118 protein-coding genes, 1 tRNA gene, 1 other RNA gene and 2 pseudogenes (2 of these 122 only partly in view) are annotated in these 110,080 nt (G+C 57.0%); 70 read left to right on the top strand and 52 right to left on the bottom strand.

Translation table 11 applies throughout. The features are described from left to right. From infB to mtr, 9 genes are all read left to right on the top strand, one after another. A protein-coding gene (gene infB / locus EnteroDNA1_RS11305; RefSeq protein ID WP_029739629.1) for a translation initiation factor IF-2 crosses the window boundary here: on the top strand, positions 1–193 show its 3' portion. The gene continues 2,495 nt to the left of window position 1, outside the view; the window shows 193 of its 2,688 coding nt (coding positions 2,496–2,688); its start codon lies off the left edge, out of view; its stop codon occupies positions 191–193. Between the two features lie 89 nt (positions 194–282). Further along, on the top strand, positions 283–687 hold the full coding sequence (rbfA, locus tag EnteroDNA1_RS11300; RefSeq protein ID WP_003024988.1) for a 30S ribosome-binding factor RbfA: 405 nt from the start codon (positions 283–285) through the stop codon (positions 685–687). After that, entirely contained in the window at positions 687–1,637 is a 951-nt protein-coding gene (truB, locus tag EnteroDNA1_RS11295; RefSeq protein ID WP_045888051.1) for a tRNA pseudouridine(55) synthase TruB, read from the top strand. The genes rbfA and truB overlap by 1 nt, the downstream gene beginning before the upstream one ends. A 154-nt stretch (positions 1,638–1,791) precedes the next feature. Then, complete coding sequence (gene rpsO, locus EnteroDNA1_RS11290) at positions 1,792–2,061, top strand: 30S ribosomal protein S15 (RefSeq protein WP_003861789.1); 270 nt, start codon at positions 1,792–1,794, stop codon at positions 2,059–2,061. A 242-nt stretch (positions 2,062–2,303) separates the two neighbouring features. Continuing rightward, positions 2,304–4,442 carry a polyribonucleotide nucleotidyltransferase gene (pnp, locus tag EnteroDNA1_RS11285; RefSeq protein ID WP_024906369.1) on the top strand — a complete coding sequence of 713 codons (2,139 nt, stop codon included), beginning with the start codon at positions 2,304–2,306 and terminating at the stop codon, positions 4,440–4,442. A 108-nt stretch (positions 4,443–4,550) separates the two neighbouring features. Then, positions 4,551–5,435 (top strand): lipoprotein NlpI, encoded by an 885-nt coding sequence (gene nlpI, locus EnteroDNA1_RS11280; RefSeq protein ID WP_023309331.1) that lies wholly within the window; start codon positions 4,551–4,553, stop codon positions 5,433–5,435. Between the two features lie 107 nt (positions 5,436–5,542). Next, a complete protein-coding gene (gene yrbN, locus EnteroDNA1_RS22350) occupies positions 5,543–5,623 on the top strand; it encodes a protein YrbN (RefSeq protein WP_097397692.1) in 81 nt (26 codons plus the stop codon). After that, entirely contained in the window at positions 5,616–7,520 is a 1,905-nt protein-coding gene (locus tag EnteroDNA1_RS11275) for a DEAD/DEAH family ATP-dependent RNA helicase (protein ID WP_069303343.1), read from the top strand. The genes yrbN and EnteroDNA1_RS11275 overlap by 8 nt, the downstream gene beginning before the upstream one ends. Positions 7,521–7,662: 142 nt before the next feature. Beyond that, entirely contained in the window at positions 7,663–8,907 is a 1,245-nt protein-coding gene (gene mtr / locus EnteroDNA1_RS11270; protein WP_039260524.1) for a tryptophan permease, read from the top strand. Positions 8,908–8,992: 85 nt separating this feature from the next. Here the strand turns inward: mtr and EnteroDNA1_RS11265 are convergent, their stop codons facing one another. The 3 genes from EnteroDNA1_RS11265 to ubiU all read right to left on the bottom strand — a co-directional run bounded on the left by EnteroDNA1_RS11265 (position 8,993) and on the right by ubiU (position 11,960). Continuing rightward, on the bottom strand, positions 8,993–10,000 hold the full coding sequence (locus EnteroDNA1_RS11265; RefSeq protein WP_064673364.1) for a luciferase-like monooxygenase: 1,008 nt from the start codon (positions 9,998–10,000) through the stop codon (positions 8,993–8,995). A 78-nt stretch (positions 10,001–10,078) separates the two neighbouring features. Next, on the bottom strand, positions 10,079–10,957 hold the full coding sequence (locus tag EnteroDNA1_RS11260) for a U32 family peptidase (RefSeq protein ID WP_047060462.1): 879 nt from the start codon (positions 10,955–10,957) through the stop codon (positions 10,079–10,081). Positions 10,958–10,964: 7 nt separating this feature from the next. Next, the gene (gene ubiU, locus EnteroDNA1_RS11255; protein WP_023309326.1) at positions 10,965–11,960 is read right to left on the bottom strand and encodes a ubiquinone anaerobic biosynthesis protein UbiU; all 996 of its coding nucleotides are present in this window, start codon (positions 11,958–11,960) and stop codon (positions 10,965–10,967) included. Positions 11,961–12,171: 211 nt separating this feature from the next. On the opposite strand from ubiU, the gene ubiT reads away from it, so the two are divergent. Beyond that, a complete protein-coding gene (gene ubiT, locus EnteroDNA1_RS11250) occupies positions 12,172–12,696 on the top strand; it encodes a ubiquinone anaerobic biosynthesis accessory factor UbiT (protein ID WP_029739636.1) in 525 nt (174 codons plus the stop codon). Continuing rightward, positions 12,690–13,193 carry a GNAT family N-acetyltransferase gene (locus EnteroDNA1_RS11245; protein WP_023309324.1) on the top strand — a complete coding sequence of 168 codons (504 nt, stop codon included), beginning with the start codon at positions 12,690–12,692 and terminating at the stop codon, positions 13,191–13,193. The genes ubiT and EnteroDNA1_RS11245 overlap by 7 nt, the downstream gene beginning before the upstream one ends. Here EnteroDNA1_RS11245 and EnteroDNA1_RS11240 read toward each other — a convergent pair. Further along, a complete protein-coding gene (locus tag EnteroDNA1_RS11240; protein ID WP_023309323.1) occupies positions 13,180–13,509 on the bottom strand; it encodes a GIY-YIG nuclease family protein in 330 nt (109 codons plus the stop codon). The genes EnteroDNA1_RS11245 and EnteroDNA1_RS11240 overlap by 14 nt on opposite strands. Positions 13,510–13,523: 14 nt before the next feature. Here EnteroDNA1_RS11240 and EnteroDNA1_RS11235 point away from each other — a divergent pair, with 14 nt between their 5' ends. Continuing rightward, a complete protein-coding gene (locus tag EnteroDNA1_RS11235; protein WP_048974680.1) occupies positions 13,524–13,958 on the top strand; it encodes a YhbP family protein in 435 nt (144 codons plus the stop codon). Here EnteroDNA1_RS11235 and EnteroDNA1_RS11230 read toward each other — a convergent pair. Further along, positions 13,938–14,456 (bottom strand): type 1 glutamine amidotransferase domain-containing protein, encoded by a 519-nt coding sequence (locus EnteroDNA1_RS11230; RefSeq protein ID WP_048981198.1) that lies wholly within the window; start codon positions 14,454–14,456, stop codon positions 13,938–13,940. The two genes, EnteroDNA1_RS11235 and EnteroDNA1_RS11230, sit on opposite strands and share 21 nt — an antisense overlap. Before the next feature lie 128 nt (positions 14,457–14,584). On the opposite strand from EnteroDNA1_RS11230, the gene EnteroDNA1_RS11225 reads away from it, so the two are divergent. Together EnteroDNA1_RS11225 and EnteroDNA1_RS11220 are read left to right on the top strand one after the other, a co-directional pair. Continuing rightward, complete coding sequence (locus EnteroDNA1_RS11225) at positions 14,585–15,229, top strand: NAD(P)H-binding protein (RefSeq protein WP_033146736.1); 645 nt, start codon at positions 14,585–14,587, stop codon at positions 15,227–15,229. Positions 15,230–15,269: 40 nt separating this feature from the next. Continuing rightward, positions 15,270–16,307, top strand: coding sequence for a permease (locus EnteroDNA1_RS11220; RefSeq protein ID WP_069303342.1), 1,038 nt, complete (start codon positions 15,270–15,272; stop codon positions 16,305–16,307). Between the two features lie 67 nt (positions 16,308–16,374). Here EnteroDNA1_RS11220 and dolP read toward each other — a convergent pair whose 3' ends face one another. Genes dolP through EnteroDNA1_RS11200 form a run of 4 tightly spaced genes read right to left on the bottom strand, consistent with a single transcriptional unit; the run spans position 16,375 to position 20,102 of the window. Further along, positions 16,375–16,950, bottom strand: a complete 576-nt coding sequence (dolP, locus tag EnteroDNA1_RS11215; RefSeq protein WP_029739641.1) for a division/outer membrane stress-associated lipid-binding lipoprotein — start codon at positions 16,948–16,950, stop codon at positions 16,375–16,377. A gap of 9 nt (positions 16,951–16,959) precedes the next feature. Beyond that, positions 16,960–17,550: a DnaA initiator-associating protein DiaA gene (gene diaA / locus EnteroDNA1_RS11210; protein WP_003861754.1), complete on the bottom strand. Its 591-nt coding sequence runs from the start codon at positions 17,548–17,550 to the stop codon at positions 16,960–16,962. Positions 17,551–17,571: 21 nt separating this feature from the next. Further along, a complete protein-coding gene (locus EnteroDNA1_RS11205; protein ID WP_025756731.1) occupies positions 17,572–17,967 on the bottom strand; it encodes a YraN family protein in 396 nt (131 codons plus the stop codon). Further along, positions 17,925–20,102 carry a penicillin-binding protein activator gene (locus EnteroDNA1_RS11200; RefSeq protein WP_069303341.1) on the bottom strand — a complete coding sequence of 726 codons (2,178 nt, stop codon included), beginning with the start codon at positions 20,100–20,102 and terminating at the stop codon, positions 17,925–17,927. The genes EnteroDNA1_RS11205 and EnteroDNA1_RS11200 overlap by 43 nt, the downstream gene beginning before the upstream one ends. A gap of 62 nt (positions 20,103–20,164) precedes the next feature. Here EnteroDNA1_RS11200 and rsmI point away from each other — a divergent pair, with 62 nt between their 5' ends. Next, complete coding sequence (rsmI, locus tag EnteroDNA1_RS11195; RefSeq protein ID WP_023309315.1) at positions 20,165–21,028, top strand: 16S rRNA (cytidine(1402)-2'-O)-methyltransferase; 864 nt, start codon at positions 20,165–20,167, stop codon at positions 21,026–21,028. Between the two features lie 153 nt (positions 21,029–21,181). Here rsmI and garD read toward each other — a convergent pair whose 3' ends face one another. After that, positions 21,182–22,753 carry a galactarate dehydratase gene (garD, locus tag EnteroDNA1_RS11190; RefSeq protein ID WP_069303340.1) on the bottom strand — a complete coding sequence of 524 codons (1,572 nt, stop codon included), beginning with the start codon at positions 22,751–22,753 and terminating at the stop codon, positions 21,182–21,184. Between the two features lie 374 nt (positions 22,754–23,127). Here garD and garL point away from each other — a divergent pair, with 374 nt between their 5' ends. The 3 genes from garL to rnpB all read left to right on the top strand — a co-directional run bounded on the left by garL (position 23,128) and on the right by rnpB (position 25,246). Continuing rightward, positions 23,128–23,898 carry a 2-dehydro-3-deoxyglucarate aldolase gene (gene garL, locus EnteroDNA1_RS11185; RefSeq protein WP_045888055.1) on the top strand — a complete coding sequence of 257 codons (771 nt, stop codon included), beginning with the start codon at positions 23,128–23,130 and terminating at the stop codon, positions 23,896–23,898. A gap of 21 nt (positions 23,899–23,919) precedes the next feature. Then, positions 23,920–24,810: a 2-hydroxy-3-oxopropionate reductase gene (garR, locus tag EnteroDNA1_RS11180; protein ID WP_047060279.1), complete on the top strand. Its 891-nt coding sequence runs from the start codon at positions 23,920–23,922 to the stop codon at positions 24,808–24,810. Positions 24,811–24,869: 59 nt separating this feature from the next. Beyond that, an RNA gene (gene rnpB, locus EnteroDNA1_RS11175) (RNase P RNA component class A) lies at positions 24,870–25,246 on the top strand. 226 nt (positions 25,247–25,472) lie between these two features. On the opposite strand, the pseudogene EnteroDNA1_RS22180 reads toward rnpB, so the two are convergent. Continuing rightward, positions 25,473–26,535: pseudogene (locus EnteroDNA1_RS22180) on the bottom strand (IS3 family transposase). Between the two features lie 238 nt (positions 26,536–26,773). Here EnteroDNA1_RS22180 and EnteroDNA1_RS11160 point away from each other — a divergent pair. The 9 genes from EnteroDNA1_RS11160 to EnteroDNA1_RS11120 all read left to right on the top strand — a co-directional run bounded on the left by EnteroDNA1_RS11160 (position 26,774) and on the right by EnteroDNA1_RS11120 (position 37,406). Next, the gene (locus EnteroDNA1_RS11160; RefSeq protein WP_069303338.1) at positions 26,774–27,271 is read left to right on the top strand and encodes a hypothetical protein; all 498 of its coding nucleotides are present in this window, start codon (positions 26,774–26,776) and stop codon (positions 27,269–27,271) included. Positions 27,272–27,280: 9 nt separating this feature from the next. Further along, positions 27,281–28,567, top strand: coding sequence for a PAAR domain-containing protein (locus tag EnteroDNA1_RS11155; protein ID WP_231926974.1), 1,287 nt, complete (start codon positions 27,281–27,283; stop codon positions 28,565–28,567). A 165-nt stretch (positions 28,568–28,732) separates the two neighbouring features. Then, on the top strand, positions 28,733–29,137 hold the full coding sequence (locus EnteroDNA1_RS11150) for a hypothetical protein (protein WP_058841632.1): 405 nt from the start codon (positions 28,733–28,735) through the stop codon (positions 29,135–29,137). A gap of 806 nt (positions 29,138–29,943) precedes the next feature. Further along, positions 29,944–30,864 carry a transcriptional regulator TdcA gene (gene tdcA / locus EnteroDNA1_RS11145; RefSeq protein ID WP_069303336.1) on the top strand — a complete coding sequence of 307 codons (921 nt, stop codon included), beginning with the start codon at positions 29,944–29,946 and terminating at the stop codon, positions 30,862–30,864. A 100-nt stretch (positions 30,865–30,964) separates the two neighbouring features. Next, positions 30,965–31,954 carry a bifunctional threonine ammonia-lyase/L-serine ammonia-lyase TdcB gene (gene tdcB, locus EnteroDNA1_RS11140; RefSeq protein ID WP_032640996.1) on the top strand — a complete coding sequence of 330 codons (990 nt, stop codon included), beginning with the start codon at positions 30,965–30,967 and terminating at the stop codon, positions 31,952–31,954. A 9-nt stretch (positions 31,955–31,963) separates the two neighbouring features. Then, complete coding sequence (gene tdcC / locus EnteroDNA1_RS11135; protein ID WP_029739656.1) at positions 31,964–33,295, top strand: threonine/serine transporter TdcC; 1,332 nt, start codon at positions 31,964–31,966, stop codon at positions 33,293–33,295. 30 nt (positions 33,296–33,325) lie between these two features. Further along, positions 33,326–34,534, top strand: a complete 1,209-nt coding sequence (gene tdcD / locus EnteroDNA1_RS11130; protein WP_064673392.1) for a propionate kinase — start codon at positions 33,326–33,328, stop codon at positions 34,532–34,534. A 15-nt stretch (positions 34,535–34,549) separates the two neighbouring features. After that, the gene (gene pflB, locus EnteroDNA1_RS11125) at positions 34,550–36,844 is read left to right on the top strand and encodes a formate C-acetyltransferase (protein WP_064673355.1); all 2,295 of its coding nucleotides are present in this window, start codon (positions 34,550–34,552) and stop codon (positions 36,842–36,844) included. Positions 36,845–36,995: 151 nt separating this feature from the next. Then, positions 36,996–37,406, top strand: coding sequence for a Spy/CpxP family protein refolding chaperone (locus EnteroDNA1_RS11120; RefSeq protein WP_033146727.1), 411 nt, complete (start codon positions 36,996–36,998; stop codon positions 37,404–37,406). Positions 37,407–37,487: 81 nt separating this feature from the next. Here EnteroDNA1_RS11120 and EnteroDNA1_RS11115 read toward each other — a convergent pair whose 3' ends face one another. Beyond that, positions 37,488–38,189, bottom strand: coding sequence for a pirin family protein (locus EnteroDNA1_RS11115; RefSeq protein ID WP_069303335.1), 702 nt, complete (start codon positions 38,187–38,189; stop codon positions 37,488–37,490). 104 nt (positions 38,190–38,293) lie between these two features. On the opposite strand from EnteroDNA1_RS11115, the gene EnteroDNA1_RS11110 reads away from it, so the two are divergent. Then, positions 38,294–39,196, top strand: a complete 903-nt coding sequence (locus tag EnteroDNA1_RS11110; RefSeq protein WP_029739659.1) for a LysR family transcriptional regulator — start codon at positions 38,294–38,296, stop codon at positions 39,194–39,196. Positions 39,197–39,242: 46 nt separating this feature from the next. Here EnteroDNA1_RS11110 and EnteroDNA1_RS11105 read toward each other — a convergent pair whose 3' ends face one another. The 11 genes from EnteroDNA1_RS11105 to EnteroDNA1_RS11055 form a co-directional block, all read right to left on the bottom strand. After that, positions 39,243–39,608: a DUF805 domain-containing protein gene (locus EnteroDNA1_RS11105; RefSeq protein WP_029739660.1), complete on the bottom strand. Its 366-nt coding sequence runs from the start codon at positions 39,606–39,608 to the stop codon at positions 39,243–39,245. 106 nt (positions 39,609–39,714) lie between these two features. Further along, on the bottom strand, positions 39,715–40,701 hold the full coding sequence (locus EnteroDNA1_RS11100) for a glutathione S-transferase family protein (protein WP_069303334.1): 987 nt from the start codon (positions 40,699–40,701) through the stop codon (positions 39,715–39,717). A 71-nt stretch (positions 40,702–40,772) separates the two neighbouring features. Beyond that, the gene (locus EnteroDNA1_RS11095) at positions 40,773–41,165 is read right to left on the bottom strand and encodes a DoxX family protein (protein ID WP_023309292.1); all 393 of its coding nucleotides are present in this window, start codon (positions 41,163–41,165) and stop codon (positions 40,773–40,775) included. A gap of 253 nt (positions 41,166–41,418) precedes the next feature. Next, positions 41,419–41,715, bottom strand: a complete 297-nt coding sequence (locus EnteroDNA1_RS11090; RefSeq protein ID WP_033146723.1) for a YqjK-like family protein — start codon at positions 41,713–41,715, stop codon at positions 41,419–41,421. Between the two features lie 2 nt (positions 41,716–41,717). Further along, positions 41,718–42,110, bottom strand: a complete 393-nt coding sequence (locus EnteroDNA1_RS11085) for a phage holin family protein (RefSeq protein WP_023333540.1) — start codon at positions 42,108–42,110, stop codon at positions 41,718–41,720. A gap of 1 nt (position 42,111) precedes the next feature. Further along, positions 42,112–42,417, bottom strand: coding sequence for a DUF883 family protein (locus EnteroDNA1_RS11080; RefSeq protein ID WP_008503141.1), 306 nt, complete (start codon positions 42,415–42,417; stop codon positions 42,112–42,114). Positions 42,418–42,448: 31 nt separating this feature from the next. Further along, positions 42,449–42,817, bottom strand: coding sequence for a DUF1090 domain-containing protein (locus EnteroDNA1_RS11075; RefSeq protein WP_023309291.1), 369 nt, complete (start codon positions 42,815–42,817; stop codon positions 42,449–42,451). Between the two features lie 142 nt (positions 42,818–42,959). Continuing rightward, positions 42,960–43,343 (bottom strand): EnvZ/OmpR regulon moderator MzrA, encoded by a 384-nt coding sequence (mzrA, locus tag EnteroDNA1_RS11070; protein WP_039260467.1) that lies wholly within the window; start codon positions 43,341–43,343, stop codon positions 42,960–42,962. A 2-nt stretch (positions 43,344–43,345) separates the two neighbouring features. Beyond that, on the bottom strand, positions 43,346–44,008 hold the full coding sequence (yqjA, locus tag EnteroDNA1_RS11065) for a DedA family general envelope maintenance protein YqjA (protein ID WP_024906405.1): 663 nt from the start codon (positions 44,006–44,008) through the stop codon (positions 43,346–43,348). Between the two features lie 344 nt (positions 44,009–44,352). After that, positions 44,353–45,129, bottom strand: coding sequence for a transcriptional regulator ExuR (gene exuR, locus EnteroDNA1_RS11060; RefSeq protein ID WP_023309288.1), 777 nt, complete (start codon positions 45,127–45,129; stop codon positions 44,353–44,355). A 184-nt stretch (positions 45,130–45,313) separates the two neighbouring features. After that, positions 45,314–46,612, bottom strand: a complete 1,299-nt coding sequence (locus EnteroDNA1_RS11055; RefSeq protein WP_023309287.1) for an MFS transporter — start codon at positions 46,610–46,612, stop codon at positions 45,314–45,316. Between the two features lie 475 nt (positions 46,613–47,087). Between EnteroDNA1_RS11055 and uxaC the strand changes: the two genes are divergently transcribed. Beyond that, on the top strand, positions 47,088–48,500 hold the full coding sequence (uxaC, locus tag EnteroDNA1_RS11050) for a glucuronate isomerase (protein ID WP_047060289.1): 1,413 nt from the start codon (positions 47,088–47,090) through the stop codon (positions 48,498–48,500). A 17-nt stretch (positions 48,501–48,517) separates the two neighbouring features. Then, a complete protein-coding gene (locus EnteroDNA1_RS11045; protein WP_064673353.1) occupies positions 48,518–50,005 on the top strand; it encodes a UxaA family hydrolase in 1,488 nt (495 codons plus the stop codon). A 138-nt stretch (positions 50,006–50,143) separates the two neighbouring features. Here EnteroDNA1_RS11045 and sstT read toward each other — a convergent pair whose 3' ends face one another. From sstT to EnteroDNA1_RS11025, 4 genes are all read right to left on the bottom strand, one after another. Beyond that, entirely contained in the window at positions 50,144–51,385 is a 1,242-nt protein-coding gene (gene sstT, locus EnteroDNA1_RS11040) for a serine/threonine transporter SstT (RefSeq protein ID WP_029739668.1), read from the bottom strand. A 219-nt stretch (positions 51,386–51,604) separates the two neighbouring features. Continuing rightward, complete coding sequence (locus tag EnteroDNA1_RS11035) at positions 51,605–52,573, bottom strand: TerC family protein (RefSeq protein ID WP_069303333.1); 969 nt, start codon at positions 52,571–52,573, stop codon at positions 51,605–51,607. 250 nt (positions 52,574–52,823) lie between these two features. Beyond that, positions 52,824–53,822 carry a Gfo/Idh/MocA family protein gene (locus EnteroDNA1_RS11030; protein ID WP_048974668.1) on the bottom strand — a complete coding sequence of 333 codons (999 nt, stop codon included), beginning with the start codon at positions 53,820–53,822 and terminating at the stop codon, positions 52,824–52,826. Positions 53,823–53,892: 70 nt separating this feature from the next. Next, positions 53,893–54,396 carry a YgjP-like metallopeptidase domain-containing protein gene (locus EnteroDNA1_RS11025; protein ID WP_069303332.1) on the bottom strand — a complete coding sequence of 168 codons (504 nt, stop codon included), beginning with the start codon at positions 54,394–54,396 and terminating at the stop codon, positions 53,893–53,895. A gap of 83 nt (positions 54,397–54,479) precedes the next feature. Here EnteroDNA1_RS11025 and rlmG point away from each other — a divergent pair, with 83 nt between their 5' ends. Continuing rightward, positions 54,480–55,616 (top strand): 23S rRNA (guanine(1835)-N(2))-methyltransferase RlmG, encoded by a 1,137-nt coding sequence (rlmG, locus tag EnteroDNA1_RS11020; RefSeq protein ID WP_023333530.1) that lies wholly within the window; start codon positions 54,480–54,482, stop codon positions 55,614–55,616. A 118-nt stretch (positions 55,617–55,734) separates the two neighbouring features. Here rlmG and EnteroDNA1_RS11015 read toward each other — a convergent pair whose 3' ends face one another. From EnteroDNA1_RS11015 to lsrR, 3 genes are all read right to left on the bottom strand, one after another. Then, positions 55,735–57,756 carry an NADPH-dependent 2,4-dienoyl-CoA reductase gene (locus EnteroDNA1_RS11015; RefSeq protein ID WP_064673351.1) on the bottom strand — a complete coding sequence of 674 codons (2,022 nt, stop codon included), beginning with the start codon at positions 57,754–57,756 and terminating at the stop codon, positions 55,735–55,737. A gap of 206 nt (positions 57,757–57,962) precedes the next feature. Further along, positions 57,963–59,561 carry an autoinducer-2 kinase gene (gene lsrK, locus EnteroDNA1_RS11010; protein ID WP_069303331.1) on the bottom strand — a complete coding sequence of 533 codons (1,599 nt, stop codon included), beginning with the start codon at positions 59,559–59,561 and terminating at the stop codon, positions 57,963–57,965. Between the two features lie 32 nt (positions 59,562–59,593). Then, positions 59,594–60,565 carry a transcriptional regulator LsrR gene (gene lsrR / locus EnteroDNA1_RS11005; protein WP_039260477.1) on the bottom strand — a complete coding sequence of 324 codons (972 nt, stop codon included), beginning with the start codon at positions 60,563–60,565 and terminating at the stop codon, positions 59,594–59,596. Positions 60,566–60,780: 215 nt separating this feature from the next. Here lsrR and lsrA point away from each other — a divergent pair, with 215 nt between their 5' ends. From lsrA to lsrG, 6 genes are read left to right on the top strand one after another with little or no spacing between them, the layout of a single operon-like run. Then, entirely contained in the window at positions 60,781–62,268 is a 1,488-nt protein-coding gene (lsrA, locus tag EnteroDNA1_RS11000; RefSeq protein WP_069303330.1) for an autoinducer 2 ABC transporter ATP-binding protein LsrA, read from the top strand. After that, positions 62,265–63,296: an autoinducer 2 ABC transporter permease LsrC gene (lsrC, locus tag EnteroDNA1_RS10995; RefSeq protein ID WP_048981226.1), complete on the top strand. Its 1,032-nt coding sequence runs from the start codon at positions 62,265–62,267 to the stop codon at positions 63,294–63,296. The genes lsrA and lsrC overlap by 4 nt, the downstream gene beginning before the upstream one ends. Further along, the gene (lsrD, locus tag EnteroDNA1_RS10990) at positions 63,297–64,274 is read left to right on the top strand and encodes an autoinducer 2 ABC transporter permease LsrD (protein ID WP_048981228.1); all 978 of its coding nucleotides are present in this window, start codon (positions 63,297–63,299) and stop codon (positions 64,272–64,274) included. It abuts the gene before it with no gap. Between the two features lies 1 nt (position 64,275). After that, the gene (gene lsrB / locus EnteroDNA1_RS10985) at positions 64,276–65,277 is read left to right on the top strand and encodes an autoinducer 2 ABC transporter substrate-binding protein LsrB (protein WP_033146708.1); all 1,002 of its coding nucleotides are present in this window, start codon (positions 64,276–64,278) and stop codon (positions 65,275–65,277) included. Between the two features lie 11 nt (positions 65,278–65,288). Then, entirely contained in the window at positions 65,289–66,176 is an 888-nt protein-coding gene (gene lsrF / locus EnteroDNA1_RS10980) for a 3-hydroxy-5-phosphonooxypentane-2,4-dione thiolase (protein WP_048981229.1), read from the top strand. Beyond that, positions 66,173–66,466 (top strand): (4S)-4-hydroxy-5-phosphonooxypentane-2,3-dione isomerase, encoded by a 294-nt coding sequence (lsrG, locus tag EnteroDNA1_RS10975; RefSeq protein WP_033146706.1) that lies wholly within the window; start codon positions 66,173–66,175, stop codon positions 66,464–66,466. Before lsrF ends, lsrG begins: the two co-directional genes overlap by 4 nt. Positions 66,467–66,521: 55 nt before the next feature. On the opposite strand, the gene EnteroDNA1_RS10970 is transcribed toward lsrG, so the two are convergent. After that, entirely contained in the window at positions 66,522–67,370 is an 849-nt protein-coding gene (locus EnteroDNA1_RS10970) for a dihydrodipicolinate synthase family protein (protein WP_048981231.1), read from the bottom strand. Between the two features lie 12 nt (positions 67,371–67,382). Beyond that, complete coding sequence (locus EnteroDNA1_RS10965; protein WP_033146704.1) at positions 67,383–68,069, bottom strand: B3/B4 domain-containing protein; 687 nt, start codon at positions 68,067–68,069, stop codon at positions 67,383–67,385. A gap of 42 nt (positions 68,070–68,111) precedes the next feature. On the opposite strand from EnteroDNA1_RS10965, the gene EnteroDNA1_RS10960 reads away from it, so the two are divergent. After that, the gene (locus EnteroDNA1_RS10960) at positions 68,112–68,714 is read left to right on the top strand and encodes a helix-turn-helix domain-containing protein (RefSeq protein WP_039260488.1); all 603 of its coding nucleotides are present in this window, start codon (positions 68,112–68,114) and stop codon (positions 68,712–68,714) included. Positions 68,715–68,797: 83 nt separating this feature from the next. Here the strand turns inward: EnteroDNA1_RS10960 and ygjG are convergent, their stop codons facing one another. Further along, entirely contained in the window at positions 68,798–70,177 is a 1,380-nt protein-coding gene (ygjG, locus tag EnteroDNA1_RS10955) for a putrescine aminotransferase (protein WP_048981233.1), read from the bottom strand. Between the two features lie 435 nt (positions 70,178–70,612). On the opposite strand from ygjG, the gene EnteroDNA1_RS10950 reads away from it, so the two are divergent. Both EnteroDNA1_RS10950 and EnteroDNA1_RS10945 read left to right on the top strand, forming a co-directional pair. After that, positions 70,613–72,133, top strand: coding sequence for a methyl-accepting chemotaxis protein (locus EnteroDNA1_RS10950; RefSeq protein ID WP_069303329.1), 1,521 nt, complete (start codon positions 70,613–70,615; stop codon positions 72,131–72,133). A gap of 336 nt (positions 72,134–72,469) precedes the next feature. Beyond that, entirely contained in the window at positions 72,470–74,029 is a 1,560-nt protein-coding gene (locus EnteroDNA1_RS10945; protein WP_047060311.1) for a methyl-accepting chemotaxis protein, read from the top strand. Here the strand turns inward: EnteroDNA1_RS10945 and EnteroDNA1_RS10940 are convergent. Further along, entirely contained in the window at positions 74,026–74,520 is a 495-nt protein-coding gene (locus EnteroDNA1_RS10940; protein WP_029741394.1) for a PadR family transcriptional regulator, read from the bottom strand. The two genes, EnteroDNA1_RS10945 and EnteroDNA1_RS10940, sit on opposite strands and share 4 nt — an antisense overlap. A gap of 146 nt (positions 74,521–74,666) precedes the next feature. On the opposite strand from EnteroDNA1_RS10940, the gene EnteroDNA1_RS10935 reads away from it, so the two are divergent. Continuing rightward, on the top strand, positions 74,667–75,431 hold the full coding sequence (locus tag EnteroDNA1_RS10935) for a siderophore-interacting protein (protein ID WP_069303328.1): 765 nt from the start codon (positions 74,667–74,669) through the stop codon (positions 75,429–75,431). Here the strand turns inward: EnteroDNA1_RS10935 and EnteroDNA1_RS10930 are convergent, their stop codons facing one another. After that, a complete protein-coding gene (locus EnteroDNA1_RS10930; RefSeq protein ID WP_033146698.1) occupies positions 75,432–76,601 on the bottom strand; it encodes a DNA repair protein in 1,170 nt (389 codons plus the stop codon). 282 nt (positions 76,602–76,883) lie between these two features. Beyond that, a complete protein-coding gene (locus EnteroDNA1_RS10925; protein ID WP_047060318.1) occupies positions 76,884–77,459 on the bottom strand; it encodes a phage repressor protein CI in 576 nt (191 codons plus the stop codon). Between the two features lie 227 nt (positions 77,460–77,686). Here EnteroDNA1_RS10925 and EnteroDNA1_RS10920 point away from each other — a divergent pair, with 227 nt between their 5' ends. The 17 genes from EnteroDNA1_RS10920 to EnteroDNA1_RS10845 all read left to right on the top strand — a co-directional run bounded on the left by EnteroDNA1_RS10920 (position 77,687) and on the right by EnteroDNA1_RS10845 (position 87,617). Then, a complete protein-coding gene (locus EnteroDNA1_RS10920; protein ID WP_033146696.1) occupies positions 77,687–78,025 on the top strand; it encodes a DUF5347 domain-containing protein in 339 nt (112 codons plus the stop codon). A gap of 68 nt (positions 78,026–78,093) precedes the next feature. Beyond that, positions 78,094–78,321 (top strand): DUF2732 family protein, encoded by a 228-nt coding sequence (locus EnteroDNA1_RS10915; RefSeq protein WP_029741400.1) that lies wholly within the window; start codon positions 78,094–78,096, stop codon positions 78,319–78,321. Further along, positions 78,321–78,542 carry a TraR/DksA family transcriptional regulator gene (locus tag EnteroDNA1_RS10910; protein ID WP_045404086.1) on the top strand — a complete coding sequence of 74 codons (222 nt, stop codon included), beginning with the start codon at positions 78,321–78,323 and terminating at the stop codon, positions 78,540–78,542. Before EnteroDNA1_RS10915 ends, EnteroDNA1_RS10910 begins: the two co-directional genes overlap by 1 nt. A 1-nt stretch (position 78,543) precedes the next feature. Next, complete coding sequence (locus tag EnteroDNA1_RS10905) at positions 78,544–80,733, top strand: replication endonuclease (protein WP_048981241.1); 2,190 nt, start codon at positions 78,544–78,546, stop codon at positions 80,731–80,733. 109 nt (positions 80,734–80,842) lie between these two features. After that, positions 80,843–81,283, top strand: coding sequence for a DinI-like family protein (locus tag EnteroDNA1_RS22175; protein WP_048981242.1), 441 nt, complete (start codon positions 80,843–80,845; stop codon positions 81,281–81,283). A 179-nt stretch (positions 81,284–81,462) separates the two neighbouring features. Continuing rightward, positions 81,463–81,666 (top strand): tail protein X, encoded by a 204-nt coding sequence (locus tag EnteroDNA1_RS10895; protein ID WP_023309248.1) that lies wholly within the window; start codon positions 81,463–81,465, stop codon positions 81,664–81,666. Further along, complete coding sequence (locus EnteroDNA1_RS10890; RefSeq protein WP_029741404.1) at positions 81,657–81,878, top strand: HP1 family phage holin; 222 nt, start codon at positions 81,657–81,659, stop codon at positions 81,876–81,878. Before EnteroDNA1_RS10895 ends, EnteroDNA1_RS10890 begins: the two co-directional genes overlap by 10 nt. After that, positions 81,862–82,371 (top strand): lysozyme, encoded by a 510-nt coding sequence (locus tag EnteroDNA1_RS10885; protein ID WP_048981243.1) that lies wholly within the window; start codon positions 81,862–81,864, stop codon positions 82,369–82,371. The genes EnteroDNA1_RS10890 and EnteroDNA1_RS10885 overlap by 17 nt, the downstream gene beginning before the upstream one ends. An 8-nt stretch (positions 82,372–82,379) precedes the next feature. After that, positions 82,380–82,793, top strand: a complete 414-nt coding sequence (gene lysB / locus EnteroDNA1_RS10880) for an Rz-like lysis system protein LysB (protein ID WP_071891638.1) — start codon at positions 82,380–82,382, stop codon at positions 82,791–82,793. Then, a complete protein-coding gene (lysC, locus tag EnteroDNA1_RS22580; protein WP_231926973.1) occupies positions 82,681–82,926 on the top strand; it encodes an Rz1-like lysis system protein LysC in 246 nt (81 codons plus the stop codon). Before lysB ends, lysC begins: the two co-directional genes overlap by 113 nt. Next, entirely contained in the window at positions 82,889–83,356 is a 468-nt protein-coding gene (locus EnteroDNA1_RS10875) for a phage tail protein (protein ID WP_033146690.1), read from the top strand. Before lysC ends, EnteroDNA1_RS10875 begins: the two co-directional genes overlap by 38 nt. Before the next feature lie 112 nt (positions 83,357–83,468). Continuing rightward, the gene (locus tag EnteroDNA1_RS10870; protein WP_033146689.1) at positions 83,469–84,110 is read left to right on the top strand and encodes a phage baseplate assembly protein V; all 642 of its coding nucleotides are present in this window, start codon (positions 83,469–83,471) and stop codon (positions 84,108–84,110) included. Next, positions 84,107–84,457 carry a GPW/gp25 family protein gene (locus EnteroDNA1_RS10865; RefSeq protein ID WP_064673337.1) on the top strand — a complete coding sequence of 117 codons (351 nt, stop codon included), beginning with the start codon at positions 84,107–84,109 and terminating at the stop codon, positions 84,455–84,457. Before EnteroDNA1_RS10870 ends, EnteroDNA1_RS10865 begins: the two co-directional genes overlap by 4 nt. A gap of 5 nt (positions 84,458–84,462) precedes the next feature. Further along, positions 84,463–85,371, top strand: coding sequence for a baseplate assembly protein (locus EnteroDNA1_RS10860; protein WP_039260509.1), 909 nt, complete (start codon positions 84,463–84,465; stop codon positions 85,369–85,371). Further along, complete coding sequence (locus EnteroDNA1_RS10855; protein ID WP_064673336.1) at positions 85,364–85,972, top strand: phage tail protein I; 609 nt, start codon at positions 85,364–85,366, stop codon at positions 85,970–85,972. Before EnteroDNA1_RS10860 ends, EnteroDNA1_RS10855 begins: the two co-directional genes overlap by 8 nt. Beyond that, positions 85,969–87,018 (top strand): phage tail protein, encoded by a 1,050-nt coding sequence (locus tag EnteroDNA1_RS10850; protein WP_064673335.1) that lies wholly within the window; start codon positions 85,969–85,971, stop codon positions 87,016–87,018. The genes EnteroDNA1_RS10855 and EnteroDNA1_RS10850 overlap by 4 nt, the downstream gene beginning before the upstream one ends. Next, positions 87,018–87,617, top strand: a complete 600-nt coding sequence (locus EnteroDNA1_RS10845; protein ID WP_069303327.1) for a tail fiber assembly protein — start codon at positions 87,018–87,020, stop codon at positions 87,615–87,617. The genes EnteroDNA1_RS10850 and EnteroDNA1_RS10845 overlap by 1 nt, the downstream gene beginning before the upstream one ends. Positions 87,618–87,703: 86 nt before the next feature. Here EnteroDNA1_RS10845 and EnteroDNA1_RS10840 read toward each other — a convergent pair whose 3' ends face one another. Both EnteroDNA1_RS10840 and EnteroDNA1_RS21845 read right to left on the bottom strand, forming a co-directional pair. Next, the gene (locus EnteroDNA1_RS10840) at positions 87,704–87,898 is read right to left on the bottom strand and encodes a hypothetical protein (RefSeq protein ID WP_064673334.1); all 195 of its coding nucleotides are present in this window, start codon (positions 87,896–87,898) and stop codon (positions 87,704–87,706) included. Next, positions 87,885–88,142 (bottom strand): hypothetical protein, encoded by a 258-nt coding sequence (locus EnteroDNA1_RS21845; protein ID WP_223998064.1) that lies wholly within the window; start codon positions 88,140–88,142, stop codon positions 87,885–87,887. The genes EnteroDNA1_RS10840 and EnteroDNA1_RS21845 overlap by 14 nt, the downstream gene beginning before the upstream one ends. A 155-nt stretch (positions 88,143–88,297) precedes the next feature. Here EnteroDNA1_RS21845 and EnteroDNA1_RS10835 point away from each other — a divergent pair, with 155 nt between their 5' ends. The 9 genes and pseudogenes from EnteroDNA1_RS10835 (at position 88,298) to EnteroDNA1_RS10795 (ending at position 95,350) form a co-directional block, all read left to right on the top strand. After that, positions 88,298–88,891 carry a recombinase family protein gene (locus tag EnteroDNA1_RS10835; protein ID WP_032659854.1) on the top strand — a complete coding sequence of 198 codons (594 nt, stop codon included), beginning with the start codon at positions 88,298–88,300 and terminating at the stop codon, positions 88,889–88,891. 58 nt (positions 88,892–88,949) lie between these two features. Next, complete coding sequence (locus EnteroDNA1_RS10830) at positions 88,950–90,137, top strand: phage tail sheath protein (protein ID WP_064673333.1); 1,188 nt, start codon at positions 88,950–88,952, stop codon at positions 90,135–90,137. A gap of 11 nt (positions 90,138–90,148) precedes the next feature. After that, entirely contained in the window at positions 90,149–90,667 is a 519-nt protein-coding gene (locus tag EnteroDNA1_RS10825) for a phage major tail tube protein (RefSeq protein WP_023309235.1), read from the top strand. A gap of 56 nt (positions 90,668–90,723) precedes the next feature. Continuing rightward, on the top strand, positions 90,724–91,032 hold the full coding sequence (locus EnteroDNA1_RS10820; protein ID WP_064673332.1) for a phage tail assembly protein: 309 nt from the start codon (positions 90,724–90,726) through the stop codon (positions 91,030–91,032). Between the two features lie 32 nt (positions 91,033–91,064). Further along, positions 91,065–91,184 (top strand): GpE family phage tail protein, encoded by a 120-nt coding sequence (locus EnteroDNA1_RS10815; protein WP_023616176.1) that lies wholly within the window; start codon positions 91,065–91,067, stop codon positions 91,182–91,184. Then, positions 91,177–93,456: a phage tail tape measure protein gene (locus tag EnteroDNA1_RS10810; protein WP_069303326.1), complete on the top strand. Its 2,280-nt coding sequence runs from the start codon at positions 91,177–91,179 to the stop codon at positions 93,454–93,456. The genes EnteroDNA1_RS10815 and EnteroDNA1_RS10810 overlap by 8 nt, the downstream gene beginning before the upstream one ends. 11 nt (positions 93,457–93,467) lie before the next feature. Next, complete coding sequence (locus EnteroDNA1_RS10805; protein ID WP_023309232.1) at positions 93,468–93,932, top strand: phage tail protein; 465 nt, start codon at positions 93,468–93,470, stop codon at positions 93,930–93,932. Beyond that, positions 93,929–95,082, top strand: a pseudogene (locus EnteroDNA1_RS10800) (phage late control D family protein). The gene EnteroDNA1_RS10805 and the pseudogene EnteroDNA1_RS10800 overlap by 4 nt, the downstream one beginning before the upstream one ends. Before the next feature lie 67 nt (positions 95,083–95,149). Further along, entirely contained in the window at positions 95,150–95,350 is a 201-nt protein-coding gene (locus EnteroDNA1_RS10795; RefSeq protein WP_029741756.1) for an ogr/Delta-like zinc finger family protein, read from the top strand. 81 nt (positions 95,351–95,431) lie between these two features. Here the strand turns inward: EnteroDNA1_RS10795 and EnteroDNA1_RS10790 are convergent. Next, a tRNA-Ile gene (locus EnteroDNA1_RS10790) sits at positions 95,432–95,507 on the bottom strand. Positions 95,508–95,632: 125 nt separating this feature from the next. On the opposite strand from EnteroDNA1_RS10790, the gene mug reads away from it, so the two are divergent. Further along, a complete protein-coding gene (gene mug / locus EnteroDNA1_RS10785; RefSeq protein ID WP_023309229.1) occupies positions 95,633–96,139 on the top strand; it encodes a G/U mismatch-specific DNA glycosylase in 507 nt (168 codons plus the stop codon). Between the two features lie 101 nt (positions 96,140–96,240). Here mug and rpoD read toward each other — a convergent pair whose 3' ends face one another. The 3 genes from rpoD to rpsU form a co-directional block, all read right to left on the bottom strand. Beyond that, positions 96,241–98,088, bottom strand: coding sequence for an RNA polymerase sigma factor RpoD (gene rpoD, locus EnteroDNA1_RS10780; RefSeq protein WP_023309228.1), 1,848 nt, complete (start codon positions 98,086–98,088; stop codon positions 96,241–96,243). Positions 98,089–98,241: 153 nt separating this feature from the next. Further along, positions 98,242–99,987 (bottom strand): DNA primase, encoded by a 1,746-nt coding sequence (dnaG, locus tag EnteroDNA1_RS10775; protein ID WP_023333458.1) that lies wholly within the window; start codon positions 99,985–99,987, stop codon positions 98,242–98,244. 115 nt (positions 99,988–100,102) lie between these two features. Next, positions 100,103–100,318 carry a 30S ribosomal protein S21 gene (gene rpsU, locus EnteroDNA1_RS10770; RefSeq protein WP_001144069.1) on the bottom strand — a complete coding sequence of 72 codons (216 nt, stop codon included), beginning with the start codon at positions 100,316–100,318 and terminating at the stop codon, positions 100,103–100,105. A 236-nt stretch (positions 100,319–100,554) separates the two neighbouring features. Between rpsU and tsaD the strand changes: the two genes are divergently transcribed. Continuing rightward, positions 100,555–101,568, top strand: a complete 1,014-nt coding sequence (gene tsaD, locus EnteroDNA1_RS10765) for a tRNA (adenosine(37)-N6)-threonylcarbamoyltransferase complex transferase subunit TsaD (RefSeq protein WP_029741753.1) — start codon at positions 100,555–100,557, stop codon at positions 101,566–101,568. Positions 101,569–101,612: 44 nt separating this feature from the next. Here tsaD and ureG read toward each other — a convergent pair whose 3' ends face one another. The 9 genes from ureG to EnteroDNA1_RS10720 all read right to left on the bottom strand — a co-directional run bounded on the left by ureG (position 101,613) and on the right by EnteroDNA1_RS10720 (position 108,257). Beyond that, positions 101,613–102,230 (bottom strand): urease accessory protein UreG, encoded by a 618-nt coding sequence (gene ureG, locus EnteroDNA1_RS10760; protein WP_014071813.1) that lies wholly within the window; start codon positions 102,228–102,230, stop codon positions 101,613–101,615. Between the two features lie 9 nt (positions 102,231–102,239). After that, positions 102,240–102,914: an urease accessory protein UreF gene (locus EnteroDNA1_RS10755; RefSeq protein ID WP_069303325.1), complete on the bottom strand. Its 675-nt coding sequence runs from the start codon at positions 102,912–102,914 to the stop codon at positions 102,240–102,242. Next, positions 102,914–103,453, bottom strand: coding sequence for a HupE/UreJ family protein (locus EnteroDNA1_RS10750; protein WP_032659887.1), 540 nt, complete (start codon positions 103,451–103,453; stop codon positions 102,914–102,916). Before EnteroDNA1_RS10750 ends, EnteroDNA1_RS10755 begins: the two co-directional genes overlap by 1 nt. Before the next feature lie 9 nt (positions 103,454–103,462). Further along, positions 103,463–103,927: an urease accessory protein UreE gene (gene ureE / locus EnteroDNA1_RS10745; RefSeq protein ID WP_033146676.1), complete on the bottom strand. Its 465-nt coding sequence runs from the start codon at positions 103,925–103,927 to the stop codon at positions 103,463–103,465. Between the two features lie 9 nt (positions 103,928–103,936). Next, the gene (gene ureC, locus EnteroDNA1_RS10740; protein WP_069303324.1) at positions 103,937–105,640 is read right to left on the bottom strand and encodes an urease subunit alpha; all 1,704 of its coding nucleotides are present in this window, start codon (positions 105,638–105,640) and stop codon (positions 103,937–103,939) included. Further along, the gene (locus EnteroDNA1_RS10735; protein ID WP_069303323.1) at positions 105,633–105,947 is read right to left on the bottom strand and encodes an urease subunit beta; all 315 of its coding nucleotides are present in this window, start codon (positions 105,945–105,947) and stop codon (positions 105,633–105,635) included. Before EnteroDNA1_RS10735 ends, ureC begins: the two co-directional genes overlap by 8 nt. A gap of 10 nt (positions 105,948–105,957) precedes the next feature. Next, on the bottom strand, positions 105,958–106,260 hold the full coding sequence (locus EnteroDNA1_RS10730; protein ID WP_069303322.1) for an urease subunit gamma: 303 nt from the start codon (positions 106,258–106,260) through the stop codon (positions 105,958–105,960). Between the two features lie 10 nt (positions 106,261–106,270). Next, complete coding sequence (locus EnteroDNA1_RS10725) at positions 106,271–107,098, bottom strand: urease accessory protein UreD (protein WP_069303321.1); 828 nt, start codon at positions 107,096–107,098, stop codon at positions 106,271–106,273. Between the two features lie 145 nt (positions 107,099–107,243). Beyond that, entirely contained in the window at positions 107,244–108,257 is a 1,014-nt protein-coding gene (locus EnteroDNA1_RS10720) for an alpha/beta hydrolase (protein WP_064673324.1), read from the bottom strand. 147 nt (positions 108,258–108,404) lie between these two features. On the opposite strand from EnteroDNA1_RS10720, the gene EnteroDNA1_RS10715 reads away from it, so the two are divergent. After that, positions 108,405–108,827: a MarR family winged helix-turn-helix transcriptional regulator gene (locus EnteroDNA1_RS10715; protein ID WP_069303320.1), complete on the top strand. Its 423-nt coding sequence runs from the start codon at positions 108,405–108,407 to the stop codon at positions 108,825–108,827. A 40-nt stretch (positions 108,828–108,867) separates the two neighbouring features. Here EnteroDNA1_RS10715 and EnteroDNA1_RS10710 read toward each other — a convergent pair whose 3' ends face one another. After that, a protein-coding gene (locus EnteroDNA1_RS10710; RefSeq protein WP_047060359.1) for an MFS transporter crosses the window boundary here: on the bottom strand, positions 108,868–110,080 show its 3' portion. 254 nt of this gene lie beyond the right edge of the window; 1,213 of the gene's 1,467 nt are visible here — the last part of the coding sequence; its start codon lies off the right edge, out of view — the gene reads right to left on this strand; the stop codon is at positions 108,868–108,870.

Below are 110,080 nucleotides of genomic sequence, written 5' to 3'. Positions count from 1 at the left end.
AATCCGCGTACTGCGTGACAACGTGGTTATCTACGAAGGCGAGCTGGAATCCCTGCGCCGCTTCAAAGATGACGTTAACGAAGTCCGTAACGGCATGGAATGTGGTATCGGCGTGAAGAACTACAACGACGTTCGCGTTGGCGATATGATCGAAGTGTTCGAGATCATCGAAATTCAGCGTACCATCGCTTAATTACCGATTGTAAGCCGGGATCGCCTCGCGCCACCCGGCAATAATTTTAAAAGGGGCTTTTAGCCCCTTTTTTGTCTGGAGAATTTATTATGGCGAAAGAATTTGGTCGCCCTCAGCGCGTAGCGCAGGAAATGCAGAAAGAGATCGCACTCATTCTGCAACGTGAAATTAAAGACCCGCGCGTCGGCATGATGACCACCGTTTCCGGTGTCGAAATGTCCCGCGATTTGGCCTATGCAAAAGTGTTCGTCACCTTCCTGAACGATCAGGACGAAGCGGCAGTGAAAAACGGCATTAAAGCGCTGCAGGAAGCTTCTGGTTTCATCCGCTCCCTGCTCGGCAAAGCGATGCGCCTGCGCATCGTGCCTGAGCTGACCTTCTTCTACGACAACTCGCTGGTTGAAGGTATGCGTATGTCCAACCTGGTGACCAGCGTGGTTAAACATGACGACGAGCGTCGTGTTAACCCGGCGGACGACAGCAAGGAGGACTAATGAGTCGTCCTCGTCGTCGTGGTCGCGACGTGCATGGTGTGCTGCTGCTGGATAAACCCCAGGGCGCTTCCAGCAACGACGTGCTGCAGAAAGTTAAGCGTATTTATAACGCCAACCGTGCGGGCCACACCGGCGCGCTCGATCCGCTGGCAACCGGCATGCTGCCGGTCTGCCTGGGAGAGGCGACAAAGTTTTCCCAGTACCTGCTCGACTCCGATAAGCGCTACCGCGTTATCGCTAAACTGGGCCAGCGCACGGATACCTCCGACGCGGATGGCCAGGTGGTGGAAGAGCGTCCGGTGACGTTCAGCGCGGAACAGCTTGATGCTGCGCTGGAGAGCTTCCGTGGAGACACGATGCAGGTGCCGTCGATGTATTCGGCGCTGAAATATCAGGGCAAGAAGCTCTACGAATATGCGCGCCAGGGCATTGACGTTCCGCGTGAAGCCCGTCCGATAACCGTGTACGAGCTGCTGTTTATTCGCCACGAAGGTGATGAACTGGAGCTGGAAGTACACTGTTCGAAAGGGACCTATATTCGCACTATCATCGACGACCTCGGTGAAAAGCTGGGCTGCGGCGCGCATGTGATTTACCTGCGCCGCCTGGCGGTGAGCAAGTACCCGGTGGAGCGGATGGTGACCCTGGAATATCTGCGCGAGCTGGTAGAACAGGCGGAAGCGCAGGGGATTGCGCCGGCAGATTTGCTGGATCCTTTGCTGATGCCGATGGACAGTCCGGCAGCGGACTTCCCGGTTGTTAATCTTCCTTTAACATCGTCCGTTTACTTTAAGAACGGCAACCCGGTTCGTACGGCGGAAGCGCCGCTGGAAGGACTGGTACGCGTGACCGAAGGTGACGAAGGGAAATTCATCGGTATGGGCGAAATGGATGGCGAAGGGCGCGTTGCGCCGCGTCGTCTGGTCGTCGAATATCCGGTCGACGCGTGACGGTGGTAACGGCTCACCTTGCGATAAGCAGGGGAGACGAGTAGAATATCGCCGCTTAACGCCTGGTAAATTGTTTAACAATCTGCGGGGCGTACATGGGATTGCTGAATTAGAGATCGGCATCCTTACATTCTTTATACTTTGGAGTTTGAAAATGTCTCTAAGCGTTGAAGCTAAAGCTAAAATCGTTTCTGAGTTTGGTCGTGGTACTAACGACAGCGGTTCTACCGAAGTTCAGGTTGCACTGCTGACTGCACAGATTAACCACCTGCAGGGTCACTTTGCAGAGCACAAAAAAGATCACCACAGCCGTCGTGGTCTGCTGCGTATGGTTTCTCAGCGTCGTAAACTGCTCGACTACCTGAAACGTAAAGATGTTGCACGCTACACCGCGCTGATCGAGCGTCTGGGTCTGCGTCGCTAATTCTTGCGAGTTTCAGAAAAGGGGGCCTGATGGCCCCTTTTTTCAACCAGACGGCAGCAATTCACTGGAAACTATTGTATTGTTGCTATAAATGATCTTCATTGCAGAGGTTCGCGCGGCTAATGAGAGGCTTCACCCATGGGGGTGTTGGTTGTCATTAGTCGCGAGGATGCGAAGAAGGTCGGGTTAAATCGACAGCACACCGGTGGTGTGCTGTCAAACATTTAAGAAAGGACAGAACTTTGCTGAATCCGATCGTTCGTAAATTCCAGTATGGTCAACATACCGTCACGCTGGAAACCGGCATGATGGCACGTCAGGCTACTGCTGCCGTTATGGTAAGCATGGATGACACTGCGGTATTCGTTACCGTTGTTGGCCAGAAAAAAGCTAAACCAGGTCAGGACTTCTTCCCGCTGACCGTTAACTACCAGGAGCGTACCTACGCTGCCGGTAAAATCCCGGGTGGTTTCTTCCGTCGTGAAGGCCGTCCAAGCGAAGGCGAAACCCTGATTGCGCGTCTGATTGACCGCCCGGTTCGTCCGCTGTTCCCGGAAGGCTTCGTTAACGAAGTACAGGTTATCGCGACCGTTGTTTCCGTTAACCCACAGGTTAACCCGGACATCGTTGCCATGATCGGCGCATCCGCTGCCCTGTCACTGTCTGGTATTCCATTTAATGGCCCAATCGGTGCCGCGCGCGTTGGCTACATCAACGACCAGTACGTACTGAACCCAACCCAGGAAGAGCTGAAAGAAAGTAAGCTGGACCTGGTTGTTGCGGGTACTGAAGCGGCTGTGCTGATGGTTGAATCCGAAGCTGAACTGCTGAGCGAAGACCAGATGCTGGGTGCTGTGGTATTTGGCCACGACCAGCAGCAGATCGTTATCCAGAACATCAACGACCTGGTGAAAGAAGCCGGTAAACCACGTTGGGACTGGCAGCCAGAAGCAGCAAACGACGCGCTGAACGCACGCGTTGCAGCTCTGGCAGAATCTCGTCTGAGCGATGCATACCGCATCACTGACAAACAGGAGCGTTACGCTCAGGTTGACGTGATCAAGTCTGAAACTATCGCGACGCTGGTTGCTGAAGACGAAACGCTGGACGCTAACGAACTGAGCGACATCCTGCACGCAATCGAGAAAAACGTTGTTCGTAGCCGTGTGCTGGCAGGCGAGCCGCGTATCGATGGCCGCGAAAAAGACATGATCCGTGGTCTGGATGTGCGTACTGGCGTTCTGCCACGTACTCACGGTTCCGCGCTGTTCACCCGTGGCGAAACGCAGGCGCTGGTTACCGCGACCCTGGGTACTGCACGTGATGCACAGATCATCGACGAACTGATGGGCGAGCGTACTGACAGCTTCCTGTTCCACTACAACTTCCCTCCGTACTCCGTAGGCGAAACCGGTATGGTTGGCTCGCCGAAGCGTCGTGAAATTGGTCACGGTCGTCTGGCGAAGCGCGGCGTGCTGGCAGTGATGCCAGAAGCTGACAAGTTCCCGTACACCGTTCGTGTGGTTTCTGAAATCACTGAATCCAACGGTTCTTCTTCCATGGCTTCCGTGTGTGGTGCTTCTCTGGCGCTGATGGATGCAGGCGTGCCAATCAAAGCCGCCGTTGCGGGTATCGCAATGGGCCTGGTGAAAGAAGGCGACAACTTCGTTGTTCTGTCTGACATTCTGGGTGACGAAGACCACTTGGGCGATATGGACTTCAAAGTAGCGGGTTCCCGCGAAGGTATCTCTGCGCTGCAGATGGATATCAAAATTGAAGGTATCACCAAAGAGATCATGCAGGTTGCTCTGAACCAGGCTAAAGGTGCGCGTCTGCACATCCTGGGCGTGATGGAACAGGCGATTAACGCGCCGCGTGGCGACATTTCTCAGTTCGCTCCACGTATCCACACCATCAAGATCAATCCAGACAAGATCAAAGATGTTATCGGTAAGGGCGGTTCCGTAATCCGTGCGCTGACCGAAGAGACTGGCACCACGATCGAAATCGAAGATGACGGTACTGTGAAGATCGCAGCAACCGACGGCGAGAAAGCGAAATTCGCGATCCGTCGCATCGAAGAAATCACGGCAGAGATCGAAGTGGGCCGCGTCTACGCAGGTAAAGTGACCCGTATCGTTGACTTTGGTGCCTTCGTTGCCATCGGTGGCGGTAAAGAAGGTCTGGTTCACATCTCTCAGATCGCTGACAAGCGCGTTGAGAAAGTGACCGATTACCTGCAGATGGGTCAGGAAGTACCGGTGAAAGTTCTGGAAGTTGATCGCCAGGGCCGTATCCGTCTGAGCATTAAAGAAGCAACCGAGCAGTCTCAGCCAGCTGCTGCGCCAGAAGCACAGGCAGCAGAACAGCAAGGCGAGTAAGTTGCCATTTGCCCTCCGCTTTGCGGAGGGCCTATTATCAGGCAGGACGCCTTGTTAAGCCGCCGGGGGACAGGACGTTCATCCAATAGTTGTCTTCGGGAGTGGGAAATGAAGCCTTTTTTGCGCTGGTGTTTCGTTGCGACAGCTTTAACGCTGGCAGGATGCAGCAACTCTGCCTGGCGTAAGAGCGAAGTCCTCGCAGTGCCATTGCAACCGACTTTGCAGCAGGAAGTGATTCTGGCACGCATGGAACAAATACTTGCCAGTCGGGCTTTAACCGATGAAGAACGCGCACAGCTTTTATATGAGCGCGGAGTGTTGTATGATAGTCTCGGTCTGAGGGCATTGGCGCGAAATGATTTTTCACAAGCGCTGGCTATCCGACCTGATATGCCTGAAGTATTCAATTACTTAGGCATTTATTTAACGCAGGCAGGCAATTTTGATGCTGCCTATGAAGCGTTTGATTCTGTACTTGAGCTTGATCCAACTTACAACTACGCGCACTTGAATCGCGGTATCGCATTGTATTACGGCGGTCGTGATAAGTTAGCGCAAGATGATCTGCTGGCGTTTTATCAAGACGATCCTAATGATCCTTTCCGTAGCCTGTGGCTTTACATCGTTGAGCGGAAGCTCGATGAGAAGCAGGCAAAAGAGGCACTGAAACAGCGCTTCGATAAATCGGACAAGGAACAGTGGGGATGGAACATTGTCGAGTTCTACCTGGGCAACATTAGCGAAGCAACGCTGATGGAACGCCTCAAGGCGGACGCAACGGATAACACCTCGCTCGCTGAGCATCTCAGTGAAACCAACTTCTATTTAGGTAAGTACTACCTAAGTCTGGGGGATATGGACAGCGCTACGGCACTGTTCAAATTAGCGGTTGCTAACAACGTACACAACTTCGTTGAGCACCGTTATGCATTGTTGGAATTATCGCTCTTGGGCCAGGAGCATGACGACCTGGCAGAATCGGACCAGCAATAGCTGACGACATAAACATCAGCCCGTAATCTTTTGATTGCCATCACCTTAACTGGTGAGGGCGTTGTTGTTCGTCAATACACCTACTTTGAGCCGGTTCACACTTTTCAATGAAAATTGCTAATCATTTTCACGATGAGCTAAGTAGACTGGCCGCCATTAATATCGAGGCACTTGTACTACATGGCTGAATTCGAAACCACTTTTGCAGATCTGGGCCTGAAGGCTCCTATCCTTGAAGCCCTTAACGATCTGGGTTACGAAAAACCATCTCCGATCCAGGCTGAGTGTATCCCACACCTGCTTTCTGGTCGTGACGTGCTGGGCATGGCCCAGACTGGTAGCGGTAAAACTGCAGCATTCTCGCTGCCGCTGCTGAACAACATTGATCCGGACCTGCGTGCACCGCAGATCCTCGTCCTGGCTCCAACCCGTGAACTGGCTGTTCAGGTTGCAGAAGCAATGACGGAATTCTCAAAACATATGCGCGGCGTAAACGTGGTAGCCCTGTACGGCGGCCAGCGTTATGACGTGCAGTTACGCGCCCTGCGCCAGGGCCCACAGATTGTTGTCGGTACGCCGGGCCGTCTGCTGGATCACCTGAAGCGCGGTACTCTGGACCTCTCTAAACTGAGCGGCCTGGTACTGGATGAAGCAGATGAAATGCTGCGTATGGGCTTCATCGAAGACGTCGAAACCATCATGGCGCAGATCCCGGACGGTCATCAGACCGCGCTGTTCTCTGCCACCATGCCAGAAGCGATTCGTCGTATCACTAAGCGCTTCATGAAAGATCCTCAGGAAGTGCGTATTCAGTCCAGCGTAACCACTCGCCCGGACATCAGCCAGAGCTACTGGTCTGTGTACGGCATGCGCAAAAACGAAGCGCTGGTACGTTTCCTGGAAGCGGAAGATTTTGATGCGGCGATTATCTTCGTGCGTACCAAAAACGCGACTCTGGAAGTGGCTGAAGCCCTGGAGCGTAGCGGCTACAACAGCGCAGCGCTGAACGGCGACATGAACCAGGCCCTGCGTGAGCAGACTCTGGAGCGTTTGAAAGACGGTCGTCTGGATATCCTGATTGCAACCGACGTGGCAGCACGTGGTCTGGACGTTGAGCGTATCAGCCTGGTTGTGAACTACGACATCCCGATGGATTCCGAGTCTTACGTTCACCGTATCGGCCGTACCGGTCGTGCGGGTCGTGCGGGTCGTGCGCTGCTGTTCGTTGAGAACCGCGAGCGTCGTCTGCTGCGTAACATTGAACGCACCATGAAGCTGACCATTCCAGAAGCTGACCTGCCAAACGCAGATCTGCTGGGCAAACGCCGCCTGGAAAAATTCGCCGCGAAAGTACAGCAGCAGCTGGAAAGCAGCGATCTGGACCAGTACCGTGCGCTGCTGTCGCAGATTCAGCCTGTTGCTGAAGGCGAAGAGCTGGACATGGAAACCCTGGCTGCAGCACTGCTGAAAATGGCTCAGGGCGAACGTAGCCTGATCGTGCCACCAGATGCGCCGATGCGTCCTAAGCGTGAATTCCGTGACCGTGACGATCGCTTCGAACGTCGTGGCGACCGTAATGACCGCAATGACCGTGGCCCACGTGGTGACCGTCCAGAGCGTGGTGGTGAAGACCGTCCACGTCGTGAACGTCGTGACGCGGGTGATATGGAACTGTACCGCATTGAAGTGGGCCGTGATGACGGCGTTGAAGTTCGTCACATCGTTGGCGCGATCGCTAACGAAGGCGACATCAGCAGCCGTTACATCGGTAACATCAAGCTGTTCGCATCCCACTCTACCATCGAGCTGCCAAAAGGCATGCCGGGCGAAGTGCTGCAGCACTTTACGCGTACCCGCATCCTGAACAAACCGATGAACATGCAGCTGATGGGCGATGCACAGCCACGTCCAGACCGCGGTGGTGAACGTCGTGGCGGTGGTCGCAGCTTCGGTGGCGAGCGTCGTGAAGGCGGCCGCAGCGAAGGTCGCGGTGGTGAAGGTCGTCGTTTCTCCGGCGAGCGTCGCGAAAACCGCGGCCCACGTCGTGAAGAAGGCACCAGCCGTCGCCGTTTCGGTGACGCGTAAGCCTCACTCTTCTGACGTAAAGTAAAATATACAGCCCCGATACACGCTATCGGGGCTTTTTTTATTCCTTTTGTACTCTTGTACTGGTACAGTGCGTCACATTAAAATGCAGAACCGCATGATTGACTGGAGAAAAGGCTGTATGGCGACACTAACCACCACCCAAACGTCACCTTCGCTGCTTGGCGGCGTGGTGATCATCGGCGGAACCATTATAGGTGCCGGGATGTTCTCCCTGCCCGTGGTCATGTCCGGTGCGTGGTTCTTCTGGTCGCTGGCGGCGCTGGTCTTTACCTGGTTCTGTATGCTCCATTCCGGGCTGATGATCCTTGAGGCGAACCTGAACTACCGCATTGGCTCCAGCTTCGACACCATCACCAAAGATCTGCTGGGTAAAGGCTGGAACCTGGTGAACGGGCTGTCCATCGCCTTTGTGCTCTATATCCTGACCTACGCGTATATTTCGGCGAGCGGCTCGATTCTGCATCACACCTTCTCGGAGATGTCGCTGAACGTTCCGGCGCGTCTGGCGGGGCTGTGTTTTGCGCTGGCTGTGGCGTTTATCGTCTGGATGAGTACCAAAGCGGTGAGCCGCATGACGGCGATTGTATTAGGCGCTAAGGTCATCACCTTCTTCCTGACCTTCGGCAGCCTGCTGGGACACGTGACGCCCGCCACGCTGTTTAACGTTGCCGAAGTGAACACCTCCTACACGCCGTACCTGCTGATGACGCTGCCGTTCTGTCTGGCGTCGTTCGGTTACCACGGTAACGTGCCGAGCCTGATGAAGTACTACGGCAAAGATCCCCGCACCATTGTGAAGTGTCTGGTCTACGGCACGCTGCTGGCGCTGGGTCTGTATGTGATTTGGCTGCTGGGGACGATGGGCAACATCCCACGTCCGGAATTTATCGGCATTGCCCAGAAGGGCGGAAACATCGACGTGCTGGTGCAGGCGCTGAGCGGCGTGCTGAACAGCCGCAGTCTGGACCTACTGCTGGTTATCTTCTCTAACTTTGCGGTGGCGAGCTCTTTCCTGGGCGTGACGCTGGGCCTGTTTGACTATCTGGCGGATCTGTTCGGCTTTGATGATTCTGCGATGGGGCGTTTAAAAACCGCGCTGCTGACCTTCCTGCCGCCGATTGTGGGTGGCCTGCTGTGGCCGAACGGCTTCCTGTACGCCATCGGCTATGCAGGGCTGGCGGCTACTATCTGGGCGGCAATTGTGCCGGCGCTGCTGGCGCGCAAATCACGTAAACGCTTCGGTAGCCCGAAATTCCGCGTCTGGGGCGGCAAGCCGATGATTGTGCTGATTCTGGTATTCGGCGTTGGTAACGCTCTGGTACACGTGCTGTCGAGTTTTAATCTGTTGCCTGTCTACCAGTAAATACATTGCCCGGTGGCGTTAAGCTTACCGGGCCTACAGGGATCGCGTAGGCCGGATAAGGCGAAGCCGCCATCCGGCAAAAAGGCTACCCCACCAACTCTTCTTTCACCTGCATGGCCAAATCAAACGAATGCAAACGCGCCTGGTGATCGAAAATCTGGCCGTTAACCATAATCTCATCCGCCTGCGTTTCGCGCAGCACTGCGTCCAGCCCGTGGCGCACTTTCGATTTATCGCCTACCAGCGACATGCTCAGCGCCTGCTGCACGCCATACTGCTCGGAGGCGGACCACAGCTGATGCATATTCTCCACCGGCGGTGGAAGCTGGCCCGTCTCACCGCGGCGCAGCTTCACAAACGCCTGCTGCATTGAGGTAAACAGGAATTCCGCGTCGCGATTGCTGTCGGCGGCAATGATGTTAATGCACACCATCGCGTACGGCTTCTCCAGACGCTCGGACGGTTTAAAGTTCGTGCGGTAAAGATGCAGCGCCTGATGCAGCATATCCGGCGCGAAGTGCGAGGCAAACGCAAACGGCAGCCCAAGCTGCGCGGCGAGCTGTGCGCTGTAGAGGCTTGAGCCTAACAGCCACACCGGGATCTTCTCACCGTAGCCCGGTACCGGGCGCACGTGCGGGTTCGGATCGCGCGCGTCGAACCAGTCCACCAGCTCGGCCACGTCGCGCGGGAAGTTGTCGATATCGCCGCTCATATGGCGGCGCAGGGCGCGCATCGTTGGCTGGTCGCTGCCCGGCGCACGACCAAGCCCTAAATCTATACGCCCAGGATAGAGGGTATTCAGGGTGCCAAACTGCTCGGCAATCACCAGCGGGGCGTGGTTTGGCAGCATTACGCCACCGGAGCCCAGGTGCAGGGTGGTGGTATTTGCTGCCAGATAGCCAATCAGTACCGAGGTCGCGGCGCTGGCGATGCCCACCATGTTGTGGTGTTCGGCCAGCCAGTAGCGGTGATAGCCACGCTTTTCGGCCAGCTGAGCGAGATCGAGAGAGTGCGAAAAGGCTTCTCTTGCCGAGGAGCCTTGTGGGATCGGCGCCAGATCCAGCACCGAAAACGGAATGGTTTTGTCAGTCATAACAGCTCACTTTGTCGACGGTCAATCTTTAATACTGCATTAAATAATGATAACCGTTGTTAACAAAGTGAGCCTTTTTTACGCCTGCAGCTCCAGCCCGGCGAGCCGTCTCCAGTAGCCGTTGCAGTCGCTGTTTGCCGTCAGCGGCAGCGGCGCGGCGCCGTCTTCATTGGCGCGGAAGGCGTCCAGCATCGCGAACACGCCGGTATCCAGCGGCGACAGACGAACCATATCCACCAGCCCGTCCATCGACGCCAGCTCGTTGCCGAGGTTATAGACATAGCCGCTCATGGTCTGAATACCGTTCAGGACAAACACCTGCTGACTCTCCTGCGACAGCATGCTGCGTCCGTTCGGGTACTTGATGCAGCAGGTTTCGCATTCGTCTTTCGGGCGGTCTTCCGAGCGCGCGGTAAAGCAGCGGGCGGAGTAGGCCAGCGGCAGATGGCCGTAGCTCAGCACTTCCACTTCAAACTGATTGCGAATGCCCAGCTCGTCGCACTGGTTAAGCAGGTTAGCCAGCCAGTCGCGGGAGAGTTCCACCGGCATGCACCAGCGGGTCATCCCCTGTTTGAGCAGCAGGCGCAGGGTGACGGCGTTGTAGCAGTTGAGGGCATGACCCGCGACGAACGGCAGCCTGCGTTCAGCGCACATGTTCACTACGCCCAGATCGCTCGCTTCCAGCAGGAACTCGCCGTTTTCGACGTAGCGCTTCAGCTCGCCCAGTTCGGACGACGCCTGGACCAGCGCGAGCGTGGAGAGCACCACCTGCTTGCCGCTGCCGGCCAGGCCTTTCGCCATATCCAGCCAGTCGCCCACTTTGGTGGCGCGGCGCTTGCTGCACACCGCTTCGCCGAGGTAAATCACGTCGGCGCTGCTGGTGGCGGCCTGTTGGTAAAAATCTTCCAGCGTCTCTTTTGGCCAGTAGTAGAGCACCGGTCCTAATGAATATTTCATGATTTTCTCACTGCCATTTACGGTGATACGCGCCCAGCGTGGTTTGCGTGCCTTCGGACATCGAACCGAGCGTTTCCATCCAGGCCTGCTGTGGAGCGTAGTTCTGCGGGTCCGCCATGCAGCGGTCGATGGCCTGACGCCACACTTTCGCCACCTGGCTCACGTAGGCCGGGCTGCGCTGACGACCTTCGATTTTCACCGAGGCAATATTGGCCGCCAGCAGTTCCGGCAGCAGCTCCAGCGTGTTGAGGCTGGTCGGCTCCTCCAGCGCGTGATAGCGCTCGCCGTCGACCAGATAGCGGCCTTTACACAGGGTGGGATAACCGGCGTTTTCACCGTCCTGGTAGCGGTCAATCAGCACCTCATTCAGGCGAGATTCCAGCCCCTGAGGGGTCTGCTGCCAGCGAACAAAGCGGGCAGGAGAGCAGGCCCCGACGGTATTCGGCGATTCACCGGTTAAATAAGAGGAAAGATAGCAGCGGCCTTCGGCCATGATGCACAGGCTGCCAAAGGCAAAAACTTCCAGCGGTACTGGCGTGACGCGCGCGAGTTGCTTAACCTGATGAATAGAGAGCACGCGCGGCAGCACCACGCGGGCCACGTCAAAGTGTTGATGATAAAAACGCACCGCCTCTTCGTTGGTGGCAGATGCCTGAACAGAGACGTGGCGCTCAATATGGGGATAGCGTTCTGCCGCATACTCAAGCATGGCGAGGTCGGCCAGGATCAGCGCATCGGCACCCAGCTGTGCCGCCATGTCCACCGCGCGCTGCCAGCGGGCGTAGCCGTCAGGATGAGCAAAGGTATTGATGGCGATATGCAGCTTGCGGCGGTGCTGGTGAACGAAGTTAACGGCTTCCTGAAGCTTCTTCTCCGTAAAGTTGAGGCCAGCAAAATGGCGGGCGTTGGTGTCATCTTTCAGCCCGATATAGACCGCATCGGCCCCATTTTCGATGGCCGCCTTAAGCGCCGGAAGGTTTCCGGCAGGGCAGAGCAGCTCCATAATTTATCCTGATGTAGTCGATCGCAAAATTGTTAACGAGCTGGGATTTTAATTAACCCATACGCGACAATTTTTGATTTAAGGCAGCTAATGGCGTATTGATGGCACCAATAATGAGGTACGACGGACGACGGTTTGTTGATTTACGCCGCTATGTTGTGCTTCGGATATGGCAAAATAGCAGGACTATAGATATCAGGGAGTAAAGCTCGTGCTGGATAAACTGCGTTCACGTCTCGTACAATTTGGACCATCAATGCTGAGCGTGCCGGTCAAGCTGGCGCCGTTCGCGCTAAAACGCCAGGTGCTGGAGCAGGTCCTGAGCTGGCAGTTCCGCCAGGCGCTGCAGGACGGCGAGCTGGAGTTCCTGGAAGGCCGCTGGTTAAGCATTGAGGTGCGTGACATCGGGCTGCGCTGGTTTACCTCCGTTGAGAATGACCAGCTGATCGTACGCGAATCCGCCGACGCGGATGTGAGCTTTAGCGCCAACGCCAGCGATCTGCTGATGATCGCCGCGCGCAAGCAGGATCCGGATACGCTCTTCTTCCAGCGCCGTCTGGTAATTGAAGGCGACACGGAGCTGGGCCTGTACGTGAAGAATTTAATGGATGCCATTGAGCTGGAGCAGATGCCGAAAGCGCTGCGCGTGATGTTAATGCAAATGGCAGATTTCGTTGAGGCCGGGCTGAAAACCCCGCCGGACGGTAAACACACTTCAGTAGGTGAGCCATGCTGATTCGAGTCGAAATTGGGATTGATGCGCCGGGGATCGATGCGTTGTTACGCCGCGCCTTTGCGAGCGATGCCGAAGCCCAACTGGTCCACGACCTTCGCGAAGACGGCCTGATTACGCTGGGGCTGGTTGCCACCGATGACGAAGGTCAGGTGGTGGGCTATGTTGCCTTCAGTCCGGTCATCGTTCAGGGCGAAGAGCTGCAGTGGGTAGGCATGGCGCCGCTGGCGGTAGATGAAAGCTATCGCGGGCAAGGTCTGGCGCGCCAGCTGGTCTATGAAGGGCTGGACTCGCTCAACGAGTTTGGCTATGCCGCCGTGGTCACGCTGGGCGATCCGGCGTTCTATGGCCGTTTAGGCTTTGAGCAGGCCGCGCATTACGATCTGCGCTGCCGCTGGCCGGGTACGGAATCCGCTTTCCAGGTCCATCGACTGGCGGACGACGCGCTCAACGGCGTCAATGGCCTGGTCGAGTATCACGACCATTTCAATCGCTTTTAATCAGGCTCTCGCGCAGCGCCTCAAAGGAGCCGTCTCCGGTCACGAGGCGCTCTTTCTGGCGCTTCGTCAGCTGCTTGATGCGGTATTCCAGCCTGAGCGCCAGCGATCGGTCGCCGACCGCCGCTGAAAAGGCGAGCTGTAATTCCCCTTTCCCCCGCAGCGCCTTTGCCCCTTTCCCCGTTTGATGCTGTAAAAAACGCCGCGCCACATCGGTGGTGATCCCGGTGTAGAGGGCGTTATCAGCGGTTCGGACAAGATAGAGAAACCAGCACACGGTAAACGGATTCAGTATGTTAAGGTGAACGCACCATAGCATGAGAGAGAACGAAAATGGAAACACTGGCCGCCATTAACCGCTGGCTGGCGAAGCAGCATGTTGTCACCTGGTGCGTCTGTGACGAGGGTGAGATGTGGTGCGCAAATGCGTTTTACTACTATGACCCTGAGCGCGTGGCTTTTTATGTCATGAGTGAAGACAAAACGCGTCATGCGCAGATGACCGGCCAGCAGGCAAAGGTGGCAGGCACGGTAAACGGCCAGCCGAAAACGGTCGCGCTGATCCGCGGCGTGCAGTTTAAAGGGGAGATCCGTCGTCTGGATGGTGAAGAGAGCGACGCGCGCCGTAAGCTCTACACGCGCCGCTTTCCCGTTGCCGCTGCGCTAAAAGCCCCGGTGTGGGAAATCCGCCTCGATGAGCTGAAATTTACCGACAACACCCTGGGCTTTGGCAAGAAGCTGCACTGGTTACGCGCCGAGGAGGCGTAGCGCTTCGCGGTTAAACGCCGGGAGATCGTCCGGGGTACGACTGGTGATCAGCTGGTCTTTGTCGTTGACCACCTCCTGATCGTAAAACTCGGCCCCCGCGTTTTTCAGATCGATAACGATCGGTTTCACGGCGGTAAGCTTTCGCCCGCGGACCACTTCTGCGCTGATGAGCAGCTGCGGGCCGTGACAGATGGCAAAGACCGGTTTGCCGGTCGAGACAAAGTCTCGGGTGAAGGTCACGAAGCGCTCGTCCCCGCGCAGGGAATCCGGGGAATGGCCGCCGGGTAACAGCAGAGCGTCGAAATCTGAGGGGCTAACGTTATCAATGCTCTCATCGATGGTCACGGTCGCCTCGCCCTTATGGCCTGTCACCGTTTTACCCGCCTCTTTCTCAATGGTGATGACCTCATGTCCCGCCTTGCGGAACGCCTCTGCTGGAGAGGTGAATTCTGAATCTTCAAACTCGTCGGTAATCAAGACTGCGATTTTCTTGCCCATGCTTCCTCCGTTGTTTTGGCTTCAGACTGATTTTTCTCCGTTTGTGGTAAATACTTACCTGTAACAGACTTCTAAGTGTGGTCGACGACGCTGAGTTCGCAAACGGACAATTCTGTAAAGGGGAAAAGATGAGTCAGGTATTGATTACGGGTGCTACCGGGTTAGTGGGCGATCATCTGCTGCGGCTGCTGATTCAGGATCGCCGCGTGAACTATATCGCCGCCCCGACGCGTCGACCGCTGGCGGACTTATCCGGCGTCTTTAATCCGCACGATCCTCAGCTGACCGACGCGCTGGCGCAGGTGCAGGATCCCATTGATATCGCCTTTTGCTGTCTGGGCACCACGCGGCGGGAGGCGGGCAGCAAAGAGGCCTTTATCCACGCCGACTATACGCTGGTGGTGGATACCGCACTCACGGCGAAAAAGCTGGGCGCCAAACATTTTCTGGTGGTCAGCGCGCTGGGCGCCAGTGCCGGATCGCCTTTCTTCTACAACAAGGTGAAGGGCAAGATGGAGGATGCGCTGATAGCGCAGAAATGGGAACAGCTGACGATTGTGCGCCCTTCGATGCTGATCGGCCACCGGGACGAACGCCGGTTTAACGAGTCGATATTTGCCCCGCTGTTTCGCATTCTTCCCGGCAACTGGAAATCCATCGAGGCGCGGGACGTCGCGCGCGCGATGCTAAAAGAGGGGCTGGCCCCGTCGAAAGCGGGTGTTAACATTATCCCTTCGGCAAAACTGCGTGAAATCGCGCAAGGCGAGGCGTAAACTCCCCCGGCTAATAACCTAATACTCTCCGGGGAATGCTATGACTGGTCAGTCTTCATCTCAGGCGGCAACACCTGTCCAATGGTGGAAGCCCGCACTCTTCTTTCTCGTGGTCATTGTTGGCCTCTGGTACGTGAAATGGCAGCCGTACTACGGCAAAGCCTTCACCGCCGCCGAAACGCACAGCATCGGTAAATCTATTCTCGCTCAGGCTGATTCCAGCCCGCTGCAGGCGGCGTGGGACTATGCCATGGTCTACTTCCTTGCCGTCTGGAAGGCCGCCGTTTTAGGCGTCATTCTGGGCTCGCTGATTCAGGTGCTTATCCCCCGTAACTGGCTGGTGAAAACCCTCGGGCAGCCGCGCTTTCAGGGCACGCTGCTGGGAACGATTTTCTCCCTGCCGGGCATGATGTGCTCCTGCTGCGCCGCGCCTGTGGCCGCAGGGATGCGCCGTCAGCGCGTATCGATGGGCGGCGCGCTGGCGTTCTGGATGGGGAACCCGCTGCTCAACCCGGCGACGCTGGTGTTTATGGGCTTTGTGCTGGGCTGGCATTTCGCGTTCATCCGCCTGGTTGCCGGGCTGCTGACCGTGCTGGTGGTGGCGACGCTGGTGCAAAAACTGGTGAAGGATACTGCCGCAGAACCCGCAGCCGTTGAGCTGGACGTCAGCGAGCCGCAGGGGGGCTTCTTTGCGCGCTGGGGCAGGGCGCTATGGCAGCTTTTCTGGAGCACCATCCCGGTCTATATCCTGGCGGTACTGGTTCTGGGGGCGGCGCGCGTCTGGCTCTTCCCGCATGCGGATTGCGCTATCGACAACACGCTGATGTGGGTCATTGCGATGGCCGTTGCGGGCTGCCTGTTTGTGATCCCAACGGCGGCGGAGATCCCGATTGTTCAGACCATGATGCTGGCCGGTATGGGTACCGCGCCGGCGCTGGCGCTGCTGATTACGCTGCCGGCGATCAGCCTGCCGTCGCTTATCATGCTGCGTAAGTCGTTCCCGGCGAAAGCGCTGTGGCTGACCGCAGGGCTGGTGGCGTTGAGCGGGGTGATTGTGGGCAGTATTGCGTTGATGTAAAAAAAGCCCGGTGGTGCTGGCGCTTACCGGGCCTACAAAAAAATCCCCTCAAGCGAGGGGATTTTTTTTATTTGATGTAAGTAAACGCGGTGGTGACGTGCTTCACGCCGCTCACCCGGCTGGCGATATCCGCCGCCGCTTTCCCTTCACGGTCGGTCACCAGACCCAGCAGGAACACTTCGCCGTTTTCAGTCGTCACTTTCACGTTGGAGGATTTCACCTGGTCCGAGCCCAGCAGCTGGGAACGCACTTTGGTGGTGATCCAGGTATCGGAAGAGGCGTCACCCAGGCCAATTGGCTTGCCCTGGCGCACTTCGTTAAACACCTCTGTGGTCCCTTCGACGCCCATCGCAATCTGTTTCGCACGCGAGGCGAGCTCCAGATTTGGCGCCTGGCCTGCCAGCAGCACTTTGCCCTGATAAGCCGTCACGTTGATACGCGCTTCTTTCTTGATTTGTTCGTCTTTCGACAGCGCACTGTTGACGCGCAGCTCCAGCGTACCGTCATCCACCTGTGTCCCCACGGTGCGTGGATCGGTTGCCGCTTTGGTGCCTACCGCGGCGGTACCCACAACGGCCGCAGCGATACATCCCTGAAGCAGTAATGCAGACATAAGGACTGCGAGGGTCGATAAAGCCTTCATAAGAACTCCTTAATCATCCTGGTGAGGGAAAAGCGTGTTATCGATCAAATCACATAAACAGTTCACCGTGAGCATATGCATCTCCTGAATACGCGCGCTTCGGTGAGAAGGAATGCGGATTTCCACATCCTGCGGCCCAAGCAGACCCGCCAGCTCACCACCGTCATAGCCGGTTAAGGCCACGATGGTCATGTCGCGGGTGACGGCGGCTTCAACGGCTTTGACAATGTCCCGGCTGTTGCCGCGCGTGGAGATGGCCAGCAGCACATCTCCCGCATGACCCAGGGCTCGCACCTGCTTTGCGTAAATTTCGTCATGCAGACGATCGTTAGCAATCGCCGTTAAGACCACATTATCGGTATTAAGTGCAATGGCGGGTAAACTCGGGCGTTCTGTTTCAAAGCGATTGATCATGCTGGCAGCAAAATGCTGTGCGTTGGCGGCTGACGTGCCGTTGCCACAACAGAGGATTTTGTTGCCATTAAGCAGGGATTGCACCAGCGTCATTGCGGCACGCGAGATAGCATCCGGAAGGGCTTCCGCCGCGGCAATCTGAGTCTGGATGCTTTCTGTGAAGCACACTTTAATTCTTTCGAGCACGTTATCCCTTTTAAATCTTAATTATGCGTCTTCGCCAAAAGCGTTTTTAAGCCATTCGATCTCATTTCCGGTGAAGGCTATCACATCGAACCGGCAATCCACAGTATCAAAGCTCCCATTATGGCGGGCAAGCCACAAGTGGGCAGTCTGTAATAATTTATGTTGTTTGGCGAGCGTCACGCTGGCGGCAGCACCGCCAAAACGGGAGGACTGTCGAAAACGGACTTCTACAAACACGATGACCTGACCCTCTTTCATGATCAGATCAATTTCGCCGCCGCGCCCGCGGACGTTAGCGGCGATAAAGCGCAGTCCTTTGCCTTCGAGCCAGCGACGCGCCTTTAACTCCCACGCATCGCCGGTCTCTTTACGGCTTAACTGGCCGGGACGATTTGCCCCTGCTGGTATTTGAGCCATGATAACTTCCTGTTGATCACGCAATCCTGAGTCGCGGTCAGATCGCCGGTGTTGCCGTTAAGCTCAAAGCCCGGCACCTGACGCATCTGGGTAAAGTGGTTCGCCAGCGCCCATGCATCGACACCCATCGCATACAGACGCGCCAGCGAATAATCGTTATGTACGGTACTCAGCGCCTGCTGCATCAGCGCCGGGTTGCTGCCTGCCAGCATCGGGATTTCGCTGTACTGCAGACCGTCCATTTCCAGACGGAAATCCGGGCCTGCGGTGCCCTGCGCGCTGCGCGAGCTGGCGTAGAGCGTTGCGCCGCTCTGGCTGCCGTTACGCATCGCGATCATCGGTTTGATAAAGGCGATCTCCTGAGGCGTGGCAACGATATAGGCCGCATCCACTTTGCCGCCACCGCTAATCTGCGCGTCGGTAGGCGGGGCAGGGATCGTCAGGCCGCCAATCGTCACGCCCTGTTGCTGCGGCAGGCTCGCGGTGACAGGGCTGCCGTTGAGCGCGATACCCGCTCCACCGTTTACGCCCGCGCGCAGTTCAGAGACGGAACCGAATTTCTGCTGCAGCACCACGCCACCGCCGAGCTTCTGCCACTCATCGGCAAAGGCGTTGGCCACGCGATCGCCCAGCGCGCTGCGAGGAATGAGCAGCAGCGGAGCCTGCTTACCCTGCTCGTGAATGTGACGCGCCGCATCGCGGGCTTCATCTTCAGGGGAAAGCGCGAAGTAGCAAATATTGGCCCGGTTCTGAACCTGCTCAGGCTGGTTGAGCGCCAGCACGTTCAGCGTGGTATTGCTCTTCATCAGCTCTTCCACGTTGTTTTTCAGCAGCGGACCGACAACGATGCTCGCCCCGTCCTGCTGAACCTGCGCCAGAACCTGGTCAAGCGGCTGCGAGCTGGTGTCGTAAATTTTCACCTCAGCGCCCGGGTTGGCGCTGGTGGTTGCCACGGCCTGCGGCTGAACGGCAGGCTGGGCTGCGGGTTGTGCAGGCTGCGGTTGAGGCTGTTCTGCTGTCGCTTCAGGTGCTGGTGCCACTTGCGTCTCGGCCGGAGCCTGAGTCGCTGGTGCTGTAGTAGCCGGGGCTGCCGCAGCAGGTGCTGCTGTAGCCGGAGGCGACGTCGGGGCCGTCACCGGGTTTTGCATCGTACCCTGTGCCGGCGCTTGCGCCGTGGTCAGATCGCTGGTCTCCGCTGCGGACGGGCTGACCACATCATTCACGTTAGCCGCCTGGGCCGCCTGCGCGGGAACCGCGCTGCCGGTTACCGAAGTGGTACCGTTTTTCGCGGCTTCAAAGCCCTGCTGAATGGTACGGCCAAACACCGCCGCCTGGCCGTTGAGCGGCAGAAGTAGGGCGATTTTGCTGGTGGACGCTGGCTTAAAGTTCTGCACGTTTACCAGCTGGGTTGGCAGCATTTTCGCCCCCGGGTTTTGCGGGTAGCGCTTCTGCCAGTCCGTAATACCGGCTTTCAGCATCTTTGGATCGCTGCGGTTGTTAAACCACATCTGCTGCAGATCCAGCCAGCCCTGCAGGACGTTTTCATCGGCGTTGATGACCAGCGCCTGCGCCTGTTCCTGGGTCATCGAGGCAAGCGCTTGCCAGGTGGCATCAATATTTTTCTGCTTATCGGCACCGCCGAGCAGCGGCTCTTGCGCGACGAGGGCGCGGAGCAGCGTGAGAGAAGGACGCCCCTGCTCAGCGGTAATGCCCGCCTGCCAGAAGCGAGCCTGCTGATTTTTATCCAGCGCGCTCACGTCAATGTCACCGAGGATCTTCTTCGCGGCGGCGTAATCTTTCAGCGCGACCTTCAGCTCGGCAGAGAGCAGGCTCTGCTCACGACGCTGGGCGTCGTTAAGATCTTTTGGCAACTGGTTAAACAGTTCGGCTGCCTGCTGGGTTTTACCCTCTTTCAGCAGTGCACGAATGGCGAGTAATTGCCAGTTGGTCTTGGTATCATTTGAACTCTGCGACATTTGTTGCAGATAAAAGCCAGAATCAGCCTGAGCAGACCCCTGAAGATGGGCGGTGCTCTGGTCAGGTGCCTGGGTGCCACAGCCTGCAAAGATCAGGGCTGCCAGCAGAAGCGGCACGCTGCGCGTGGCTTTTTTTCGAAGAAACGTTAACGGTACCATACTGTATCCAGTGATTTTTTTTACGCAATGCTCAATATTAAATCGGCAATACGGACGAAACAATGAAACAACACGAAACGGCAGATAATTCTCAAGGCCAGCTTTATATTGTACCTACTCCTATCGGGAATTTGTCTGATATTACCCAACGTGCGCTCACTGTACTGCAAGCTGTTGATTTAATTGCTGCTGAAGATACCCGCCACACCGGTCTGCTGCTGCAACATTTCGCGATTAACGCCCGTCTGTTTGCTCTGCACGATCACAATGAGCAACAAAAAGCCGAAACGCTGGTGGCGAAGCTGAAAGAGGGGCAGAACATTGCCCTGGTCTCCGACGCCGGTACGCCGCTGATCAACGATCCCGGCTATCACCTGGTGCGTACCTGTCGTGAAGCCGGTATTCGCGTTGTGCCGCTGCCGGGGCCGTGCGCTGCCATTGCTGCGCTGAGCGCCGCGGGTCTGCCGTCTGACCGTTTCTGCTATGAAGGCTTCCTGCCTGCCAAATCCAAAGGCCGCCGTGACGTGTTAAAAGATCTGGAAGCGGAACCGCGCACCCTGATTTTCTACGAATCCACGCACCGCCTGCTGGAGAGCCTGGAAGATATGGTGACCGTCTGGGGAGAAGCCCGCTACGTGGTGCTGGCGCGCGAGCTGACCAAAACCTGGGAAACCATTCACGGTGCGCCAGTGGGTGAACTGCTGGCGTGGGTGAAAGAAGACGAAAACCGCCGCAAGGGTGAAATGGTGCTGATCGTCGAAGGGCATAAGGCGCAGGAAGACGCGCTCCCTGCCGACGCGCTGCGCACGCTGGCATTGCTGCAAGCGGAACTGCCGCTGAAGAAGGCCGCTGCGCTGGCGGCGGAAATTCACGGCGTGAAGAAAAATGCGCTGTATAAGCATGCGCTGGAGCAGCAGGGGGAGTAAGCCCCTGCCGCCTGTTTTGCCGGGTGGCGGCTGCGCCTAACCCGGCCTGCAGATCGTTATGCGTCTTTCAGTTAACAGGTATCGCCTCAACCTGTAAGGTTTGCGGCGTGTCCGGCGGGTTACCTAAATGCGGGATAGATGTGGTGCGAAAAATCACGTCACCGGTGCCGGGTTGAACACCGCCAGCTGATTATGTAATCCCCATTGATCCGAGAAGGTTTTCTTCCGCCCGCTGGCGACATCCAGAATGAAGTGGAACAGTTTCCAGCCCACGTCCTCAATGCTCTCTTCCCCGGTGGCGATGGTACCCGCGTTGATGTCCATTAAGTCATACCAGCGGTTTGCCAGCTCGGTGCGGGTCGCCATCTTGATCACCGGCACCGCCATCAGGCCGTACGGCGTGCCGCGCCCGGTGGTAAAGACCTGTACCGTGATGCCGGACGCCACCTGCTGCGTGCCGCAGACGAAATCGCTGGCCGGCGTTGCCGCGTAGATCAGGCCGCGTTTCGTCGGGCGCTGGCCCGGAGAGAGCACTTCCACAATCGCGCTCTGGCCGGATTTGGCAATCGACCCGAGGGCTTTTTCCACCACGTTTGCCAGGCCGCCTTTTTTGTTCCCCGGAGACGGGTTGGCGCTGCGGTCGGTTTTGCCCATATCGAGATAGCTATCGTACCAGGCCATTTCTTCGAGCAGGCGCTTGCCGACCTCTTCATTAACGGCGCGCGGCGTGAGCAGATGGATGGCGTCACGCACTTCGGTTACCTCGGAAAACATGACCGTGGCACCGCAGCGAACAAGCAGATCGGACGCATAGCCCACCGCCGGGTTGGCCGTTACGCCGGAGAAGGCATCGCTGCCGCCGCACTGGGTGCCCACTACCAAATCAGACGCTGGGCAGGTTTCGCGCTGGCGCTTGTTGAGCTTATCCAGATGGCGCTCTGCCACCTGCAGGATATCGTCGACCATTGAGCGGAAACCCACGTGGCGTTCGTCCTGCAGGCGCACGATACTGGCCTCGTCTGCCGGAATGGCTTTGACATCTTCGGTGCCCTGCAGCAGGCGCTCTGGCTGCAATTTTTCACACCCCAGACCGATGACCATCACCTCGCCGCCAAAGTTCGGGTTCAGGGCGATATTGTGAATGGTGCGGATCGGCACTACCGCAGCGGGTGCGTTAATCGCCACGCCGCAGCCGTAGAGGTGGTTCAGGCCCACCACGCCGTCGACGTTCGGGTATTTCGGCAGCAGGTCGCGTTCGATGATTTTCACCACGTAATCCACTACGCCCGCCACGCAGTGCACGCTGGTGGTAATGCCGAGCAGATTCTTGGTGCCGACGCTGCCGTCCGCGTTGCGGTAGCCTTCGAAGGTATAGCCCTCCAGCGGAGGAAGCGGTTCCGGCACGCGAGTCGCCAGAGGAAGCGTGTTTAGCGGCGGCGCTTCCGGCAGCGCCACCAGCGACTCCTCAACCCAGCTGCCCTGCGGTATAGAGCGAACGGCATAGCCGATGACTTCACCGTAACGTACGATTTCGCTGTTAGCAGGGATATCCACCAGGGCGACTTTATGTCCCTGTGGAATATGCTCAATCAGTTCCAGCCCGTCCGGGAAGCGGGTGCCCGCTTTTAAGCCATTGTCGTTGACAATAATCGCCACATTATCGGTGTCGTAGACTTTTATATAAAACGCCGTCGGCGATGCCTGTTGAATTTCAATGTCGGCCATTGTTCAGTATTCTCCAGCAAAGTGTCTGATAATAAATTCAGCCAATTTTCTAATGGTAGAAATAAATACGCGGCTTTCAGAAATAAAGCATGTCAGCATAGGGGATATGAAAATGTGATCGCGATCGCTCCAGAACCGGTAATGCCTGATTCTGTGCATTAGCGCCCAGCGCCTTGTGCATACGCATAAAAATTCATTGAAATGTTACGCAATGCTTGAGCATTAAAACAATGTGCGGTCGTGGGTTGCGTTTTATACTGAATGACGATTTTATAACGCCAAAATACGTCAGAATAATAAATATAATGCTGGTGCGGTGTCTGAATAAATAAAATGATACTGAAAAAGGCTGCGGAATAAAAAAGGTAAATACGATGAGTAACGATATCTTCCCGAATAAATTTAAAGCGGCCCTCGCGGCACACCAGATTCAGATTGGCTGCTGGTCCGCGCTGGCAAACCCAATCAGCACCGAAGTGCTGGGCCTGGCAGGTTTTGACTGGCTGGTGCTGGACGGCGAACATGCGCCGAACGATATCAGCACCTTTATTCCGCAGCTGATGGCGCTGAAAGGCAGCCTCAGCGCCCCGGTGGTGCGCGTGCCAACTAACGAGCCGGTGATTATCAAGCGCCTGCTGGATATCGGTTTCTACAACTTCCTGATCCCGTTTGTGGAGACGGAAGAACAAGCGGCCCTGGCCGTAGCCTCAACGCGCTATCCGCCAGAAGGGATCCGCGGTGTTTCCGTTTCGCATCGCGCCAATATGTTTGGCACCGTGCCGGACTACTTCGCGCAGTCCAATAACAACATCACTATTCTGGTTCAGATCGAGAGCCAGCAGGGCGTTGATAACGTTGACGCGATTGCAGCCACAAACGGCGTGGACGGTATCTTCGTCGGCCCGAGCGATCTGGCGGCCGCCTTTGGCCATCTGGGTAATGCCAGCCACCCTGACGTGCAGCGCGCGATCCAGCACATTTTTGCCCGCGCTAAAGCTCACGGCAAACCGTGCGGCATTCTGGCGCCGGTTGAGGCTGACGCCCGTCGCTATCTGGAGTGGGGAGCCACGTTTGTTGCCGTCGGCAGCGACCTCGGGGTCTTCCGCTCGGCCACGCAGAAATTAGCCGACGCTTTTAAAAAATAACCATCATTGAGGAAACAGATTATGACGCTGAAAGTGGGTTTTATTGGCCTGGGGATCATGGGTAAACCAATGAGTAAGAACCTCATCAAAGCGGGTTACTCACTGGTGGTATCCGATCACAATCCGCAGGCCGTGGCAGAGGTGATAGCGGCGGGCGCTGAAACGGCCACCACCGCGAAGGCCATTGCCGAGCAGTGCGATGTCATCATCACCATGCTGCCCAACTCCCCGCATGTTAAAGAGGTTGCGCTGGGTGAGAACGGCATTATCGACGGTGCGAAGCCGGGCCTGGTGCTGATTGATATGAGTTCTATTGCGCCGCTTGCAAGCCGTGAAATCAGCGAGGCGTTAAAAGCGAAGGGCGTCGATATGCTGGATGCGCCGGTCAGCGGCGGTGAGCCGAAAGCGATCGACGGCACGCTGTCGGTGATGGTCGGCGGAGATAAAGCCGTCTTCGATAGATACTACGACCTGATGAAAGCCATGGCGGGCTCCGTGGTGCATACCGGAGACATCGGGGCGGGTAACGTGACCAAGCTGGCAAACCAGGTGATTGTGGCGCTGAACATTGCCGCCATGTCCGAAGCGCTGACGCTGGCAACCAAAGCGGGCGTCAACCCGGATCTGGTCTATCAGGCCATTCGCGGCGGTCTGGCGGGTAGTACCGTACTGGATGCCAAAGCGCCGATGGTGATGGATCGTAATTTCAAACCCGGTTTCCGCATCGACCTGCACATTAAAGATCTGGCGAACGCGCTGGATACGTCACACGGCGTAGGCGCACAGCTGCCGCTGACCGCGGCGGTCATGGAGATGATGCAGGCGCTGCGTGCGGATGGCCTGGGCACGGCCGATCACAGCGCGATTGCGTGCTACTACGAAAAACTGGCGAAGGTGGAAGTGGCGCGTTAATCACGCCTTGCCCACACCTGAGGGTGACAGCGGCGCGCAAACCCTCTATACTGCGCGCCGAAGCTGACCAGACAGTCGCCGCTTCGTCGTCGTCCCTTTCGGGGGAGACGGGCGGAGGGGAGGAAAGTCCGGGCTCCATAGGGCAGGGTGCCAGGTAACGCCTGGGGGGGAAACCCACGACCAGTGCAACAGAGAGCAAACCGCCGATGGCCCGCGCAAGCGGGATCAGGTAAGGGTGAAAGGGTGCGGTAAGAGCGCACCGCGCGGCTGGTAACAGTCCGTGGCACGGTAAACTCCACCCGGAGCAAGGCCAAATAGGGGTTCACATGGTACGGCCCGTACTGAACCCGGGTAGGCTGCTTGAGCCAGTGAGCGATTGCTGGCCTAGATGAATGACTGTCCACGACAGAACCCGGCTTATCGGTCAGCTTCAACTTCTTCTAAAACAATACGTTGGTGTGTCTCAGCCCTTTCTAGGTGAAAATGTGACACAGACTGTGATACAAACGAGGCACACCAACGGCTGTTCCATCCCGAATATCCTAAAGCGTGGCAACCGTTACTTCCTTCATTTCCGACTACCTTCAGGCGGTTTTTATCGCATGTCTCTGGGTTGCGATTCAGCCAGTAGGGCAAGGTTTATATGAATCGCCACGGATAATCTAGACACTTCCGAGTCGTTGATAATATTGATTTTCATATTCCGTCGGTGGCATTTGATCGCTCGAACCATGCCGACGCTTACTGTTATAAAACATTTCGATGTAATCAAAAATATCGCTGCGTGCTTCTTCCCGTGTTCCGTAGACCTTTTTCTTTATCCGTTCACGCTTCAGTAGCTGGAAAAAGCTTTCTGCAACTGCGTTGTCGTGACAGTTACCACGACGGCTCATACTGCCCTCCAGACCGTGTGATTTCAGGAACGACTGCCACTCATGGCTTGTGTACTGACTACCCTGGTCAGAATGAACCAGCACCTGTTTTTGGGGATTACGTCGCCACACGGCCATCAAAAGCGCATTCAGAACACTATCTTTTGTCATCCGGGGTTGCATTGACCAGCCGATAACTTTGCGCGAGAACAGGTCAACAACTACGGCCAGATACAGCCAGCCTTCGTGGGTTCGGATGTAAGTTATGTCCGTTACCCAGCGTTCATCCGGTACTTTCGGGTTGAACTGGCACGCTTCATCAGCCGCCAGACCCGGTTAATCCCACATTGTTGCCCGCTATCTCGCAGGTCGAGATGGATCTTGCGATAGCCATAAACGCAACCGGACTCCAGCCAGAACTGTTTGATTTGTCCTGTCAGTCTGAGATCCGCCTGATGCCGTGGTGAATGCGGCTGCTGAAGCCAGGTGTAAAACCCACTCGGATGAACATTCAGCACCCGACAGAGCAGGCGAACAGGCCAACAACAGGAGTTGTCACGGATAAAGGCGTACCTCAGTCGGACAGCTTTGCGAAGTACGCCGCGGCTTTTTTTAATATGTCCCGTTCGTCAGTAACCCGCTTCAGCTCTTTCTGGAGTCGGCGGATCTCGGCCTGAGCATCTGACTGCTCTTTGTTGGTGGAAGAGTCCGGCCCGTATTTCTTTATCCAGGCATAAAGACTGTGGGTAGTGATATCGAGACGTGTTGCGACACTGGAAACAGAATAGCCACGATCAACAACCTGTTTGACTGCTTCAATTCTAAACTCTTCAGGATAACGCTTACTGCTCATGTGCACCTCTCTTTAAGCCATTTTAAATGACTCTGAGGTGTCTGTTAAACCCATAGCGATTCAGTCCGTACAGCAAAAGTTTCAATGCTTCACAAGCCGAATGAAATCACAGGAAATATTCACCTAAAGAATATTTTAAAACATAGTTTCACTTTTATGGAAAACAACTTCCGGAGCATGAGTGTTATTTGTACAATGTGTCCGAGCACAGAAAAATTCCCAGCAAGCAGAGGGACTTATGCAACAGTACACCAACGAACTCACTTCATCGGTCATAGCGTCTTTCGATGCTCCCCGTTATACCGACCAGCAACTGTCGGAAATGAATGTGGAAGCCCGCAATCTCATTATCGAACAGCAAGAATATGCCCGACACCATCCCATCACAGCCATCTATCGTGCAGCGGTTGCCGGAAGTCTTACTCTTCGGGGTGGCGTTGTCGATGAATCTAATCCGGATCCGAGTCAGGGCATGAAAGTCCAACTCGATAATGGTCAATGGGTCAGCATGGTTACAGAAGGTGCAACAGTGACCTATCCAGACGGGACTAAGGCTACCATTATCACCAGCGCCGGACAGTTAAGCGAATGGGAAGGTAAAGGGATCGCGCTGGTTGGTAGTTTACTTGATAACGGAGATCAAATTATCAGCACCCCTGATTATGGATTGATGTTCTCTTTCCGCGAGGGTGAATTAATGCCAGATGATTTCCTGACTGTTGCAAAGGTGGCGTAAATGGGGGGAATGCGTCCAAACGTTTTAGGTCGTGGAATGGCGTTATTTGGTGATCAGACTACAACTGGCGCAAAACTAATCCCCTCACTTTCTTGCGGTAACATTCTTGGTCGTCGCCCGATTGTTCTGGGTGATAAGACCACAGCTTGCCCGAAATGCGGCAAAGAAGGAAAAGTTGTTGAAGGTGAGTCACACCGCACAATTCACCAGATCCCTGTAGCCGTGGACAGGGGCGTCGTTTTATGTGGCTGCCCCTCTGGATCTAACCGTATCATAGCCCCTTTGGGATGGATCGGCCCAGGTGAATCCCCCTCTCAGGCAACAGCAAGGTATCTGGCAGAAGCGGCAACCGCAGCAGCCGCTCTTGCTGCATCTCAACAGCCGCAAGCAGAACCAGAACAACACGCCCAGACAGCGAAAAAGAAAACAGGCATAGACGCAGGTTTTGCCGTTCTCCCCTACGGAGGCACTACAGAAGCCGGGCAACGTCTGCTATTCACTGAGAATCCGCCAGCAGGAGCCAAGGAGCTATTCGCTACGCTGAACGGTGCAGACGAACGGTACAAAGCAGGGGCCATCATGCTTGTGGTTGACCCGAATAAGCAGGATGAAAAGCAAATCGCTCATATGCAGGCCGCAAAACAGCGGATTGATGCAGCATTAGCGCCGCTCTCAATCCAGCAGGCCAACTTTCTTTTCAAACACAAAGACACCATTGAGATGTTTGCAGCCGCTGCGACTACTGCAAACGATGCTGCCGGAAATGCAGGAAGAGCGACGGAAGCAGCGAAGGGATATTTCGAGAGGATAGAAAAAATCCTTGTCGAGATTGAGACAACATATAAGAACCAATACATCACCAGCGGCACGCTGATCGGTGAACAATTTTACGTTGAGCGCAGTCGGTTGTTTGGTCAACTCGATAGCGTGCTGAAGATGTTCATGAAACATCGCTTCATGTTCAGCGAATACACCGACCTTAAAAGCGCTCTCGGCCTTTCCAGCCGTTCAATCACTCAACGGTGGAACGAAACAGGCGTAAGCGATATTGAAGGTTACGCCACCCACATTGAGAAGCTGGCGAAGTACGTTAAGTGGATGGAAACAGCCGGGAAGATCGGCATTGGTCTGTCTGCCTTTGATACTGCCGCAAAGATCACCGAAGCCTGCACTGTGGGTCGAGATTGTGCGAAAACGTCGTTTACTTCCATTGGGGAGTTTGCAGGTAGCTTAGCTGGGGGGCTTTGGCAAGTAGAATTCTCCAGGGAAGCGCAGCAAGTTCAATCTGTGCAGTAGTGCTGGGGGCTGCAACCATTGAAGCTGCTGGTGCTGGAGCACTACTTTGTACGATTGGGGTTAGTGGGGGGATAGCATACGGAACTGATAAAGCTCTAAGCGAATTGTCCGGGACTACTGGCGAGTTGATTGGTGAAAAACTAGGCCTTTATGAGGTAACCAGCAATGATTGATATAAAAATGATTTTTATAATAATTATGCTTATAGGCTTATTATTCTTGGCAGCCAGCGTCATAGCCTCACTTCTGAACAGGAAGAGATTTAAGGAGATCTGCCTGCTATACAAAGAGAAATTCGGCAGCCTTCCCGATGCGGTACTACTGTTCGAGAACGTTAACTCACTTTACTTCAAGGGCGCATACGGCATAAAAACGCAGTTTATAATCATGCCGCTATTGTGGAATAAAAGCTCAATACTGACCAAAAATGATGATAAAGACTTCATCCGGGGATTACCAAAAAGGATTATCAGGCCTTTCTATGTAGAAGCATTTCTTGGTCTGATTAGTATAGTATTTTTTGTCATTGCTGGGGTTTTGATGCTGGCAATAAAACACGGTTGGGTGTGAAAGGCGCGTCCATTGTAGAGCTTTAATCTGTCACACGAAGTGAGATACAGTCTGCGACACAAGGCAACTCCAGCGCCGTAGATGCCTGACGTACAGATGAACGAAGCCGCCTTATCGGTCAGCTTCAACTTCTTAAAAAACCCCGCTTCGGCGGGGTTTTTGCTTTCCGGGTGTTGCTGGCCGGGTAAGCGCAGCGCCGGACAAACGACATCAATTCTCATATTTGCGACATTAAGCACATTTCACTGTTTTTATCCCTTCCGTATCGCTCCTGCATCTGTAGACGATCGCCATCACAAAATTTCACGCTAAAAAACGCGCGATTTTTAGTATTGATGATTTGTTATGTTTGTTACCTTTATGATCCCGAAACTTTTCGCGTTTGATATGCATATATTGAAATCAAATACATTTCTCCCGTGAATATGTGACGCATTCCACTCTTTTCCGCAAACCTGAAAATTCGCGTCGGAAAAATTTAATAAACTGAAAGAATGTTTCAAACAAATAGCGGTTATTTATTGGTCTTTAATTGACTGAAAGATCGTCTTTATTGATTTTTTTAACGCTGGAAAATTTATCAAGGTTATCGCCATAAAATAAATTTATTACTACTGATTTTATTGATCGATATCAGCGTAATGGTGTGGCCTTACTTATTCATCTTATTGATAATAAATAGGTTTTTTGGTTGTCATTGTTCCTGTAAAACGTGCGGAAAAGCAAATTGTGAGTGACAGCACATACCCCCTTAAACACTATTAGGTAGAATTCGCTCCGTCATAGGGAAATAAGCGCAGAATATTATGAACACTATTATTCTACCGAAAACACAGCACCTCGTGGTATTTCAGGAAGTCATTAAAAGTGGCTCCATAGGTTCTGCAGCAAGACAACTTGGCCTGACGCAACCCGCCGTCAGCAAAATCATCAGCGATATTGAGTCCTACTTCGGCGTGGAAGTGATGGTGCGTAAAAACACCGGCGTAAAACTCACCGCCGCGGGCCAGGTTCTGCTCTCGTACTCTGAGTCGATCACCCGCGAAATGAAAAACATGGTGAGTGAGATTAACAGCCTGAGTTTCAGCACCGTCATGGACGTCTCCTTTGGCTACCCGTCGCTGATCGGCTTTACCTTCCTGTCCGAGATGATCAAAAAATTCAAGGAAGTGTTCCCGAAAGCACGCGTCTCGATGTATGAAGCCCAGCTCTCCTCTTTCCTTCCGGCTATTCGCGACGGTCGTCTGGATTTCGCTATCGGCACGCTGAGTGATGAAATGCTGCTGCAGGATCTGCACGTCGAACCGCTGTTTGAGTCCGAATTTGTGCTGGTCGCCAGCAAAACGCGAACGTGCACCGGCCCGACGACACTGGCATCGCTCACGCACGAGCAGTGGGTGATGCCGCAAACCGATATGGGCTACTACAAAGAACTTCTGACTACCCTGCAAGACAACCACATCAGCATCGAAAACATCGTCCAGACCGATTCTGTCGTCACCATTTATAACCTTGTCCTGAATGCCGATTATCTGACGGTGATTCCCCGCGACATGATTGCACCGTTCGGTTCTGAACAGTTTATTGTGTTGCCCGTAGAAGATGAATTACCCGTGGCGCGTTATGCCGCCGTGTGGTCAAAAAATTACAGGATTAAAAAATCGGCGTCAGTATTAGTTGAGCTGGCAAAACAGTATTCGTCGATGAATATCGAAAGACGACGATGAATAATGAGTAATCAATTTAAAAACACCCAGAGCTTATCTCTGTAATGCTCTGATACCCTGACTTTGCCCGAAAAGAATGAATTATTATAACGAGGATATTATGCATATTACCTACGATCTCCCGGTAACGATTGAAGATATTCAGGACGCCAGAAAACGACTGGCAGGAAAAATATATAAAACAGGTATGCCGCGCTCGAATTATCTTAGCGAACGCTGCAAGGGCGAAATATTCCTGAAGTTTGAGAACATGCAGCGTACCGGCTCGTTTAAGATCCGCGGCGCGTTTAACAAATTAAGCTCGCTGACCGACGCTGAAAAACGCAAAGGCGTTGTCGCCTGCTCCGCGGGAAACCACGCGCAGGGTGTGTCCCTCTCCTGCGCGATGCTTGGCATCGACGGCAAAGTGGTGATGCCGATGGGCGCGCCGAAGTCTAAAGTGGCCGCGACGCGGGACTACTCGGCGGAAGTTGTGCTGCACGGCGAGAACTTCAACGACACCATCGCTAAAGTCAGCGAAATCGTCGAGATGGAAGGGCGTATTTTTATTCCGCCGTACGATGACGCCAAAGTGATTGCCGGGCAGGGCACCATCGGTCTGGAAATTCTCGAAGATTTATACGACGTGGATAACGTTATTGTGCCTATCGGCGGCGGCGGTTTAATTGCCGGGATTGCGACGGCAATTAAATCCATCAACCCCACCATTAATATCATCGGCGTGCAGTCAGAAAATGTTCACGGCATGGCGGCATCGTATCAGGCCGGAGAAATAATGAGCCATCGCGTTACCGGCACGCTGGCCGACGGCTGTGATGTTTCTCGTCCCGGTAATTTACCGTTCGAAATTGTTCGCGAGCTGGTTGATGACATTGTGCTGGTCAGCGAAGACAACATTCGCGACAGCATGATTGCGCTTATTCAGCGAAATAAAGTGGTGACGGAAGGTGCCGGCGCGCTGGCCTGTGCCGCGTTATTAAGCGGCAAGCTTGACCACTATATTCAGGGTCGTAAAACCGTCTGCATTATTTCCGGCGGCAATATCGATCTCTCCCGTGTTTCCCAAATTACCGGCTTCGTTGACGCATAAAGGTGACCTATGAGCAACACAGAAAGCATTATCGTTGGCCAGACAAAAACGTCCTCCTGGCGTAAGTCTGATACCACATGGACGCTCGGCCTGTTTGGTACCGCCATTGGCGCAGGCGTGCTGTTCTTTCCCATTCGCGCAGGCTTTGGTGGATTGATCCCTATTCTGCTGATGCTGGTTCTCGCGTTCCCGATTGCGTTTTACTGCCACCGCGCGCTGGCGCGTTTGTGCCTCTCCGGGAGCAACGTTTCCGGCAACATCACCGAAACGGTGGAAGAGCACTTTGGTAAAACCGGTGGGGTGGTGATCACTTTCCTCTACTTCTTCGCCATTTGCCCGCTGCTGTGGATTTACGGCGTCACCATTACCAACACCTTTATGACCTTCTGGGAAAACCAGCTCCAGCTGCCTGCGCTGAACCGCGGCGTGGTGGCGCTGTTCCTGCTGCTGCTGATGGCCTTTGTTATCTGGTTTGGTAAAGACCTGATGGTGAAGGTCATGAGCTTCCTGGTGTTCCCGTTTATCGCCAGCCTTGTGCTGATTTCCCTGTCGCTGATCCCTTACTGGAACTCGGCAGTGATTGACCAGGTCAACCTGAGCGATATCGCCTTTACCGGTCATGACGGCATTCTGGTCACGGTGTGGCTGGGTATCTCCATCATGGTCTTCTCCTTCAACTTCTCGCCTATCGTCTCCTCGTTTGTGGTTTCCAAGCGCGAAGAGTACGAACCGGAGTTCGGCAAAGCGTTCACCGAGCAGAAATGTTCCAAAATCATCGGTCGCGCCAGCCTGCTGATGGTGGCCGTGGTGATGTTCTTCGCCTTTAGCTGCCTGTTTACGCTCTCTCCGCAGAACATGGCGGACGCCAAGGCGCAGAACATTCCGGTGCTCTCCTACCTGGCGAACCACTTTGCGTCAATGTCAGGAACCAAATCGACGTTCGCGACGGTACTGGAATACGGTGCCTCCATCATCGCGCTGGTGGCTATCTTCAAATCCTTCTTCGGTCATTACCTGGGCACGCTGGAAGGGTTGAACGGCCTGATCCTCAAGTTCGGCTACAAGGGCGATAAGAAGAAAGTCTCCGTTGGCAAGCTGAACACCATCAGCATGGTGTTCATCATGGGCTCCACCTGGGTTGTGGCCTACGCTAACCCGAACATTCTGGACCTTATTGAAGCCATGGGCGCACCAATCATTGCCTCTCTGCTCTGCCTGCTGCCGATGTATGCCATCCGCAAAGCACCGGCGCTGGCGAAGTACAAAGGGCGTACCGAGAACATCTTCGTTACCGCGGTCGGCCTGCTGACCATTCTGAATATCGTTTACAAACTGTTCTAACCCATTGCTCAGGAAGAGCGGAGTCACATGATGATTGAATTTCCGGTTGTACTGGTTATTAACTGCGGATCGTCCTCTGTTAAGTTTTCGGTGCTCGACGCCAGCAGCTGCGATGCCCTGATGACGGGCATAGCAGACGGGATCAACACCGAGAAGGCCTTTATTTCCGTGAACGGGGGTGAGCCGGCCAGACTGGCTCACCAGGACTACGAAGGGGCGCTGGCTGCCATCGCCCTGGAGCTGGAGAAGCGTAACCTGATGAGCAGCGTGGCCTTAATTGGCCACCGCATTGCGCACGGGGGAAACCTCTTCAGCGAGTCGACCCTGATCACGGAAGAGGCGATCGCGCAGATTCGCCAGGTCTCCCCGCTGGCACCGCTGCATAACTATGCCAACCTGAGCGGCGTGGAAGCCGCAGAGCGCCTGTTCCCGGGCGTGCAGCAGGTCGCGGTATTTGATACCAGCTTCCACCAGACGCTGCCGCCGCAGGCGTATCTGTACGGATTGCCGTACCGCTATTTTGAAGAGCTGGGTGTGCGCCGCTACGGCTTCCACGGCACCTCTCACCGCTACGTGGCCGCACAGGCGCATACGCTTCTCGGGCTGTCCCCCGACGACAGCGGCCTGGTGATTGCCCATCTCGGCAACGGGGCGTCCATCTGCGCGGTGTGCAACTGCGAAAGCGTCGATACCTCGATGGGGATGACGCCCCTGGAAGGGCTGGTAATGGGGACGCGCTGCGGCGATGTGGACTTCGGCGCGATGGCGTGGATTGCCCAGCAGACCGGCCAGTCGTTCGAGGATCTGGAGCGCGTGGTCAATAAAGAGTCCGGGCTGCTGGGGATCTCCGGTATCTCCTCCGATTTACGCGCGCTGGAGAAAGCCTGGCACGAAGGCAACGAGCGTGCGCAGCTGGCTATCCGCACCTTCGTGCACCGCATTGCGCGTCATATCGCCGGACACGCGGCGTCGCTGCATCGCCTGGATGGGGTGGTCTTTACCGGCGGCATTGGCGAAAACTCGAAGCTTGTCCGCGCGCTGGTGGCGGAACATCTGAAAGTCTTCGGCATCATCCTCGACGACGCCAAAAATGCCCTGCCGGGGAGCGCGGGAGAACGCGTGATCTCCACCGAATCGTCCCGCGTGGCCTGCGCGGTTATCCCTACCAACGAAGAAAAAATGATCGCGCTGGACGCCCTCCGTCTTGGAAAGGTTACCCCGGCCGCGGCTTACGCCTGATAAAGCGAGAAACACATGAAAGTAACAATTGATACGGGCGTCGCGCCCTACAGCGACGCATGGGCCGGGTTTCGCGGTGAAGAATGGAAAAACGCCGTCAACGTCCGCGATTTTATTCAGCATAACTACACCCCTTATGAAGGCGATGAAGCTTTCCTCGCGCAGGCGACGCCAGCAACGACGGCGCTGTGGCAGAAGGTAATGGTCGGCATTCGCCAGGAGAATGCCACCCACGCCCCGGTGGATTTCGACACCAACATCGCCACCACGATTACGGCCCACGGGCCGGGCTATATCGACCAGGATCTGGAGACGATCGTCGGCCTGCAAACCAATAAGCCGCTCAAGCGCGCGCTGCATCCTTATGGCGGGATCAACATGATCCGCAGCTCGTTCGAAGCCTATGGCCGGGAGATGGATCCGCAGTTCGAATACCTGTTTACCGACCTGCGCAAAACCCACAACCAGGGCGTGTTTGACGTCTATTCGCCGGAGATGATGCGCTGCCGTAAATCCGGCGTGCTGACCGGTTTGCCGGACGGCTACGGGCGCGGACGCATCATCGGTGACTATCGCCGCGTGGCGCTATACGGGATCGCTTATCTGGTGCGCGAGCGCGAACTTCAGTTTGCCGATCTGCAGGGCAGGCTGGAGCGCGGTGAAGATCTGGAAGCCACGATCCGCCTGCGTGAGGAGCTGGCGGAGCACAGGCGCGCGCTGCTACAGATCCAGCAGATGGCGGCGAACTATGGCTTTGATATTTCACGTCCGGCGATGAACGCCCAGGAAGCGGTGCAGTGGGTCTATTTTGCCTACCTTGCAGCGGTCAAATCCCAGAACGGCGGGGCGATGTCGCTGGGGCGCACGGCCTCGTTCCTCGATATCTACATTGAACGCGACATGCAGGCGGGGCGCCTGAATGAAGTCCAGGCGCAGGAGCTGATCGATCACTTCATCATGAAGATCCGCATGGTGCGCTTCCTGCGCACGCCGGAGTTCGACACGCTCTTCTCCGGCGATCCGATCTGGGCGACGGAAGTGATCGGCGGCATGGGGCTGGACGGGCGCACGCTGGTGACCAAAAACAGCTTCCGCTATCTGCATACCCTGCACACAATGGGGCCTGCGCCGGAGCCGAACCTGACGATCCTCTGGTCAGAACAACTGCCGATCGCGTTCAAGAAATACGCCGCGCAGGTGTCGATCGTCACCTCTTCGCTGCAGTATGAGAACGACGATCTGATGCGTGCGGACTTCAACAGCGACGACTACGCCATTGCCTGCTGCGTCAGCCCGATGGTGATCGGCAAGCAGATGCAGTTCTTTGGCGCGCGCGCCAACCTCGCCAAAACGCTGCTGTACGCGATCAACGGCGGGGTGGACGAGAAGCTGAAGATCCAGGTCGGCCCGAAAACCGAGCCGCTGCTGGACGACGTGCTGGATTACGACACCGTGATGGCGAGCCTCGATCACTTTATGGACTGGCTGGCGGTGCAGTACATCAGCGCCCTGAACCTCATTCACTACATGCATGATAAGTACAGCTACGAAGCCTCGCTGATGGCGCTGCACGACCGGGACGTCTATCGCACCATGGCCTGCGGCATTGCCGGGCTGTCGGTAGCCGCGGACTCCCTGTCGGCCATTAAATACGCCACGGTGAAGCCGGTGCGTGACCATACCGGGCTGGCGGTCGATTTCGTGATTGAAGGAGACTATCCGCAGTACGGCAATAATGACGACCGCGTGGACAGCATCGCCTGCGACCTGGTGGAGCGCTTTATGAAGAAAATTCAGGCGCTGCCAACCTACCGCAACGCGGTGCCAACCCAGTCGATCCTGACCATCACCTCCAACGTGGTATACGGCCAGAAGACCGGGAACACGCCGGACGGACGCCGCGGCGGCACGCCGTTTGCCCCAGGCGCGAACCCGATGCACGGCCGCGACAGAAAAGGGGCCGTGGCCTCGCTAACGTCGGTGGCCAAGCTGCCGTTCACCTACGCGAAAGACGGGATCTCCTACACCTTCTCCATCGTGCCGCAGGCGCTGGGCAAGGACGAGCTGGTGCGCAAAACCAACCTGGTGGGGCTGCTGGACGGGTACTTCCATCACGAAGCGTCCATTGAGGGCGGGCAGCATCTGAACGTCAACGTCATGAACCGGGAAATGCTCCTCGATGCCATCGCGCATCCCGAGAATTACCCGAACCTGACGATCCGCGTTTCAGGCTATGCGGTGCGTTTTAACGCCCTGACGCGCGAGCAGCAGCAGGATGTGATTTCGAGGACGTTTACGCAATCTATCTGACGACATTCAGGTCTCATGCCCCCTCACCCTGGGGGTATTTTTTTGCCCGCTAAACATACAAAATTGTTTATATAATTACTCACACATATTCATCCGCTCTTGAAAAACAATACGCCTGCTTTTCCCTATCACAGCATGTAAGGACAGTAAGATGATGAAAATGACCCGTATTGCGCTGGTCGCCGCCTCGCTGGCAGCGTGCAGTTTTACGGCACAGGCCGCGAACGTTGAGGCTGCCCCGTCTCCCTCGCAGGATCCGCTGGTACAGCACCTGAAGCTCAGCAATGAGCAGGTTAAAAAGATTGAAGATCTGCATAAGCAGCTGGAACAAAATGTCAGCAAGATCCCGATGACGGGGGTGAAGGACGGCGCGCTGATCGACATGTTCCAGGCGGGTAAATGGGACGAAAGCACGGTGAAAAGCCAGCTTGCCGCCTTTAGCAAAATTGAAGAGCAGACCCGCTATTACCGCGTGAAATATTACTTCGACGTCAGCCAGGTGTTGACGCCGGAACAGCGTAAGCAGATTAGAACCGATATGGCTAACGCGCTGGCAGAGTGATTTCTTACGGCGCCGGATGATTCTGCCGTGGCTCGATCGGTTCCCTCTCCCATTGGGAGAGGGTTAGGGTGAGAGCATTCTCTAAACCGGCAAATCAATCAGCAGCGCGCGCAGCGGCGTATCCGCCACCAGGGTGATATTCGCTTCATCACGAATAAACGCCCCGTCGCCGCAGGTGAGCGCTTCTTTCTCTTCCGTGTGCGTCACCGCATGTACCGTACCGTGAATAGACTGCAAATAGGCGCGCGGACCATGAAGCTGGAAGCTCACCTGTTCACCTTTCTTCAGTTCGATATGGTGCAGCCACACCTGCTGGCGCAGCTGCAGGCTACCTTTACTGCCGTCCGGCGATGCAATCAGCTGCTGCTTATCGCCCGTTAAATCTAACTTCTGTACCAGCGGATTTTCCCGCTCGGGGCAGGCGTCCAGCCACAGCTGCATACGGGTCAGCGTTTTGTCTTTGCTGAGGTTATGCTCGCTGTAGCTGATGCCCGGCTGCGTGGAAATTAACAACGCTTCGCCAGCCTTTGCCTGGACATGATTGCCCTCGCTATCGCGGTATTCTGCCTCGCCTTCCAGGATCAGGTTCAGGATATCGACTTTCGGGTACGTACGCGGCTGGAAGGAGGCGCCCGGGGCGAGCACTTCCTGGTTTAACACGCGCAGTGAAGCGTAACCGAGGAGTTTAGGGTCAAAGTAGTGTCCAAAGGAAAAGGTGTAGCGGGCCTGCAGCCAACCGAAATCGGCTTGTCCGCACTGTTTAGCTGTTCTTGTCGTAATCATAAACTTGACCTCTCTTTACACTAAAACAATGGTAAAGGTATGGACGCTGCATTGTTAGCCAGATATTCTGCCCGGTATGTTCAAATTTCCTGAATGAGAACGAGATGGCTAAAGAGAGAGCATTGACGCTTGAGGCGCTTCGCGTCATGGACGCGATTGACCGGCGCGGCAGTTTTGCGGCGGCGGCAGATGAGCTGGGGCGCGTTCCGTCTGCGCTAAGCTACACCATGCAGAAGCTGGAAGAAGAGCTGGACGTGGTGCTGTTTGACCGCTCCGGTCATCGAACAAAATTCACCAACGTGGGGCGAATGCTGCTGGAGCGCGGCCGCGTGCTGCTGGAAGCGGCGGACAAGCTCACGACGGACGCCGAAGCGCTGGCGCGCGGCTGGGAAACCCATCTGACGTTAGTTACCGAAGCGCTGGTGCCGACAGAAGCGCTGTTCCCGCTGGTGGACCGCCTGGCGGCGAAGGCCAATACGCAGCTGTCAATCATCACCGAGGTGCTGGCAGGCGCGTGGGAACGTCTGGAAACGGGCAGGGCGGATATTGTGATTGCGCCGGACATGCACTTCCGTTCCTCATCGGAAATCAACTCGCGCAAGCTCTACAGCGTGATGAACGTCTATGTTGCCGCACCTAATCACCCGATTCACCAGGAGCCGGAGCCGCTCTCTGAAGTGACGCGCGTGAAGTATCGCGGCGTGGCGGTAGCGGATACCGCGCGCGAGCGTCCGGTGCTGACGGTGCAGCTGCTGGATAAACAGCCTCGTCTGACGGTGACCTCGCTTGAAGACAAACGGCAGGCGCTATTGGCCGGTCTGGGCGTGGCGACCATGCCGTACCCGTTTGTCGAAAAAGACATTGCAGAAGGGCGGCTGCGCGTAGTCAGCCCGGAATATAGCCACGAGGTGGATATTATTATGGCGTGGCGCCGTGACAGCATGGGCGAAGCCAAATCATGGTGTTTACGCGAAATTCCGAAGCTTTTCACGCAATACAATAAATAAAATCGTAATTGGTAGGCCCGGTAAGCGAAGCGCCACCGGGCTTTTTTTATGCGCCGATCTTAGGATCCGGACCAAAGCGGTTTTCGCCCGGCGTCCCGCTCTGGCAGTTGAAAATTAAAATCACGATCCAGCCAATAATCGGGATCAACAGCAGCAATAACCACCACGCTGAACGATCGGTGTCGTGCAGTCGACGGAACAGAACCGCCCACGATGGCAGCAGGACCAACAGGCCATAAATGGTGGTCAGCACGCCTTCACCGCCAGCGCGCTCCCAGCCAAGAATTTTATCCACAATACCCAGCACCATAATGAGAATGAAGTTCACCAGAACGAACATCCAGTACTCTTTCCGGCGGGCACGGCCACCAAATCCAATGTAGTTACGCAGTACTTTTAAATACCAGTCCATTTTCCTTGCCTCATTAGTCAGTCAATCACTTGTTTTCTAAGCGATCGAGGTAAGGATAGATGGAGATTGTGAATTAAAAAAGGGCATCTGGTGATGCCCTTCGTATTTATCCAAATCGGACGTCGCGCCCGTGAGGTTCATCCAGATCCTGCCACGGCCCAATGGAGATAATGCCCGTCGGGTTGATGGTTTTGTGGCTGCGGAAATAGTGGGTGCGGATATGGTCGAAGTCGACCGTGTCGGCAATACCCGGCATCTGGTAGATGTCACGCAGGAAACCATGCAGGTTCAGGTAATCGCTGATGCGGTGCTTGTCGCACTTAAAGTGGGTGACATAGACCGGATCGAAGCGAACCAGCGTGGTCCACAGGCGGATGTCCGCTTCCGTCAGGCGATCGCCCGTCAGGTAGCGATGCTGCCCCAGGATCTGCTCCAGACGCTCAAGCGATTCAAACACCTTTCCAACCGCTTCGTCATACGCTTCCTGGCTGGTGGCGAAACCGGCCTTGTAGACACCGTTGTTGACGTTGTCGTAAATCCAGCTGTTCAGCTCGTCAATTTTCTCACGCAGCTCAGCCGGATAATAATCTCCGGCACGGGCGCCGTGCGCGTCAAACGCGGTATTGAACATGCGGATGATTTCCGCAGACTCATTGCTGACAATCGTCTGGTTTTTCTTGTCCCACAGCACCGGTACGGTAACGCGCCCGGTGTAGTCAGGATCGGCGCGCAGATAGAGCTGGTAAAGGAAATCGTGGTGGTAGAGATCGTCGCCGGTCGCCGCGGGGAAATCACTGTCAAACGTCCAGCCGTTTTCCAGCATCAGCGGGTTCACGACCGAAACCGGAATTAAGGATTCGAGACCTTTAAGCTTGCGCACAATCAGCGTGCGGTGTGCCCACGGGCAGGCAAGCGAAACATAAAGATGATAACGGTCTTTCTCAGCCGCGAAGCCGCCTTCGCCGCTCGGGCCTGGCGCGCCGTCGGCGGTCAGCCAGTTACGGAAGGCCGAAACTGAGCGCTTGAAGCGACCTCCGGTGGATTTGGTGTCATACCAGACATCCTGCCATACGCCGTCTACGAGTTGTCCCATTTTTTCTCCTCCGTCAGATAGCAAAAGCGAGGAGATGTCTCCTCGCTTTGTGTTCATTCAGTATAGCGTGCTTACCACTTCTTATTCAGAACGCGGTCGATGCTGTATGCGCCCGGACCAGTGACGGCCAGCAGCAGGAAGCCACCCGCGATGGTCAGGTTTTTCATGAACATCAGAGAGTTCACGCCTTCCGCAAAGTTGCTGTGGAAGATGAACGCCGTCAGCACGGTGAAGCCTGCGGTAAACAGCGCGGTAGTACGGGTCAGGAAGCCGAACAGTACCGCCAGGCCGCCGCCGAACTCAAGAAGAATGGTCAGCGGCAGCAGGAACCCCGGAACGCCCATGGCTTCCATATACTGCTGGGTACCCGCATAACCGGTGATTTTTCCCCAACCTGCCACGATGAACAGAATTGGCATCAGAATACGCGCGACCAGTACACCAACATCTTCTAATTTTTTCATTTTACTCTCCAGGAAACCACATGAGCGGCTGAACATTATTTGTCTGCAATTCCGGGTAGATACCGCGGCGTTGCTGTCGATGGAGAGGATAATAAACGGGGCGGGTGGTAATTGTTAGCAAGGAAAACTGTCAATCTTCTTCAAAGATATTGAGTAAGGGAACGTGCGCGCTGGTGCCATCACCCCAACCCTTTCCCACGGGGAGAGGGCGCAAAAACAAAAAACGGTAACCTGAGTTACCGTTTTGCTTTTATCACCGCAGCTGCTGCTGCCGTAACGTTGCTTTCACCAGACGCCAGGCGCTCCAGGCGCCGAATCCACGACGAGCCCAGCGGATCAGCATGTTCGGATGACGAACCGTCCAGATCGCCATCACGCTGCTGCCGACCAGCGCCCACGAACGCAGGCTCAGGACGGTATTCCAGCCCCGGTCAAACCGTCGCGTCGCGTCGATCCAGTCGCGACGACTGGCAGACAGATCCAGCCGTTGCTGCTGGATCTGGCTTAACAGGTACGCTTTTCGCTTTTGACGTTCGGCTTTATCGCTCACGGCTAGTCATCCTCCAGCAGAGCGCGATCGTTCGCCAGTTCCTGACGCGTATGGCGCAGGAAAGTGGATTTGCGCGCTTTACGCAGCGTCCAGATACCGCCTATCAACGCGGCGACCAGCAGAACGACGGTGGTGGCAATCATCGCGTTAAGACGATACTGCGGATCGATGGCCCAGATGATTAACACCATCAGGCTCATCAGACCAAACGCGGCGAAGAGCATGGTCAGCCCGAGCATCAGCAGCATCTGGAAGAGGTTCGCTTTCTCCTCCTCCAGCTCGACCACTGCCAGCCGGACGCGCGTTTCGGCAATCCCGACCAGCGTCGTTAAAATACGCTGGCCGATGCCGAGGACGTTGTTAGCAGGCCCTTGTGCGTGACGAGGATCTTCCATATCAACGACGCGTCAGAAGGACACCCAGTACCACACCCACTGCGGCACCAATCCCTACACCCGTCCATGGATTATCACGCACATATTCGTCCGCGCGGGCAGCCGCTTCGCGGGTCTGTTTCGCCAGCGCATCACCGGTTTCACCCAGGCGATAGCGGCTCTCTTTCAGCGCCTGCTCCGCCTTGCTGCGCAGCTTGCTGACCTCTTCTTTTGACTTGTCAGCAGAGGAGTTCAGCACCTCTTCAAGGGTATCGGCCAGGGATTTCAGTTCAGCGCGCAGATGTTCAGACGTCGTATCTTTTGACATGATTCTCTCTCCTGTTGAGATTTCCGTTAACTCAATAATCGCGAGCTTCCAGCGCTTTCAGGTCGTCCTGCGCTTCTTTCAACTTCTTCTCGCGCTTAGCAATTTTTTCCGCATCTCCTTTCTCTTTCGCTTCCTGCAGGTCGCGACGGCGCTCGGCTATCTCGTCCTTCTGTTCAGCGATTTTCTTCTTGTGATCGGCACGAAGCTTGCTGTCTGAACAGTTCGCTTTCACTTCGCTCAGCGCTTTTTTAAGACCATCAACACGGTGCTGATTGTTATGCTTTTCGGCATAACCGATCTCACGCTGAATATCCTGTTCTTTCTCCTGACAGAGAGAGTTTGCGAAGGATGCTGTGCTTAAAGAAAAAAGGGCCAGAGCCAGAGTCATGCGGAATTTCATTATCGAAACCTTCCATTGTGTTGCGGCGTTTGCCGCTATCCAAAGTTATGCGGAGTACATCGAGGGGTGCTCCGCGTACTTAAGCATAGTAAGTAAACGGGGGATTCACCAAAGTGAGTGAAAAGATTCGGAATCCTGGAAGTTATCCAAACCGATGCGACGTATCGCGAATCAATGACAGCCAGGCTGCAGGCTGGCTGTCATCTTCCTGCTGGGCAATGATATACCCGTGCGGCAGGGTACGGTCGAGAACCACTTTCGCGGCGGCACTTTGCGCACGGGAATCAAACTTGATCAGTAAAACATCGTCCTGCGGGGTAATGCTCTTAAAGCGGATCCCGTTCGCGTCCAGATGATGCCAGACAGAAAAACCGTCAGGCACGCTGGCGCCCTGGTTTACCGGGCGAATAGCCAGCGTCGATTCCTGATGCGAAAGCGCGCTCCATGCCAGCAGCATGGCGCTGAGGACGATCAGCGTAATCACGGCAACGGCAAAACGGCGCAGGGCGAGCGGTGAGATAGCCATCGTTAGCCTCTGGCTCCGTATTTCTTCTTCCACAGGACAACCAGTGAGCCAATCAGGCCGAAGACCAGCAGAACCACAGGCAGCAGCATCAGGCAGGACATCAGCTGATCTTCATATTTCATAAAGACCGGCGTTTTACCCAGCGCATAGCCGAGCGTCGTCAGAATAAGCACCCATAGCAGGCCGCTCATCCAGTTAAAGAACTGGAAGCGCGTGCTGCTCAACCCCGACAGACCGGCAATGGTCGGCAGCAGGGTGCGAACAAAGGCGATAAAGCGGCCAATCAGCAGCGCGGAAAGCCCGTGCTTGTGGAAAAGGTGGTGCGCCCGCTGGTGATAATGCGCAGGAAGATGAGAAAGCCAGTTCTGGACGATCCGGGTATTGCCCAGCCATCGTCCCTGGATATAGCTCACCCAGCAGCCGAGGCTTGCCGCAACGGTCAGTAATAAAATGGTGTGTGGAAACGCCATCGCCCCTTTGGCACACAGCACGCCGACAAGCACCAGCAAACTGTCACCGGGCAGGAAAGCAGCAGGCAGCAAACCGTTCTCAAGGAACAGGATCATAAACAGGACGAAATAGAGCATGCCAATCATGGAAGGGTTGGCCAGCGTTTCAAAATCCTGCGCCCAGAGGGCATGCAGTAGTTGGGTCAAAAGTTCCATTCAGTGTTCCTGGAAATCGGTTAACGTCACGCCTGTTATCCGGGACAAACAGCACGGCGACATTGTTGTGATTTCATTATGGTCGCTCGCGGACACATTGCGGTGTGGCCAACACTGTTCCCTGTTAATTGGCTGGTTAGCAAGCACTAACTTACAAAATAAGGAATTGAATCCAATTGTAACAAAGCCCAACGTTCTGCGTCACAGAATTTGCAGGGGTGAGTTGATTTTGGCGTAAGCCCAGGAAGTGAGCGAGGGGATTTACAAAGGCTGACACTATATATGTTTTGCTTACTCCTGTAAGCCGGAAGGCGCAACGTAGCGCCTGCCAGCAGAAAGGTCATCTATTTTGCGGCACTGGAAGCCGTATCGAGATGAACAACCGGATTATCGGCAAAAAGATAGCGGTCAGCGTTAAATTCGAAGTCATCGCTGGTTTCGTTGAACAGCATCTGCTTGGTGTTTTCCAGGTGCTGCCACATCGCCAGCTTGGCGGCATGCGGATCTTTACGAATCAGCGCCTTAAGGATTTGGTCGTGATCGTCGCACCAGTTGTCGACGGTACGGGAATCGATATGGTCGTGCAGTTTTTTCCAGTACGGGTTGTGAACGCGCTGAGTCCACATTTTTTCAACGATTGCCGCCAGGGCCGTATTTTGGGTTGCCAGGGCGACCTGAACGTGGAACTGCAGATCCCACTCTGAATCGCGGAAACATTTTTCCTTACGGGCATTCTCCTGGATCTCCATCAGCTTCATGATGTCCTGCTTGGTCACCTGCGTCGCCGCAAACTCAGCAATATTGCTTTCGATCAGCTGGCGAGCCTGGAGCAGCTCAAACGGGCCATAGCTGGCGAATTCCAGACTTTCGTCCGCGACGGGAGAGTGTTTCGGCAGATTAGAAATCACGTGAATGCCGGAGCCTTTGCGTACCTCAACGTAGCCTTCCACTTCCAGCATGATAATCGCTTCACGCACCACCGTGCGGCTCACGCTTTTTTCATCCGCGATAAAGCGCTCGGCGGGAAGTTTATCACCGACAAGATAGACGCCTTGCTCGATGCGATCTTTCAGCTCCGCAGCAAGTTGTTGATACAAACGACGTGGTTCGGTGATTTCCATATGCGCTCCAGGCAGGGTACGGCAGATGATTTGTTATACCACTTTTGCGTGCCACTCTCCAGATTTTGCCATTAAAAAAGCCGCTACTGAGCGGCCTTTAAATGCCCGGCGGCGCTTCGCTTGCACGGGCCTACGGGTTTTGTAGGCCGGGTAAGCGTAGCGCCACCCGGCGGAAAAATGGTTGCTAACTCTGCGTAGCCGGTTTGCCGAGGGACTCTTTCGCCAGCTCCTCTGCCGATTTGCTTTTCAGCACCGTCCAGATAACCACCGCACCCATCAGGTCGAAGATCGCCAGCACCGCGAACAGCGGGCTGAAGCCGATGGTATCCGCCAGCGCGCCGACCACCAGTGCAAACATGGTGCTCGCGGTCCAGGCGGCCATGCCGGTCAGGCCATTGGCGGTTGCCACTTCGTTACGACCAAAGACGTCAGACGAGAGCGTAATCAGCGCGCCGGACAGGGACTGGTGCGCAAAGCCACCGATGCACAGCAGGGCAATGGCGACGTACGGGCTGGTGAACAGGCCGATCATCCCCGGGCCAATCATCAGCAGCGCGCCCATGGTCACCACCATCTTACGGGAAACGATCAGGTTCACGCCAAACCAGCGCTGGAACAGCGGTGGCAGGTAGCCGCCCACGATACAGCCCAGGTCAGCGAACAGCATTGGCATCCAGGCGAACATCGCAATCTCTTTCAGGTTAAAGCCGTAGACTTTAAACATGAACAGGGGGATCCACGCGTTAAAGGTACCCCAGGCCGGTTCAGCCAGGAAACGCGGCAGGGCGATACCCCAAAACTGACGGGTGCCCAGGATCTGCCAGACGGTCATTTTTTTGCCGTTGTTGGTCTGATGCTGCGCTTCCTGACCGCCAATAATGTATTCACGTTCTTCTTCAGACAGTTTTTTCTGATCGCGCGGGTGTTTGTAGAAAACCAACCACGCCATCGCCCAGGCAAAGCTCAGCACGCCAGAGATGATGAACGCCATCTGCCAGCTGTGCATCACGATCGCCCACACCACCAGCGGCGGCGCTATCATCGCCCCGATGGACGAGCCCACGTTAAAGTAGCCGACGGCAATGGAACGCTCTTTCGCCGGGAACCACTCGGAGCTGGCCTTCAGACCCGCCGGGATCATCGCGGCTTCAGCCGCACCGACCGCACCGCGCGCCAGCGCCAGTCCACCCCAGCTGCCTGCCAGCGCGGTTGCGCCGCAGAACACCGCCCAGGCGATGGCGAAGAAGGCATAACCGATTTTTGTACCGAGAATATCCAGCACATAGCCCGCAACAGGCTGCATGATGGTATACGCCGCGGAATAGGCGGCAATGATGTAGGAGTATTGCTGCGTGGAGATATGCAGCTCTTCCATCAACGTTGGCGCTGCTGCTGCCACGGTGTTACGCGTCAGGTAGCCCAGCACGGTGCCTAACGTCACCAGTGCGATCATATACCAACGTAACCCTTTAATTTTACGCATCTAAAACCTCATCGTTATGTTATTTCCGCGCCAGAGCACGGCAACCTCTCAACCGTTTCCGGGAGCAGTTGTGTAACGGGAGGGGCGTAACCAGGAGCATGTCCCGGAACGGCCCGAACCTTGCCATAAGTAAGCGTGCATAAGTCGGTATCCGTACCGTTAAACCCGATGTCTCTCACACCGGTAATGCATTCCGTCGGCTTATAGTTTGCGACGGCGAAAAGATAACTTGTCATACAGCTTTAAAAGGTGAGTGACATCACAAATGTATGATTCTTTGTGGGGACATTAATCGTCGCGCGCAAAGCCAGTATTGGCGGGGGTTGCAGAAGGGTTTACTTCATTGAGGGTAATTTATTTGTTGGCGTTTATTGATCTCACTCACGAAAAAAGCTTCGGTTGGTGGAAATTGGTGTGATAACTTTGCAGCATATGAACATACGCTTTCTGCGCTCCCGTAATGAGGAAGACGATAATGACGCCGTTTATGACCGAAGATTTTCTGTTAGATACCGAATTTGCTCGCCGCCTGTACCACGACTACGCAAAAGACCAGCCGATTTTCGACTACCACTGCCATTTACCGCCGCAGCAGGTTGCCGAAAATTATCGCTTCAAAAACCTGTATGACATCTGGCTGAAGGGTGACCACTATAAATGGCGTGCCATGCGCACCAACGGCGTGGCGGAGCGCCTGTGTACCGGCGATGCGACCGACCGCGAGAAGTTTGACGCCTGGGCGGCAACCGTTCCGCACACCATCGGCAACCCGCTCTACCACTGGACCCATCTTGAACTCCGCCGTCCGTTTGGCATCACCGGCAAGCTGCTTTCCCCAACGACCGCGGATGAAATATGGGATCGCTGCAACGCGTTGCTAGCGCAGGATAACTTTTCCGCGCGCGGCATCATGAAGCAGATGAACGTGAAGATGGTGGGCACCACCGACGATCCGATCGACTCCCTGGAGCATCATGCCGTTGTCGCGAAAGACACCTCTTTTGATATCAAAGTGCTGCCAAGCTGGCGCCCGGACAAAGCCTTCAACATTGAGCAGGCCACCTTCACCGACTACATGGCGAAGCTGGCGGAAGTGTCGGATACCGATATCCGTCGTTTCGCTGACCTGCAAACCGCGCTGACCAAACGTCTGGATCACTTCGCGGCGCACGGCTGTAAAGTGTCTGACCACGCGCTGGACGTAGTGCTGTTTGCGGAATCAAACGAAGCCGAGCTGGACAGCATTCTGGCGCGTCGTCTCTCTGGTGAAGGCTTAAGCGAACACGAAGTGGCGCAGTTTAAAACGGCGGTGCTGGTGTTCCTCGGTGCGGAATACGCGCGTCGCGGCTGGGTACAGCAGTACCATATCGGCGCGCTGCGCAATAACAACCAGCGCCAGTTCAAACTGCTCGGTGCTGACGTGGGCTTCGACTCCATCAACGATCGTCCGCTGGCGGAAGAGCTGTCAAAACTGCTGAGCAAACAGAACGAACAAAACCTGCTGCCTAAAACCATCCTGTACTGCCTGAACCCGCGCGATAACGAAGTGCTGGGTACCATGGTCGGCAACTTCCAGGGCGAAGGGATGCCGGGCAAGATGCAGTTCGGTTCCGGCTGGTGGTTTAACGATCAGAAAGATGGCATGGAGCGTCAGATGACGCAGCTCGCGCAGCTGGGCCTGCTGAGCCGCTTTGTCGGCATGCTGACCGACAGCCGCAGCTTCCTGTCCTATACCCGTCATGAATATTTCCGACGCATTCTGTGCCAGATGATTGGCCGCTGGGTACACGCGGGCGAAGCGCCAGCGGATATCCAGCTGCTGGGCGAAATGGTGAGAAACATCTGCTTTAACAATGCGCGTGACTACTTCGCCATTGAACTGAACTAAGGCCGTTTGAGGTTGATATGCAATACATCAAAATCCATTCGCTGGATAACGTGGCCGTCGCGCTGACGGATCTCGCTGAAGGCGACGTGGTGACCGTTGATAACCAGAGCGTCACCCTGCGTCAGGCGATCGTCCGTGGACACAAGTTTGCCCTGATCCCCATTGCGAAAGGGGAGAACGTGGTGAAGTACGGTTTGCCCATCGGCCATGCGCTGGCGGATATTGCGCCGGGTGAATACATTCACTCACACAATACCCGCACCAATCTGAGCGATCTGGACGAGTACAGCTATCAACCTGATTTACCCGCGGAAGAGCGTCAGGCGGCGGATCGTGAGGTGCAGATCTACCGTCGCGCCAACGGCGACGTGGGGATCCGCAACGAGCTGTGGATCCTCCCGACCGTCGGCTGCGTCAATGGAATTGCGCGCCAGATCCAGACGCGCTTCCTGAAAGAGACCAACAACGCCGAAGGGACTGACGGCGTGCATCTGTTCAGCCACACCTACGGCTGTTCCCAGCTCGGTGACGACCACATTAACACCCGCACCATGCTGCAAAACATGGTGCGTCATCCGAACGCGGGCGCGGTGCTGGTGATTGGCCTGGGCTGCGAGAACAATCAGGTGGACGCCTTCCGCGACACGCTGGGCGAGTTCGATCCTGAGCGCGTGCATTTTATGGTGTGCCAGCATCAGGACGACGAAGTGGAAGCGGGCGTTGAACAGCTTCACCAGCTTTATGAGGTGATGCGCCACGACAGGCGCGAGCCGGGCAAGCTGAGCGAGCTCAAGTTTGGGCTGGAGTGCGGCGGGTCAGATGGCCTTTCCGGCATTACCGCTAACCCGATGCTGGGCCGCTTCTCGGATTACGTGATTGCCAACGGCGGCACGACGGTGTTGACCGAAGTGCCGGAAATGTTCGGCGCGGAGCGTATTCTGATGAGCCACTGCCGTGACGAAGAGACCTTTGAGAAGACCGTCACCATGGTGAACGACTTCAAACAGTACTTCATCGCCCACAATCAACCGATTTACGAGAACCCGTCGCCGGGCAACAAAGCGGGCGGGATCACCACGCTGGAAGAGAAATCCCTCGGCTGCACCCAGAAAGCGGGCGCGAGCCAGGTGGTTGACGTGCTGCGCTACGGCGAGCGCCTGAAAACCCACGGTCTGAACCTGCTGAGCGCACCGGGCAACGATGCGGTCGCCACCAGCGCGCTGGCGGGTGCCGGCTGTCATATGGTGCTGTTCAGTACCGGTCGCGGCACGCCTTACGGCGGTTTTGTGCCGACGGTGAAAATCGCCACCAACAGCGAGCTGGCGGCAAAGAAAAAGCACTGGATCGACTTTGATGCGGGCCAGCTGATTCACGGCAAAGCGATGCCGCAGCTGCTGACGGAGTTCGTGGACGCTATCGTGGAATTTGCTAACGGCAGGCAGACCTGTAACGAGAAGAACGACTTTCGCGAGCTGGCGATCTTTAAGAGTGGTGTGACGCTTTAATCGGTGCGGCCTGATGCCCTCACCCTGACCCTCTCCCATGGGGAGAGGGTACAAACACTAAAAACGGCAACCGTTGGTTGCCGTTTTGCATTTACCCTGTAGGCCCGGTAAGGCGTAGCCGCCACCGGGCTTTTGTTGTTAACTGCGCAGGGCGTTCTTCGCTAAACGCGCGTCTTCCGCCTGACAGGCCGCTGCGGTAAACAGCACGTCGGTAGAGGAGTTCAGCGCGGTTTCGCAGGAGTCCTGCAGTACGCCGATGATAAAGCCGACGGCCACAACCTGCATCGCAATCTCGTTCGGGATGCCGAACATATTACACGCCAGCGGGATCAGCAGCAGCGAACCGCCCGCCACACCGGATGCGCCACAGGCACACAGTGACGCCACCACGCTCAGCAGCAATGCGGTTGGCAGATCCACCGGAATGCCCAGCGTATGCACCGCCGCCAGGGTCAGAACGGTAATGGTGATTGCCGCGCCCGCCATGTTCACGGTTGCGCCCAGTGGGATCGACACGGAATAGGTATCGCGGTCCAGGTTCAGCTTCTCCGCCAGCGCCATGTTAACCGGAATGTTCGCCGCAGAGCTGCGGGTGAAGAACGCATACACGCCGCTTTCGCGCAGGCAGGTCAGCACCAGCGGATACGGGTTGCGGCGGATCTGCCAGAACACCAGCAGCGGGTTGATCACCAGCGCCACCAGCAGCATACAGCCGACCAGCACAACCAGCAGCTGCGCGTAGCCCCACAGCGCGTCGAAACCGGTGGTTGCAAGCGTAGAGGAGACCAGCCCGAAAATGCCGATTGGCGCAAAGCGAATCACCAGCTTCACCATAAAGGTCACGGCGTTTGACAGATCGTTGACCAGGTTTTTCGTGGTGTCGTTACCGTGACGCAGCGCGAAGCCCAAGCCAATCGCCCAGACCAGGATGCCAATGTAGTTTCCGCTCATCAGCGCGGTAATGGGGTTAGAGACCATGCTCATCAGCAGGCCGCGAAGCACTTCGACAATGCCGGATGGCGGCGTGATGTCACCGGCCGCGCTGGTCAGGTGCAGCGTGGAGGGGAACAGGAAGCTAAACACCACGGCCGTTAAGGCAGCCGAGAAGGTTCCCAGCAGATACAGGAACAGAATGGGGCGAATGTTGGTTTTTTGTCCGTGCTGGTGGTTGGCAATTGACGCCATTACCAGCATCAGAACCAGTACCGGTGCCACGGCCTTCAGTGCGCCAACGAAAAGGGTCCCGAGCAGCCCCGTGGCCTCCGCCGCAGGTTTTGACACCATCGCCAGCAGAATACCCAGCACCAGCCCGACCAGAATTTGTTTAACGAGGCTGCCCTGCGCCAGGCGCGCGAACAGTCCGCTTGATTGTGTGCTCATACGTATTTCCTGAGTGAAATTGCGTTCCATCCCGGATGTGCTCTTAGTCACATTTATGTCCGGATGTAAGTAAATGTTTGCCTGGTCGAGTATAGGGAATGCGCGAAAGGAAGGAAGCGTAAAATGCTGGATTTTACGTGTTGCATCATATTTTTTAACTGCTGCGTTACAAAAGTGTGTTCACCCTCTCCCTGTGGGAGAGGGCCGGGGTGAGGGGGATTACTCCACCTGCTGCTTCTTATCGTGCTGGCGGTTAACCCAGGTATTGATAATCAGCGTCACGATCAGAATGCCAAACACCACGCCGAGCGAAATGGCGATCGGGATATGGTAGAAATCGACGATCAGCATCTTGATGCCGATAAACACCAGGATCACCGACAGACCGTACTTCAGCATCGAGAAGCGCTCCGCCGCGCCCGCCAGCAGGAAGTACATCGCACGCAGGCCGAGAATGGCGAACAGGTTAGACGTCAGGACGATGAACGGGTCGGTGGTCACCGCGAAGATCGCCGGAATGCTGTCCACCGCGAAAATCACGTCGCTTAGCTCAACCAGAATCAGTACCAGCAGCAGCGGGGTGGCGAACAGCAGGCCGTTCTTGCGCACGAAGAAGTGCTCGCTCTCGATCTTGTCGGTCATGCGAAGATGCCCACGGATCCACTTCACCAGCGGGCGATCGCCAATCGCGGAGCCGTCTTCTTTCGCCAGCGCCATTTTGACCCCGGTGAACAGCAGGAACGCGCCAAAGACGTACAGCAGCCATTCGAACTGGGTAATCAGCCAGCTGCCAGCGAAGATCATGATGGTACGCAGGATAATCGCGCCCAGCACGCCATACACCAGCACGCGTCGCTGCAGGGCAGCAGGCACGGCAAAGTAGCTGAACAGCATCAGCCAGACGAAGACGTTATCAACCGCCAGGGCTTTTTCAATCAGATAACCGGTGAGGAAGGCGAGCGCCTGAGGGTCGGCCACCGCGCGGCCTTCGGTCGAGGCCAGGTACCACCAGAAGGCGGCACAAAACAGCAGGGAGAGGGTGACCCACACCAGAGACCAGGCCGCAGCCTGTTTGATGCTCATGCCTTGCGCGCCGCGACGGCCCTGCAAAAAGAGGTCGATCGCCAGCATGATGAGCACGACAACCGCGAATCCGCCCCACAACATTGGAGTGCCGACAGAATGCATACTATTTTCCTTACACATAAAAAACAAAAACGGCCATGGTCAGAAGACGATAGCCGTTAGCTTTTTATGCATAGACCTCGCCTTCCGGCAAGGTCTCACTTACAACCACGAAGGTTGCCCGGCGACCGGATGCGTGTTTAACGCATCGTAATGACGATCCACCGGCGAAGAAGTTACTCCCCTTTGCAGGTAACAAAATATGTCAGACCATTGGTTTCGTCAATGGTCTGCGCCGTTTCATTACACAGCTTTACGCGATCGCTTCCGCGCTCACGCCGTCTGCCGGGAATACCACGCCGGTCTGGCGACGGATCTCCGTTTGCAGCTTCGCCGTGGTGCGGCTCACCGCGAGGCCGGGGTGATTCACTTCGTTGTCTTCCACCAGACGGGCGAAGACCTCTGCCTCATAGAGCATAGTGTTAATATGCTGAGGCTGCGTCAGCTCCTGCGCTTTGCCGCCGCGCGGCACAAAGCTCACTTTCTGGCACTCGGAGATCTTCTCAATAACCAGCGAGCCCGCTTCGCCCTGAATTTCGCTCGGCAGCACGGAGTCGCTCACCTTGGAGTGCTGCAGCGTGACGCTGAAATCACCGTAATCCAGCACCGCTACACCGTGCGCATCCACGCCGCTCTCCAGCAGGCTGGCTTGCGCACTGACGCCGTGCGGTTCGCCCCACAGGGCCACGGCAGAGGCCAGGCAATAGAAACCGATATCCATAATCGAGCCGTTCGAGAACGCCGGGTTAAAGGTGTTGGGGTTCTCGCCGTCCAGGTAGCGCTGGTAGCGCGACGAGTACTGGCAGTAGTTGATAAAGGCTTTACGCACTTTGCCAATTTTCGGCAGGGACTGCTGCAGCAGCAGGAAATTCGGCAGGCTGGCGGTTTTGAACGCTTCGAACAGCACCACCTGGTTTTCGCGGGCAAGCGCAATGGCCGCTTCCACTTCCTCAATATTTGACGCCAGCGGCTTCTCGCAAATCACATGCTTTTTATGGCTGAGGAACAGCTTCGTTTGCGGGAAGTGCAGGGAGTTCGGGCTGGCGATATACACCGCGTCAATGGCGTCGCTTTGCGCCATGTCATCAAGCGAAGTGAAGAGATGCTCAACGAGGTAATCGTTGGCAAAACTCTGCGCCTGCTCAAGGCTGCGGGAATAGACTGCGGTAAGCTTAAGTTTGCCGGTTTCGTGGGCGGCGTCGACGAACTGGCGCGTGATCCAGTTCGTACCAATGACTGCGAAACGTATCATAAACGTTTACGTACTCCGTAGCGGGGAACCTTTAGCCACTGTAGCACGTCATCATGACAATTCGCGTGCGCTATTCCGCATTACCATTTAACGATAAATGCGTAAGCCATAGTCGGGTATCAAACTCCAGCTGGTGGTACTGCGGCTCCATGTGGCAGCACAGGGAATAGAACGCTTTGTCGTGCTCTTTCTCCTTCAGGTGCGCCAGCTCGTGGACCACGATCATCCGCAGAAAGGCTTCCGGCGCGTTACGGAAAACCGTCGCGACGCGGATTTCGGCCTTCGCTTTCAGCTTGCCGCCCTGTACGCGGGAGATGGCGGTGTGCAGGCCGAGCGCGTTTTTCAGCACGTGGATCTTGTTGTCGTACATCACCTTGTTGATCGGCGGCGCGCTCTTCAGATACCGGCTTTTCAGATCCTGCGTATACTGCCAGAGGGCCTTATCGGTCGCGAAATCGTGCGTGCCGGGATAGCGTTTTTCCAGCACCGTGCCGAGCTTCTGCTCGGCAATCAGGCTTCGAACCTGAGTCAGTAAATGCTCCGGATAGCCCTGGAGATAAGTAAGTTGGTTCATCAACGCCCCAAATCGACAATAAAACGGGTATACTCACGCACCCTTTTCAGGGATACGCCAAATTTTACCATTCAGGAGGGCCGATGAGCCACTTAGACAACGGTTTCCGTTCACTCAACCTTAAACGTTTCCCGGAAACGGACGACGTTAACCCGCTCATGGCGTGGGAAGCGGCAGATGAATATCTGCTGCAGCAGTTGGATGAGACTGAAATCCGCGGCCCGGTTTTGATCCTGAATGACGCCTTTGGCGCGCTGGGCTGCGCCCTGGCGGAGCACACGCCATACAGCATCGGCGATTCCTACCTGAGCGAGCTGGCGACGCGTGAAAACCTGCGCCATAACGACATCGAAGAGTCCAGCGTGAAGTTCCTCGACAGCACCGCGGACTACCCGCAGGCGCCGGGCGTGGTGCTGATCAAAGTGCCAAAAACCATGGCGCTGCTGGAGCAACAGCTGCGCGCGCTGCGTAAGGTCGTGACGCCGGAAACGCGCATCATTGCGGGCGCTAAAGCGCGCGATATTCACACCTCGACGCTCGAGCTGTTCGAGAAAGTCCTCGGCCCGACCACCACGACGCTGGCCTGGAAAAAAGCGCGCCTGATCAACTGCACCTTCAGCGCGCCGGAGCTGGCCGACGCGCCGGAGACCCTGAGCTGGAAGCTGGAAGGCACCGACTGGACCATCCACAACCATGCGAACGTCTTCTCCCGCACCGGGCTGGATATCGGGGCGCGTTTCTTTATGGAACATCTGCCGGAAAATCTGGAAGGGGAAATCGTCGACCTGGGCTGCGGTAACGGCGTGATTGGCCTGACGCTGCTGGCGAAGAACCCGGACGCCAGCGTGGTGTTCAGCGACGAATCGCCGATGGCGGTGGCCTCCAGCCGTCTGAACGTGGAAACCAACATGCCGGAAGCGCTGGACCGCTGCGAGTTTATGATCAACAACGCGCTGTCCGGCGTAGAGCCGTTCCGCTTTAACGCCGTGTTCTGCAACCCGCCGTTCCACCAGAAGCACGCCCTGACGGATAACGTCGCGTGGGAGATGTTCCACCACGCGCGCCGCTGCCTGAAAATCAACGGCGAGCTGTACATCGTGGCGAACCGCCACCTGGACTATTTCCACAAGCTGAAGAAGATTTTCGGCAACTGCGTCACCATTGCGACCAATAACAAGTTCGTGGTGCTGAAGGCGGTGAAGCTGGGACGTCGTCGGTAAGATTGTTATGTGCGGCCTGATGCCCTCACCCCGGCCCTCTCCCATAGGGAGAGGGAGCAAACGCTAAAAACGGCAACTGGGTTGCCGTTTTGCTTTTACCCTGCCGCCCGGCAATGTCCTAGATCGCCAGAGCCAACTTCGTCCCCTGCGCAATTGCCCGCCGCGCGTCCAGCTCCATCGCCACGTCGCACCCGCCGATCAAATGCACCGTTTTACCGGCTTCGCGCAGCGGATCCGCCAGATCGCGCTTTGGCTCCTGCCCGGCGCATAAAATCACATGATCCACACGTAACAACTGCGGCTCGCCGCCGATCGTGACGTGCAGACCCTCGTCGTCGATCTTCTGGTAGCTCACCGCCGGGATCATCTTCACCCCGCGCGAGAGCAGGGTGGCGCGGTGGATCCAGCCCGTGGTTTTGCCCAGCCCTTCGCCCGGCTTGCTGGCCTTGCGCTGCAGCATCACGATCTGGCGCGGGCTTTTCGGCAGCTGCGGCCCTTCAGGGCGTAGCCCGCCGGACTGGTTCAGGCTGGTGTCGATACCCCATTCCACGCAAAACTCGGCGATGTTCTGGCTGGTAGCCTCGCCCGGCTGGCTTAAGTACATGGCGGTATCAAAGCCGATCCCGCCGCAGCCGATAATCGCCACCTTCTCGCCGACCGGCGTTTTGTCACGCAATACATCCAGATAGCTCAACACCTTCGGATGATCGATACCCTCGATCGCAGGCGTGCGCGGTACGATCCCGCTCGCCAGGATCACCTCGTCGAAACCGATCAGATCCGCCGCGCTGACAAACTGATTAAGCCGCAGCTCGACGCCCGTCAGGTCGATCATCCGGCGGTAGTAGCGCAGGGTTTCATAGAACTCCTCTTTGCCGGGGATCTGTTTGGCGATATTAAACTGCCCACCAATCTCCGCCAGCGCATCAAACAGCGTCACGCTGTGCCCGCGCGAGGCGGCATTCACCGCAAACGCCAGGCCCGCCGGGCCAGCGCCCACCACGGCCAGGCGCTTTTTACTGACCGCCGGAACGACCGGCATTTTGGTTTCATGGCAGGCGCGCGGGTTAACCAGGCAAGAGGTGACCTTGCCGACGAAGATCTGATCCAGACAGGCCTGGTTACAGCCGATGCAGGTGTTGATCTCGTCCGCACGGCCGCTTTGCGCTTTGGAGAGCAGTTCGGCATCGGCCAGGAACGGGCGCGCCATCGACACCATGTCGGCGTCGCCGCGTGAAATCACATCGTCCGCTACCTGCGGATCGTTAATGCGGTTGGTGGTGACCAGTGGAACAGAGACTTTGCCTTTCAGCTTCCGTGTTACCCAGCTGAACGCCGCGCGCGGCACCGGCGTGGCGATGGTCGGGATGCGCGCCTCGTGCCAGCCAATCCCGGTGTTGATAATCGTGGCACCGGCGGCTTCAATCGCCTGCGCCAGCTGCACGGTTTCGTCGAACGTGCCGCCGCCTTCCACCAGGTCGAGCATCGACAGGCGGAAGACGATAATAAAGTCTGCGCCCGCACGTTCGCGCACCGCGCGCACCACCTCCACGGCAAAGCGCATCCGGCGGGCATAGTCGCCGCCCCATTCGTCGTCGCGCTGGTTGGTGCGGGCCGCGAGGAACTCGTTAATCAGATAGCCTTCAGAGCCCATCACCTCCACGCCGTCATAGCCCGCCTCGCGCGCCAGCGCCGCGCAGCGGGCAAAGTCGTCGATCAGCGCCAGGATCTCATCGTGGCTGAGGGCATGAGGTTTAAAGCGGTTGATTGGCGCCTGAATGGCCGACGGCGCGACCAGGTTCGGCTGATAGCTGTAGCGCCCGGTGTGCAGGATTTGCAGGGCGATTTTACCGCCCTCGCGGTGTACCGCGTCGGTCACAATGCGGTGGTGCGGCAGCTGTGACGCATCGTTCAGAACCGCGCCGCCCTCCATGCCCACGCCGGAAGGCGCCGGGGCCACGCCGCCGGTGACAATCAGCGCCACCCCGTGGCGGGCGCGCTCGGCATAGAAGGCTGCCAGACGCTCGGCCCCGTCCGGATGCTCCTCCAGCCCGGTGTGCATCGAGCCCATCAACACGCGGTTTTTGAGTGTGGTGAACCCCAGATCGAGGGGGGCGAATAACGACGGGTAGCGGCTCATAGTCTCTTCCAGTGTAAAATTATTGTTATGTGGTCGGATGAGTTACTAATTTAGCCAGCGGGAGCGGAAAGGTAAAAGCGGGATCGAATGATTGTGATAGATCTCAAAGAACTTCGCCCCTCACCCTAACCCTCTCCCCAAAGGGGAGAAGGGACTGGCTGGTGCGGTCTCAAAGAATTGGCTCGATCTGATTTTTCCCTCTCCCCTCAGGGGAGAGGGGCAGGGTGAGGGGTGTGGGTTTTTACTAACCCCGGTGCCTGCCACATCGACGTCGTCAGCCCGCTGTCCACCAGCCCGAGCTGGTCGGCGTACACCGCCTGCCATTTCTGCATCATGCCGTCGTACAGCTCGCGGTGCTGCGGGTTCGGCGTGAACTCGCGGCTCCACTTCACCAGCCGCTCGCCCGTCGAGGCCATATCCGCAAACAGCCCCGCGCCCGCACCTGCGGCAATCGCGCAGCCGAGCGCCGTCGCCTCTTTCACTTCCGGCACGCGCACCGGCAGCCCGGTGACGTCGCTTAAAATCTGGCTCCACAGGGCGCCTTTGGCCCCGCCGCCCGCAAACACCAGGCTTTCAAACGTCACGCCGGAGAAGCGCGAAATCTGCGCCAGGTTGCAGGCCGAGACAATCGCCGCGTTCTCCTCCAGGGCGCGGAACAGCGTCGCTTTGTTACACTTTTCCGGGTCGATGGAAAGGTTAATGAACGACGGCGCGGCGTGGTACCACTGCTTGAAATGCATCGCGTCGGAGAAGATCGGCATCACCCCGTGGGAGCCAGCCGGCACGCGGCTCGCCATCTCCTCCAGCAGGGAATAGGTGTCCATCCCCATCCGCTCGGCAATCAGCTTTTCCTCGGCGCAGAAGGCGTCGCGGAACCAGCGCATGGTCAGCCCGGTAAAGAAGCTGATCGACTCCGCCTGCGCCATGCCGGGGATAACGTGCGGGTTCACGCGGATGTTCATCTCGGGGTCGGTGCGCACCTGCGGCAGATTGACCACCTGCTGCCAGAAGGTGCCGCCCAGCACCGCAGTTTGCCCGGCGCGAACCACGCCCAGCCCCAGGCAGCCCAGCTGCACGTCGCCGCCGCCCATCACCACCGGGGTGCCTTCGCGCAGGCCACTCTGCTGCGCGGCCTCTTTGGTAATCGCGCCCAGCACGGTGCCGGTCTCTTTCACCGGGGAGAGGATATCTGCGCGCAGCCCGGCCATGTCGAGCAGCGCCGGACGCCAGTCGCGGGAGAAGAGATCCAGCATGCCGGTGGTGCCCGCGTTAGACGGGTCGACCGCCAGCTCGCCGGAGAGCTTCGCCGCCAGCCAGTCGCTGATCATGGTGATGGTGGCGGCTTTACGGTAGATGTCAGGACGATGGTGCGCCAGCCACAGCAGGCGCGGCATGGCGCTCAGCGCCAGCGTCTGGCCGGAAACCTCATACACCTGGGATTCAAAACGGTCGTCGTGGATCTCTTTGAGTTCGGCCACCTCGCGGCTGGCGCGGGCGTCGACGTTGGCGCAGGCCCAGATGGCCTCGCCGTTGCGGTCGTACAGCACGATCCCTTCGCGCATCGAGCAGCAGGCGACGGACTGAATATCCGCCGCGCTCAGGCGCGCGCGCTCCAGCGCCTGATGAATGCACCGGCAGGCCAGCTGCCAGTTGGTCTCCAGATCGAACTCCATCGATCCCGGCACGTTCTCCACGCTCAGGTGCTTCCACTCGGCCTGGCCGACGGCAATCTGGTTGCCCTGTAAATCGAAAATCACGGCGCGAACGCTGCCTGTCCCTGCATCTAACGCTAAAAGGTAACTCATGAGCTTGCCTCGTTGTTAGCGCAGGGCGGCTCTTAGTCGGCCAGAGCCAGCACCGCGCGGGCTGTCGTCTCCTCCGTCACCAGGCCATTGATACGGCGACCCTTCAGTGCGGCATAAATCGCATCGGCTTTCTCTTCTCCTCCGGCCACGCCAACGATGGTGGGCAGCTGCGCCAGTTCATCGAGCGTGACGCCCAGCAGTTCTTTGTGGATCTCCAGCTCCTCGACGCATTCCCCTTCGGCATTGAGGAAATAACCGAGAATGTCGCCGACCGCCCCTTTGCGGGCATACATCAGCTGTTCACCTTCGCTGATATAGCCGGAGCGCAGTATCGTGGCGTCACGGCGCTGGTTCACTGAACCAATGCCGACCACCGCCACGTCGGCGGCGGTGGCGGCGAGAATCACGTCCCGCACGCTGGTCTCGCGTTTTAATATCCCGGCAACTTCTGCGGATGACACGCGAAGCGGGGCGGGGATCATGCTGACGCTGCAGGCCGCGTCCAGCTGGCCAATACCGGTCATGTACGGCCCGACGCCGCCGGAGAGCGTCACCAGGCGGATCTGCTGCGAGCTGATAAAGCCGCTCAGGTGCTGCAGGCAGCTCATGGTGGTTTCACCAAACCCCACCGCCAGAAGCTGGCCGGGCTCCAGTACGCCCATCAGCGACTGCGCCGCGCCTATGCCCAGCCGCACGTTCATCGGCGGCGTATTTAACGCGGGCATCACGCGCACCAGCTTCAGGCCAAAGCGCTGCTGTAGCTCGGTCTCCAGCGCCAGGCAGCCCTCGTAGCGGGAGTTGATCTGCACGCGGATCACCCCGGACTGACGGCCTTTTTCCAGCAGGCGGGAGATCTTCAGGCGCGGCAGCCCGAGCCGCTCGCCGATGTCGTTCTGGGTTAATCCGTCGTGGTAGTAGCACCAGGCAACGCGTGCCACGAGCTCCTCTTCCGCCAGTGCCAGCCCGGCAAACCGTCCTTCTTCCGCAGTGCGTTTATCGCTCATAGTTGAACTCTTATAAAAATTTAGATCATATGTTCGTGATGGCGCGAAGGGAAAGTGTGAGCCACGCGACAAAACGGATCTTTTAGATCGTTTCTGGTTTATCTGTATCTCAATCGATAAAACTGTGATCCCTGCACGGTTGTAAATATAGTTCACCGTCTACGCTTTTGAACATTATTAAATCTAAAAATCATTTGTTCAATAGCGGAGCGATGATGACACCACTTCTCGACGCGCGGAATATCAGCAAGCAGTTCTCAGGCGTGCCGGTCTTAAAAGGCATTGATTTCACGCTGCTTGCGGGCCAGGTGCACGCCCTGATGGGCGGAAACGGCGCGGGAAAATCGACGCTGATGAAGATCATCGCCGGGGTCGAAACGCCGGACGGCGGTGAACTTTCTGTCGAGGGGCAGTCATATGCGCGGCTCACGCCCGCTCAGGCGCACGGGTTAGGCATTTATCTGGTGCCGCAGGAGCCGCTGCTGTTCCCCAACCTGACGGTGCGGGAAAACATCCTGTTTCGCCTGCCGCGCGAACGCGATCTGGAAAAGCGCCTGGCGGAGAAGCTCCAGCAGCTCCAGTGCCAGCTTAACCTCGACGCCGCCGCCAGCACCCTGGAAGTGGCGGATCAGCAGATGGTGGAGATCCTGCGCGGGCTGATGCGCAACGCGAGGATCCTGATCCTCGACGAACCCACGGCCTCCCTCACGCCCGGCGAAACCGAGCGGCTGTTCCGCCAGATCCGCGCCCTGCAGGCGCTCGGCGTCGGGATTGTCTTTATCTCGCACAAGCTGCCGGAGATTCGCCAGCTGGCAAGCCACGTCTCGGTGATGCGCGACGGCGCGGTGGTGCTGAGCGGTGAAACCGCGCAGTTTGACGACAGCGCCCTGATCGCCGCCATGACGCCGGTAAGCCGGGAGAAATCCCTCAGCGATACGCAAAAGCTGTGGCTGGCGCTGCCGGGCAACCGCCGCACCCAGGCGCAGGATTTCCCGGTGCTGCGGGTAGAGGATCTCACCGGGGAAGGCTTTATCGATCTCAGCCTTGAGATCTTCGCCGGCGAGATCGTCGGCCTGGCCGGGCTGGTGGGATCCGGGCGCACCGAGTTTGCGGAAACGCTCTACGGCCTGCGGCCGGTACGCGGCGGACGCGTCTGGCTGGAGAATCAGGACATTACCGCCGATCCGGTAAGTTCACGCCTGGAAAAAGGGCTGGTCTACCTGCCGGAAGACAGGCAGGTGTCCGGCCTGTTCCTCGACGCGCCGATCCGCTGGAACACGGTGGCGCTGAACGAGCCGTCGATTTGGCAGCAGCGCAAGCGGGAGTCGGCGGTGGTGGAGCGCTATCACCGGGCGCTGGGGATCAAGCTCAACCATGCGGATCAAACCGTGCGCACGCTCTCCGGCGGCAACCAGCAGAAGGTGCTGCTGGCGCGCTGTCTGGAGGCCAACCCCTTATTGCTGATCGTCGATGAACCGACGCGCGGGGTGGACGTCTCGGCGCGCGCCGACATCTACCAGTTGATAAAAAGCGTGGCGGCGCAGAACGTGGCGGTGCTGATGATCTCAAGCGATCTTGACGAGTTCCCGGGCCTTGCGGACCGCGTGCTGGTGATGCATCAGGGCGTGCTCAGCGGCGAGCTGCCGCGCCACGCCGTCAGCCTCGACAGGATGATGGCGCTGGCATTCGGAGGGCAGTCATGAAGACCTTGCTGAAAAACCGCGAGCTGAGCGCGTTCCTCGCCATTCTGGCGCTGTTCGCCGTGCTGGTGGCGCTGAATCCGTCCTACTTCAGCCTGCAGACGCTGGGGATGATTTTCGCCAGCTCGCAGATCCTGATCCTGCTGGCCATCGGTGCCGCGCTGGTGATGCTGACCCGCAATATCGACGTGTCCGTTGGCTCAACCGTCGGGCTGTCCGCCATTGCCGTCGGCGTGGCGCTGAACAGCGGCTACAGCCTGCCCATCTCCATTCTCTTCGCGCTGTCTGTTGGCGCGCTGGCCGGGGCGTTCAACGGGTTTCTGGTGGTGGGGCTGCGCATCCCGGCGATTGTCGCCACCCTCGGCACGCTGGGGCTGTACCGTGGCGCGATGCTGCTCTGGACCGGCGGAAAGTGGATTGAAGGGCTGCCGCCCGGGCTGAAATCCCTCTCTGAGCCTGCCGCCATCGGCATTTCGCCGCTCGGCATGCTGGTGTTGATTATCGCGGTCACGGGCGCGTGGACGCTCTCGCGCACCGCGTTCGGGCGTGATTTCTACGCGGTGGGGGATAACCTCGCCGCCGCGCGCCAGCTGGGCGTGGCGGTGAACCGCACCCGCATGATCGCCTTTACCCTCAACGGCATGCTGGCGGCCTGCGCCGGGATCGTCTTTGCCGCGCAGATTGGCTTTGTGCCCAACCAGACCGGCAGCGGGCTGGAGATGAAGGCCATCGCCGCCTGCGTGCTCGGCGGTATTTCGCTGCTGGGCGGCACGGGCACGCTGATTGGCGCGCTGCTCGGCGCCTTCTTCCTGACCCAAATCGACACCGTGCTGGTGCTGTTCAGGCTCCCGGCGTGGTGGAACGACTTTATCGCCGGGCTGGTGCTGCTGGGCGTGCTGGTGCTCGACGGGCGTCTGCGCCAGGCGCTGGCGCGCCATCAGCGGGCGCTGAAGTACGGCCGCTTCCAGCCGGGTAACAAAGGGGGAAAGCACGTCACCCCGTTTCCCAAACGCAAAAAAGAGGTGGCGTAAATGAGGCTTAACTGGGAAAGCGCGCTGCTGATTTTACTGGTGCTGGAGATCCTTCTCTTTGGCGCCATCAACCCGCGCATGCTCGACGTCAACATGCTGCTTTTCAGCACCAGCGACTTCATCTGCATCGGTATCGTGGCGCTGCCGCTCACGCTGGTCATCATCAGCGGCGGGATCGACATCTCCCTCGGTTCAACCATCGGCCTGTGCGCCATCGCGCTGGGCGTGATGATGCAGGCGGGGTGGCCGATGGCGGTCGCTATTCCATTGACGCTGCTGCTCGGCCTGCTGTGCGGGCTGCTGAATGCGGCGCTGATCCACTACACCGGCATTAGTCCTTTAGTCATAACCCTCGGCACGCTTTACCTCTACGGCGGCGGCGCGCTGCTGCTCTCCGGCATGGCGGGTGCGACGGGCTACGAGGGCATCGGCGGTTTCCCGGACGGCTTCACGGCGTTCGCTAACCTCACGGTGCTGGGCCTGCCGATCCCGCTGGTGCTGTTCGCGGTGATTACGGTTTTCTTCTGGCTGATTACCCACCGCGGGCGCTTTGGTCGTCATCTGTTTTTGATTGGGCAAAACCCGCGCGCCGCGCGCTATGCGGCGCTGTCGGTGAACGGCATGCCCTACGCGCTGTACGGGCTGGTGGGCGTGGCCTCGGCGATTGCCGCGCTGGTGATGGTCTCCTATTTCGGCTCCGCGCGTTCGGATCTGGGGCGTGATTTGCTGATGCCCGCGCTCACCGCCGCCGTGCTCGGCGGGGCCAATATCTACGGCGGGTCAGGTTCGGTTGTCGGTACGGCGCTGGCTGCGCTGCTGGTGGGGTATCTGCAGCAGGGTTTACAGATGGTCGGCATCCCTAACCAGGTGTCGAGCGCGCTGTCAGGGGCGCTGCTGGTTGTGGTGGTGATGGGACGTTCGCTGAGTCTGCACCGCGAGTGGGTGCGTTCTCTCTTTAGAAAACTATCCGGAGCGTAAGATGAAAACAAAACTGATAGTCCTGGCAATGGCCCTCAGCTTCGCCTCGGCGCAGGCGGCGGACCGCATTGCCTTTATCCCGAAGCTGGTGGGCGTGGGGTTCTTCACCAGCGGCGGCAACGGCGCGAAAGAGGCGGGAAAAGATCTCGGCGTGGACGTGACCTACGACGGCCCGACCGAGCCGAGCGTCTCCGGCCAGGTGCAGCTCATCAACAACTTCGTCAACCAGGGCTATAACGCCATCATCGTCTCCGCCGTGTCGCCGGACGGCCTCTGCCCGGCGCTCAAGCGCGCGATGCAGCGCGGCGTCAAAGTCCTGACCTGGGATTCCGACACCAAACCGGAGTGCCGCAGCATCTACATCAACCAGGGGACGCCGGAGCAGCTGGGCGGCCTGCTGGTGGAGATGGCGGGCAAACAGGTCACCAAACCGAACGCTAAAGTGGCGTTCTTCTACTCAAGCCCGACCGTCACCGACCAGAACCAGTGGGTGAAAGAGGCGAAGGCCAAAATCGAGAAAGATCACCCCCAGTGGCAGGTCGTGACGACCCAGTTTGGCTATAACGACGCCACCAAATCCCTGCAAACCGCCGAAGGGATCTTAAAAGCGTATCCGGATCTGGATGCGATTATCGCCCCGGACGCCAACGCGCTTCCAGCGGCGGCGCAGGCGGCGGAAAACCTGAAGCGGGAAGGGGTGGCGATTGTCGGCTTCAGCACGCCGAACGTGATGCGCCCGTACGTTGAGCGCGGCACGGTGAAAGCCTTCGGCCTGTGGGATGTAGTACAACAGGGCAAAATTGCGGTCAACGTCGCCGATCGCCTGCTGAAAAAAGGCGATCTTAACGTCGGCGACAGCGTGGACGTAAAAAATATCGGCGCGCTGAAGGTCGAGCCGAACAGCGTGCAGGGCTACCAGTATGAGGCGAAGGGCAACGGCATCGTGCTGCTGCCGGAGCGCGTGGTGTTCACCAAAGAGAACATCAGCAAATACGATTTCTGACGGGGGAGCAAATGGCTGATTTAGACGACATCAAAGACGGCAAGGATTTTGGCATCGGCACGGCGCAGCAGAATGTGCCGTACACCCTGAAGGGCTGCGGCTCGCTGGACTGGGGCATGCAGTCCAGGCTTGCGCGCATCTTCAACCCGCAGAGCAACCGCACGGTGATGCTGGCCTTTGACCACGGCTACTTTCAGGGGCCGACCACCGGGCTTGAGCGTATCGACCTCTCCATCGCGCCGCTGTTTGGCGAAACCGACGTGCTGATGTGCACCCGCGGCATCCTCAGGAGTCAGGTGCCAGCCGCCACGAACAAACCGGTGGTGCTGCGCGCCTCCGGCGGTAACTCGATTCTGGGCGAACTGTCCAACGAGTGCGTGGCGGTGGCGATGGAGGACGCGCTGCGCCTGAACGTCTGCGCGGTGGCGGCGCAGGTGTATATCGGCAGCGAGTTTGAGCATCAGTCGATCAACAACATCATCAAGCTTGTCGATGCGGGCGCGCGCTACGGTATGCCGACGCTGGCGGTGACGGGCGTGGGGAAAGAGATGGCGCGCGACGCGCGCTATTTCTCGCTGGCCAGCCGCATCGCCGCCGAAATGGGGGCGCAGTTCGTCAAAACCTACTACGTGGACGAGGGCTTTGAAAAAGTGACCGCCAGCTGCCCGGTGCCGATTGTGATCGCCGGGGGCAAAAAGCTGCCGGAGCACGAGGCGCTGGAGATGTGCTGGCGGGCTATCGATCAGGGGGCGTCGGGCGTGGATATGGGACGCAACATCTTCCAGTCCAGCGCGCCGCTCGCCATGCTGAAGGCGGTGAAAAAAGTGGTTCACGAGAACTGGAACGCCCGCGATGCGTTCCAGTTCTGGCAGGATGAGAAACAGGGAGAAGCAAAATGAACGTGACGCTGGTGGAGATCAACATTAAGCCCGAGCGGGTAGACGAGTTTCTGGAGGTGTTTCGCGCTAACCACGAGGGGGCAATCCAGGAGTCGGGAAACCTGCGTTTTGACGTATTGCAGGACCCGAGGGTGAAGACCCGGTTCTTTATCTACGAAGCCTATAAAGACGAAGAGGCGGTGCTGGCGCACAAGCAAACCCCGCACTATCTGGCGTGCGTGGATAAGCTCGAAGAGCTGATGTCGGAGCCGCGCAAGAAACGCAGTTTTGTGGGGCTGTTGCCGGAGTAACAGGCGTTATAAAGGTTTTGTAGGCCGGGTAAGCGCTAGCGCCACCCGGCGTTGTTCAAGCCAGCGCCAGATCCGCAAGTATCGTAGCAAGCGCTTCGCGCGGCTCACCCTGAAGAGCCTGAAGGGGGAAGGGTAGCGCGGGTGTTTCCACTTTCCCCAGCATTTCTGCCGCTGCCGCTACCACCCGCAAACTACCATAATGGCGGAACAGCGCCCAAAGCGGCTCCAGCCGCTCGGATTGTGCCGACTCTTTCGAACGGGCAATCGCCAGCGCTGTTTGCGGAAACAACCCGCCGACCACCGAGTACCAGACGTCAAACCCGGCCTGCAGGGCGGAGGCCGCTCGCCAGTCACCGGCGATGCCCAGCGTGACGGTATCAGGTAGACGAGCGCGTACCTGCAACAGGTCCTCCGGCACGCGGCCAAGCTTAATGGACCCTATATTCGGCAGGGCCGCGGCGGCAAATAACAGTTCATCGCTAAACGAAAAACCGGTTGTGGCGGGATTATCGTAAATGCACAGCGGTACTGAGAGCTGGCGGGTCACCGTTTCATAGAGAGTAAACACTTCGTCTTCCGTTAATCGCTGGTACGACACGGGTGCCAGCAGCACGCCGGAGACACCTGCCGATTGCGCGTCGTCAGCTAGACGCAGAATATCGTCCAGCCGCAATGCGCCGATGCTGACGATGACCGGAATGTCATCAGCATGCGCCACCGCGCAGCGTGCGATCCGACCGCGCTCTTCAACGGTCAGATAGGCGTAACTTCCCGTTGAGCCCAAAATGCCCAGTGAATCCATACCAGCGTCGACCACGGGGCGCAGAAGATTGATGAAGGAGTGCTCGTCAAACGTCCCCTCTTTCAGGGGGGTTAACGGAAACGCGCTTAACCCGTGAAACATCGTGTTGTCCTCCTACAGCGTCAGCAGCTGAACCCGAGCCGTGGCTCCCGGCATCAGCCGCTGCAGGTTGTTGACCAGTTCTTCTCCTGCCTCTTCCAGTGCCGCAAGGGGCATCGACGGCAGGCTTTCAAGAATAAACCACATGGATTGTGCCTGCCTGTCCAGACGGGTACGCACCCCCTGGCGCCAGTTCCAGCGGCGGCAGGTGACGCCGAGATCGTCGCGCCAGATAACCTCGCCCGGTTCCGGATGTTCCATCACTGGTTGTCCCTCTTTGAAGGTATCAAACGGCTCGCTGCCGTCGGCCAGCGTCAGACGCGGCGCACCCGAATACGCCGCGAGATTTTCCCCGCCCACCGGAATGGCATAGCGAATACTCACCGCGTTATAGATATCTACGACCGGATCCAGCGACGGCAGCGAACCGTCTTTCAGTACCCGCTTGCGCAGGGCAGATGCCGAGCAGGGCGTGCGTTTCGGTTTCGCGCCGAAGGCTTTAAACACCTCATCCCAGTCTGAAAGGTGTGCATCAGCCCATGGCACATCATCATTCAACATCTGCTGGCAGGCCTGCGCCAACGCGGCGGGCGCAACCTCGGGGTGGGTTATCGGCGCAGCTTCAACCAGAATGCTCAGCGCCCGAAAGCCCGGGGCAATCCCGGCAAGATGCGAATCTATTGACGGCGTAACGAGAGACATAAATAATCCTGTATTGACTGTTTTATACCATGGTAGTGACCAATGACTGATAAAGTCAATATAATGACTTCGCAGGGTGCCGATGTTGCCCTGGTAAGCCTGGCCGTGGCAAACCGCATACGCAACTGGCGCAAAGAGAAAAAGCTGTCTCTGGACGAGTTGTCCCGCCGGGCAAGCGTTAGCAAAGGCATGCTGGTGGAGATCGAAAAGGGCGCAGCCAACCCCAGTATCGCCATCTTGTGCAAGCTGGCCGCCGCGCTCGGCATCTCCGTAGCGGATATCGTCAACGTATCCAGCGAGCCGCTGGTGCACGTTATCGAAGAGGCTGCGATTCCGGTGCTGTGGCAGGGCGCACAGGGTGGACGCGCCAGACTGCTGGCGGGAACCGCAGGCCCGGATATGATTGAGCTATGGCAGTGGGAGATGCAGCCGGGAGAGCGCTTTACCTCTCCGGGGCACCCGGCGGGAACCTTTGAGCTGCTGCACGTGAACGAAGGCGTTTTAACGTTGACGGTGGATGAGACGGTGACCCAGGTTAACGCTGGCGCATCGGCGGTGGCGAAAACGGAAGCGGCGCACGGATATGCGAACGAAGGCGATACCGTGCTTCGCTTCACCATGACGGTGGCGGAATTTCACCGATAAAAAGCAGCCCGGTGGCGCTACGCTTACCGGGCCTGCATGCAGTATTTTGTAGGCCGGGTAAGCGTAGCGCCACCCGGCGTTGATTACGCCTCTTCCACACTTATTCGCAGCGCTGCCAGCGCTTTACGCGCCGCTTTCAGCACCTGCTCGCACTGCTCAATCGTCAGCGTCAGCGGCGGTTCAATGCGGATGGTTTTCGAGTTGTTGAGCGTTCCGGCGACCAGCACCCGCTGGCGGAACATCTCGCTCGCGAAGTTATAGCCGGTTTCGTTATCGACAAACTCAATCGCCATCAGCATCCCTTTGCCACGCGCGTCCTGCACCAGGTCCGGATATTCCCGGCCTAGCTGACGGAAGCCGTCCAGCAGCATGTCGCCTTTCTGCTCCGCCTGGGCGGGCAGGTTTTGCTCCAGCAGCACGTTGATGGTTGCCAGCGCGGCCGCGCAGGCCAGCGGGTTACCGCCAAAGGTGGTGGTATGCAGGAACGGGTTGTCGAACAGCACCGAGAACACCTCTTCAGTCGCAACCGTCGCACCAATCGGCATCACGCCGCCGCCGAGCGCTTTCGCCAGGCACAGGATGTCCGGCTGCACGTTTTCGTGCTCGCAGGCAAACATCTTGCCGGTGCGCCCCATCCCGGTCTGGACTTCGTCGAGGATCAGCAGCGCGCCAAACTCATCGCACAGCTGACGCACGGCGGGCAGATAGCCCTGCGGAGGGAGGATCACGCCGCCTTCACCCTGAATCGGCTCCAGGATCACCGCCGCCACGTCATCGCCGGTTTTACGGCATTCGCTCAGCACGGTGCGCATGGCGTTAATGTCGCCGAACGGCACGTGGCGGAAGCCCGGCAGCAGCGGCATAAACGGTTTGCGGAAGGTGGATTTGGCGGTAGCAGACAATGCGCCCAGAGATTTACCGTGGAACGCGCCGCTGGTGGCGATAAAGGTGAATTTCCCGCGCGGCGACTGGTACGCTTTGGCGAGTTTAATCGCCGCTTCGACCGATTCCGTGCCGCTGTTGCTAAAGAAGCTGTACTTCAGTTTGCCGGGCGTTAAGGCCGCCAGCGTTTTCGCGAGCATGGCGCGAAGCGGGTCGAGCAGTTCCTGGCTATGGAGAGGTTGTTTCGCAAGTTGATTCTGTACGGCGGAAACCACAACTGGATTACGGTGCCCCACGTTGAAGATACCAAAACCACCCAGGCAATCGATAAACTCCTGTCCCTGGGTGTCGACAAGCGTGTTAAGACTCCCCGCTTGCCACTCTACGGCTCCGTAATCCCCACCGGCGGTAACAGATTTGCGATACTCCAGAAAACCTGGATTGACGTGCTCTTTAAAGTAATCGATGACCTCTCGGTTAAGTTGTTTCATCTCCTCATGATCGAGCGTTCGCTTCTCAATGAGATTCAGTGCGTGCGCGGTACAGGCAAGAGCCGAGGCGCTGGAAGGTAACCTGTTCAAAATGTGCTCCCGGGGATCGCGTATCACATGATACTGGTTTAAGTATTGCAGGGATTACGCCACTTCAGATGACTTAACGAAAATCGGGATAAACGCCAGGTTAAAATAATGTTGCACAATATTTAATCATGCCGGAGCAACCGAAACGGGATTTAGCGGTACAGGACAAAAAGGGTAAATGAGGCCGGAAAAGCGCATCTGCACTAAAGAAGTGCATTGGCTGCAACTTAAGTGGGCATTAACTGGTCATGCTTTATAGGTAATTTCTTTGCGAAAGTATTTGAAATCAATGAATTATAAAATCGTACAAAAAGTATGGTTTAAGTGAAATCTGCGATCTTCATCAAGTTTAACAACTAAAGATAAATTGTTTACCGCCGAAAAAACATTGACCCACAAAATTAACATTCAAATAACCTGCAAGGGATGCCCACGATGTCCTCTCCAACCTATGTCACCCAGAATGAATATCCTCTGGACGATGACACCACCTTAATGTCTACCACAGACGTCCACAGCTACATCACACACGCCAACGACACCTTTGTGCAGGTGAGCGGCTACCAGCTCGATGAGCTGACGGGCCAGCCGCACAATCTGGTGCGCCACCCCGATATGCCAAAAGCCGCGTTTGCCGATATGTGGTACACGCTGCAGCAGGGCGAGCCGTGGAGCGGAGTTGTCAAAAACCGGCGCAAAAACGGCGACCACTACTGGGTGCGTGCGAATGCGGTGCCGATGGTGCGCCGCGGGCAGGTGACGGGCTATATGTCCATTCGCACCAAAGCCACAGCCGAAGAGATTGCGGCCGTGGAGCCGCTCTACCGGGCGCTGAACGACGGGAGCTGTAAGAAACGTGTGCACAAGGGGCTGGTGGTTGGAAAAGGCTGGCTGGGTAAACTGCCGGCAATGCCGCTGCGCTGGCGCGTGCGCAGCGTGATGGCGGCGCTTTTTGCCGTTCTCGCCGCCACGCTGATCGCGACTTCCGCCGGGTGGATGCCGCTCGTTGCTGCCGCGGTGGTGATGCTGCTGGGAACGCTGCTGTTTGAGCAACAGATTGTCCGCCCGGTAGAGAATGTGGCGCAACAGGCGCTGAAGGTCGCAACCGGTGAGCGCAACAGCGTGCAGCATCTGAACCGCAGCGACGAGCTGGGGCTGACGCTGCGCGCGGTCGGGCAGCTGGGCCTGATGTGCCGCTGGTTAATCAATGACGTCTCGAGCCAGGTGGTGAGCGTCCGTGACGGCAGCGACAGGCTGGCACAGGGAAATGAAGATCTGAACGATCGCACGCGTCAGACCGTGGCGAATGTGCAGCAGACCGTCGCGACAATGAACCAGATGGCCGCTTCCGTTCAGAGTAACTCTGAAACCGCCGCCGAGGTGGATAAACTCTCCGTGGCCGCGAGCAGCGCGGCGACGAAAGGGGGCAACGCGATGCAGACCGTCGTCAAAACCATGGATGACATTGCCGACAGCACGCAGCGGATTGGCTCGATTACCTCCCTGATTAACGATATCGCTTTCCAGACCAACATTCTGGCGCTGAACGCGGCGGTTGAAGCGGCAAGGGCAGGAGAGCAGGGAAAAGGTTTTGCCGTGGTCGCGGGCGAAGTTCGCCATCTCGCCAGCCGCAGCGCCAGTGCCGCCAATGATATTCGTAAACTCATTGATGCCAGCGCCAGCAAGGTGCAGTCCGGCTCTGAGCAGGTTCACGCCGCAGGCCGCACGATGGATGATATCGTGGTGCAGGTGAAAAACGTGACGCAGCTTATCGCCCAGATCAGCCACGCGACCTCCGAGCAGGCCACCGGGCTGTCAGAGTTGACCCGCGCGGTGGCTGAACTCGACAGCATCACGCAGAAAAACGCCGACCTGGTCGAGGAGAGCGCCCACATTTCTGCAATGGTGAAGCACCGCGCCGGACGCCTCAAGGATGCGGTGACTGTGCTCCACTGAGTCAGTAATGTTCCAAAAAAGCCGTTTATTCCGTAAGGAATAAGCGGCGTTTTATTTTTTGATTGTGACTATTAATGTGGTTTATTGTTAATTTAATATTAAATAACTAAAGAAATTGCCTCAGTTATTTATTCCTGCCTAAGTCAGTTCTTCAGAATGCTATTTCGAAAATACCCCGTTTGACGGTCTGGTAACGATCGATGAGGCCATATTAATAGCCTACACCTATGCATTGCGGGGGTTATTAAATAAAAAAACGATCAAACTCATAAAGTTAGCGAAATCGTTACCGATAACAGCGATCGTCTGAGAAATAATCACATCGATGGAGAAAATATGTTCTTACATGACGTAAAGATCGGCACGAAATTATTTCTGGCGTTTGGGTTCTTTATTGTCCTGATGGCGATCAGCGCGAGCCTGTCTCTGCTGAGCCTGAACCGGGCTAATAACGGGATGCAATCGATTATTACCAGCGATTATCCGACCACGGTAAAAGCGAACCAGTTAATCGATAACTTCCAGGAATTTATTAGCACTCAACAGCTGATGCTGCTGGACGAGCAGGGCACCTATACGGGGCAATCTCAGCAGCGCCTGAAAGAGATCAGCGAGCACATCACGGTGATCCTGGGCGAGCTGAACAACGCGTTGCAGGATCAAAAGTCTCAGCAGGTTCTGGCGGAGATCCGCAGCGTGCGCCAGCAGTATCTGGACTCGCGCTACCGCATTCTGCAGGCGGTGCAGAACAACAATCGTGCGGGCGCTATTCAGGAGATGATGACCACCACCCTCGCCGTGCAGCAGGCTTATAAAGCGAAGGTGAAGGAGCTGATTACCATTCAAAACAGCGAGATGCAGAGTGCCGGCGCGCAGGTGGAAGGGGATTTCAGGTCTAACCGCCTGCTGCTGATCCTGCTCACGCTCTTTAGCGTCGCGGCAGGCAGCCTGATTGGCTGGTTTATCGTGCGCGCTATCACTCGTCCGCTCGGCGAGGCGGTGCATTTTGCAAAAGCCATTTCTGAGGGCGATCTGACGGGCAGCATCACGCCACACGGTAAAGACGAAACGGGTCTGCTGCTGCATGCGCTGATGGAGATGAAAACGCGACTGCTGGACATTGTGCAGCAGGTGCAAACCGGCTCGGAGAATATCTCCAGTGCAGCCGCGCAGATTGTCGCCGGGAACCAGGATCTGGCCGCGCGCACGGAAGAGCAGGCAAGTTCTGTTGAACAGACCGCCGCCTCGATGGAGCAGATCACCGCGACGGTGAAAAATACCGCCTCGCATACCGGGGAAGCGACCAACCTCTCGGCGGATGCCGCCACGGTGGTTAAAAACAACGGCGAGATGATGAAGCAGGTGACCAGCAAAATGCGCCTGATTAACGAGACGTCGAACCGGATGTCCGACATTATCGACCTGATCGACGCCATTGCCTTCCAGACCAACATTCTGGCGCTGAACGCGGCGGTGGAAGCGGCGCGCGCCGGCGAGCACGGTCGCGGCTTTGCGGTGGTGGCGGGTGAAGTTCGCCAGCTTGCCCAGAAGAGTGCGTCATCTGCCAGCGAAATCCGCGAGCTGATTGAGAGCTCTACCAGTCAGACCCAGGACGGGATGAACCTGGTCGAAAAAGCGAGTGGGCTGATCAACGGGATGGTCGGTAACGTGGAAGAGATGGACGTGATTCTGCGCGAAATTCGCCAGGCCAGCCACGAGCAGACGGAAGGTATCTCGCAGATTAACAGCGCGATTGGCCTGATTGACGCCACCACCCAGCAGAACTCCGCGCTGGTGGAGGAGTCCGTGGCGGCGGCAGCATCGCTTAACGAACAGGCGATGCACCTGAAGGAGCTGGTACGCGTCTTCCGCGTGAGCGAGCACGCTCCGGCTTAGTCCAGCTGGGAGATCTCGAGCGCCGCGCGGTCAATAACGCCGATAATCTGCTTGAGCTGCGCGTCGCTGAGCTCTCCCTGATTCACCTTCAGGTCTAACACCGCTTTGAAGTTATCCAGCGCCCGCTTCATCTGCGGGTTTTTGCGCAGCTGAAAACCGACGGAACGCGCTTTGATACGCACCTGGATCTGTTCCAGCTGTTCCCGGTTTTCGTCCAGCCAGCGTTGTCCTTCAGCGGTAATCGTAATCGTCTTACGACCGTTCTCTTCTTCCGTAATGGTGATAAAGGTCTGATCCTGAAGATAATCCAGGGTCGGGTAGATCACTCCTGGGCTCGGGGTGTAATTCCCCTGGGTCAGGTTCTCGATCTCTTTGATCAGCTCGTAGCCGTGGCTCGCGCTGCGGGTCAGGATATCCAGAATCACCAGCCGCAGATCGCCGTGGCCGAAAAAGCGCGGTCGGCGCCCGCCGCTGTCGTGTTCGTGTCGCATAGTAGCTCTCTTAATTTGATATATCTAAACTATATCTAAGATATATTCAGATGCAATCTAAAAGATCTTGCATTTTTACTTATTAGTAATCATTATCATTTGAAAATTGATTTAGATATATCGTATTCACCAGAGAGGGGCTAAAAATGGCATCTACCCGTTACCCACAGCGTGTTCGTAATGACCTGCGCTTTCGCGAGCTGACGGTGCTCCGCGTTGAGCGCGCCAGCGCGGGTTTCCAGCGCATTGTTTTAGGCGGCGAGCAGCTGGAGGGCTTTAGTTCCCGCGGTTTCGACGACCATACAAAAGTCTTTTTCCCGGCTCCTGGGGCGGTATTTGTACCGCCGGTGGTCACCGATGAAGGCATCGACTGGGGTGACGGCGTACGTCCTCAGACGCGCGACTACACGCCGCTGTACGACGAGGCAAACCATGAGCTGGTACTCGATTTCTTCATTCACGACGGCGGCATTGCCAGCCGCTGGGCGGTCGAGGCGAAAGCGGGAGACAGGCTGACCATCGGCGGTCCGCGCGGTTCGCTGGTGGTACCGGAGGATTACGCCTGGCAGCTGTACGTGTGCGACGAGTCCGGCATGCCCGCGCTGCGTCGACGCTTAGAAAGCATTGCTAAACTGCCGGTTCGCCCGCAGGTTCATGCGGTAGTGACGGTCGGGGACGAATCTTATAAAGACTATCTGGCACACCTGAGCGAGTTCGAAATCACCTGGGTGGTGGGCCATAGCGAGCAGGCGGTAGCGGACCATCTGGCGGCGCTGACCGTTCCTGGGGAAGACTATTTCATCTGGCTGACCGGGGAAGGGAAGGTGGTGAAGACGCTGAGCCGTCAGTTTGAAACCGACGCGATTGACCCACAACTGGTGCGTGCCAGCGCATACTGGCACGCCAAATAATCAGGCAGCGGAATCCAGCTGCGCTTCGCTCACCTGATGTTCGAGCGAGGCGCGGACCTCGTGCAGCGCTTTCTCCTGCTGAGCGAAGTACGCTTCCATATTGTTGAGCGACGAGACCAGAAGCCAGGACTCCTCTTTCTCCAGCTCTGCCAGCTCGTTCACTAAAATGTCTATCTGCTCGCGAACCTGCGCCATTTTTTTGCGGATACGTTCCAGATCGTTCAGCCTGTCGCTTGCCATCAATGGCTCAAAGCCCTGCTGCAGGCGGGCCACCAGTGAGCGAATGGTTTTAACGTCGCCACGCTGCTTTGCCTGGTTGAGCTGGACCATCATCGCGTTAGCTTCCTCTTTCAGGTCGTCCGCCACCAGATCCGGATGGCAGAGCTTGCTCGCCTGCCGCCAGAGGCGCTTAAGCTCGTTCCGATCCTCTTCCGAAAGATCCTTGCCCTTGCGCAGCCGCACTTCGGCATCGTGATGCTGCTCGCGATACTTCTCGTACTCTTCGTTAGCGTCGTCGCGCGCCTGACGCGCAGGCTCCTCTTCGCGCGTTAAGCCGCTCTCCAGCTCCAGCGCTTCGGCCAGCAGGTTGGCAATCAGATTGCTTTGCTGTTCAAGATGCTTACGCGCCTCAGCGGCCTGCACGGAGTCGGCCGGGAGATCGCGCCAGCGCTGGGTGAGCGTCGCCAGCACCTCTACCGCCTGCGCCATATAGCGCTGGCAGCGACGGTAATCTTCCTCGCGACGACGCGCTTCCGCCTGCTGACGGCGCAGATTGAGCTCGGCCAGCGTTTTACGCAGGGCGAGGATCTGCTGCATCAGCGGTCCGAGGCGAGAAAAATAGAGATCGTTGAACTCATCAAGCTGCTGCACCCGGGCGTTGCGGCGGTCAATCAGATCGCGTAGACGCTCTTCCAGCGCCTTCAGCTCCAGCTTGCTGGCGGCCACCTGCGGATCTCGCCACTGGGTTACGGCGCGCTGGCCCTGCAGCCAGGCGGTAATTGCCGCCATCGCAGCGGTGTAGTTCTTCTCCTCAAGCGCCACGACGATTGCCTGCAGCTCATCGTCAAACGCTTCATTTTTCAGGCGTGTCAGCTGGCTCTGGATGATGTCATCATCTTCCAGTTCAATGGCATTTTTAATGATTTCTAGCCGTTTGATCGGTGTGCTCATGATGCCTTTCGCTTTGGCGCTTAAGTATTTGAGTTAAGGTTAGTTGTTGTAAAAGCTACAGGAAATAATACACACGGATGATGATCGGCGCGATGGGGGATTTCTTTAATGAGTTGATGTGTGGTGCTCTCATTATGGGGTAAACCCGATAGAGCGACATGCCACACCTTCACCAGCCTTGTTAATGTGCGTCGATCCTCTTTTTCCCCTGCCTCGGGTTTTTCCGTGTCCTACCCGAAAGCGAGCGCCCCACCTTTGGTGGCGAATGCATCCGACCCACCCTCAATTAACCTCGCTGTAAATCCCCACCACGCGCCCCACCGTTTTTATCTCGTCGATACCGCATTCAAACGGAACCTTGCCGCCCGCCACGTGGAGTTTTTTACCCGGCAGCAGCGTGAGGTCGCGGATGCTGGCAGTGCCTTCAATCTCAACCAGCCACAGGCCGTCGGTTAACGATGCTTCTTTTTCAATAAAGTGCAGCTTTCCCTCCGCCCGAACGGCGATGCCGCGAGCCAGCGGTTTGCTAAAGAAACCAGAGTCAATACTCAAAGTGGTATTTTCTTCCAGCTTTCCATCACTCAGTGTGAATGTGGAAACCGAAACCGGATCGCCCGGCGCGGGGTGACCTTCAAACTGTGCACCTTGTCCGGTCATCAGCCAGCGAAGGCTGGCACCGGTGTCCAGCGCGCACTGAACCGCAAAGTCGTAAGAGACGGTACCGCGCGCGTAGCGGTTCTGAAGCGAGCTGGCGGCGATATTAAAGTGCCGGGCCAGCTGGATTTTCTGCGTGAAACCATATACCTGACAGATTCTATCGAGTAACTCTTCATTATTCACTTGAGAATCTAAAATCAAAATATATTCCTTTGGGTGTTTACTAATACTCATTTGGGTATTAGTATCATTACAAATTCGGGCAATCAGCGGCAGGCGTTGGCAAACAGAGGCTAATGATTGCAGACATTATCAAAATGGGAATCATGCAGCATGGCATCTGAAATCGCAATCATCAAACGGCGGAAAAAACCGTGCTGTGCCCGTTTTCAGCGCACTAGCGTGCGTGAGTTTACGCGAGGGGAGATATGGCGATAGAAGCTGCCCGTGCAAGGGTTCCACTTAGCGTGGGAGCGCGCCTTAGCGGGCTTAACCACATCGCTGAACTGCGCGCCCGATACGGGAGCGATAGCGGAAAAGAGCTGGCGCGGTTTATGGCTGAACTGCGCGATAAGCGCGATCCCTGTTTTGAGGAGAACAGCAGGGCGCTGGCCGCCCTCTTTTTCCTGGCGAGATTGCCCGTCGCCCGTCATGAGTGCGAGCTCAGTGAGCTAACCACAGAGGAGAAAAGGGCGCTGATTAACGCCATGAATCATTTTCGTGCTGTCGTGAGTTTATTTCCTGAACGGCTGACCATGCCGATATAACCCAACCCAAAAACTAATGGCGTAAACCCGCCGGGCATCCTTTTGCCTGAATTTAAGGAGAACGCGTGATGCGAAACAGTGAAAACCGCCCTTATCCGACCGGAAGTGAAGAACTGAAGCGCCTGCTGGCAGAGGCAAAAACAGAGGAACGATGCGCGCGAGCCCTCGCGGTCTCCCTGCGTCTGGAGGCCCTGGCGAGCCATATCTACAAAACCGGCATGAGCGGAGAAGACGTTGCCGAACTGCTGTGCCACGAGGCGGCCCGCTACGAGCGTGAATCCCAGGAGCTGCACTGATGGCCGATTTTATCGATCTTGCGCAGGCGCGCGAGCAGGAGGACAGAGAGCGGTACATTAATCGCGCCCGCAGACGACCCGCATCGCCTTCGCGTTTCCTCTGCGAGGACTGCGAGGCCCCGATACCGGAGGCGCGCCGAATAGCGGTGCCTGGGGTAGCCCTGTGCGTGACCTGCCAGGAGATCGCGGAGATGAAAAATAAACACGTCCGGGGAGGATAAGTTGGCTACGTCATTTGCTTATCCGTGGAATGCCCCACGGTCGGCCATTGCCAGCCCTTATCTCACCCACGCCCAACAGCAGCGCCGCGATCGCCTTTTCGCGGCGCTGCAGCAGGCAAGAATTTCCCTCTCACAGCAGCCTGACTGCGTACGCTTCGAGGTCTGGCGCACGGTTGACGCCCTCGAACAGCATAGGGGCAGCCCGCAGGCTAACGCCTTTTTGATCCGCTTCTGCAAAAGGATGTTACCCCGTCTGAGGCGGGTCTCTGAACGCTATGCCTGCACAGGCCTGCACGACGAGGTCTCGAGGGCCGTGTTTGACGGCCATTTCGACACTCAGCTTCTGCAATACCTCGCCTCGCGGATGGTCGAACTGGTGGCCCGCTATAACCGCCTTCCGGATATGTCCCGCGCGGACATCGACCTGCTGGCCGCAGATATCGCCAGCTTTATTCGCGGCGAGCTGGCGAATATTAACGATGCTGAGATGGGTGAATACCAGACGCTGTACGTCTGGTATCAGCGCGCCGGACTGATCGCCCGACAGTTCAACGTGTCGCCTCCGCACTGGGAGCGGGTGTCGAAGACGTTTTTCAACAAAGATGACGTTGCCGCGGCGGTGATCCGCATGTTTTCCGAGGCGTGGTGGCGCGGGCGTCTGCGTCGGGTCGCGGCTGCCTGGCGCGAGCATCTGCAGATTGCCCTCGGCAACGTCAGCAAGCGAAAAGCGGCGTATGCGAGCAAACGCTGCGTGACCGAGTGGCGCGAGCAGAAGCGCCGCACCCGCGAATTTCTCAAGGGCATGGAGCTGGAAGATGAAGAGGGCAACCGCATCAGCCTGATTGAAAAATACGACAGCTCGGTGGCCAACCCGGCGATACGTCGCTGTGAACTGATGACCCGTATCCGCGGGTTTGAAAATATCTGTGAGGCGCTTGGCTACGTGGGCGAGTTCTATACCTTAACCGCGCCCGCGCAGTATCACGCGACGCTGAAATCAGGCTTCCCCAACGCGAAGTGGAACGGGGCCAGCCCGGCGGATACGCAACTCTACTTTACCCGCCTGTGGGCGCGCATCCGGGCAAAACTGCACCGGGACGGGCGCCGTATCTTTGGTATCCGCGTTGCGGAACCCCATCACGACGGTACGCCCCACTGGCACATGCTGATGTTTATGCTGCCGGAAGACGTCGAATGCGTTCGCCGGATTATTGGGGATTATACCCGGCAGGAGGATGCTGCCGAGCTGCAGAGCGAAGGCGCCAGACAGGCGCGCTTTCACGCGGACGCGATCGATCCGCAGAAAGGCAGCGCTACCGGCTATATCGCCAAATACATCTCAAAGAATATCGACGGCTATGCGCTCGATGGCGAGACCGATAACGAAAGCGGTGGTCTGCTGAAGGAGACGGCGTCCGCCGTGTCGGCCTGGGCAGGGCGCTGGCACATTCGCCAGTTTCAGTTCATCGGCGGCGCGCCGGTAACGGTCTACCGCGAGCTGCGGCGTCTGGTGGATGCCGAGGCCGCGCGCGGTCTGAGCGTTGAGTTTGCTGCCGTCCAGGAGGCTGCCGACGCCGGGGACTGGGCGGGTTACGTTACTGCGCAGGGCGGGCCGTTTGTGCGTCGCGATGATTTACAGGTGCGCACGCTGTATGAGCCGCGCGCCGGGTTTAACCAGTACGGCGAGGAAACGGTCCGCATCCGCGGCGTGTACGATTCTGCCGTTGGCGCGGGCAGCCCAGTTTTAACCCGGCTCACGCAGTGGAAAATTGTGCCGAAGCGGGCCGCGGATCTTAAGGACGCGCCCGTATCCTCTCGGAGTTCTGTCAATAACTGTACGCAGACCGATCTTTCTCAACCCCTCAGCCGACGTGCGAGGCGGGCGTTAACCGAACGCATCAAATTCATCCGCCCTGGCGCGACAGCGCCCGTCGTCTTCGCGAGCGACCCGCAGAACGGGGTACCGGAGAAGGTGATCGATGAGATACGGCTCGCCACCGGGATAGCCATCAGCCGGGCAGAAGCCCTGCATCTGATGGCGGGAGGCATCAGCCGCTTTAACGATAAATGGTGCAGGGGCGCAGCTGACGGATCGCTATTTCCGGCACCGTGTTCTTACCAGCAAAAGGCGCGGAAAATCCTTGAACGTATTGGGCTTTTAACGGATCTCTTCGCTCAGAGGGCACGCTAATCTCCATCCATATCATGTACATACCGTGAAGGGTTCTGATTTTTCGCTTCACTCTTTTTGTGAATACGTGCTACTGTATGTTTATACAGTATCTCGTGGTGGAGGTTGTGTGGACAGAGAGTTGAACGAGCAGGTCATGATTGAACGAGTCGAGCTGATTGCGCGACTGACGACGGAAGGAACGTGTCAGGAAAGAGATCGTGAGATTGCCCTGAATTTGATTGCTGAGATTGCGCGGGGAAATTTAATCAAGAACAACGCATTTACCGTTGTATTCTCAGCATCGCCTGTTCCGGAACGAATCAAAAAAGAGGGCAACGTTCGGGTGAACATTACTCTCGATAAAGATCAGCAGATTGACCCTGCCGTCGCTGAGGCCTTTCAGTGCGAACTGACCCGCAGAATACGATCCCTGTTTCCGTCATCGCGGGTGAACGTGAAAATCGGATCGGTGACGGGGGTCGAACTCCAGGGGCTTGAAAAAGAAGCCGATCGCGAGGCGCTGGACGCTATCCTCCGGGAAGTCTGGGAAGACGAGAGCTGGCGCTAGCCCCGGCGTCATCACCCGTACCAACACCCTCATTCCTGTTTTGCGCTTCCGTTGAACCACGCTTCGCCGCTCGCGGACGATCTGTTGTGCCCGCGATTGTCCATCCGTCAGCGATAGCGAAAAGCCTGCTGGCCCGGGAAACTCTACGGTACCTGGAAACCGGATGTTGGGAGCGTCTGATGAAAATCTATGCAATGCAAGGGGACACGCTTGATGCCGTTTGCGCCCGCTTTTATGGGCGCACGGCTGGAGTCGTTGAAGCCGTTCTGAAGGCCAATCCTGGCCTCGCGGAGTTAGGCGTTATCTTGCCTCACGGCACGCCGGTAGAGATGCCGGAGGTGAATAGCGCCCCCACAAAAGAATCCGTAAACCTATGGGACTGAGCCTGGAGAAAATCACCACGTTTATCGCCTACTGGCTGGCCGTGGCGCTGGCATGGTTCGGGGCGATGTCTCCTGAAAAAGTCGCGCTGTACGTGGGGAGTCTGTGCGCCATTTTTACCGCATTAACGAATTACTGGTTTAAGCGAAAAACCTGGCGCTATCTCCAGTCTCTTGGCCTCGATAAGAAGAGCATTCGTGAACTCAATCATTAAGCGTTGCAGCGTCGCCGGCGTGCTGGCCCTGGCGGTGCTGATGCCTGACTTTCGATTACTGAAAACGTCCCCGGAAGGATTGGCGTTGATTGCCGACCTCGAAGGATGTCGCCTCTCGCCCTACCGGTGTAGCGCCGGCGTATGGACGTCCGGCATTGGCCACACGGCAAACGTTGTGCCGACGCGGGACATTACCGAGCGTGAGGCTGCGGTAAACCTGGTTGCTGATGTGCTCAATGTTGAGCGGCGTCTGGCGGCGTGTGCACCGGTAGAGATGCCGCCCCGGGTCTATGACGCGCTGGTGAGTTTTACCTTTAATGTCGGCGCAGGCGCTGCCTGCCGTTCGACGCTGGTGTCCTTTATCAAACGTAAACAGTGGCCGCAGGCATGCGGTCAGCTTACCCGCTGGGTGTACGTCAACGGCGTCAAAAATGCCGGGCTGGAAAACCGTCGCGTCCGCGAGAAGGCCTGGTGCATGAAGGGGCTGCCGTGAGAACGCTCATGCTGGCGCTGGCCGGGCTGCTGGCCATCGCGCTGTGGCTTCGTCATGACAACCTGAACCTGTCCCGTTCCTTAGCCGCGGCCAACCGGGTCGCCAGCGAGCAAAAAACGGCCCTCGCCACGCTTAATCAGCAGCTGTCCCTGTCGCAGCGAATGGCCAGAGCAAATGAAAACGCCCAGGTCAGGCTCCGTGAGGAGCTTGTCACCGCGGGCGAGGAGAGGGCAAGACGGGAAGCGACTATCGGGAGATTACTCAATGAAAATGAAGCGTTACGCCGCTGGTATACCGCTCAGCTGCCTGATGCTGTCCGCAGGCTGCACACCCGCACCGCCTGCGCCTCTGCAGCCCATTGTTTACAACGCCTGCCCGAAGGTGAGCCGCTGCCCGATGCCGGGGAGCGAACCCGCCACTAACGGCGATCTCAGCGCGGATATTCGCAGGCTGGAATACGCCCTTATCGCCTGCGCGCTGCAGGTTGAAACCATTAAAGACTGTCAGGATAAACTCGATGCACAAACTCAAGAGCCTGCGTCAGGCATTAATTGACGCGATCCCCCAACTCAATGCCAACCCGGAGCGCCTGCAGATGTCGGTCGGAGGCGGCAATATTGACGCCCGCCAGGCCTCCTCGCTCTCCTTTGAAAAGCGGTATGCGCTGAACGCGAAGGTTAGCGGCTTCACCGGCGACAGCGAGGGATTTTTCGTCCCGGTGCTGGCCTGGCTTCGGGTAAACCAGCCGGATATTTTTACCCTCGATGAAGGCCGCAAAAACGGTTACACCTTCGCGATCGTCTTAAACGATGACGATACGATGGATATCACCATCAGCGTGCAATTAACCGAGCGTATTCTTGTTTCCCAGGAGCAGGGCGCTCTGCACGCGACGTATTCCCCCGAGCCGCCGCTGCCGGAGCCCGTCACGCGTCCGAAGGCGCTGTACGTTAACGGCGAGCTGGTCAGCCAGTGGGAGGAGTAATTTCCCCGCGCTGAAGGCCGCCATCCGACTGCCGTCTGGACCGCTTGTTGTATCATCCCGCAGAAAACCCCGTCTCGTTGCTGCCGTTCCTCCTGAACGGCATTCTCTTCTCATGAATACATTAACTTCCATGAACGGCATCGCTCGCGCGATCCGCAATCTTATTCGTATCGGTGTTGTGACCGATGTTGACCTCAGCAGAGGGCTTTGTCGTGTCCAGACCGGCGGGATGAAAACCACCTGGCTGAACTGGCTCACCTGTCGTGCGGGACGTTCACGCGTCTGGTGGGCCCCTTCCGAGGGAGAGCAGGTGCTGCTGCTGGCCATCGGCGGCGAGCTTGATACCGCCTTTGTGCTGCCCGGCATTTTCTCTGACGACCATCCGGCGCCGTCCGGGTCGCCTGATGCGTTCCACGTCTCGTTTCCTGACGGGGCGGTCATCGAGTACGAACCCGGTCACGGGGCGCTGACGGTTACAGGCATTAAAACGGCCGATATTACCGCCTCTGAATCGCTGACCGCCACCGTGCCGGAGGTGAGGGTGACGTCAACGTCCCGCATCACGCTGGATACGCCTGAAGTGGTGTGCACTAACAAGTTAATTACTGCCTCTCTTGAAGTGCAGAAGGGCGGTGTGATGGCCGGAAATATTGAGCATTCCGGCGGTAAATTCACCTCCAACGGGGTGCAGGTGGATAACCACGCGCACGGCAGTGTGCAAAGCGGCGGAAGCTGGACTAAGGGGACACAATGACGGTGCGTTACAGGGGGATGAACAGGCAGACCGGGCTTAGCCTTTCAGAGGCGGAACACATCCGGCAAAGCGTGCGCGACATTCTGATTACGCCGATTGGCTCGCGGGTCATGCGGCGGGATTACGGCTCGCTGCTGGCGGCGATGATCGACAGGCCGCAGAGCCCGGCGCTGCGTCTGCAAATCATGGCCGCCTGTTATTCCGCCATCCAGAAATGGGAGCCGCGAATAAGCCTGACGGCCATCACTTTCGAGCGTTCGGAGAACGACGGGACGTTGTATGTCGATATCACCGGCACGCGCCCGACCTCCGGGCAATCCTTTTCTATCACCATTTCACTGAGTTAAACGCTATGGCTATTGTTGATCTGAGCCAGCTCGCCGCGCCTGATGTCGTGGAGGAGGTGGATTATGAAACGCTGTTGGCAGAACGAAAGGCCACCTTTGTCTCCCTCTATCCGGAAGAGGAGCGAGAGGCGATTGCACGGACGCTGACGCTGGAGTCCGAGCCGATTGTGAAGCTCCTGCAGGAGAACGCCTACCGGGAAGTTATCTGGCGCCAGCGGGTTAATGAGGCTGCGCTGGCCGTGACGCTGGCCTATTCTTCCGGTCACGATCTGGACGTTATTGCGGGAAACAATAATACCGAACGCCTGACCATCACCCCGGGCGATGACACTACCATTCCGCCAACGGCTGCCGTCATGGAGTCTGATGCTGACCTGCGACTGCGTGCGCAGCAGGCCTTTGAAGGGTTGAGCGTCGCGGGGCCGGTTGGAGCCTATGAATATCATGGTCGAAGTGCCGACGGGCGGGTCGCTGACGTTTCGGTTGAAAGCCCTCAGCCCGCATACGTGACGATTTCGGTGTTATCCCGTGAGGGGGATGGTACCGCTCGTCCTGAACTACTGGCGGTTGTTGAAAAAGCGCTTAACGCTGAAACCGTCCGCCCGGTCGGCGATCGTGTAACTGTCCAGTCAGCAGAAATTGTGCCTTACAAGATAAACGCAACGCTCTACGTTTATCCCGGACCAGAAGCTGAACCCATCAGGCAAGCTGCAGAGCAGAAGCTGCGGAATTATATCAGCGCGCAGCATCGCCTTGGACGCGATATCCGTCTCTCGGCCATCTATGCAGCACTTCACGTTGAAGGCGTGCAGCGCGTGGAACTGGAATCTCCCCACTCTGACATTGTACTGAGTAAGTCGCAGGCCTCGAACTGTACCTCGTATCAGATAGCGATCGGGGGTTCGGATGAGTGAAAGGCTGTTACCCGTTGGATCCTCGCCGCTGGAAGTCGCCGCTGCCGCTGCGCTCTCGAATATTGAACGAGTGCCGGTACCGCTACGCACCTTATGGAACCCCAGCGCGTGCCCGGTGAATTTACTTCCCTACCTGGCATGGGCGCTGTCGGTAGACCGTTGGGATGAGGCGTGGCCGGAGAGCACGAAGCGCAGCGTCATTATGTCCTCGTTTTTCGTCCATCAGCACAAAGGAACCATCAGCGCATTGCGTCGTGTGGTGGAACCGCTTGGCTTTTTGATTGAGGTGCGCGAGTGGTGGCAGCTCGGTGAGGAGCCTGGCACATTCCGTCTGGTTGTCGGTGTGCTTGATAACGGCATCACTGACGAAATGTATCAGGAGCTTGAACGGCTCATTGAGGATGCCAAACCGGCAAGTAGACACATGACCGGGCTGGCTATCAGCCTGAGCTCAACGGGAGAGTTTTATGTTGGCGCAGGATGCTATCACGGCGATGCGCTGGCTGTTTACCCCTATACCACTGAGGAACTTATTGTCTGTGGTGATTATTACCCGGCCTCGGCCATCCATTTGATTGATAACCTGAGAGTGAACGCATGACCGCAAAATATTTTGCCATACTGACGAATCAGGGCGCGGCGCGGCTAGCTAACGCGACGGCACTTGGTACGCAACTCAACCTGACGCAAATGGCGGTAGGCGACGCCAACGGAACGTTGCCAACCCCCGACCCGGCGCAGACGAAGCTCGTCAACCAAAAACGCATAGCGCCGCTGAACCTGCTCGCTGTTGACCCAAACAATACCAGCCAGATCATCGCTGAACAGATTATTCCCGAGAATGAGGGCGGTTTCTGGATCCGAGAGATCGGTCTCTATGACGACGACGGCATTCTGATCGCCGTGGCTAACTGCCCGGAGACATATAAGCCTCAGCTGCAGGAAGGCAGTGGCCGCACGCAGACCATCCGCATGATTCTTATTGTGTCGAGCACATCGTCAATTTCCCTGAAAATTGATCCGTCGGTTGTGCTGGCAACGCGTCAGTACGTTGACGATAAAGTTATTGAGGTAAAGGGCTACGCTGATGATCAGATGAAAAAGCATATTGCTGCTGATAATCCGCATAAACAGTACCCTTTAATCGCCAATGCGTTAAAAGAAATTGCCGATGCAGGGTTGAGCGCCGAGGTTCTCAAAAACCTTGGTTTGGGAGAAGGCTCTGCTTTGCCGGTGGGTGTACCCGTTCCATGGACATCAGCAACTCCACCGACGGGGTGGCTTAAATGCAACGGAGCGGCGTTCACAGCCTCCCAGTACCCTAAATTGGCGCTTGCCTATCCAGCCCTCAAACTGCCAGATCTTCGCGCTGAGTTTATACGTGGCTGGGATGATGGCAGAGGTATAGATAGCGGAAGGGGGTTGCTGTCAGCCCAGTTTGGTTCCGGGATTGGGATGTTTGTTGGCGGTTATTCTGATGGAACTGCATATATTGCAGTGAGTGATTTCGATAGCGTTGTCGATAATAGCCCATCATGGTCACATATTAGTACCGCTGGAATAATTTCTTCAATTACGGGGCAAAAGTCATCATTTGGCGCCCGCCCCCGTAACATCGCATTTAACTACATCGTGAGGGCCGCATAATGGCGAAGGCAAAATTAAACAATGAGCTTATTGCTACAGTGACCGGTGATATAACTGTGTTTAACTACGATGGTGAAACGCGCGAATATATTTCCTCCTCGGTTGAATATTTAGCGGAAGGTGTAGGTATTCCAGCCTTGTCATGCATTGATGCGCCTGGTGAAATTAAAGAAGGTTTTACTATTTGCCGCACCTTTGACTTAAACGGATGGGAGTACATCGCTGATCATCGCGGTAAAAGTGTATATAGCACAAAGTCAGGGGAGAAAGTCACGATTTCCCTACCGGGTGATTATCCGAAAGATACGACGACACAAGCCCCTGGAACGCCATATGATAAGTGGAATGGCAGCGAGTGGATAACCGACGCAAAAGCGAAACACTCTGCGGATGTGGCAAAGGCCGAACAGCAGAAAACTGCATTGCTAGCGGAAGCGTCTGCAATTATCGCACCATTGGTAGATGCTCAGGCTGGAGGCTACATTGATGATGCAGATATCCCTCGTCTGACTGAATGGCAGCGGTATCGTTATAAGTTAACTAAGGTTGATACCGATACCGCTCCGAACCTTAACCTTCCACCGAAACCCGAGGTATAGGTCATTCAATATCGGGTGCTTTTGATGGATCAATAATCATCAGTAGCACCTGATATTTTCTGCATTTAGCCAGACAGCGTATTCATTTATTCGTTGTCAGAGATATCAGATTTAATTTCCATAAGAGATGGCTCACCTTTTTCATTGACGTCAAGTCGCATTCCCTCTGGTATTTCCCGCATCGTGAAAAACCAGTTATCCTCAGGGAGTTGAATAGCACCTCCAGTATCGTGGAAACCATGAATGACCTCTGTCATCGTGATCGGATTAAATAGGCGCATAGTAAACTCTCCACGAAAAACCATTATTTGATGGGGCACCCGTTGCGGCCATTGTGCAACGAGCTTTGAAACCGACATTTGTTGTTAAAGCATCAATGATCATTGATGAATGAGCATAGTTGGGCGTAGTACCGGGATCAGCAGAAAGACGTTCGGCAATGCTGATATAGCGGCTTATACCTGGCAGCGCAATTGGGTAATTAACCGTTGCCAGGCCGTTATCAAGGATTACACCATACCCCATAACCTCAATGGCTCCATCCGACCATATTACCCAAGCTCCATTTGCGTTACTTCCTCGACTGGTTACGTATTTAGCTCCTCCCAAACCAAGGTTTTCGAAAATGCGTGTTTATCCATTAAATGGCATGATTTCCGGTTTTGACGGAGAGAAATACCATGCTTATTGGATACATACGCGTGTCAACAAATGAACAAAACACCGCCTTACAGCGTGACGCGCTGCAGCGTTCAGGATGTGAGCTCATTTTTGAAGATAAAATCAGCGGTAAATCGACAAATAGACCGGGACTCAATCGAGCTCTCAGACAACTTAATGCGGGCGATACTCTCGTTGTATGGAAACTTGATCGGCTCGGGCGCAGTATGCGCCACCTCGTTTCAATGACGGAGGAACTACGCCAGCGAAGCATTAACTTCCGCAGTTTGACTGATAGCATTGATACCTCAACGCCAATGGGGCGTTTCTTCTTCCATATCATGGGGGCGCTTGCTGAAATGGAGCGTGAACTCATTGTCGAGAGGACGTGCGCCGGGCTGGCCGCAGCGCGAGAACAGGGACGAATTGGTGGCAGACGCCCTAAATTGACGCAGGAGGAATGGGCTCAGGCTGGCAGGCTGATTGCTTCCGGGGAATCCCGACAGCGCGTTGCGTTAATTTTTGATGTGGGTATTTCCACGCTTTATAAAAAATTCCCCGCCACGATAGTCGGACAATCGTTGTGCCAGCGGCCGCTGGACAGGGATGGTTAGCTCATAGCAAGCCCAGCCGCGACAATATCACTCACCAACTAACCAAGGAGTTAAACGGATGAGTGATTTTCACCACGGCGTGGAAGTTATCGAAATCAACGATGGCACCCGCACCATTTCCACTGTCTCGACGGCAATCATCGGCATGGTCTGTACGGCCAGCGATGCTGACGACAAGACATTTCCTTTAAACGAGCCCGTGCTCATTACCAACGTGCAAAACGCAATTGCGAAAGCCGGTAAGGCGGGGACGCTGTCCGCTTCTCTGCAGGCGATCGCCGACCAGTGCAAACCGGTTGTCGTGGTTGTTCGCGTGGCCGAAGGCACCGCTGAAACCCCGGAAGAGGCGCGCAAGCAGACCGTTTCCAACATCATCGGTACTACTGATGAAAACGGTAAATATACCGGCCTGAAGGCGCTTCTCACGGCGAAAACGGTGACCGGCGTTAAGCCGCGTATTCTCGGCGTGCCGGGGCTGGACTCTCAGGAAGTGGCGACCGCACTGGCCGCCATGTGCCAGAGCCTGCGCGCGTTCGGCTATGTCAGCGCGTGGGGATGTAAAACCATTTCTGAGGCGATTAACTATCGCCAATACTTCAGCCAGCGCGAGCTGATGGTTATCCATCCTGATTTTCTGGCATGGGATACCACCACGAACGCAACGACGACGGCCTGGGCGACCGCCCGCGCGCTTGGCCTGCGCGCCAAAATCGACCAGACCATGGGCTGGCATAAAACCCTGTCAAACGTTGGCGTCAACGGCGTTACTGGCGTAAGCGCTTCTGTCTCCTGGGATCTGCAGGAACAGGCCACCGACGCGAACCTGCTCAACCAGGCTGGCGTCACCACGCTGATTCGCAACGACGGCTTTAAATTCTGGGGTAACCGTACCTGCTCAGACGATCCGTTATTCGTCTTTGAAAACTACACCCGTACCGCACAGGTGCTGGCCGATACCATGGCGGAAGCGCACGCGTGGGCGATGGATAAACCCATCACGCCAACGCTTATTCGCGACATCGTTTCCGGTATTAACGCCAAGTTCCGCGAGCTGAAAACCAACGGCTATATCGTCGACGGCTCCTGCTGGTATGACCCTGAGTCGAACGATGCAACCACCCTGAAAGCGGGGAAACTGTATATCGATTACGACTACACCCCCGTCCCGCCGCTGGAAAATCTGACCCTGCGCCAGCGCATCACCGATACCTATCTGGCAGACCTGTCAGATTCGGTTAACAGCTAAGGAGCTGAAGCATGGCGTTACCACGCAAACTTAAGTACCTAAATATGTTCAACGATGGCCTGAGCTATATGGGCGTTGTCGAGTCCGTGACCCTACCGAAGCTTACCCGCAAGCTGGAGAAGTATCGCGGCGGCGGTATGCCGGGCTCGGTCTCTGTCGACCTCGGCCTGGACGATGATGCCCTGGCGCTGGAGTGGACCGTCGGCGGTCTGCCGGACGCCGCGCTGTGGGCGCAGTACGCCTCTCCGGGCGCGGACAGCGTGCCGCTGCGCTTTACCGGCTCTTATCAGCGCGATGATACCGGCGAAATCTCCGCCGTCGAAATCGTCATGCGCGGCCGTCATAAAGAGTTTGATGGCGGTGAAAACAAGCAGGGCGAGAGCGGCACCACCAAGATGTCCACCGAGTGCGCTTACTATCAGCTGACCATTGATGGCAAAGAGATCATCGAAATCGACATCATCAATATGGTGCTCAAAGTCGATGGCGTCGATCGCCTGGCAGAACACCGTAAGGCCATCGGCCTGTAACCCTTTAACCGGCCGGGATGACCGGCCGGTGAGTTAACTTTCAGAAGAGTAACGAAATGGAAAATATCAACGAGACCGCCATGAACGAAAGTGAAAACCCACATATCGTCACGCTTGATAGCCCCGTTCAGCGCGGCGAGCAAAAAATCGAAAAGGTGACCATCGCAAAACCCAATGCGGGGACCCTGCGCGGCGTATCGCTGGCGTCGCTGGCGCAATCTGACGTTGATGCGCTGATTAAGGTGCTGCCGCGAATGACCTCCCCAGCGCTGACCGAGCATGAGGTTGCACGCCTGGATGCCTGCGATCTGCTCTCTTTTGCAGGTAAGGTGATCGGTTTTTTGTCACCGGCTTCGGCTCGCTAAAATTTCCCGAAAATGTGTCGGTCGACGATCTGATGGCGGATATCGCGGTGATTTTTCACTGGCCGCCGTCAGAACTGTACTCCCTTAGCGTGACCGAACTCCTCTTATGGCGCGAAAAAGCGCTGCAGCGAAGCGGAAACCACCATGAGTAATAATGTCAGTCTTCAGGAGCTGCTTAAGGCAGTCGACCGGGCAACCCGACCGCTTAACGCTCTCCAGAACGCCAGCCTCACTCTCGCGAGCGATATCCGCGATGCGCAGACGGCGCTGGGGGCGCTCGATGAGCAGGCGGGGCGCATTAACGGCTTCAGAAAAGCAAATGCCCGGCTCGCCACGACGGAGCAGTCGCTTGCTCAGGCGAAACAGCAGGCCGCGGCGCTGGCGGTACAGTTTAAAAACACGCAAAACCCCACCCAGGCGCAGGCTGATGCGCTGACTGCAGCCCGAAAATCGGCAGTCGACCTGAAGCATGAGTACAACAGCTTACGCTACTCGGTACAGCGTCAGCGTACTGAACTCGCTCAGGCGGGAGTGAACACGCGCACGCTCTCGTCGGATGAACGTCGTTTAAAAAGTCACATCAGCGAAAAAACGCAGCAGCTTAACCGACAGCGGGATGCGCTGGCCCGCGTCAATCAGCAGCAGGAGCGGCTGAGTGTCGTTCAGAATCGCTACGAGTCAGGCAAACGCGTTACCGCGCGGGTGCGTCAGCTTGCGAATACGGGCGTGGGCATCGCAAAAGCGGGCTTTGACCAGACGTCCCGGTTTATCGCCCCTGGCATCAGCTTTGAAAAGCAGATGTCGGCCATTCAGGCAAACCTTGGCCTGGCGAAGGGGGATTCCCGGCTTGAGGCCATTCGCCAGCAGGCGCGGGAGGTCAGCGCCAGGACCGGAGTACCCGCAGATACGGTCCTCCGGGCACAAACCGAACTGACTCGTTCAGGCTATGACGCCGATGGGCTACTTGCGGCCACCGCGCCAACGGTCAACCTCAGCCTGGCGGGGAATGTCGACGCGGCTAACGCGGCCGATATGATCGCCAGCACGCAGGCCGCGTATAGCCTGGCCGATGCGGACGCGGGACGCATCGCAGATGTGCTTACGCGCGGTTCTGCCTCTTCGAATACCAGCCTCGCTGAGATAGTGGCGGCCGTTACCTCCGCTGCGCCCGCTGCGGATGCCGCCGGTATGGGGCTTGAAGAGACCACCGCGCTGCTTGGCGTTCTGGCGGAAAAAGGAATGAAAGGCGCTGCCGCGGGGGACGCGCTCAGCGCGATGTTGCGCCATGTTCAGACTCCGGATGCCATAAAAGCCGCGGGGGCGCTGGCTTCCGCGGCGGGTGATGGATCGCTTGATGAAAAACGCCAGCAGTTGCAGGGGGCAAAGGGCAGTACCGCGCTCGCGGCTTCCGTGCAGACCGATAATCTTGACGGTGATATCAACCGATTCCAGGCCGCGTGGAACGGGTTGAAGATTGATGTATTTGATAAAGCGGATGGCGCTCTGCGCAACCTGATAACAACCGCAACCGGCTGGCTTGGTACGGCCTCCCTTTGGGTGAATGCCAACCCTGAGCTGACGCAGACCCTCGCCAGCATCGTTGTCGGCGCGCAGGCGTTTGCTGGCGTACTGGGTGGCGTAGGCACGGTTATCGGCCCGGTACTGACGGGCGTCAATATGGTTATTACCGCGGCCGGGATGTTGGGAACGGTATTCAGCGTGGTGGGCGGCGCCATCATGACGGTGCTGGGTGCCCTTAGCTGGCCGGTGATTGCCCTTGGCGCGGCGATTGCTGCCGGTGCTTTGCTGATTTTTAAATACTGGGAGCCCATCAGCGCCTTCTTTGGCGGGGTGATGGAAGGGCTTTCAACGGCTTTCGCACCGCTGGGTGCGCTGTTCTCACCGGTGATGGCGGTGTTTGACGCTATCTCGGAGAAGCTGGGCGGTATCTGGCAATGGTTCACCGACTTGATTACGCCGATCAAGGCGACGCAGGAAACGCTGGATGGCTGTAAAAACGCTGGCGTGATTTTTGGTCAGGCGCTGGGCGATGCGTTAATGGCCCCGCTTGATCTCTTTAATAGCCTGAGCGGCAAGGCCAGCTGGCTGCTGGAGAAGCTCGGTATTATCAAAAACGAGTCGGGCGATCTCGACGCCGCTGCGGCAAAAGCAGAAGCGGCATCCTCACCGGCGGGCAGCGCTTATATTCCGGGCGCGGGGATCTCTGGCGGCAGCCTGGGGTATCAGCCGACCATCGCTACTGGAGGACGCTCTTACGTCGATCAGAGTAAAAGCGAATATAACATCACGCTGCAGGGGGGCACGGCCTCCGGAACGGATCTGACCCGTCAAATCCGGGAGACGATAGATAATATTGAACAGGATAAAGCGAGACGGCAGCAATCCAGCTTTATGTATAGTTGAGGAGAGAGAAAATGTTAATGGTGCTGGGGCTGTTTGTCTTTGAACGACGAACCTTACCGTATCAGTCAATGATATTCACAAAAGACTACCGCTGGGCATCCAGCGCTCGCATCGGGAAACCCAAAGCCTGGCAGTACCTTGGCGAAGGTGAGACATCCTTTAGCCTCTCCGGCTTACTTTACCCGGAACTCACGGGAGGGCGGCTTTCGCTCAAGGCGGTTGAGCTGATGGCAAATGAGGGGCGGGCATGGCCGCTGATAGACGGTACCGGCATCATTCACGGCATGTTTGTCATTGAGAAAGTCACGCACACGCATTCGGATTTTTACAGTGACGGTACCGCCCGAAAAATTGAGTTTACCCTGTCGCTAAAACGCGTGGACGAATCGCTGATGACGACGTTTGGCGACCTGCGAACGCAGGCCTCAGAGCTGGTGGAAAGCGCACGGAATAGCATTGGAGGGCTGGTGGGATGATCACCGAAATGAATATCCGGGCGGGTGGAAAAATCGCCCCTGATTTTATGCTTAAGCTTGACGATCGTGATATCACGCAAAATTTCAGCCATCGTCTTATCAGCCTGACCATGACCGACAAACGGGGGCTGGAAGCCGATCAGCTGGATATTCTGCTGGATGATTCCGACGGGCTGCTGGACTTGCCTGCCCGGGGGCAAGGCTGTCCTTATGGCTGGGATGGGAGGGAACCCCGCTCGAGGAGAAAGGGGACTTTACGATTGATGCGATTCATTTCCGGGGCGCGCCGGATACGCTGACCATCCGGGGATTCAGCGCAGATTTTCGTGGAAAGCTAAACGTGCGGCGCGAACAGTCGTGGCATGACACGACGATTGGCGCGATAGTCGATACCATCGCTCAGCGTAACCAGTTGACCGCCAGCGTCGCGTCGGGGCTTGCATCCATCGCCATCTCTCATATTGACCAGTCTCAGGAGACAGACGCGGCGTTCCTCTCCCGCCTTGCTGAACGTAATGGAGCATTTGTTTCAATCAAAGCCGGGAAGATTATCTTTATGAAAGCGGGCCAGGCCGTGACGGCCAGCGGCACTCCGCTTTCCTTAATGATGATTGAACGTGGGGATGGAGATAAGCACCTTTTTTCCATAGCTGACCGTGAAAATTATTCCGGCGTAACGGCCAAATGGCTGCAAACGCGTGACCCCAAACAACAAAATCCTCAATTGAGTATTGCTCGTCAGTCCGGAGGGCAGCAGACAGAAGCACTGCAGCACCCGGATGCCGCCGCACCGGTAGCGGGAGCAGCAGGCAAGGAGCAGAAACCGCAAGAGAGGCTGGTGGGATCGGCGGAAAACGTATTTGAGCTAACCACGGTTTATGCCTCTGAAGAGCAGGCGCTCAGGGCCGCAGAGGCTAAGTGGCGCGCGCTTCAGCGGGGAACCGTAGAGTTTTCCATCCAGCTTGCCCTGGGACGCGCCGATCTGTTCCCCGAAACGCCGGTACTGGTAAACGGTTTTAAACGCATCATCGACGAGCAGGCGTGGATCATCAGCGAGGTGGTGCATACCCTCAACGATAGCGGATTTACCACGCAGCTTAAGCTTGAGCTGAACGTCAGCGGCGAAAAATTTACTGTTGATAGTGAGTAATGTAGTTGCTATTGGTTTTATTTTGGGTATTATTGATTCACAAAATGTGAATCAAGTGGAGGGGTACATGTTTCATTGTCCTAAGTGCAAGCACTCTGCGCATGCGCGTACCAGTCGCTATCTAAGTGAAAATACCAAAGAGCGCTATCATCAGTGCACCAATGTGGATTGCAGCTGTACGTTCGTGACGATGGAGTCCGTGGAGCGCCTGATCGCGACCCCGGGCGCCTCTGAGCGTGTCCGAACGGCTTCGCTAAACCACGGTTAGCGGCTGCGTTGCCGGCTCAAAAAATCAATAAAAAAGCCACTCAATTGAGTGGCTTAATCATATGATTCTAAAACTAAAATTTGGTGGCCCCTGCTGGACTTGAACCAGCGACCAAGCGATTATGAGTCGCCTGCTCTAACCACTGAGCTAAGGGGCCGTGGCGGTGAATTATAAAGTAACTCCCCGCAGCAATCCAGCCATTCACACCTGCCTGCTGTTTTTATAAACAACGCATAATCAATCCTTTATACTTCCCTGACGATGTATCGATCGGGAGTAAAGATGATCAACGATATTCTGGCCCCTGGCCTGCGGGTGGTGTTCTGCGGAATCAACCCGGGTAAGTCCTCGGCGCACACCGGTTTTCACTTTGCCCATCCGGGTAATCGCTTCTGGAAGGTGATCTACCAGGCCGGGTTTACCGACAGGCTACTCAAGCCCGAAGAGGAGCAGCATCTGCTGGATACGCGCTGCGGGATCACCATGCTGGTCGAGCGGCCTACGGTGCAGGCAAGCGAGGTCAACCTGCATGAGCTGCGCAGCGGCGGGCGGGAGCTGATCAAGAAGATAGAGGATTATCAGCCCGCCGCGCTGGCGATCCTCGGCAAGCAGGCCTACGAGCAGGCGTTTAGCCAGCGTGGAACGCAGTGGGGCAAGCAGAGCATCACGATTGGCGTTACGCAGGTGTGGGTGCTGCCGAACCCGAGCGGGCTCAACAGGGCGACGCTGGATAAGCTGGTGGAGGCGTACCGGGAGCTGGATGAGGCGCTGATGGTGCGGGGGCTGTAATCCTCTGAGGCCTGATGCCCTCACCCTTACCCTTTCCCACAGGGAGAGGGAATAAACAAAAAAAAGCTCCCGATTGGGAGCTTTTTCACTGTCAGGACCGATTAGTCGTCCAGGAAGCTACGCAGTACTTCAGAGCGGCTTGGATGACGCAGCTTACGCAGCGCCTTCGCTTCGATCTGACGGATACGTTCGCGGGTAACGTCGAACTGTTTACCCACTTCTTCCAGCGTGTGGTCGGTGTTCATATCAATACCGAAACGCATACGCAGGACTTTTGCTTCACGGGCGGTCAGGCCAGCCAGAACGTCGTGCGTCGCAGCGCGCAGGCTCTCGGTGGTCGCAGAGTCCAGCGGCAGCTCGAGGGTGGTATCCTCAATGAAATCACCCAGATGCGAATCTTCATCATCACCGATTGGTGTTTCCATGGAGATTGGCTCTTTGGCGATCTTCAGCACTTTACGGATCTTGTCTTCCGGCATCAGCATGCGCTCGGCCAGCTCTTCCGGCGTCGGTTCGCGGCCCATCTCCTGCAGCATCTGGCGGGAGATACGGTTGAGCTTGTTGATGGTCTCAATCATATGCACCGGGATACGGATGGTGCGCGCCTGATCCGCGATAGAGCGGGTGATAGCCTGACGGATCCACCATGTTGCGTAGGTGGAGAACTTGTAACCACGACGGTATTCAAACTTATCTACCGCTTTCATCAGACCGATGTTGCCTTCCTGAATCAGATCCAGGAACTGCAGACCACGGTTGGTGTATTTCTTGGCGATAGAGATAACCAGACGCAAGTTCGCTTCAACCATCTCTTTCTTCGCACGGCGGGCTTTCGCTTCACCGATGGACATACGACGGTTGATGTCTTTAACCTGCTCGATGGTCAGGCCGGTCTCTTCTTCAATCTGATGCAGTTTCTGCAGGCCGCGATGCACATCGTCCTTCACGTCGTGCAGTTTTTCAGACCACGGCTTGTTCATTGCGATAGCCGCGTTGAACCAGGTTTCGCTGGTTTCGTTGCCGGTGAAGAGGGTGATGAAGTTCTTCTTCGGCATTTTGCACTGCTCAACGCACAGCTTCATGATGATGCGTTCCTGGGTACGTACGCGATCCATCATAACGCGCATGCTGTTCACCAGGTAGTCGAACTGTTTTGGCACCAGGCGGAACTGTTTGAAGACTTCAGACAGCTTCAGGATCTCTTCCTGAGCGGCGGCATGGCTGCGGCCTTTCGCTTTGATGGTGTCACGCGTCACTTCGTACTGGGTACGCAGCTCGGCAAACTTCTCACGCGCCAGCTCCGGGTCGATGCTGTTGTCATCGTCCGCGGTGTCGTCGTCGCTCTCTTCCTCATCTTCGTCTTCGTCATCATCCATCTCTTCCTGAGACAGTTCAGAACCGACGTGAGTGGCGGTAGGCGCCATATCTTCTTCAGCGTTCGGGTCGACAAAACCGGTGATCAGGTCAGACAGGCGCGCTTCTTCCGCTTCAACGCGATCGTACTGCTCCAGCAGATAGGTGATCGCTTCCGGGTACTCGGCAACGGAGCACTGAACCTGGTTGATCCCGTCTTCGATGCGTTTTGCGATGTCAATTTCGCCTTCGCGGGTCAACAGTTCAACGGTACCCATTTCGCGCATGTACATGCGGACCGGGTCAGTGGTACGCCCGATTTCAGATTCCACGCTGGACAGTACCTGTGCAGCAGCTTCTTCCGCATCTTCGTCAGTGTTGTTGGAGGTTTCAGCCAGCAACAGATCATCGGCATCCGGTGCTTCTTCCATCACCTGAATGCCCATGTCATTGATCATTTGGATGATATCTTCGATTTGATCTGAATCGACGATATCTTCCGGCAGATGGTCATTGACCTCGGCATAGGTCAGATAGCCTTGCTCCTTACCACGTTGGACAAGAAGTTTCAGCTGTGACTGCGGGTTTTGCTCCATAAGACGGTATCCACACTTAATTCGTTTGATTGGTGTCGGCGATGGGGCTGCCAACCTTTAAAGCGAGGGCGTACTTATATTTTTGCCGCTGCCTCTCAGTGCGGCTGCCGGGGGCTTCCCGATCGATATTCGGCACTTAAGCCGTTAAATTTTTTATTTCTTCGCCAGTTCCTGGTTAATCATCCAGAGCTCCCGGCGTTCTTCGCTGCTTAAACCGTGTGTGCGCTCGCGAGCAATCAACTCTTCCTGGCGCAGCTCAAGCATCGAATCAAACATATGGTTGAGTGAGTCGGTGAACGTTTTTTCTGCAATGTCCTTATCTGCTATATCGTCCCACATCGACAATTTTTCAAGGGTAGCGGCCTCTTTTGTGCCGCGATAGTGCTCTAAAAGTTGTCCGGTGGTCAGACCTGGCTGAGACAAACACGTATTGACCAGTTCTGAAAATAAGCCAAGTCCGGGCAATTTTTCGTGGTTTAAACCCGCCAGAGATGGCACCTGCGGCGCAAGCTCGGGGTTTTGGACCAGCAACCCTATCAGTATACGCATGGTTGTGCGTTTTAGCTGAGGCGCGGGGCGAACCGCACCGTTTTCAGCCTGTTTTGGCATTAAACGTTCAAGCTGGCTGTCATCCAGAATGCCGAGCTTGTTGCCTAACTCCTGACGCAGATAGATGCGAAGCGTTTCGCCGGGCACCTGGCTGATTAACGGCAACGCCAGCGTACTGAGCTGCGCGCGCCCGTCAGGGGTACTCAAATCGACCTGCGGCATCAGGCTGTTAAACAAAAACGTGGAGAGCGGCTGAGCCTGCTCCATCCGCGCTTCAAACGCCGCTTTGCCCTCTTTACGCACCAGCGTATCCGGGTCTTCACCGTCGGGCAGAAACATAAAGCGTAGCTGACGCCCGTCGGTCATATAGGGTAGCGCGGTTTCCAGCGCGCGCCAGGCGGCGTCGCGCCCTGCGCGGTCACCGTCGTAACAGCAGATGACGTTATTGGTCACCCTGAACAGCAGTTGAATATGATCGGCGGTGGTGGACGTCCCTAACGACGCAACCGCGTAGTTGATGTCGTACTGCGCCAGTGCCACGACGTCCATATAGCCTTCGACGACCAGAAGACGCGGAGGTTCCGCATTATTCTGCTGCGCCTCATAAAGACCGTACAGCTGGCGGCCCTTATGGAAAATATCGGTTTCCGGGGAGTTAAGGTATTTCGGCAGGGCATCACCCAGCACGCGACCACCAAAACCAATTACCCGGCCACGCTTGTCGCGGATCGGGAACATCACCCGTTCGCGGAAGCGGTCGTAGCTTCGTCCCTGGTCGTTGGTGACCAGCATGCCTGCATCGATGAGAGACTTACGATCTTCGCTATTGCCGCCAAAACGCTTTAACACGTTGTCCCAGCCGGGCGGGGCGTAACCAATAGCGAAACGCGCAATGACATCGTCGCTCAGTCCGCGCTTGTTCAGATACTGACGCGCAGGCTCAGCCGCAGAGTGCTTAAGAGACTGTTGGTAAAACGAATTCAGGCCATCCATCAGTTGATACAGCGTTTGCCGTTGATGGCGCTCGATCTGACTTGGCCCACTGCCTGCTTCATACGGCACTTCAAGGTTATGCATCGCCGCCAGCTCTTCGACGGTTTCAACGAACTCGAGCTTGTCGTAGTTCATCAAAAAATCGACGGCATTACCGTGTGCGCCACAGCCGAAGCAATGGTAGAACTGCTTTTCACCGTTTACGGTGAAGGAGGGGGTTTTTTCGTTATGGAACGGACAGCACGCATGGTAGTTCTTGCCCTGCTTTTTTAGCTTTACCCGCGCGTCGATGAGATCGACGATGTCGGTTCTGGCAAGCAGGTCATTGATGAAAACGCGTGGGATTCTTCCGGCCATATGCCCCGTTATTTTTAGTGACTCATAAACGAAAACAAGCCGCGCATTCCTTCCGGAAGCACGGCCTTACGACTATTACTCTGTCTGTCAATTGAGGGCTGAGGCCCTCAACCAATTAGTACAGACGAGTACGGCGTGCGTTTTCGCGAGCCAGTTTCTTCGCGTGACGTTTCACAGCGGAAGCTTTAGCGCGCTTACGTTCGGTCGTTGGTTTTTCATAAAACTCACGACGACGAACTTCAGCCAGAACACCTGCTTTCTCGCATGAACGTTTGAAGCGACGCAGTGCTACGTCGAACGGCTCGTTTTCACGTACTTTAATTACCGGCATGTAACTCTCACCTTTAATAAATTCGGTTTGCCGCTGGCATCAACGCCAGCTTATTTCAAAATGGTGCGGAATTTTACTGCAAATGCTGCTGCTTTGTAAAGCACCGATGCGATTTTGAAAGGGACTTTAATAAGGGTGAGGAGTATACACGAGCCTTCTTCCTGGAGCGAACAAAGTTTTACATCAACCCGCCCAGGCTCTACACTGCGCGGTATTGAAACGAGGTAAAACAAGTCATGCGTGTACTGGGTATTGAAACATCCTGCGATGAAACCGGCATCGCCATTTACGACGACGAAAAAGGGCTTCTGGCCAACCAGCTGTATAGTCAGGTGAAATTGCACGCTGACTACGGCGGCGTCGTACCTGAACTGGCCTCTCGTGACCACGTGCGTAAAACGGTTCCCCTGATTCAGGCGGCGCTGAAAGAGGCCGGGTTGAGTTCAAACGATATCGACGCTGTGGCCTATACCGCAGGCCCGGGCCTGGTCGGCGCGCTGCTGGTCGGCGCGACGGTTGGCCGTTCGCTGGCGTTTGCGTGGGATGTGCCGGCGATCCCGGTTCACCATATGGAAGGGCATCTTCTGGCGCCGATGCTGGAAGAGAATCCGCCTGAGTTCCCGTTTGTGGCGCTGCTGGTCTCCGGCGGTCATACGCAGCTGATTAGCGTAACGGGGATTGGCAAGTACGAGCTGCTGGGCGAGTCGATCGACGACGCCGCCGGTGAAGCGTTCGATAAAACCGCCAAGCTGCTGGGTCTGGATTATCCGGGCGGCCCGATGCTGTCGAAAATGGCGTCGCAGGGAACGGAAGGGCGCTTTGTCTTCCCGCGTCCGATGACCGACCGTCCAGGGCTGGATTTCAGCTTCTCCGGGCTGAAAACCTTCGCGGCGAATACGATTCGTAATAACGATGACAGCGAGCAAACCCGCGCGGATATCGCCCGCGCGTTTGAAGATGCGGTGGTGGATACGCTGATGATCAAGTGCAAGCGCGCGCTGGATCAGACCGGCTTTAAGCGTCTGGTGATGGCGGGCGGCGTCAGCGCCAACCGCACGCTGCGCGCGAAGCTCGCCGAGATGATGCAAAAGCGTCGCGGGGAAGTGTTCTATGCCCGTCCGGAATTCTGCACCGACAACGGCGCGATGATCGCTTACGCCGGAATGGTGCGCCTGAACGCGGGCGCAACGTCCGACCTGAGCGTGTCCGTGCGTCCGCGCTGGCCGCTGGCGGAACTGCCGGAGGCGTAATCCCTCACCCTAACCCTCTCCCACAGGGAGAGGGTATTATGGCCCTAAACCCGCAACATCCCTTTCTCTTCCAGAAACGCAATAATCGTCGCTAACCCGTCACCCGCCTTCAGGTTGGTAAAGGTCCACGGGCGCTCGCCGCGCATGCGGTTGGTGTCGCGCTCCATCACCTCCAGCGACGCACCGACGTACGGCGCGAGGTCGGTTTTGTTGATCACCAGAAAATCGGATTTGGTGATCCCCGGCCCGCCCTTGCGCGGGATTTTTTCCCCTTCGGCCACGTCGATCACGTAGATGGTCAGATCCGCCAGCTCCGGGCTGAACGTCGCGCTCAGGTTGTCTCCGCCGCTTTCCACGAAGATCAGATCCAGATTGCCGAACTTCTCGCTTAACGCCTCTACCGCCGCCAGGTTCATCGACGCATCTTCACGAATGGCGGTATGCGGGCAGCCGCCCGTCTCCACGCCCACGATGCGCTCCGGCTCCAGCGCGCCCGCCTCGGTGAGGATGCGCTGATCCTCTTTGGTGTAGATATCGTTCGTGACCACCGCCAGGTGATACGTGTCGCGCATCGCCTTGCAGAGCGCTTCCAGCAGCGCGGTTTTGCCCGATCCTACCGGGCCGCCCACGCCTACGCGCAGGGGATGTTTGTAATCAGCCATGTTGACTCCTCAGGAACGGAATAGTCGTGAATATTGGGTTTCGTGGCGCGCGGAGGCGATGGCGGACAGCGGCGTTGCTGCCCCCAGCGCGTCGTCGTTACGCAAAAATGCCTGTTCAAGTCCGGCGGCGTAATGGTCGCCCAGTTCGATAATCAGCTGCTGCGCGGCCTGTTGCCCAAACGGCACCAGCTTGACGCCCGCCATCACAGCACTCTCCATCCAGCTGTAGCCGAGGCTGAGCGCCAGCTCGCGCGCGCTAATGCCCCAGCGCACGCCGAGCCAGGCCATACCGCAGAGCTGGCTTTGCATAAACAGCGGCAGCCATTCGGGCGGACAGTCAGGTTCCCAGCTCTTAATCAGCCGCGTAAACGCCGCTCCACGGTTGCGCTCCTCTTCGCGCAGCTCGCGCGTTTCCCGGCAGGCGAGAAGGTATGCCGTCCAGCGTTTTGCATTTGTAAGAGAGCGTTGCTCACAGGCCTGATAAAGACGGATAAACAGCGGCAGATCGACGCAGAAAAAACTCTGCTCCATCTGCTGGATTTGCCAGCGTTTGAACGCGTCGGCGTCGGTGACCCAGCCTGCCTCAACGGCCCACTCCAGCCCCTGCGACCAGGTAAACGACCCGACCGGCAGGCTGCTGCTGGAGAGCTGCATCAGGCGCAGCCTCTGGCGGGCGTGCTCCATCAGCTCATCAGCGCCAGCAGGGCGGAGACAATCAGCCCGCCGCCGAAGGTTTTACGCAGGCCGTCGTGACGGCGCAGCAGCAGCCCCGCAGCAAAGCTGGCGCACAGCACCGTGGCGCTGGCGAGCATAAAGCCGCTGGTGAAGAGCCAGAAGCTGTGGCCGGACATCTCCACGCCGTGCGCCCAGCCGTGGAACATCGCCAGGGCAGGTACCGCCAGCAGCAGACGGTTTTCAGTTTTAAACATCATCACGCCGGATACCGCCAGCGAGGCGATAATCAGCATCTCCATGCCGCTGAAGCCGCCGAGCAGGCTGCCCGCAATGGCGCCGACAAGCATCATCCCGAGGGTGGCAAACGGCAGCAGGAGTTTGCGACCGCTCAGCGCCGAGAGCACGCCTGCGCCCGCCAGCATCAGCAGGTGATCGAGCCCGGTCAGCGGATGAAGAAATCCTGCCTGGAAGCTGTCCGTGCCGTGGCCGGGATGCGCGAGCGCGGGAACGGAAAAAGCCAGCAGTAATAGCGGTAAATACTTACGCATGATTGATCCTTAATGTGAATGAGCGTGAGAATGGCTGTGGCTGTGGGCATCGCTGGCGTAAGCACCCGCTTCCGGTTCAAACGGCAGGCTGGCGTAGGCCACTTCCAGCCCGAACTGGCGCAGCATGTCGTCGAGAACGTGGTCGTGGTGATAGCGCAGCTCGCCGGGCATGATCTGCAGCGGCACGTGGCGGTTGCCCAGGTGATAGCAGGCGCGGGCGAGCAGGAACGGATCGGCGCAGCGCACCACGGAAACTGACTCCGGCGCGGCGATCACTTCGATGACCTCGCTGCCGTCGTCGGTCGTCAGCATGTCGCCCCCGCGCAGCAGCAGGCCGCGCGGCAGCATCAGCCCGGCTTCGCGGCCGTCGTTCAGCGCTACGCGGGCGCGGCTTTTCACCCGCACGTCAATCGGCAGCGTGACGCTGGCGGTAATCGGATGCGCGTGGTCCAGGCGTTGGGTTAAATAGATCATCATCACTCCTCAAAACAGGAAATAGCGTTGCGCCATCGGCAGAACGTCAGCCGGTTCGCTGGTTATCAGTTCACCGTCGACGCGCACCTCGTAGGTTTGCGAGTCGACGGTGATATTCGGCTGCAGGCCGTTGTGGATCATGTCCGCCTTTTTCACCGTCCGGCAGCCTTTCACCACCGCGGTAGCGCTCTGCAGGTTGAGCTGCTGCGGGATGCCGTTCGCACTGGCGGCCTGCGAGATAAACGTCAGTCGGGTGGCGTGGCGCGCGGCGCCCAGCGATCCAAACATCGGACGGTAATGCACCGGCTGCGGCGTGGGGATCGAGGCGTTGATATCTCCCATTGGCGCACAGGCGATCATCCCGCCCTTGACGATGGTGGCAGGCTTCACGCCGAAGAACGCCGGGGACCAGACCACGAGATCCGCCAGCTTGCCCGCCTCAATCGAACCGACTTCATGGGCGATGCCGTGGGTGAGCGCCGGGTTAATGGTGTATTTAGCGACGTAGCGCTTTACGCGGAAGTTGTCGTTCTCGCCGGTCTCTTCCGGCAGGGCGCCGCGCTGGACCTTCATGCGGTGCGCCACCTGCCAGGTGCGGATAATCACTTCCCCGACGCGGCCCATGGCCTGCGAATCTGACGAGGTAAGCGAGAACGCGCCGATATCGTGCAGCACGTCTTCGGCGGCAATGGTTTCACGACGAATGCGGGATTCGGCAAACGCCACGTCCTCGGCGATATCCGGATCGAGGTGATGGCAAACCATCAGCATGTCGAGATGCTCGTCGATGGTGTTCACCGTATAGGGCAGCGTCGGGTTGGTGGAGGAGGGCAGAATATTCGGATGCGCGCAGGCGGTGATGATATCCGGCGCGTGGCCGCCGCCCGCGCCTTCGGTGTGGAAAGTGTGGATGGTGCGCCCGGCGATAGCCGCCAGCGTGTCTTCGACAAAACCGGACTCGTTCAGCGTGTCGCTGTGCAGCGCCACCTGAATATCCATTTCTTCCGCGACTTCCAGCGAGCAGTTGATGGCGGCAGGCGTCGCGCCCCAGTCTTCGTGGATCTTCAGCCCGATGGCGCCCGCGGCAATCTGCTCGCGCAGGGCGTCCGGGCTGGAACCGTTACCTTTGCCGAGCAGGCCAATATTCACCGGCAGCGTATCGGCAGCCTGCAGCATGCGGGCGATATACCACGGCCCCGGCGTGCAGGTGGTGGCGTTGGTGCCCGCCGCCGGTCCGGTGCCGCCGCCGATCATGGTGGTGACGCCGGAAACCAGCGCCTCTTCCGCCTGCTGCGGGCAGATCCAGTGGATGTGGGTGTCGATCCCGCCGGCGGTAACGATCTTCCCCTCGGCGGCAATGACTTCCGTTGCCGCGCCAATCGGGATCGTCACGCCGGGCTGAATGTCCGGGTTCCCGGCTTTGCCGACGGCGAAGATCCGTCCGTCCTTGACGCCGATATCGGCTTTTACGATCCCCCAGTGATCGACGATTAGCGCGTTGGTAAGAACCAGATCCACGCAGCCGTCAGCGGTCATCTGCCCCTGGCCCATGCCGTCGCGGATCACCTTTCCGCCGCCGAATTTGACCTCTTCGCCGTAGACCGTGAGATCGTCTTCCACTTCGATCCACAGCTCGCTGTCGGCAAGCCGCACTTTATCCCCGGTGGTGGGGCCGAACATATCGGCATACGCCCGGCGCGAAATCTCAGCCATGTTTCACCTCGCCCATCACCTCGCCGCGAAAGCCGAAAATGCGCTGCGCCCCCGTGACCTGAACCAGCGTCACTTCCCGCTTCTGGCCGGGCTCGAAGCGCACGGCGGTGCCCGCCGGGATGTTCAGTCGGAAGCCTTTGGTGGCTTCCCGATCGAACTTCAGCGCCGGGTTGACCTCGTAAAAGTGATAGTGCGATCCGACCTGGATCGGCCTGTCGCCGTGATTTTCGACAACCACGCGTTGGGTTTCACGCCCGACGTTGAGGGCAATCGTTCCGGACTGGATCTGGTATTCACCTGGGATCATCACGCGCTCCTTAGACGATCGGGTTGTGGACGGTGACGAGCTTCGATCCGTCCGGGAAGGTGGCTTCGACCTGAATATCCTGGATCATCTCCGGGACGCCCTCCATGACCTGGTCGCGCCTCAGGACGTGGCGGCCCGCTTCCATCAGCGAGGCGACGGTTTCGCCATCGCGCGCGCCCTCCATAATGAAGGCGCTGATCAGCGCGACCGATTCCGGGTAATTGAGCTTTACCCCGCGCGCAAGGCGGCGTTCGGCAACCAGCGCGGCGGTGAACAGCAACAGCTTGTCTTTTTCTCTGGGGGTCAGTTCCATAACGTTTCTCTTATGTCTGCCAGATACGCGGCGAACAGGCGGTTTTGGTGGTGAGAAGCGGGCGAAGCGACTGCCAGATGTCGCGCATCACCCGCTGGCAAATCAGGTTGTCGTCGGAGAGAAAACGCACCGACAGCAGGTCATCGTTGAGCGTTGCACCTGCATAATTTTCCAGCGGGGCGAGCCGTTCGCGCACCGCGTCGAGATGTTCTTCTTTGGCCGGATAGAACAGCAGCGTGCCGAGCCACGGACGTCCGGCGACGGGCGTGAGATCGCCGTCGCTAAGACGCTGACGCTCGATCAGGCGCGGTTCGTCTTCAACCCAGATTTCAAGGCGGCTTTCCAGCGTGCCGTGGCTAAAGGTCTCACCGATCACCGGACGCCCCAGGCAGTACAGCTCCCACGCCAGCAGCGTGCTGGAGGCCTTCAGGTGGAAGACGGAGCGCAGCGCGGCATTCGCGCCGGGGAAGATAATGGTGTCCTGCGGCAGCCACTCCAGGGTGGAATCTTCCTCGAGGTAAAAATACTGGTTCAGACGCGCCTGCGGGCCGCTGCTGCGATAGAACTTGCTCGCCCCGGGCATGGTGATGAGCGCGTGGCTTTTGGCGTCCAGCCGAACGGAAATGTCCAGCGTATCGCCGCCCACAATCCCGCCGGGCGGGTGCAGCAGGTAAAGGTGGCAGGTTTCCCCTTCGGGGTAAAACGGACGTTGAACGGTGAGCGGCCCGACGTGGTGGGCAGAGTACAGGAGGGTTTTCTCAGGGGTGTGACAAAACTGCAGGGCAAGCGACGCCTGCCAGCCTTTATACGTATTATCAGTGACCTGAGCTGCTAACATGCTGCATCCATTTCCACACCATCGGGATACGTTTCAGTATGCCCTGGCGGAAATGAAGCCTGTCATACGAGTCGCTTATGGATGGGCGGGCAGGAGAAATAAAAAAGCACGGCCTGGGCCGTGCTCTGTATAAGCAATGACGATCCTACTTCAGGTGTTCATGCAACGCTGCACCTGCCTGCTCAAGGGCAACTTTCACCGTTGGCTCCTGGCTCAGCGGGTTAAGCAGGCCGTAGTCGTGGATCATACCGTTATAGCGCGTGACGGTCACCGGGACGCCAGCCGCATCCAGTTTACGCCCGAATGCTTCACCTTCATCCCGCAGAACGTCCAGCTCAGCTGTCTGGATCAGCGTTTCGGGGAAGCCTTTCAACTGCGCGGTGCTGGCGCGAAGCGGAGAGGCAAGAATATTGTTGCGATCGGCAGCGCTGGTGGTGTAGTTATCCCAGAACCATTTCATCATGTTTTTCGACAGGAAATAGCCATTTTCGAACTGGTTATACGAGGCAGTATCAAAGTTCGCATCGGTAACCGGCCAGAGCATGACGTTGTAGCGAATTTTTGGCCCATTGAACTGTTTGGCCTGCAGCGCCACCGAAGCCACCATGTTGCCGCCCACGCTGTTACCCACCAGACCCAGACGGCTACCGTCCACGCCAATTTCCTGACCGTGCCCGGCGACCCATTTTGTCGCTTCATAGGCCTGATTAATTGCTACCGGGAAATGGGCCTCAGGTGACGGAGTGTAATCGACGTAAACCGCAGCGGCACCCGAAGCGCGAACGAGGTCGCGGATTAAGCGTTCGTGGGTAGGGAAGTCACCCAGCACCCAACCGCCGCCGTGAAAGAACATAAAAGCGGGGAGCGTGCCGCTGGCGTTTTCAGGTTTCACTATTTTCAGTTTTATCGCCTGGCCATTTACCTGGATCGTTTTTTCAGAGACCTGAGCGGGCGGCAGTTTTGCGCCTTGCTGTGCGCCAATCAGTACCTGGCGGGCCTCCTGCGGGGTCATCTGTTCCATTGGCTTACCCTTGCCGGAATTCAAAACATTCAGAAATGCCTGTACGCCTGCGGTCGGGGCTGGGGTATTGGTGGTTTGTGCGGATGCCGCGGCTGACGCGAAGACGGAAGAAACCAGGATGGCGGTTAGTGTTTTCATGGTAGTGCCTCTTTAAGCGTATTTGATTGGATGAGATAACTAAATAGCGCGCTACTTAGTTGTTGGTATAATACTTGCGTGCAAGATACTTTTAGTCAAACATTATTTATAATTTTTTCAGGAAACCGATTCGGAGTTGATAGAAAAATGAAAGAAAACAAAACGCTAGACGACTTACTTTGCTTCTCGCTGTACTCGGTCACCAACGCGTTCGTTCGCCAGTATCGCCCTTTACTGCAAGAGATGGATTTGACCTATCCGCAATTCGTTGTTTTGATGGCGCTTTATGAGAAAGACAACATCCCACTTCGCGATCTCAGCGATAAGACGTTTTTTGATTCGGGCACATTGACCCCGCTTGTACAAAAGCTTGAGGCAAAAGGATTTCTCAACCGTATCGCGGTTGTAGGTGATGAAAGGATGAAAAATGTCGTACTGACCGATAAGGCCAAAGACCTGAAGAAACGGGTGATGGCTTTGCCGGACCATATTCGCTGCAGCATGCGGATGAATGACGATGAGCTTGAGACGCTAAAAAAACTCTCCCGGACGCTGCTCGACGATTTGTAAGAACCCTTCGGCGGGGTGAACCCACCGAAGTGATGTGTCGTTACCGGTAGTCCTCCGCATCCACGTCATACCCGGACGGCTCCCAGCGGATCGCCAGCAGCGACGCCAGGCCGATAAACGGCGCCAGCGCAATCACCCAGAAGACGGCGGTATCCAGCGACGCCACCAGCAGCGGGAACAGAAACAGCGACAGCGTCGAGCTGCTGCGCATCAGCGTCTGGTTGAGGCCCACGCCCACGCCGCGCAGCGAGGTCGGGTAGCTCAGGGAGGCGAACGTCATGGTATGCGCGCCCGGGCCGAAGCCCTGACCGAACAGGAACAGCGCCAGCATCGCCACAGCAAGCACGCCTTCAGAGACACCTTCCGGTCGGCCAATCAGCGCCAGGCCAAGCAATGCGACAAGCTGGCAGGCATAACCCGCAAGCGACATCCGCCAGGCGCCGAAGCGTGGTACGTAGCGTACCGCCAGCAGTCCGCCGACGAAGGCAAACAGCAGGTTAAGCGCCAGAGAAATGAGAATGGTGGTGAGCATCGACTGGACAAAGAAGCTGGAGATGATCACCGGCAGACCAAACGCCACGGCGTTATAGGCAAACGACGAGACGACGGAAAGCAGCGTAGCGAGCGTCGTGCGGCGCAAGTAGATGCCGCGGAACAGGTTCAGATAATTTGACCATTTCGCTTTATTCACGACAGGTGCGGGCTGGCCGAGCGCGTCCTGCGGCACGTGGGCATTGATGTTATACGACTGGCGTAAAATCGACGCCGCCTCTTTCAGGTTGCCCTGATTCGCCGCCCAGACCGGAGATTCGCTCATATAGCGGCTGCGGATGGCGATAATCACCAGCGCGGGCACCGCGCCAAAGCCGAGAATCAAACGCCACAGCCAGTCGCTGTGGCTCTCCGGCAGCACGGCGTAGAAGAAAAGCACCAGCAGGTAGGAGATGCTGATGGCGGCATACCAGGTGGGGCACCACATCGCGACGCTGGAGGCCTTATTTCCGGGCCCTTTCAGCCTGGCGAACTCGCTTAAAAACGCCATCGCCACGGGAAGGTCGATCCCGACCCCCAGCCCCATCACAAAGCGGGCGCCCGCGAGCACATATTCGTTCGGGGCCAGCGCACAGGCGATCGCTGCCACCACGAAGAACACCATATCAGCCATAAAAACGCGGTAGCGCCCGATTTTATCCGTGAGGTAACCGCCGAGCAGCGCCCCGACAATGGCGCCAAAGGTAATGGCCGAGGCCACC

Origin of the sequence: Enterobacter sp. HK169 (assembly GCF_001719105.1) — a bacterium.
GTDB classification, from domain to species: Bacteria; Pseudomonadota; Gammaproteobacteria; order Enterobacterales; family Enterobacteriaceae; genus Enterobacter; species Enterobacter asburiae_B.
This window is presented reverse-complemented; position numbering and strand designations above follow the sequence as displayed.

Coding starts and splice junctions, on each gene's coding strand:
- EnteroDNA1_RS10970 (WP_048981231.1), bottom strand. CDS start 67,370: ATGTTTCACGGGTTAAGCGCGTTTCCGTTAACCCCCCTGAAAGAGGGG.
- nlpI (WP_023309331.1), top strand. CDS start 4,551: ATGAAGCCTTTTTTGCGCTGGTGTTTCGTTGCGACAGCTTTAACGCTG.
- EnteroDNA1_RS10835 (WP_032659854.1), top strand. CDS start 88,298: ATGCTTATTGGATACATACGCGTGTCAACAAATGAACAAAACACCGCC.
- EnteroDNA1_RS11055 (WP_023309287.1), bottom strand. CDS start 46,612: ATGCGTAAAATTAAAGGGTTACGTTGGTATATGATCGCACTGGTGACG.
- EnteroDNA1_RS10750 (WP_032659887.1), bottom strand. CDS start 103,453: ATGCGTAAGTATTTACCGCTATTACTGCTGGCTTTTTCCGTTCCCGCG.
- uxaC (WP_047060289.1), top strand. CDS start 47,088: ATGACGCCGTTTATGACCGAAGATTTTCTGTTAGATACCGAATTTGCT.
- EnteroDNA1_RS10895 (WP_023309248.1), top strand. CDS start 81,463: ATGAAAATCTATGCAATGCAAGGGGACACGCTTGATGCCGTTTGCGCC.
- EnteroDNA1_RS10845 (WP_069303327.1), top strand. CDS start 87,018: ATGGCGAAGGCAAAATTAAACAATGAGCTTATTGCTACAGTGACCGGT.
- lsrD (WP_048981228.1), top strand. CDS start 63,297: ATGAGGCTTAACTGGGAAAGCGCGCTGCTGATTTTACTGGTGCTGGAG.
- ubiU (WP_023309326.1), bottom strand. CDS start 11,960: ATGGAGCTGCTCTGCCCTGCCGGAAACCTTCCGGCGCTTAAGGCGGCC.
- EnteroDNA1_RS10870 (WP_033146689.1), top strand. CDS start 83,469: ATGAATACATTAACTTCCATGAACGGCATCGCTCGCGCGATCCGCAAT.
- EnteroDNA1_RS10855 (WP_064673336.1), top strand. CDS start 85,364: ATGAGTGAAAGGCTGTTACCCGTTGGATCCTCGCCGCTGGAAGTCGCC.
- sstT (WP_029739668.1), bottom strand. CDS start 51,385: ATGAGCACACAATCAAGCGGACTGTTCGCGCGCCTGGCGCAGGGCAGC.
- EnteroDNA1_RS11075 (WP_023309291.1), bottom strand. CDS start 42,817: ATGAAATTCCGCATGACTCTGGCTCTGGCCCTTTTTTCTTTAAGCACA.
- garR (WP_047060279.1), top strand. CDS start 23,920: ATGACGCTGAAAGTGGGTTTTATTGGCCTGGGGATCATGGGTAAACCA.
- EnteroDNA1_RS11240 (WP_023309323.1), bottom strand. CDS start 13,509: ATGCTATGGTGCGTTCACCTTAACATACTGAATCCGTTTACCGTGTGC.
- EnteroDNA1_RS10815 (WP_023616176.1), top strand. CDS start 91,065: ATGGCGGATATCGCGGTGATTTTTCACTGGCCGCCGTCAGAACTGTAC.
- EnteroDNA1_RS11100 (WP_069303334.1), bottom strand. CDS start 40,701: ATGGGACAACTCGTAGACGGCGTATGGCAGGATGTCTGGTATGACACC.
- rpoD (WP_023309228.1), bottom strand. CDS start 98,088: ATGGAGCAAAACCCGCAGTCACAGCTGAAACTTCTTGTCCAACGTGGT.
- EnteroDNA1_RS10875 (WP_033146690.1), top strand. CDS start 82,889: ATGCACAAACTCAAGAGCCTGCGTCAGGCATTAATTGACGCGATCCCC.
- tdcB (WP_032640996.1), top strand. CDS start 30,965: ATGCATATTACCTACGATCTCCCGGTAACGATTGAAGATATTCAGGAC.
- EnteroDNA1_RS11095 (WP_023309292.1), bottom strand. CDS start 41,165: ATGAAAAAATTAGAAGATGTTGGTGTACTGGTCGCGCGTATTCTGATG.
- EnteroDNA1_RS10920 (WP_033146696.1), top strand. CDS start 77,687: ATGGCGATAGAAGCTGCCCGTGCAAGGGTTCCACTTAGCGTGGGAGCG.
- ureG (WP_014071813.1), bottom strand. CDS start 102,230: ATGGCTGATTACAAACATCCCCTGCGCGTAGGCGTGGGCGGCCCGGTA.
- EnteroDNA1_RS11045 (WP_064673353.1), top strand. CDS start 48,518: ATGCAATACATCAAAATCCATTCGCTGGATAACGTGGCCGTCGCGCTG.
- rsmI (WP_023309315.1), top strand. CDS start 20,165: ATGAAACAACACGAAACGGCAGATAATTCTCAAGGCCAGCTTTATATT.
- lsrG (WP_033146706.1), top strand. CDS start 66,173: ATGAACGTGACGCTGGTGGAGATCAACATTAAGCCCGAGCGGGTAGAC.
- EnteroDNA1_RS21845 (WP_223998064.1), bottom strand. CDS start 88,142: ATGGGGTATGGTGTAATCCTTGATAACGGCCTGGCAACGGTTAATTAC.
- EnteroDNA1_RS11150 (WP_058841632.1), top strand. CDS start 28,733: ATGATTGATATAAAAATGATTTTTATAATAATTATGCTTATAGGCTTA.
- ureC (WP_069303324.1), bottom strand. CDS start 105,640: ATGGCTGAGATTTCGCGCCGGGCGTATGCCGATATGTTCGGCCCCACC.
- EnteroDNA1_RS11225 (WP_033146736.1), top strand. CDS start 14,585: ATGAGTCAGGTATTGATTACGGGTGCTACCGGGTTAGTGGGCGATCAT.
- dolP (WP_029739641.1), bottom strand. CDS start 16,950: ATGAAGGCTTTATCGACCCTCGCAGTCCTTATGTCTGCATTACTGCTT.
- EnteroDNA1_RS11265 (WP_064673364.1), bottom strand. CDS start 10,000: ATGACTGACAAAACCATTCCGTTTTCGGTGCTGGATCTGGCGCCGATC.
- EnteroDNA1_RS11155 (WP_231926974.1), top strand. CDS start 27,281: ATGCGTCCAAACGTTTTAGGTCGTGGAATGGCGTTATTTGGTGATCAG.
- EnteroDNA1_RS11245 (WP_023309324.1), top strand. CDS start 12,690: ATGCTGATTCGAGTCGAAATTGGGATTGATGCGCCGGGGATCGATGCG.
- tdcD (WP_064673392.1), top strand. CDS start 33,326: ATGATTGAATTTCCGGTTGTACTGGTTATTAACTGCGGATCGTCCTCT.
- garL (WP_045888055.1), top strand. CDS start 23,128: ATGAGTAACGATATCTTCCCGAATAAATTTAAAGCGGCCCTCGCGGCA.
- exuR (WP_023309288.1), bottom strand. CDS start 45,129: ATGGAAATCACCGAACCACGTCGTTTGTATCAACAACTTGCTGCGGAG.
- truB (WP_045888051.1), top strand. CDS start 687: ATGAGTCGTCCTCGTCGTCGTGGTCGCGACGTGCATGGTGTGCTGCTG.
- EnteroDNA1_RS10945 (WP_047060311.1), top strand. CDS start 72,470: ATGTTCTTACATGACGTAAAGATCGGCACGAAATTATTTCTGGCGTTT.
- EnteroDNA1_RS11275 (WP_069303343.1), top strand. CDS start 5,616: ATGGCTGAATTCGAAACCACTTTTGCAGATCTGGGCCTGAAGGCTCCT.
- EnteroDNA1_RS11080 (WP_008503141.1), bottom strand. CDS start 42,417: ATGTCAAAAGATACGACGTCTGAACATCTGCGCGCTGAACTGAAATCC.
- EnteroDNA1_RS11160 (WP_069303338.1), top strand. CDS start 26,774: ATGCAACAGTACACCAACGAACTCACTTCATCGGTCATAGCGTCTTTC.
- EnteroDNA1_RS10730 (WP_069303322.1), bottom strand. CDS start 106,260: ATGGAACTGACCCCCAGAGAAAAAGACAAGCTGTTGCTGTTCACCGCC.
- EnteroDNA1_RS10830 (WP_064673333.1), top strand. CDS start 88,950: ATGAGTGATTTTCACCACGGCGTGGAAGTTATCGAAATCAACGATGGC.
- mzrA (WP_039260467.1), bottom strand. CDS start 43,343: ATGGCTATCTCACCGCTCGCCCTGCGCCGTTTTGCCGTTGCCGTGATT.
- EnteroDNA1_RS10930 (WP_033146698.1), bottom strand. CDS start 76,601: ATGAGCACACCGATCAAACGGCTAGAAATCATTAAAAATGCCATTGAA.
- EnteroDNA1_RS10810 (WP_069303326.1), top strand. CDS start 91,177: ATGAGTAATAATGTCAGTCTTCAGGAGCTGCTTAAGGCAGTCGACCGG.
- EnteroDNA1_RS10725 (WP_069303321.1), bottom strand. CDS start 107,098: ATGTTAGCAGCTCAGGTCACTGATAATACGTATAAAGGCTGGCAGGCG.
- EnteroDNA1_RS10755 (WP_069303325.1), bottom strand. CDS start 102,914: ATGGAGCACGCCCGCCAGAGGCTGCGCCTGATGCAGCTCTCCAGCAGC.
- EnteroDNA1_RS10935 (WP_069303328.1), top strand. CDS start 74,667: ATGGCATCTACCCGTTACCCACAGCGTGTTCGTAATGACCTGCGCTTT.
- lysB (WP_071891638.1), top strand. CDS start 82,380: ATGCTGGCGCTGGCCGGGCTGCTGGCCATCGCGCTGTGGCTTCGTCAT.
- yrbN (WP_097397692.1), top strand. CDS start 5,543: ATGAAAATTGCTAATCATTTTCACGATGAGCTAAGTAGACTGGCCGCC.
- EnteroDNA1_RS11030 (WP_048974668.1), bottom strand. CDS start 53,822: ATGATACGTTTCGCAGTCATTGGTACGAACTGGATCACGCGCCAGTTC.
- EnteroDNA1_RS11105 (WP_029739660.1), bottom strand. CDS start 39,608: ATGGACTGGTATTTAAAAGTACTGCGTAACTACATTGGATTTGGTGGC.
- EnteroDNA1_RS11230 (WP_048981198.1), bottom strand. CDS start 14,456: ATGGGCAAGAAAATCGCAGTCTTGATTACCGACGAGTTTGAAGATTCA.
- EnteroDNA1_RS11220 (WP_069303342.1), top strand. CDS start 15,270: ATGACTGGTCAGTCTTCATCTCAGGCGGCAACACCTGTCCAATGGTGG.
- EnteroDNA1_RS10960 (WP_039260488.1), top strand. CDS start 68,112: ATGACTGATAAAGTCAATATAATGACTTCGCAGGGTGCCGATGTTGCC.
- garD (WP_069303340.1), bottom strand. CDS start 22,753: ATGGCCGACATTGAAATTCAACAGGCATCGCCGACGGCGTTTTATATA.
- rpsU (WP_001144069.1), bottom strand. CDS start 100,318: ATGCCGGTAATTAAAGTACGTGAAAACGAGCCGTTCGACGTAGCACTG.
- EnteroDNA1_RS10865 (WP_064673337.1), top strand. CDS start 84,107: ATGACGGTGCGTTACAGGGGGATGAACAGGCAGACCGGGCTTAGCCTT.
- dnaG (WP_023333458.1), bottom strand. CDS start 99,987: ATGGCCGGAAGAATCCCACGCGTTTTCATCAATGACCTGCTTGCCAGA.
- tsaD (WP_029741753.1), top strand. CDS start 100,555: ATGCGTGTACTGGGTATTGAAACATCCTGCGATGAAACCGGCATCGCC.
- EnteroDNA1_RS11235 (WP_048974680.1), top strand. CDS start 13,524: ATGGAAACACTGGCCGCCATTAACCGCTGGCTGGCGAAGCAGCATGTT.
- EnteroDNA1_RS11200 (WP_069303341.1), bottom strand. CDS start 20,102: ATGGTACCGTTAACGTTTCTTCGAAAAAAAGCCACGCGCAGCGTGCCG.
- EnteroDNA1_RS11205 (WP_025756731.1), bottom strand. CDS start 17,967: ATGGCTCAAATACCAGCAGGGGCAAATCGTCCCGGCCAGTTAAGCCGT.
- EnteroDNA1_RS11085 (WP_023333540.1), bottom strand. CDS start 42,110: ATGGAAGATCCTCGTCACGCACAAGGGCCTGCTAACAACGTCCTCGGC.
- EnteroDNA1_RS11025 (WP_069303332.1), bottom strand. CDS start 54,396: ATGAACCAACTTACTTATCTCCAGGGCTATCCGGAGCATTTACTGACT.
- EnteroDNA1_RS10860 (WP_039260509.1), top strand. CDS start 84,463: ATGGCTATTGTTGATCTGAGCCAGCTCGCCGCGCCTGATGTCGTGGAG.
- EnteroDNA1_RS10890 (WP_029741404.1), top strand. CDS start 81,657: ATGGGACTGAGCCTGGAGAAAATCACCACGTTTATCGCCTACTGGCTG.
- EnteroDNA1_RS10840 (WP_064673334.1), bottom strand. CDS start 87,898: ATGCGCCTATTTAATCCGATCACGATGACAGAGGTCATTCATGGTTTC.
- lsrA (WP_069303330.1), top strand. CDS start 60,781: ATGACACCACTTCTCGACGCGCGGAATATCAGCAAGCAGTTCTCAGGC.
- EnteroDNA1_RS10950 (WP_069303329.1), top strand. CDS start 70,613: ATGTCCTCTCCAACCTATGTCACCCAGAATGAATATCCTCTGGACGAT.
- lysC (WP_231926973.1), top strand. CDS start 82,681: ATGCTGTCCGCAGGCTGCACACCCGCACCGCCTGCGCCTCTGCAGCCC.
- EnteroDNA1_RS10910 (WP_045404086.1), top strand. CDS start 78,321: ATGGCCGATTTTATCGATCTTGCGCAGGCGCGCGAGCAGGAGGACAGA.
- lsrR (WP_039260477.1), bottom strand. CDS start 60,565: ATGAGCGATAAACGCACTGCGGAAGAAGGACGGTTTGCCGGGCTGGCA.
- lsrB (WP_033146708.1), top strand. CDS start 64,276: ATGAAAACAAAACTGATAGTCCTGGCAATGGCCCTCAGCTTCGCCTCG.
- mtr (WP_039260524.1), top strand. CDS start 7,663: ATGGCGACACTAACCACCACCCAAACGTCACCTTCGCTGCTTGGCGGC.
- mug (WP_023309229.1), top strand. CDS start 95,633: ATGATCAACGATATTCTGGCCCCTGGCCTGCGGGTGGTGTTCTGCGGA.
- EnteroDNA1_RS11110 (WP_029739659.1), top strand. CDS start 38,294: ATGGCTAAAGAGAGAGCATTGACGCTTGAGGCGCTTCGCGTCATGGAC.
- EnteroDNA1_RS11035 (WP_069303333.1), bottom strand. CDS start 52,573: ATGCATTCTGTCGGCACTCCAATGTTGTGGGGCGGATTCGCGGTTGTC.
- lsrF (WP_048981229.1), top strand. CDS start 65,289: ATGGCTGATTTAGACGACATCAAAGACGGCAAGGATTTTGGCATCGGC.
- EnteroDNA1_RS10795 (WP_029741756.1), top strand. CDS start 95,150: ATGTTTCATTGTCCTAAGTGCAAGCACTCTGCGCATGCGCGTACCAGT.
- EnteroDNA1_RS10965 (WP_033146704.1), bottom strand. CDS start 68,069: ATGTCTCTCGTTACGCCGTCAATAGATTCGCATCTTGCCGGGATTGCC.
- EnteroDNA1_RS10825 (WP_023309235.1), top strand. CDS start 90,149: ATGGCGTTACCACGCAAACTTAAGTACCTAAATATGTTCAACGATGGC.
- ureE (WP_033146676.1), bottom strand. CDS start 103,927: ATGATCTATTTAACCCAACGCCTGGACCACGCGCATCCGATTACCGCC.
- tdcA (WP_069303336.1), top strand. CDS start 29,944: ATGAACACTATTATTCTACCGAAAACACAGCACCTCGTGGTATTTCAG.
- yqjA (WP_024906405.1), bottom strand. CDS start 44,008: ATGGAACTTTTGACCCAACTACTGCATGCCCTCTGGGCGCAGGATTTT.
- EnteroDNA1_RS10805 (WP_023309232.1), top strand. CDS start 93,468: ATGTTAATGGTGCTGGGGCTGTTTGTCTTTGAACGACGAACCTTACCG.
- EnteroDNA1_RS11115 (WP_069303335.1), bottom strand. CDS start 38,189: ATGATTACGACAAGAACAGCTAAACAGTGCGGACAAGCCGATTTCGGT.
- EnteroDNA1_RS10715 (WP_069303320.1), top strand. CDS start 108,405: ATGAAAGAAAACAAAACGCTAGACGACTTACTTTGCTTCTCGCTGTAC.
- EnteroDNA1_RS10850 (WP_064673335.1), top strand. CDS start 85,969: ATGACCGCAAAATATTTTGCCATACTGACGAATCAGGGCGCGGCGCGG.
- EnteroDNA1_RS11120 (WP_033146727.1), top strand. CDS start 36,996: ATGATGAAAATGACCCGTATTGCGCTGGTCGCCGCCTCGCTGGCAGCG.
- EnteroDNA1_RS11260 (WP_047060462.1), bottom strand. CDS start 10,957: ATGAAATATTCATTAGGACCGGTGCTCTACTACTGGCCAAAAGAGACG.
- EnteroDNA1_RS10735 (WP_069303323.1), bottom strand. CDS start 105,947: ATGATCCCAGGTGAATACCAGATCCAGTCCGGAACGATTGCCCTCAAC.
- EnteroDNA1_RS10940 (WP_029741394.1), bottom strand. CDS start 74,520: ATGCGACACGAACACGACAGCGGCGGGCGCCGACCGCGCTTTTTCGGC.
- lsrC (WP_048981226.1), top strand. CDS start 62,265: ATGAAGACCTTGCTGAAAAACCGCGAGCTGAGCGCGTTCCTCGCCATT.
- rpsO (WP_003861789.1), top strand. CDS start 1,792: ATGTCTCTAAGCGTTGAAGCTAAAGCTAAAATCGTTTCTGAGTTTGGT.
- EnteroDNA1_RS10915 (WP_029741400.1), top strand. CDS start 78,094: ATGCGAAACAGTGAAAACCGCCCTTATCCGACCGGAAGTGAAGAACTG.
- pflB (WP_064673355.1), top strand. CDS start 34,550: ATGAAAGTAACAATTGATACGGGCGTCGCGCCCTACAGCGACGCATGG.
- EnteroDNA1_RS11015 (WP_064673351.1), bottom strand. CDS start 57,756: ATGAGCCGCTACCCGTCGTTATTCGCCCCCCTCGATCTGGGGTTCACC.
- lsrK (WP_069303331.1), bottom strand. CDS start 59,561: ATGAGTTACCTTTTAGCGTTAGATGCAGGGACAGGCAGCGTTCGCGCC.
- rlmG (WP_023333530.1), top strand. CDS start 54,480: ATGAGCCACTTAGACAACGGTTTCCGTTCACTCAACCTTAAACGTTTC.
- EnteroDNA1_RS10720 (WP_064673324.1), bottom strand. CDS start 108,257: ATGAAAACACTAACCGCCATCCTGGTTTCTTCCGTCTTCGCGTCAGCC.
- EnteroDNA1_RS10820 (WP_064673332.1), top strand. CDS start 90,724: ATGGAAAATATCAACGAGACCGCCATGAACGAAAGTGAAAACCCACAT.
- tdcC (WP_029739656.1), top strand. CDS start 31,964: ATGAGCAACACAGAAAGCATTATCGTTGGCCAGACAAAAACGTCCTCC.
- rbfA (WP_003024988.1), top strand. CDS start 283: ATGGCGAAAGAATTTGGTCGCCCTCAGCGCGTAGCGCAGGAAATGCAG.